This is a genomic window from Marinobacter salexigens (assembly GCF_002806945.1).
GTDB classification, from domain to species: Bacteria; Pseudomonadota; Gammaproteobacteria; order Pseudomonadales; family Oleiphilaceae; genus Marinobacter; species Marinobacter salexigens.
The window spans coordinates 1-112518 of sequence record NZ_NIHC01000009.1 but is presented as its reverse complement, the minus strand read 5'-3'; the positions used below and the strand labels follow the sequence as shown (position 1 = coordinate 112518).

At 53.1% G+C, this 112518-nt stretch carries 101 protein-coding genes, 1 tRNA gene and 2 pseudogenes; 73 read left to right on the top strand and 31 right to left on the bottom strand.

Annotated elements, in window-relative coordinates:
* The 3 genes from CDH47_RS17620 to CDH47_RS15995 form a co-directional block, all read right to left on the bottom strand.
* Positions 1-227 (bottom strand): hypothetical protein (locus tag CDH47_RS17620; RefSeq protein WP_205077617.1); only part of this gene is annotated, 227 nt, incomplete at its 3' end.
* A 270-nt stretch (positions 228-497) separates the two neighbouring features.
* Positions 498-3227 carry a hypothetical protein gene (locus CDH47_RS16000; protein ID WP_100641134.1) on the bottom strand — a complete coding sequence of 910 codons (2730 nt, stop codon included), beginning with the start codon at positions 3225-3227 and terminating at the stop codon, positions 498-500.
* A 372-nt stretch (positions 3228-3599) separates the two neighbouring features.
* Positions 3600-4373 carry an enoyl-CoA hydratase gene (locus CDH47_RS15995; protein WP_100641132.1) on the bottom strand — a complete coding sequence of 258 codons (774 nt, stop codon included), beginning with the start codon at positions 4371-4373 and terminating at the stop codon, positions 3600-3602.
* Between the two features lie 187 nt (positions 4374-4560).
* Between CDH47_RS15995 and CDH47_RS15990 the strand changes: the two genes are divergently transcribed.
* Entirely contained in the window at positions 4561-6075 is a 1515-nt protein-coding gene (locus tag CDH47_RS15990) for a fumarate hydratase (protein WP_100641130.1), read from the top strand.
* Between the two features lie 74 nt (positions 6076-6149).
* Here CDH47_RS15990 and CDH47_RS15985 read toward each other — a convergent pair whose 3' ends face one another.
* The gene (locus tag CDH47_RS15985) at positions 6150-7604 is read right to left on the bottom strand and encodes a protein adenylyltransferase SelO family protein (protein WP_100641129.1); all 1455 of its coding nucleotides are present in this window, start codon (positions 7602-7604) and stop codon (positions 6150-6152) included.
* A 71-nt stretch (positions 7605-7675) separates the two neighbouring features.
* Here CDH47_RS15985 and CDH47_RS15980 point away from each other — a divergent pair, with 71 nt between their 5' ends.
* The 9 genes from CDH47_RS15980 (at position 7676) to CDH47_RS15940 (ending at position 20045) form a co-directional block, all read left to right on the top strand.
* Entirely contained in the window at positions 7676-8629 is a 954-nt protein-coding gene (locus CDH47_RS15980; protein WP_239985851.1) for a hypothetical protein, read from the top strand.
* A gap of 46 nt (positions 8630-8675) precedes the next feature.
* Positions 8676-9644: an NAD(P)H-quinone oxidoreductase gene (locus CDH47_RS15975; RefSeq protein ID WP_100641125.1), complete on the top strand. Its 969-nt coding sequence runs from the start codon at positions 8676-8678 to the stop codon at positions 9642-9644.
* A gap of 262 nt (positions 9645-9906) precedes the next feature.
* Positions 9907-11979: a type VI secretion system Vgr family protein gene (locus CDH47_RS15970; RefSeq protein ID WP_100641123.1), complete on the top strand. Its 2073-nt coding sequence runs from the start codon at positions 9907-9909 to the stop codon at positions 11977-11979.
* Positions 11976-12803: a DUF4123 domain-containing protein gene (locus tag CDH47_RS15965; RefSeq protein WP_100641121.1), complete on the top strand. Its 828-nt coding sequence runs from the start codon at positions 11976-11978 to the stop codon at positions 12801-12803. Before CDH47_RS15970 ends, CDH47_RS15965 begins: the two co-directional genes overlap by 4 nt.
* Before the next feature lie 3 nt (positions 12804-12806).
* On the top strand, positions 12807-16190 hold the full coding sequence (locus tag CDH47_RS15960; RefSeq protein ID WP_100641119.1) for a toxin VasX: 3384 nt from the start codon (positions 12807-12809) through the stop codon (positions 16188-16190).
* Entirely contained in the window at positions 16187-17329 is a 1143-nt protein-coding gene (locus tag CDH47_RS17745; RefSeq protein ID WP_239985849.1) for a DUF6708 domain-containing protein, read from the top strand. Before CDH47_RS15960 ends, CDH47_RS17745 begins: the two co-directional genes overlap by 4 nt.
* A 333-nt stretch (positions 17330-17662) precedes the next feature.
* Positions 17663-18394 (top strand): hypothetical protein, encoded by a 732-nt coding sequence (locus CDH47_RS15950; RefSeq protein ID WP_153045490.1) that lies wholly within the window; start codon positions 17663-17665, stop codon positions 18392-18394.
* Positions 18395-18527: 133 nt separating this feature from the next.
* On the top strand, positions 18528-18902 hold the full coding sequence (locus CDH47_RS15945) for a hypothetical protein (protein ID WP_153045489.1): 375 nt from the start codon (positions 18528-18530) through the stop codon (positions 18900-18902).
* Positions 18903-18968: 66 nt separating this feature from the next.
* Positions 18969-20045 (top strand): hypothetical protein, encoded by a 1077-nt coding sequence (locus CDH47_RS15940; protein WP_205077615.1) that lies wholly within the window; start codon positions 18969-18971, stop codon positions 20043-20045.
* A gap of 33 nt (positions 20046-20078) precedes the next feature.
* Here CDH47_RS15940 and CDH47_RS15935 read toward each other — a convergent pair whose 3' ends face one another.
* Entirely contained in the window at positions 20079-20984 is a 906-nt protein-coding gene (locus tag CDH47_RS15935; protein WP_100641113.1) for a DUF1853 family protein, read from the bottom strand.
* Between the two features lie 106 nt (positions 20985-21090).
* Between CDH47_RS15935 and CDH47_RS15930 the strand changes: the two genes are divergently transcribed.
* The 3 genes from CDH47_RS15930 (at position 21091) to CDH47_RS15920 (ending at position 23417) form a co-directional block, all read left to right on the top strand.
* Positions 21091-21531, top strand: coding sequence for a VOC family protein (locus CDH47_RS15930; protein ID WP_100641111.1), 441 nt, complete (start codon positions 21091-21093; stop codon positions 21529-21531).
* Between the two features lie 115 nt (positions 21532-21646).
* Entirely contained in the window at positions 21647-23071 is a 1425-nt protein-coding gene (locus CDH47_RS15925; RefSeq protein ID WP_100641109.1) for a Clp protease N-terminal domain-containing protein, read from the top strand.
* The gene (locus tag CDH47_RS15920; RefSeq protein WP_100641107.1) at positions 23043-23417 is read left to right on the top strand and encodes a hypothetical protein; all 375 of its coding nucleotides are present in this window, start codon (positions 23043-23045) and stop codon (positions 23415-23417) included. Before CDH47_RS15925 ends, CDH47_RS15920 begins: the two co-directional genes overlap by 29 nt.
* Before the next feature lie 86 nt (positions 23418-23503).
* Here the strand turns inward: CDH47_RS15920 and CDH47_RS17800 are convergent, their stop codons facing one another.
* Positions 23504-24067 (bottom strand): cold-shock protein, encoded by a 564-nt coding sequence (locus CDH47_RS17800; protein WP_100641105.1) that lies wholly within the window; start codon positions 24065-24067, stop codon positions 23504-23506.
* A gap of 262 nt (positions 24068-24329) precedes the next feature.
* On the opposite strand from CDH47_RS17800, the gene CDH47_RS15910 reads away from it, so the two are divergent.
* Positions 24330-24548 (top strand): SlyX family protein, encoded by a 219-nt coding sequence (locus CDH47_RS15910; RefSeq protein ID WP_100641103.1) that lies wholly within the window; start codon positions 24330-24332, stop codon positions 24546-24548.
* A gap of 84 nt (positions 24549-24632) precedes the next feature.
* Here the strand turns inward: CDH47_RS15910 and dapE are convergent, their stop codons facing one another.
* The 6 genes from dapE to map are packed head-to-tail and all read right to left on the bottom strand — an operon-like array spanning position 24633 to position 31770.
* Complete coding sequence (gene dapE / locus CDH47_RS15905; protein ID WP_100641101.1) at positions 24633-25769, bottom strand: succinyl-diaminopimelate desuccinylase; 1137 nt, start codon at positions 25767-25769, stop codon at positions 24633-24635.
* Positions 25756-26784 (bottom strand): 2,3,4,5-tetrahydropyridine-2,6-dicarboxylate N-succinyltransferase, encoded by a 1029-nt coding sequence (dapD, locus tag CDH47_RS15900; RefSeq protein WP_100641099.1) that lies wholly within the window; start codon positions 26782-26784, stop codon positions 25756-25758. The genes dapE and dapD overlap by 14 nt, the downstream gene beginning before the upstream one ends.
* Before the next feature lie 31 nt (positions 26785-26815).
* A complete protein-coding gene (locus tag CDH47_RS15895; RefSeq protein ID WP_100641097.1) occupies positions 26816-27157 on the bottom strand; it encodes an ArsC family reductase in 342 nt (113 codons plus the stop codon).
* A gap of 3 nt (positions 27158-27160) precedes the next feature.
* Positions 27161-28357, bottom strand: a complete 1197-nt coding sequence (gene dapC, locus CDH47_RS15890) for a succinyldiaminopimelate transaminase (RefSeq protein WP_100641095.1) — start codon at positions 28355-28357, stop codon at positions 27161-27163.
* A complete protein-coding gene (locus tag CDH47_RS15885; RefSeq protein ID WP_100641093.1) occupies positions 28354-30999 on the bottom strand; it encodes a [protein-PII] uridylyltransferase in 2646 nt (881 codons plus the stop codon). The genes dapC and CDH47_RS15885 overlap by 4 nt, the downstream gene beginning before the upstream one ends.
* Entirely contained in the window at positions 31000-31770 is a 771-nt protein-coding gene (gene map / locus CDH47_RS15880) for a type I methionyl aminopeptidase (protein WP_100641091.1), read from the bottom strand.
* Positions 31771-32034: 264 nt separating this feature from the next.
* On the opposite strand from map, the gene rpsB reads away from it, so the two are divergent.
* The 17 genes from rpsB to CDH47_RS15795 all read left to right on the top strand — a co-directional run bounded on the left by rpsB (position 32035) and on the right by CDH47_RS15795 (position 48551).
* Positions 32035-32781, top strand: a complete 747-nt coding sequence (rpsB, locus tag CDH47_RS15875; protein WP_100641089.1) for a 30S ribosomal protein S2 — start codon at positions 32035-32037, stop codon at positions 32779-32781.
* A 92-nt stretch (positions 32782-32873) separates the two neighbouring features.
* A complete protein-coding gene (tsf, locus tag CDH47_RS15870) occupies positions 32874-33743 on the top strand; it encodes a translation elongation factor Ts (protein ID WP_100641087.1) in 870 nt (289 codons plus the stop codon).
* A 184-nt stretch (positions 33744-33927) separates the two neighbouring features.
* Positions 33928-34656, top strand: coding sequence for a UMP kinase (pyrH, locus tag CDH47_RS15865; RefSeq protein ID WP_100641085.1), 729 nt, complete (start codon positions 33928-33930; stop codon positions 34654-34656).
* A 49-nt stretch (positions 34657-34705) separates the two neighbouring features.
* The gene (gene frr, locus CDH47_RS15860) at positions 34706-35263 is read left to right on the top strand and encodes a ribosome recycling factor (RefSeq protein ID WP_100641083.1); all 558 of its coding nucleotides are present in this window, start codon (positions 34706-34708) and stop codon (positions 35261-35263) included.
* Between the two features lie 69 nt (positions 35264-35332).
* A complete protein-coding gene (gene uppS, locus CDH47_RS15855) occupies positions 35333-36103 on the top strand; it encodes a polyprenyl diphosphate synthase (protein WP_100641081.1) in 771 nt (256 codons plus the stop codon).
* Between the two features lie 21 nt (positions 36104-36124).
* The gene (locus tag CDH47_RS15850; protein ID WP_100641079.1) at positions 36125-36964 is read left to right on the top strand and encodes a phosphatidate cytidylyltransferase; all 840 of its coding nucleotides are present in this window, start codon (positions 36125-36127) and stop codon (positions 36962-36964) included.
* A gap of 2 nt (positions 36965-36966) precedes the next feature.
* Complete coding sequence (ispC, locus tag CDH47_RS15845; RefSeq protein ID WP_100641077.1) at positions 36967-38151, top strand: 1-deoxy-D-xylulose-5-phosphate reductoisomerase; 1185 nt, start codon at positions 36967-36969, stop codon at positions 38149-38151.
* Between the two features lie 47 nt (positions 38152-38198).
* Positions 38199-39548, top strand: coding sequence for an RIP metalloprotease RseP (gene rseP, locus CDH47_RS15840; RefSeq protein WP_100641075.1), 1350 nt, complete (start codon positions 38199-38201; stop codon positions 39546-39548).
* Between the two features lie 44 nt (positions 39549-39592).
* Complete coding sequence (gene bamA / locus CDH47_RS15835; protein ID WP_100641073.1) at positions 39593-41911, top strand: outer membrane protein assembly factor BamA; 2319 nt, start codon at positions 39593-39595, stop codon at positions 41909-41911.
* 63 nt (positions 41912-41974) lie between these two features.
* Entirely contained in the window at positions 41975-42469 is a 495-nt protein-coding gene (locus CDH47_RS15830) for an OmpH family outer membrane protein (RefSeq protein WP_100641071.1), read from the top strand.
* 48 nt (positions 42470-42517) lie between these two features.
* Positions 42518-43543, top strand: a complete 1026-nt coding sequence (gene lpxD, locus CDH47_RS15825) for a UDP-3-O-(3-hydroxymyristoyl)glucosamine N-acyltransferase (protein WP_100641069.1) — start codon at positions 42518-42520, stop codon at positions 43541-43543.
* 11 nt (positions 43544-43554) lie between these two features.
* The gene (gene fabZ, locus CDH47_RS15820; protein WP_100641067.1) at positions 43555-43992 is read left to right on the top strand and encodes a 3-hydroxyacyl-ACP dehydratase FabZ; all 438 of its coding nucleotides are present in this window, start codon (positions 43555-43557) and stop codon (positions 43990-43992) included.
* On the top strand, positions 43992-44783 hold the full coding sequence (gene lpxA / locus CDH47_RS15815; RefSeq protein ID WP_100641065.1) for an acyl-ACP--UDP-N-acetylglucosamine O-acyltransferase: 792 nt from the start codon (positions 43992-43994) through the stop codon (positions 44781-44783). Before fabZ ends, lpxA begins: the two co-directional genes overlap by 1 nt.
* A gap of 20 nt (positions 44784-44803) precedes the next feature.
* Complete coding sequence (gene lpxB, locus CDH47_RS15810) at positions 44804-45985, top strand: lipid-A-disaccharide synthase (RefSeq protein ID WP_100641063.1); 1182 nt, start codon at positions 44804-44806, stop codon at positions 45983-45985.
* The gene (rnhB, locus tag CDH47_RS15805) at positions 45986-46675 is read left to right on the top strand and encodes a ribonuclease HII (RefSeq protein WP_100641061.1); all 690 of its coding nucleotides are present in this window, start codon (positions 45986-45988) and stop codon (positions 46673-46675) included.
* A 67-nt stretch (positions 46676-46742) separates the two neighbouring features.
* Positions 46743-46819: transfer RNA gene (locus CDH47_RS15800), tRNA-Met, on the top strand.
* A gap of 280 nt (positions 46820-47099) precedes the next feature.
* Entirely contained in the window at positions 47100-48551 is a 1452-nt protein-coding gene (locus tag CDH47_RS15795; protein WP_100641148.1) for a catalase, read from the top strand.
* A 147-nt stretch (positions 48552-48698) separates the two neighbouring features.
* On the opposite strand, the gene CDH47_RS15790 is transcribed toward CDH47_RS15795, so the two are convergent.
* The 8 genes from CDH47_RS15790 to CDH47_RS15750 form a co-directional block, all read right to left on the bottom strand.
* On the bottom strand, positions 48699-49862 hold the full coding sequence (locus tag CDH47_RS15790) for a metallophosphoesterase (RefSeq protein ID WP_100641059.1): 1164 nt from the start codon (positions 49860-49862) through the stop codon (positions 48699-48701).
* Positions 49862-51595, bottom strand: coding sequence for an alkaline phosphatase D family protein (locus CDH47_RS15785; RefSeq protein ID WP_100641057.1), 1734 nt, complete (start codon positions 51593-51595; stop codon positions 49862-49864). Before CDH47_RS15785 ends, CDH47_RS15790 begins: the two co-directional genes overlap by 1 nt.
* A gap of 822 nt (positions 51596-52417) precedes the next feature.
* Complete coding sequence (gene phnE, locus CDH47_RS15775; RefSeq protein WP_100641055.1) at positions 52418-53227, bottom strand: phosphonate ABC transporter, permease protein PhnE; 810 nt, start codon at positions 53225-53227, stop codon at positions 52418-52420.
* Positions 53224-54033 (bottom strand): phosphonate ABC transporter, permease protein PhnE, encoded by an 810-nt coding sequence (gene phnE / locus CDH47_RS15770; protein ID WP_100641053.1) that lies wholly within the window; start codon positions 54031-54033, stop codon positions 53224-53226. The genes phnE (CDH47_RS15775) and phnE (CDH47_RS15770) overlap by 4 nt, the downstream gene beginning before the upstream one ends.
* Positions 54030-54848 carry a phosphonate ABC transporter ATP-binding protein gene (phnC, locus tag CDH47_RS15765; RefSeq protein ID WP_100641051.1) on the bottom strand — a complete coding sequence of 273 codons (819 nt, stop codon included), beginning with the start codon at positions 54846-54848 and terminating at the stop codon, positions 54030-54032. Before phnC ends, phnE (CDH47_RS15770) begins: the two co-directional genes overlap by 4 nt.
* A gap of 87 nt (positions 54849-54935) precedes the next feature.
* Positions 54936-55880: a phosphate/phosphite/phosphonate ABC transporter substrate-binding protein gene (phnD, locus tag CDH47_RS15760; protein ID WP_100641049.1), complete on the bottom strand. Its 945-nt coding sequence runs from the start codon at positions 55878-55880 to the stop codon at positions 54936-54938.
* Positions 55881-56074: 194 nt separating this feature from the next.
* Entirely contained in the window at positions 56075-57331 is a 1257-nt protein-coding gene (locus CDH47_RS15755; protein WP_100641047.1) for a glycerophosphodiester phosphodiesterase family protein, read from the bottom strand.
* 153 nt (positions 57332-57484) lie between these two features.
* Positions 57485-58519, bottom strand: coding sequence for an AraC family transcriptional regulator (locus tag CDH47_RS15750; RefSeq protein WP_100641045.1), 1035 nt, complete (start codon positions 58517-58519; stop codon positions 57485-57487).
* A 119-nt stretch (positions 58520-58638) separates the two neighbouring features.
* On the opposite strand from CDH47_RS15750, the gene CDH47_RS15745 reads away from it, so the two are divergent.
* The 3 genes from CDH47_RS15745 (at position 58639) to CDH47_RS15735 (ending at position 61197) form a co-directional block, all read left to right on the top strand.
* Positions 58639-59730: an MBL fold metallo-hydrolase gene (locus tag CDH47_RS15745; protein WP_100641043.1), complete on the top strand. Its 1092-nt coding sequence runs from the start codon at positions 58639-58641 to the stop codon at positions 59728-59730.
* A gap of 55 nt (positions 59731-59785) precedes the next feature.
* On the top strand, positions 59786-60616 hold the full coding sequence (locus CDH47_RS15740) for a sterol desaturase family protein (RefSeq protein ID WP_100641041.1): 831 nt from the start codon (positions 59786-59788) through the stop codon (positions 60614-60616).
* Between the two features lie 95 nt (positions 60617-60711).
* Positions 60712-61197, top strand: a complete 486-nt coding sequence (locus CDH47_RS15735) for an acyl-CoA thioesterase (protein ID WP_100641039.1) — start codon at positions 60712-60714, stop codon at positions 61195-61197.
* Positions 61198-61209: 12 nt separating this feature from the next.
* Here CDH47_RS15735 and CDH47_RS15730 read toward each other — a convergent pair whose 3' ends face one another.
* Entirely contained in the window at positions 61210-62127 is a 918-nt protein-coding gene (locus tag CDH47_RS15730; RefSeq protein WP_239985847.1) for a LysR family transcriptional regulator, read from the bottom strand.
* Positions 62128-62272: 145 nt separating this feature from the next.
* Here CDH47_RS15730 and CDH47_RS15725 point away from each other — a divergent pair, with 145 nt between their 5' ends.
* The 5 genes from CDH47_RS15725 (at position 62273) to CDH47_RS17735 (ending at position 65960) form a co-directional block, all read left to right on the top strand.
* The gene (locus tag CDH47_RS15725; RefSeq protein WP_100641035.1) at positions 62273-62731 is read left to right on the top strand and encodes a DoxX family protein; all 459 of its coding nucleotides are present in this window, start codon (positions 62273-62275) and stop codon (positions 62729-62731) included.
* 34 nt (positions 62732-62765) lie between these two features.
* A complete protein-coding gene (locus CDH47_RS15720; RefSeq protein WP_100641033.1) occupies positions 62766-63725 on the top strand; it encodes a quinone oxidoreductase family protein in 960 nt (319 codons plus the stop codon).
* A gap of 49 nt (positions 63726-63774) precedes the next feature.
* A complete protein-coding gene (locus tag CDH47_RS15715; protein WP_100641031.1) occupies positions 63775-64473 on the top strand; it encodes a pirin family protein in 699 nt (232 codons plus the stop codon).
* A gap of 123 nt (positions 64474-64596) precedes the next feature.
* Positions 64597-65196: an NAD(P)H:quinone oxidoreductase gene (gene wrbA / locus CDH47_RS15710; protein ID WP_100641029.1), complete on the top strand. Its 600-nt coding sequence runs from the start codon at positions 64597-64599 to the stop codon at positions 65194-65196.
* A 344-nt stretch (positions 65197-65540) separates the two neighbouring features.
* Complete coding sequence (locus CDH47_RS17735; protein ID WP_239985845.1) at positions 65541-65960, top strand: fibronectin type III domain-containing protein; 420 nt, start codon at positions 65541-65543, stop codon at positions 65958-65960.
* 49 nt (positions 65961-66009) lie between these two features.
* Here CDH47_RS17735 and CDH47_RS15695 read toward each other — a convergent pair whose 3' ends face one another.
* From CDH47_RS15695 to CDH47_RS15680, 4 genes are all read right to left on the bottom strand, one after another.
* Positions 66010-68577: a CHASE2 domain-containing protein gene (locus CDH47_RS15695; protein ID WP_100641025.1), complete on the bottom strand. Its 2568-nt coding sequence runs from the start codon at positions 68575-68577 to the stop codon at positions 66010-66012.
* A gap of 31 nt (positions 68578-68608) precedes the next feature.
* Positions 68609-70246 carry a FecR family protein gene (locus CDH47_RS15690; protein ID WP_100641023.1) on the bottom strand — a complete coding sequence of 546 codons (1638 nt, stop codon included), beginning with the start codon at positions 70244-70246 and terminating at the stop codon, positions 68609-68611.
* The gene (locus CDH47_RS15685; RefSeq protein WP_100641021.1) at positions 70243-70947 is read right to left on the bottom strand and encodes a response regulator transcription factor; all 705 of its coding nucleotides are present in this window, start codon (positions 70945-70947) and stop codon (positions 70243-70245) included. Before CDH47_RS15685 ends, CDH47_RS15690 begins: the two co-directional genes overlap by 4 nt.
* 115 nt (positions 70948-71062) lie before the next feature.
* Positions 71063-73225 (bottom strand): DNA topoisomerase III, encoded by a 2163-nt coding sequence (locus tag CDH47_RS15680; RefSeq protein ID WP_100641144.1) that lies wholly within the window; start codon positions 73223-73225, stop codon positions 71063-71065.
* Between the two features lie 282 nt (positions 73226-73507).
* On the opposite strand from CDH47_RS15680, the gene CDH47_RS15675 reads away from it, so the two are divergent.
* Positions 73508-73834, top strand: a complete 327-nt coding sequence (locus tag CDH47_RS15675; RefSeq protein WP_100641019.1) for a BolA family protein — start codon at positions 73508-73510, stop codon at positions 73832-73834.
* 41 nt (positions 73835-73875) lie between these two features.
* Positions 73876-74496, top strand: a complete 621-nt coding sequence (locus tag CDH47_RS15670; protein WP_100641017.1) for an L-threonylcarbamoyladenylate synthase — start codon at positions 73876-73878, stop codon at positions 74494-74496.
* Positions 74497-74502: 6 nt separating this feature from the next.
* On the opposite strand, the gene CDH47_RS15665 is transcribed toward CDH47_RS15670, so the two are convergent.
* The gene (locus tag CDH47_RS15665; protein WP_100641015.1) at positions 74503-75168 is read right to left on the bottom strand and encodes a hypothetical protein; all 666 of its coding nucleotides are present in this window, start codon (positions 75166-75168) and stop codon (positions 74503-74505) included.
* Positions 75169-75395: 227 nt separating this feature from the next.
* On the opposite strand from CDH47_RS15665, the gene CDH47_RS15660 reads away from it, so the two are divergent.
* Positions 75396-77018, top strand: a complete 1623-nt coding sequence (locus CDH47_RS15660) for a methyl-accepting chemotaxis protein (RefSeq protein WP_100641013.1) — start codon at positions 75396-75398, stop codon at positions 77016-77018.
* Positions 77019-77068: 50 nt separating this feature from the next.
* Here CDH47_RS15660 and rnk read toward each other — a convergent pair whose 3' ends face one another.
* Positions 77069-77452 carry a nucleoside diphosphate kinase regulator gene (gene rnk, locus CDH47_RS15655; RefSeq protein WP_100641011.1) on the bottom strand — a complete coding sequence of 128 codons (384 nt, stop codon included), beginning with the start codon at positions 77450-77452 and terminating at the stop codon, positions 77069-77071.
* A gap of 379 nt (positions 77453-77831) precedes the next feature.
* Here rnk and CDH47_RS15650 point away from each other — a divergent pair, with 379 nt between their 5' ends.
* The 14 genes from CDH47_RS15650 to CDH47_RS15585 all read left to right on the top strand — a co-directional run bounded on the left by CDH47_RS15650 (position 77832) and on the right by CDH47_RS15585 (position 91420).
* Positions 77832-78962 carry an aminotransferase class V-fold PLP-dependent enzyme gene (locus CDH47_RS15650; protein WP_100641009.1) on the top strand — a complete coding sequence of 377 codons (1131 nt, stop codon included), beginning with the start codon at positions 77832-77834 and terminating at the stop codon, positions 78960-78962.
* A 231-nt stretch (positions 78963-79193) separates the two neighbouring features.
* Positions 79194-80066: a glycine betaine ABC transporter substrate-binding protein OsmF gene (osmF, locus tag CDH47_RS15645; protein ID WP_100641142.1), complete on the top strand. Its 873-nt coding sequence runs from the start codon at positions 79194-79196 to the stop codon at positions 80064-80066.
* Between the two features lie 3 nt (positions 80067-80069).
* Positions 80070-81230, top strand: coding sequence for an ABC transporter permease (locus tag CDH47_RS15640; protein WP_100641007.1), 1161 nt, complete (start codon positions 80070-80072; stop codon positions 81228-81230).
* Positions 81227-82174, top strand: coding sequence for an ABC transporter ATP-binding protein (locus tag CDH47_RS15635; protein ID WP_100641005.1), 948 nt, complete (start codon positions 81227-81229; stop codon positions 82172-82174). The genes CDH47_RS15640 and CDH47_RS15635 overlap by 4 nt, the downstream gene beginning before the upstream one ends.
* Positions 82174-82905 (top strand): ABC transporter permease, encoded by a 732-nt coding sequence (locus CDH47_RS15630; RefSeq protein WP_100641003.1) that lies wholly within the window; start codon positions 82174-82176, stop codon positions 82903-82905. Before CDH47_RS15635 ends, CDH47_RS15630 begins: the two co-directional genes overlap by 1 nt.
* Before the next feature lie 49 nt (positions 82906-82954).
* Complete coding sequence (locus CDH47_RS15625) at positions 82955-83587, top strand: hypothetical protein (protein ID WP_100641001.1); 633 nt, start codon at positions 82955-82957, stop codon at positions 83585-83587.
* 236 nt (positions 83588-83823) lie between these two features.
* The gene (locus CDH47_RS15620; protein ID WP_153045488.1) at positions 83824-84396 is read left to right on the top strand and encodes a hypothetical protein; all 573 of its coding nucleotides are present in this window, start codon (positions 83824-83826) and stop codon (positions 84394-84396) included.
* Positions 84397-84400: 4 nt separating this feature from the next.
* Entirely contained in the window at positions 84401-84928 is a 528-nt protein-coding gene (locus CDH47_RS15615) for a GTP-binding protein (protein ID WP_100640999.1), read from the top strand.
* On the top strand, positions 84929-86266 hold the full coding sequence (locus tag CDH47_RS15610) for a phosphatase domain-containing putative toxin (protein ID WP_100640998.1): 1338 nt from the start codon (positions 84929-84931) through the stop codon (positions 86264-86266).
* The gene (locus tag CDH47_RS17610; RefSeq protein ID WP_205077613.1) at positions 86253-86909 is read left to right on the top strand and encodes a hypothetical protein; all 657 of its coding nucleotides are present in this window, start codon (positions 86253-86255) and stop codon (positions 86907-86909) included. Before CDH47_RS15610 ends, CDH47_RS17610 begins: the two co-directional genes overlap by 14 nt.
* Positions 86910-87014: 105 nt before the next feature.
* Positions 87015-87401: a roadblock/LC7 domain-containing protein gene (locus tag CDH47_RS15600; RefSeq protein WP_100640997.1), complete on the top strand. Its 387-nt coding sequence runs from the start codon at positions 87015-87017 to the stop codon at positions 87399-87401.
* 46 nt (positions 87402-87447) lie between these two features.
* Complete coding sequence (locus tag CDH47_RS15595; protein WP_100640996.1) at positions 87448-87813, top strand: roadblock/LC7 domain-containing protein; 366 nt, start codon at positions 87448-87450, stop codon at positions 87811-87813.
* A gap of 291 nt (positions 87814-88104) precedes the next feature.
* Complete coding sequence (locus tag CDH47_RS15590) at positions 88105-89886, top strand: putative bifunctional diguanylate cyclase/phosphodiesterase (RefSeq protein WP_100640995.1); 1782 nt, start codon at positions 88105-88107, stop codon at positions 89884-89886.
* Between the two features lie 79 nt (positions 89887-89965).
* Entirely contained in the window at positions 89966-91420 is a 1455-nt protein-coding gene (locus CDH47_RS15585) for an alpha/beta hydrolase (protein ID WP_100640994.1), read from the top strand.
* A gap of 582 nt (positions 91421-92002) precedes the next feature.
* On the opposite strand, the gene CDH47_RS15575 is transcribed toward CDH47_RS15585, so the two are convergent.
* From CDH47_RS15575 to CDH47_RS15565, 3 genes are all read right to left on the bottom strand, one after another.
* Complete coding sequence (locus CDH47_RS15575) at positions 92003-92242, bottom strand: hypothetical protein (protein WP_100640993.1); 240 nt, start codon at positions 92240-92242, stop codon at positions 92003-92005.
* Positions 92243-92638: 396 nt separating this feature from the next.
* Positions 92639-93973, bottom strand: a complete 1335-nt coding sequence (locus CDH47_RS15570) for an ATP-binding protein (protein WP_100640992.1) — start codon at positions 93971-93973, stop codon at positions 92639-92641.
* Positions 93960-94625 carry a response regulator transcription factor gene (locus tag CDH47_RS15565; RefSeq protein WP_100640991.1) on the bottom strand — a complete coding sequence of 222 codons (666 nt, stop codon included), beginning with the start codon at positions 94623-94625 and terminating at the stop codon, positions 93960-93962. The genes CDH47_RS15570 and CDH47_RS15565 overlap by 14 nt, the downstream gene beginning before the upstream one ends.
* Before the next feature lie 202 nt (positions 94626-94827).
* Between CDH47_RS15565 and CDH47_RS15560 the strand changes: the two genes are divergently transcribed.
* The 11 genes and pseudogenes from CDH47_RS15560 to CDH47_RS15505 all read left to right on the top strand — a co-directional run bounded on the left by CDH47_RS15560 (position 94828) and on the right by CDH47_RS15505 (position 105886).
* Positions 94828-95361, top strand: a complete 534-nt coding sequence (locus tag CDH47_RS15560) for a cupredoxin domain-containing protein (protein ID WP_100640990.1) — start codon at positions 94828-94830, stop codon at positions 95359-95361.
* A 91-nt stretch (positions 95362-95452) separates the two neighbouring features.
* Positions 95453-97159, top strand: coding sequence for a copper resistance system multicopper oxidase (locus tag CDH47_RS15555; protein WP_100640989.1), 1707 nt, complete (start codon positions 95453-95455; stop codon positions 97157-97159).
* The gene (locus CDH47_RS15550; RefSeq protein WP_100640988.1) at positions 97156-97905 is read left to right on the top strand and encodes a copper resistance protein B; all 750 of its coding nucleotides are present in this window, start codon (positions 97156-97158) and stop codon (positions 97903-97905) included. The genes CDH47_RS15555 and CDH47_RS15550 overlap by 4 nt, the downstream gene beginning before the upstream one ends.
* Before the next feature lie 163 nt (positions 97906-98068).
* Positions 98069-98422 carry a hypothetical protein gene (locus tag CDH47_RS15545; protein WP_100640987.1) on the top strand — a complete coding sequence of 118 codons (354 nt, stop codon included), beginning with the start codon at positions 98069-98071 and terminating at the stop codon, positions 98420-98422.
* Positions 98423-98433: 11 nt separating this feature from the next.
* On the top strand, positions 98434-99798 hold the full coding sequence (locus CDH47_RS15540) for an APC family permease (RefSeq protein ID WP_100640985.1): 1365 nt from the start codon (positions 98434-98436) through the stop codon (positions 99796-99798).
* 30 nt (positions 99799-99828) lie between these two features.
* Positions 99829-100056, top strand: coding sequence for a hypothetical protein (locus CDH47_RS15535; RefSeq protein WP_100640984.1), 228 nt, complete (start codon positions 99829-99831; stop codon positions 100054-100056).
* Positions 99986-102205, top strand: a pseudogene (locus CDH47_RS15530) (copper-transporting P-type ATPase); the annotation flags it as partial. The gene CDH47_RS15535 and the pseudogene CDH47_RS15530, both read left to right, overlap by 71 nt.
* 93 nt (positions 102206-102298) lie before the next feature.
* Complete coding sequence (locus CDH47_RS15525) at positions 102299-102721, top strand: c-type cytochrome (RefSeq protein WP_239985838.1); 423 nt, start codon at positions 102299-102301, stop codon at positions 102719-102721.
* Between the two features lie 286 nt (positions 102722-103007).
* The gene (locus CDH47_RS15520; RefSeq protein WP_100640980.1) at positions 103008-103466 is read left to right on the top strand and encodes an ATPase; all 459 of its coding nucleotides are present in this window, start codon (positions 103008-103010) and stop codon (positions 103464-103466) included.
* A gap of 4 nt (positions 103467-103470) precedes the next feature.
* Entirely contained in the window at positions 103471-104271 is an 801-nt protein-coding gene (lgt, locus tag CDH47_RS15515; protein WP_100640978.1) for a prolipoprotein diacylglyceryl transferase, read from the top strand.
* Between the two features lie 544 nt (positions 104272-104815).
* Positions 104816-105886 (top strand): YncE family protein, encoded by a 1071-nt coding sequence (locus CDH47_RS15505; protein ID WP_100640974.1) that lies wholly within the window; start codon positions 104816-104818, stop codon positions 105884-105886.
* 45 nt (positions 105887-105931) lie between these two features.
* Here the strand turns inward: CDH47_RS15505 and CDH47_RS15500 are convergent, their stop codons facing one another.
* Positions 105932-106657 carry a cation diffusion facilitator family transporter gene (locus tag CDH47_RS15500; RefSeq protein ID WP_100640972.1) on the bottom strand — a complete coding sequence of 242 codons (726 nt, stop codon included), beginning with the start codon at positions 106655-106657 and terminating at the stop codon, positions 105932-105934.
* Positions 106658-106726: 69 nt separating this feature from the next.
* On the opposite strand from CDH47_RS15500, the gene CDH47_RS15495 reads away from it, so the two are divergent.
* The 6 genes and pseudogenes from CDH47_RS15495 to tnpC form a co-directional block, all read left to right on the top strand.
* Positions 106727-107134: a MerR family transcriptional regulator gene (locus tag CDH47_RS15495; protein WP_100640970.1), complete on the top strand. Its 408-nt coding sequence runs from the start codon at positions 106727-106729 to the stop codon at positions 107132-107134.
* A gap of 472 nt (positions 107135-107606) precedes the next feature.
* Positions 107607-107957: a hypothetical protein gene (locus CDH47_RS15490; RefSeq protein ID WP_100640968.1), complete on the top strand. Its 351-nt coding sequence runs from the start codon at positions 107607-107609 to the stop codon at positions 107955-107957.
* A 29-nt stretch (positions 107958-107986) separates the two neighbouring features.
* Positions 107987-108949, top strand: coding sequence for a DUF932 domain-containing protein (locus CDH47_RS15485; protein ID WP_100640966.1), 963 nt, complete (start codon positions 107987-107989; stop codon positions 108947-108949).
* Between the two features lie 85 nt (positions 108950-109034).
* Positions 109035-110036, top strand: coding sequence for a YqaJ viral recombinase family nuclease (locus CDH47_RS15480; protein ID WP_100641136.1), 1002 nt, complete (start codon positions 109035-109037; stop codon positions 110034-110036).
* A 61-nt stretch (positions 110037-110097) separates the two neighbouring features.
* A complete protein-coding gene (locus CDH47_RS15475; protein WP_100640965.1) occupies positions 110098-110988 on the top strand; it encodes a recombination directionality factor in 891 nt (296 codons plus the stop codon).
* Between the two features lie 286 nt (positions 110989-111274).
* Positions 111275-112518 (top strand): annotated as a pseudogene (gene tnpC, locus CDH47_RS15470) (IS66 family transposase); the annotation flags it as partial.

The following is a 112518-nucleotide window of genomic DNA, read 5'->3' as shown; positions in this document are numbered from 1 at the left end:
GCTTTCGGTAAGGGCGGGTTACGCTTACGTTGTTCATAGATAGTGTCCACTAAAGAATAAGTGGACACTATCTTGAAGGCTTCGGCATCACACTCAAGATGGGTTAGCCGGACGGTTACACAGTAGCCAATGACTTCAACTAATGATCTTTGGAGCAGGCTTGTAATGATGCAATTGGTGTGTTCGCTCACCGGGAACCTGTTCACAATGATGCTGGGCTTCTCCATTGCATTGCTCATGATTTTGATAGAGCGGTCCGCCTTTATGAACGACATCGGATAACAGCTGTATATCAGGTATCTGCCTCAAGTAATTTCAGGGAGATGGCTTGATGTAATCGCAGCGTTGTTAACCGTAAGGCGCCGCAAGTGGCATGAAAGAGCTCAGGGTACTAAGCACTATACTGACCCGCCAACAAAAAACCCTCGCCATATTGTGGCGAGGGTTTGCGTGTTTCCCGATCTTTTAGTTGTTAATTTAAGGTTAGGTGGTGCCTGTTAGTTTGGTGCGCACGCCCCGGTAGTGTAGAGAGCGACAGTGCCACCAACCATTTGCGCAAACACACCGGCTGGATCTGCCGAAGTGGGTGTGCTGTGGCTTGTGCCTTCAGTGTCATACTCAACGAAGCAGTTCGCAGCAAACGCTGTGGATAACGGGAAGCCACCGGCCAGGGGAGCATTGAAACTATCAACCGTAACATTAATAGTTTGCGTCTCTGAAACTTTGAGCGGCAGATTGCCTTTTAGGGGTGGTATGCCCCAAAGCATCTCGTCTGCTCCATTAGGAATAACTGTATCTCCGACAGCCTGGGACAACAGTACCGGTGTGTTTTGTCTCTCAAGATTGTCTATGAAGTTAACAGGGTCGACTGTGTCATAAGCCGCCTGAAACACATTCAAGAAGGTCTCTAGGCCCGCGCCTCCCTGTTTTAGTCCCGCTGCCTGCTGAAGGCCTGTGAGGATTCGTGGGGCAAAAGCGGGTGAGTTTTCTAGCAGACGAACAACACCGCCTCCTGGTGTCAGCAAACTTGCAGACTGGACATCATTTACGGAGGATGGGATGGGTCCGTTTGGTGTAAAGATGATGTTTGAAACCTGGTTTTCATTAACGCTGGCAACGAAAGGCGTTCCAGTGATCGTGCCGAGGGAATGGCCGGCAAAGTACACGGGGGTTGCACCAGAGATAACAAGAGGGTTATCGGTTCCAGGCAGCTCCAGTGTGGATCCTGCCAAGCTAGCACGGAGGTTCATCTGATCCAGCACGCTTTGCCGACTGTTGTCCCGGCTTGTCAGGAAGCTTGTCAGGTTAATGAACAGACTGCCTGAGTCACCCACACCATTATCGTAGTCGATGGGTGCCGGGGTGCCGGGTTGTTCAGCATAAAGTCCAAAATGACGCTCATTGCCAATTTGTGGCGCCAAACCAGGAATCGTGCTGCCTGCATTGGCCACGGTGTTGACCACAGATTGGGCGGTTATGGCTTCTGGTGAGCCCGGTGCTGCCGGCGCGCCTGCAAGCGCATTCGCCAGTGACTGCACATCTCCGGCTACCGCGAGAGGTGCCAGTGCCTGGGCTTCTGCTTCGCTAGCACCGCCAGCTTCAAGAAGTGCAATCGCCAGATCTGTTTGATCTTGCCCTGTAAACGCGGCCACACCATGCAGCGGCTGATCAATTGCGAAAACGGCATAGCCTTGCGCTGCGAGAGCTGTGCCGAAGGTCAGCGCGGCGCTGCGGTCAGTCGTAATGCCATGCTGGAAGAGAACGGCACCGTTTACATTGCCCTCAGTTGGGTAAAGGGCCAGAACTGGTACGTCGACGCCACCATCAACTGTTCGTCTCGGGAACGGGAAGATATAGTTAACAGCCGTTGACACATCAGGGTCGCCTTGGGCAAATAGGGGGTCAGGGCTTACATCTTTAAACAGGTCGTTAATACCGCCGGCAAGGGCAGCGTCTGCCGTCCAGGAGTCTGTAACAACACCAGGAGCTCCATCGGCAAGAAAGTAAGGTAGATTAACCGTGCCTTGTGCGGCAAGCACTCCGGCAGCGCCGGGAATTGCACCTGCAACTGCAGAAACAAGCCCAACGGGGGATACCGTGCTGGCATCAATAGAGAAGTCAGCTCCGGTTCGGTTTACTCCGGGTATTGGGGTCGGGAAAATGTTCGGGTTCATGCCCACAAGTTGAGATGTGATGGCTACACCCGTGCAGTCAAATGCTTCTTGGCCGTTGGCCGCGAGGCTGCATGGTGGCGCAGCAAAAACGTTTGCAAGAGCATCCCGGAAGGTGGTTGTTTCGTTGACGGGGACGTCAGGAAACGCGGCAACAGCGCCTTGGACGATTGGTGCAATCTCCGCATAACTTGAAGCGCCCCCTTGTTGTGCGCTTTTGGCGGCTGCAACTTTGACGAAGGTTTTCAGCTGGTCTGAAAACCAGGCACCGGGCTCTGCGATGTACTGAAGAACTTTCTCATCATTCGATGTTGTAAAACTATAGCTCAATGCAATGTTTTCTTCGGGGATACCCGCTGTTGCTGCGATTGGCTCCCAAAGATTGTTGATCAGCGCTTTAACTGGTGCCAGTGCAGCGTTTCCAATAGGCTGCTCTGCATCAGTTAAATTACCATAATATGGCGATGGCACGATAGTGTCGCCGTTAATATCTTCAATGCCTGTTGTTACTACAGCCACATAACGCTTTCGCGGGTTAAGAGGTTCTAGTGGCAGAATGCGAATTGCCGAGTTCCCGTCCAACATTACAACGTCTGCGCGATAGTCTGGGGTTGGCAGCATTAGAGCGGCACTTGGAGCTGGCGGTTCCTGATTGCCCAGGCCTTGAACAGGGTCGCCACTAGCATAGGTAACTTCAATAAGAAAAACGGTTTCGCCAGTGATGACTGTGTCGGGATCTAAACGACCGTTAAATGCAATGACTGCAGGGGCAACAGTAGAGGCGCCGCTCAGCTCATTTAGTGCCGTGGTGACCGGTGGCTTGCTGTCTGGAACACCAAAAGTGCCATCGCCTTGCTCGGAGTCAAAGTTAAGGTCGCTCGGAATAGGCAGGTTTCCCGCCAGCGGATCAAAAATCGGCCAAGTGCGCCCCGTGAAGTCCGGGTTGTTGATCTTATAATCCGGATTAGCATTACCCCCGTCATCACTGCCACTAAGGCAGCCTGTTAGCCCAAGGGAAGACGCCACGGCAAGACTTATTAGAGTTTTCTTGAACATGGGTGGAACCTTTTCCTGTTGTTGTATCGTTATGTTCGGCAACTAACGGGGCCGGTCTGATGCGGTAAACCCGGTGTCAGTGGCCTGTTCTGCATAAACGGTTGTCTGAAATTGTAGCCAGCGCTTTAAGCCAATTTCTATATCTATGACTATAGCGACACTAAGGCCAGTGTTGATCAGCCAAAAGTGTGATTCTTGCTGTTTGAATCCTCCTCGCACAACCTCCCTATGCTCCCTTTGGAAGGGAGCTTGGCCTTTATGAAAAAATAGATGGCCATGGGGCGTTTGTCGAGCCCAAGCTAAAGATATTCGGGGGGTTTTACAAAATGTAGCAAGCGCCCGCCAGAGCTTGAGAGGTGGCGGGCGAGTGGCTTATTTAAAGCGAGAGAAGTCTGGCTTGCGTTTTTGCATGAAGGCCCCGAAGGCTTCTGCGGCTTCTGGTGATTTCAGGCGCGCTGAAAACAGTTCGCCTTCTGCGAGCATGGTTGCTTCTAGCTCCTGCTGCACAGGCTTGTTCAATAGCATTTTCGTTGCCCGAATGGCGGCCGGAGCCTGGTTGGCGAGTTTTTCACAAGCTTCCAGGGCAGTCTTCTCTGTATTAGCGGGATCACAAATCCTGTTGATCAGCCCCAACCGGTATGCATCTTCTGCAGTGAACGCCCCGCCCAGCATTAAGAGTTCGGCCGCTCGTACCCGGCCAATCCAGGAGGGTAGTAGAAGGCTGGAGCCGCCCTCAGGGCAAAGGCCCAGGTTGGCAAAGGGCATTTGGAAGCGTGCATTGGTACCAGCGAAAACCATATCGCAGTGTAAAAGCATTGTGGTGCCAATGCCCACGGCTGGGCCGTTCACCGATGCCACGACGGGTTTCGTGGCTTTGGCCAGCAACATCAGGAAGCGGCCTACAGGCGTTTCTGCGAAGTGGCCATTCAAGCCACTGGCAAAATCGCTGAGGTCGTTACCGGCGGTAAAGCATTCTTCGCTGCCGGAGAACAGTACGCAGCGAATGCCATCATCGGATTCGGCTTGCTCAAGCGCATCGCCCAGTGCTGTGTACATGGCGTGGGTAAGGGCGTTTTTGCGCTCGGGGCGGTTAATGCGAACGGTCAAAATCTGATTGTTGATTTCGGATTGAACAAAGTCTGTCACTGTCGCTCCTAGGGTGCTGCCTGAAGTGGTTTTTGTCATTTGGTTAGGATGATACCTTTTTTCAGGTGATTGTTAAGACAAAAACTTTGCCTTTTGCCCAATCCCTCGCACTCTCGAATTTCTGATAAACTATGCCACCTGTTTTTTGATGATCCAATCATAACGATAGCAACCTGATGAGGCGCCTATGACCACCGTAATCCGCCAGGATGACCTGATTGAAAGCGTAGCGGACGCGCTGCAGTTCATTTCTTACTATCACCCGAAAGATTTTATCGACGCGGTGCATGAGGCTTACCAGAAGGAAGAGTCCCAGGCGGCCAAGGATGCCATGGCGCAAATCCTGATTAACTCACGCATGTGTGCTCAGGGGCATCGCCCGTTGTGCCAGGACACGGGCATTGTAACCGTGTTCGTTAACATCGGCATGAATGTTCAGTGGGACTGCGAGATGCCGCTGGACGACGTAATCAATGAAGGCGTACGCCGCGCCTATGCTAATCCGGACAATGTGCTGCGGGCATCGATTCTTGCGGACCCGGATGGCAAGCGTCAGAACACTGGCGACAACACGCCTGCAATCATTCACTACAAAATGGTTCCCGGTGACACGGTTGAAGTTCATGTAGCAGCCAAAGGCGGCGGCTCTGAAGCCAAGTCCAAATTTGCCATGCTGAACCCGTCTGACTCCGTAGTGGACTGGGTTCTGAAAATGGTGCCCCAGATGGGTGCTGGCTGGTGCCCGCCTGGCATGTTGGGTATAGGTATTGGTGGTACGGCTGAGAAGGCCATGCAGTTGGCGAAGGAATCCCTGCTGGATCCTATTGATATCCACGATCTGCAGGAACGCGGTGCGTCTAACCGCTCTGAGGAATTGCGCCTGGAGCTGTTCGACAAGGTGAACGATCTTGGCATTGGTGCTCAGGGCCTTGGCGGCCTGACAACCGTGCTGGATGTGAAGGTAAAAGATTACCCCACTCACGCAGCAAACAAGCCAGTGGCGATTATTCCGAACTGCGCTGCTACGCGCCACGCGCACTTCACTCTGGATGGCACCGGCCCCTCTCTGCAAACACCGCCGAGCCTGGAAGACTGGCCGGAAATTACCTGGGAAGTAGGTGAGGGTGTGCGCCGGGTAAATCTGAACACCATTACCCCGGAAGAAGTTAAAGAGTGGCAGCCGGGTGAAACCGTTCTGCTATCTGGCAAGATGCTGACTGGTCGCGACGCAGCGCACAAGAAGATGGTAGACATGATCAACGCGGGCGAAGAGTTGCCGGTGGATTTGAAAGGCCGCTTCATCTATTACGTGGGCCCGGTTGATCCTGTGCGTGAAGAAGTGGTTGGTCCTGCGGGCCCCACTACGGCTACTCGTATGGATAAGTTTACTCACACCATGCTGGAGAAGACCGGTCTCACCGGCATGATTGGTAAAGCCGAGCGTGGCCAGGTAGCTATCGACGCCATCAAGGAGTTTGGCGCGGTGTACCTGATGGCGGTGGGTGGCTCTGCTTACCTGGTCTCCAAGGCCATCAAGAATTCAGAAGTGGTTGCCTTCCCTGAATTGGGTATGGAAGCCATTTATGAATTTGATGTGGAAGACATGCCGGTAACTGTGGCGGTGGATTCCAAGGGTACGTCGGTTCACCAGACTGGCCCGGTGGAGTGGCAAGAGAAGATTATTGCTGCGAAATCCGTCTGAAATTAGTTGAGCTGTAAAACTGAGAGTCAGGTTTCAACTCCTGACTCTCAGTTCTCCCTTCCTGTTTTTCGCTGTTAGCTCGAACAACTGATGTTCAGGTGTTTGCCCCAGTCTGGCGGCAGCGCAGCGTACTTTTCATAGCCCGGCTGTTCGTCGAAGGGCTTTTCCAGAACCTTGAGCAATTCCTTCATGGGTTCAAAATCGCCATTTTGAGCTTCCAAAATCACTTTCTGCGCCAGGTAGTTCCGCAAAATGTATTTTGGGTTTACTTTGCGCATCTCGTATTCACGCTCATCTCTTGCGCGAGTTTCTTTTTCAAGTCGCTCTTCATAGCGGGCAAGCCATTCATCTGCCACCTGGCGATCCACAAACAAATCCCGCAAGGGCGCATGGCCGTGGTCATAAAGGCTTGAAAGTGCGCGGAAGAAGGTTGTGTAGTCGGCATGGTGTTCGTTGAGCATGCTAAAGGTGTCCATTACCAGGCTTAGGTCGCCATCGTCCTCTTGTGCCAAACCAAGCTTGTCTCGCATGTTTTGTAAGAAGCGACCGTTGTAGACGGCTTCATACCGCTGTAATCCTTTGCGGATGGTGTCTTCTTCCATAACGGGTAAGAGGGCATTGGCGAGATACTGGCAGTTGGCAAAGCCGACCTGTGGCTGGCGGTTATAGGCATAGCGGCCACCTTGATCGGTGTGATTGCTGATGTAACCTGCATCGAAGTCGTCGAGAAACGCGAAAGGCCCGTAATCGAAGGTGTCGCCAATGATGGACATGTTGTCGCTGTTCATCACGCCATGGCAGAAGCCTATTGCTTGCCAGTCGGCAATCAGCCTTGCGGTGCGCTCTACTACCTCTTCAAACCAGCGGGCGTGGCGCTCTTCTTCGGGTAGTTGAATCAGATGTGGAAAGTGCAGGGATATAACGTGTTCCAACAGGGTTTTTACGGCTTCCGGGCCTTCGTGGTGAGCTGCGAACTCAAAGTGGCCAAACCGTATGTGGCTCTGGGCGACTCGCACCAATGAAGCAGCGGTTTCAATGGATTCTCTGCGAACCGGGTCCCGGGCGCTGACCATAAACAGAGCGCGGGTGGTTGGAATGCCGAGCCCGTGCATGGCTTCACTGCACAGATATTCCCGAATGGTAGAGCGCAGAACCGCACGGCCATCGCCAAAGCGGGAGTAGGGGGTTGTTCCCGCGCCTTTAAGATGCCAATCCCAGCGGCGGTCATCGGGGCCGACTGTTTCCCACAACAACAGGCCGCGGCCATCCCCCAGTTCCGGATTGTACGTGCCAAACTGGTGGCCGGTGTATTTCATGGCAACCGGGTCCATGCCCTCAAGCAGTTCTGTGCCGCCACCAATTTTCGCCCAGTCGGCTTCGTTGGTAACGTGGAAGCCCATCTCCTGCGCCAGTTTGTGGTTGAAGCACGCCATTTTGGCGTCTTTTAACGGAGTGGGCTGAACGCGGGTGTAGAAGCTGTCCGGGAGTTCCAGGTAGCGGTGCTCTACGCGAAAACTATTGCTGCTCATAAAAGGCCTATACTCCAAATCAATAAGAATGCTTGCAAACTACCAACTAACACCGGGAATCAGCTCTGCTTGTGAATGCGCTCGAAAATACTATCGCCACGTTAATAGACCAGGAAGGTCTACCTAAAAGCTACGCCAACACGGTGCGGCAGATTATTGTGCCCCTGGTGCAGTATGTCTCGCAGCTCCGTAGGTCGGCGAAACGAACGCTTGTTGTAGGTATTCACGGTGCACAGGGAACGGGTAAATCGACTCTGGCCCTGTTTATGAGAGAGCTGCTCTCAAAGCACTGGGATTGCCCTACAGTCAGCTTCTCCCTTGATGATATCTACCTTACCAGAGCAGAGCGTCGGGAGCTTGCCGGGCAAGTACACCCACTGTTGCTGACCCGTGGGGTGCCGGGCACACACGATCTTGAGCTTGGCCTGCGGGTGATAGATCAGCTTCGCTCAGCCCAACCGGGGGATGAAACCGCCATCCCTGCATTCGATAAATCAATAGATGACAGGGCACCAGCAGATGATTGGCCAGTATTCAAAGGCAGGGCGGCTGTCATTTTGCTGGAGGGCTGGTGTGTGGGAGCCCGCGCGCAAAGCAAGAAGGCACTTACAGTTCCGGTGAATCTATTGGAGGAGCAAGAAGATACGGAAGGAGTATGGCGCGACTACGTGAACCAGTGCTTGAATACAAACTATAAGGAGTTCTTCGGTCAGCTGGATTGCCTGATTATGCTTAAAGCGCCCTCCATGGAAAGCGTTCTGGAATGGCGTACCTTGCAGGAAAACAAACTGGCAGAGCGAATGAGAGCAGCAGCATCGGATGATAGATCGCAGCCGTTGCGGGTTATGAGCGATGATGAAATCACACGGTTTATTATGCACTATGAACGGATAACCAAAGCATCCCTTGCGGAAATGCCGGCGAGGGCGGATGTGGTGATAGGTGTGTCGGAATCACATTCCCTTAGCTTCAAAGTCGAACCACCCATCCACATGGGGTATCCTGATAAGACACGCGATTCATAGCTGGATATTCAATAGCTGGACACTCAAGAGTGCCGAGATTCGATACATGATGAAAGCAATCAAGATAGTCGGTGATTCCCTGGTGTGGGAAGACTATGCGAGCTTCGACGAACTGCCTGCATACCACGTAGAAATCGATGTTGTCTGGACTGCCGTTAACCGGGCTGATCTGTCTCAGCGGGCGGGCGTTTACCCACCACCTCCGGGAGCGTCTGAAATTCTCGGGCTGGAAGTCAGCGGTCGTATTGCCGCTGTTGGCGAAGCCGTTACGGGTTATGAAGTGGGTGATGAAGTGTGTGCACTTCTGACCGGGGGAGGTTACGCAAGCAAGGTTGTGGTTCCTGCTGCTCAGGTATTGCCCATACCCAAGGGATATACATTGCAAAAAGCTGCAGCACTTCCTGAAGTGTTCGCGACGGCTTGGTTGAATCTTTATCAGGAAGCCGACTTGAGGCCAGGTGAGCGTGTATTGCTGCACGCGGCGGGCAGCGGCTTGGGCACCACGGTTATTCAGATAGCCACAGCGTTTGGTAACCCGGTATTTGCCACTGCAGGTGACGATGACAAGCTGGAAGTGTGCCGCAAACTGGGCGCAACGGGCACTTGGAACCGCAAGAACGGATCGTTTGTTGATGCGGTGAAAAGCTGGGGCGGCGTGGATATGGTGCTGGACCCGGTAGGCGGGAGCTACATCAAGGATGACCAAAGGGTTCTGAGCGCCGATGGCCGAATTGTTCTGATCGGTCTTCTGGGAGGGCGTTTTGCAGAGGTCGATTTGGGGCTTATGCTGGTTAAACGCCACAAGCTGATTGGGTCTACTTTGCGATCCCGCTCAGTGGCAGATAAAGAGCGCGTGCTGCAAGACTTGTATCGCCACGTTTGGCCGCTGCTGGTTGCCGGGCAGATTGAGCCTGTGATTGACAGCTCCTGGCCTATTGAGCAGGTTGAAGAGGCCATGGCTCATGTGGATGCCAACAAAAATACCGGGAAGGTACTCCTCCAGATAGGGGAGTAGCTTTCCCTGAGTTACACGCCGATTGCTTTAGTCGGCAATGTGCACCAGTTGTTTGCCGAAGTTTTTGCCCTTCAGTAACCGTTTTGCCACTTAAGTTGCGTAACGAGACCAAATTAGAGTGGCGTAGAATAGAGTTGTGGTCAAGCTCTCATGCTTGAAGCGCTTCGGCGCAGCGGGGTTACATTCACAAACGTGGTGGGTATAATCGGGCACCGGCTCAGGACGAGCATGGATAACACACCAATCTTCAGGGATAGAAGACATGCCCCAGGCAAGCGGACTGCAGTTTACCGCCCGTGTTGGCGAACTCCCCTCTGATTTATTTTCCGTTGTCGGCTTTACGCTGACTGAACGGCTATCCGAGCTTTTTCATGGTCGCCTTGAACTGGCCAGTACCGATCAGGATATTGATGCCTCCGAAGTGCTGGAGCAGCAAGTTGATCTGGTTGTTTGGCAAGGCGGCATGCCCCTTCGCCGCTTCATCGGCGTGGTCAACGAATTCGCCCGGGGTGATTCCGGCCACCGCCGCACCCGCTACGAATTGATCATCCAGCCGCCTTTGTGGCGTTTGGGGCTGATGCACAACAGCCGTATATTCCAGACCCAAACCACAGACACCATCGTGCGTTCCTTGCTGGAAGAGCGGAGCATTATGAGTGCTGAGTTCAATCTGAAGCGCGCGCCCCAAGAACGGGAGTACTGCGTACAGCACCGGGAAAGCGATCTGGCGTTTATCGAACGACTGGCCGCCGAAGAAGGCTGGCACTACCGCTACCAGCACGGCAGCGTGGACGGAGGCGAGCAACCCGGCCTGATTTTTGCCGACCACCACGGCGATGCGCCAAGACTGGAAGCCGCTGAATACAACGGCAAGGCCGGCGGAAGCACCAAACAGCCTGCGGTGTTCCGCTTCCGCTATGAAGAGCGTGTTCGAGCTGCCTCCGTCGTTACCAAAGACTATACCTTCAGAAATCCGGCCTACGCCCTGATGCACGAATACAGTGCCGCCAGTGCCAACCAACGGCAGGATTACCAGCACTTTGATTACCCAGGCCGTTTCAAAGCCGATGCCAGCGGCCAGCCCTTTACCGAAGCGCGGCTGGATGCCCTCAGAAGCGACGCCAGCACCGCCACCGGCGAGAGCAACCGCGCAGACTTCACCTGCGGTGCCAAAACCGAACTTACCGAGCACGACAACCCCAAACTGAACCGGGACTGGCTGCTTACGGCGGTTACCCACACCGGCAAACAGCCCCAGGCTTTGGAAGAAGAGGGTGGTTCTGAACCCACCAGCTACCACAACACCTTCAGCGCCGTACCGGCCGACAAAACCTGGCGGCCAAACATCACCCGCCGCCCACTCATGGACGGCCCGCAAATCGCTATAGTGACCGGCCCCGAAGGGGAAGAAATCCACTGCGACGAATTTGGCCGGGTAAAAGTACGCTTCCCTTGGGACAGATACAGCAAGAACGACGAACACAGCAGCGCCTGGTTGCGCGTAAGCCAGGGCTGGGCTGGCGGACAATATGGCTTCGTGGCCCTGCCCAGAATCGGCAACGAAGTGATTGTGTCCTTCCTCGCCGGCGACCCGGATCAGCCCATCATTACCGGCCGCACGTACCATGCGACCAACACACCGCCTTACGCGCTGCCGGAACACAAAACCCGCACCACACTGAAAACCCAAACCCACAAAGGTGAGGGCAGCAACGAATTGCGGTTTGAGGACGAAGCGGACAAAGAGCAAATCTACATCCACGCCCAGAAAGACCTGGACCTGCTCACCGAAAACAACCGCACCGAAGTCATCAAAAATGACAGCCATCTAACGGTTGAGAATGACCGCTTCAGCCACGTAAAAAGCAATGAACACCTCACGGTCGACGGCGAAAAACGCCAAACCATCGGAGCCGACTGCAGCCTGACCATCGGCGGCACCCTGCATCAGAAATCTGGCAGTGCCACTCTCTGCGAAGCAGGCAGCGAAGCCCACCACAAAGCCGGCGCTAAAGTAGTGCTGGATGCGGGTGCCGAAATCACCATTTCTGGCGGTGGCAGCTTTATCAAGCTGGATCCCAGTGGGGTTACGCTGAGTGGGCCGGGGATAAAGATTAATTCTGGTGGGGCGCCGGGGAGTGGGAGTGGGCAGGGGGCAGTGATGCCGGGATTGCCTCAGAGTTTGGAGGTGGATATTCCTGTTGCGGCTGAGGTTGATGCTTTGGCGGAGGTTGGGCAGAGAAAGAATGCACCCAGCCTAGATGTGCAGTCCCAGTTGGCGGCCTTAAAGAAAGGCAAGGCTACTTGTCCCATTTGTGAGGAAAAACCCTCATGAGTCAGGGTTGCGGATCTGTTACGGAATCACCCTTTGACGTCCTGGGCTGGCCAGCGGGTTATTCGGTTGCCCTGATGTTGGATGGCGTCGCCATCCCGGAGGCGGGAAAACAGATCTACCAGTGGGCCGATGACTCTGAAGTGGACGCTGAGTGCCTTTACGCCACGACACGCTGGGATCAAATCGCTGAAATATCGCCCTGGATTGTCTGGTTGAACGGGGCAGATGATCCCGTACTGGCGGCTTTCCTGAAGAATGGTGCGATGCAGGAACATGGATATCTGATCGTTACCGGAGTAGATAGAACGGCCTTCATGCGCTGGATTCGAGCCCATCTCCAGGTAGAAAAAGGATCAGGTTGTGAAGAAATTGTCCGCATTTCCCATCCTGCTCTTGCCCGGACTGTCATCGGAGATCAGCTCGGCCAGCGCCCCCCGTCCGGTGTTGTCCGGCAACTGATTATCCCCGATCAGATCAGCCAACGATGGCATTGTATTGAGCCAGGAAAGCAGGGTATTGGGGGCACTGAAAACAACGGGTATGCTCTTGCGCTCTCTGATGAGCTTACCCAGGCTTTTGATGCCTTCAATATGCGTCAGGTCTCATTGCAGATCTGGGAGAGTCTGGACGCCAGAACACGGATGAGTTTGGGTGGGCCGTTTCTTAAAGAAGCATTCCCCAGGCTGTTCTCGATTCTTGTAAGCGCCCGTGATGCCGGTCATCAAAGCCCAAGGGAGATGATGCGATTTTTGTTTTCAGTCCTGTCTGGAGACACAGTCACTTTGTCAGGCAGCGGTTGCGCTATTTTTAGAGATCAAGGATGAATCATGACACGCAAAACGAGACCGGTAGACGATAGAGAAAGCAGTGAACTCCTTTGCTGGGAACAGTCAGGTACTCCGGTAAATGAGCCTGAATCATGCCCTTTGCTTCAAACGGTTAACTTGCTGCCAGTGCGATATGGCAGGGTAGAGGTCGCCCCTGCAGGCAAGGATTCCGGGTATCCCTACGAACTGGTATCCCGGCCATTGGGTTACCGCCTTCTCAGGGACGGATACCTGTATGTTCTTGATGCAGATACAGGCGAGTTGCACGAATACAGTCATGAGAGTGGCAAGCTGTCTGGCCATAATGGTGGGAAAATCGAGTATCCAAAAACTCATACGCTGTATGTCTCCTTCTCGGATATCGCCTGGACGGATCGCAAAAAGGCTCAAGTGCTTGATGACCCGACAGAGCGGGAAGCCCTTCTGCAGCGAATTGACCTGGCCTCGGCTTCTCCTGCTTCTGGCGGAGCGTCTCTGCTTACCCCTGAACAAGCCAAGGAGTGGGTTGCAGAGTTTGCAGAAGGCCCGGATCAGGAGCCCCCAGAGGGCGCGCATCCCCAAGAAAGCGAGCCTTACCACTGGGAGAATCAGCCTTACTTTCACAAGACTCGCTTTGGCAAACTGATTGAACAGCAGAATATTGAGGATCCTTCGAACTGCCTTTGCCTGGCGGTTCGGGACGATGTCGGCGTGATGGTCGATCTGGCCCAGCATCAGGATGATGTGGTTGGCTGGATTTCCGATTGGGCAGAAAGTGCTAACAATGAACGGGACTACTTGGTAGGTGCATGGATAGAATCCCTGATACAGATCAGTGACTCGACGCTTGAGGCTGCTGCTGGAGGTTCAAAAGGAGAGCCTTTTCAGGCACTGCACGAAAACACCGATGAGGTTCAGCGCCGTGCGATATATGACTATCTGAAGATCCGCGCAGACTACCGCGGCCCTCAACCAATGGGACCCGAAATTTACTTGCGCGAGCAGCACGGGGACAACCCTCTGGTACGAGCACAGTTGGCCATGATCGACGCCCTTGGGCAGCAGGGCTATGCTCAGCACAGGGATACCATCAATCAGCTCAATCTTCAGAACTACCACCAGCTAAATGGTGCCAAGCTTGGTCAACGAGGAATTAACGATCTCATTGATCGTCCTCGCATGGACGCATTTATGGCGGCTCAACGGGCCAAGCTGGCACGTTGGCAAGGGTTGCTTGCAGATATCACCGAAGACCGGGTAGCGCTTTACTGTGAGTCTCGCTTCCATCACGCTGCCTGGTATTTCGATGTGGCAGTTGATGCTCAGTTGGAGGCGGCTCTGGATCTCAATTATGCCTGTGCGAAAGACCTTTGCCGTACAGACGAAGCGGCGGACAAAGTACTTGCCTGGATGGAAGCAAACCCACAGTTCAGTCATCCACTGTTCCACACCCTGCCCAAAGCCGCTCAAGCGCCGGATGTCGAACCTCTGACCACATATCTGGGTATTGCGGGGGCGGGATACAGTGTGGTGACCAAAGCTACCGAGTGGGCGCAGCAGTTAATCAGTGCGGAGGCAGAGCGCCTACCCGATATTGAACGACGCTCTCAGGATATACAGATTAAGGCTGCTGCGGTTGGCGATATCTTGGCACCGGCGGTTTCACGGAGTGTCGCCAGAACCATGGATCGGTTGTATCAAGGAATTGAGGCTAACCGGATTCCTCCTTTGGATGATCTGTTCCGGGATCTGCCGTATTTCTTCAAAGGCCAGATGCTGAAGGCAATCCGTACCGGCGAGGTGGAGTTTCGCGTTGCCTCGGAAACAGAGCTGTCCACTTTCCGGCAGAATCTGGAACAACTGCTGGCGCTTAACAAACGGTTAGAAACCCTGAGCAGCGATCATGACGTCGCCAAGACCACCCATGGCCACAAATCTGAACGGGCCAAAACTATCCTCAGCGAATTCAAGGCAACCCGGGAAGAGCATCGCACCCTGGGTAAGCGCATAGCTGGGGCTCTCAGCCCGGTAGAAGAAACCAGCAGCGGCTTAAAACTTGAGTCATCGGAAACGGGGCGGGCGGGCCTTTCTTTGATATTGCCTGCTCTGGAAAAGCAGCAGATGGGGACACTGATGGGGAGTATTCGTCAGGGGTTGGGTTCTGCGCCACGTGTGAACCTGATGGGCGATGGGCTGGGTGTACTGGTCTTTATTGTCCAAGCGGTTAATTTGGTTAAGATCGCTATTGAGGTTAACGCTCAGGCCCCGGACTCTAAGAATTATGGCAAAGTCATCGAAAGCGTTGCAGGCACAGCTAGTGCTGGTTTTCTGGCAGCCCAAGGCTTGGCGGACACCATTCTTTCGTCCAGGGCACAGGCTTTGGCGCAAGCTTGGCAGCGTGGCACTTTGCAATCGGTGCACGTTCACATGGGCAAGCTGCATATCAGGATTGGTGGAATAGCCTATTTTGCAAGCACGATTGGTGCAGCCATTGGCACCTACAAACATGCGAACAACTGGCTGGAAGCGGCACGGATCGGAAATGCCGAAGCTCAAATGGGCGCAGCGCTTGCTATGGTGGGAAGCGGTGGTTTGACCGTGACGAGCGCCTATGGTTTTGGCCGAACTCTGCACGTAGGTTTTAACATATTGCAAGCCAGCGACGATTTAGCCACAGCTTGGGCCGCGGCGGGTACTCGACTATCGAGTCTTTTCGCGCGCTTGAATATTGCCGGGCTGGTTTTTACCGTGTTTGAGCTGGGCGGCACTTGGCTGTATAACCGCTACAACCTGGGGGAGCGCGACCAGTGGTTGTTAACCACCCCTTGGTCGCGCGAGGCGCGGCAAATAACAGACAGTTCCCTGGAGGAGTACGGGCAGGCACTGGCACGGCTCGGCCACAGCCTGACTATGGAAAAGCGACCGGTGGACGAAGGCGACGCGAAAGCGCAACTGGTTCTGAACTGCCATGCGCTAACAGCATCGCAGTTGCAGGAATCCATGGGTCAGCCAGCTTCCCGCAAAGTTTGGCTTTGCGCCTGGCGAATCCGGCCTGAAGATTCTGGGCGGTGGACAAATACGCCGGAGGCTTGGGTACGTTGTTCCCAGGATATCCTGACGAGCTTATCTATTGAGGATAAAGCCGGGCACCTACAATTGGCGTTCGCCCCCCCGAACCACAGCAAGCGTGGGCTATCTCCGGAAACCCGAGATCTTGCACTGATGGTTCGGATAGACGCGCTTCATTCTGAGGGGCTCTATACCCAGGAAGTCTATATGCTCAAAGTAACACCAGACGGCGACTGGCCTGTAACACCCGTTCAAGAGCCGCCTCGGGACGAGGAGGACAAAGTTTTCTGGCATCAGGTTTGTAATCCCTTTTTGGAAACGGACATCATTGCATGATAAGCAATACCCACAAAAAAAACACAGTCGAGATCATGAATCCACCCCGCGCCGGCAAGGTGGAGCCCTTCCCAAGTGGTCGGCTCACTTTCCTGGCGCCGTTGCCCATGCCCACGGGCGTGCCGCCAACGGACTATGGCCGTGCTGTGGGGGAGGTCAACGACCGCTATTTGGACTTTGGGGCGGGTTGGCCACCGGTGTTCGGCTGGCAATTGGCCCTCGGCACGCCATTTGCCGGTTTTTTACTGTCGGCGTTTGTTTTTCCGGTGATTGCCTTTTTTCTATTCTATGCGGTGGGTAACGGTTTGCCCGATGCCCTTCATGCTTTTTGGGGTGTGATGGATCTCAGCTTCTGGATTGGCCTCTGGGCAGGTATATTTTTTCTTTTACTTGGCCTTGGGATTTGGTTTCGGAAGCACCTTAAATACAGGACCCTTACCCCCACCCGTTTTAACCGCCAGCGCCGCGAGGTGTGCTTTTTCCCCAAAGGTCAGCGGGAGCCCATCTTTGTGCCCTGGGAGTCGCTGGCTGCCTGGGTAACGGAGGCTCAAGGTGTGACTGAGTACGGTGTGCAGCGCCAGTGCGGCTTTGGCGTGGGTTTTCTCCACCCGGATACGGGCGAGAAATACACTCTGGAGTTTCAGGCCTACGGTTTACAACAAGCCATCAGCAATTGGGAAGCGGTGCGAGCTTACATGGAATATGACGTCCATACTCTGAAGGAAATTCAGGATCCTCTGGACTTGCAAGACCCGGATGATCCGCCCTGGGAGGGAGTGCACGTTTTTCGTAACGCAAAAGCTCGAATGCATCAGCGTCGTCGGGCCGGAGAGGTTGGTTGGCTTTACACCCTGGGGTGGTATCTCAACCATTTCTCGACCTTATGGACGCTCCCGTATCATCTGGTGGATTGGGAAGTGAAAAAGATTCAGAAAATGAATCGCAAAGCGTTGCCTGAGGCCATGCAGCGTTGGTCTGAACCGCTACCGGACGATCAGTGGACCAAACCCAGTGATGAGTTGAAGCGTCAAACCGCACGTGTCCAAGAATTACTAAAAGCCAACCCAGGGAAAAACACGCTTGAAATATTTGCACAGGTCAGTGACGAGTTTGATGCCAAGGCTTCGTTGACCGCATGAAGAGCGTTCAGGCAATTCCTCAGCCAAGCAGTACAGCACACGACAGCACAGATATAATTGTTTTGCCCGAGAGCCCCGTAAGGCGTAAACGCACTGGCCAAGATCTTCAACCCGTTGGCGACTATGCCGACATCGAACCCTATCACCGAGTCTGTATTGATATTACTGACGTTCAGCATCAGGACCAAAACGACCCAGAAGGATTTGTCGCTGGTGATTGGTGGTGGAGTCACCGAAAGATTCGTTTTCTCAATGGGAAAGCGTTTCTTGGTCTCTCGGCTTTTATACTAACAATTCCTTATCTTTGGGGAACCGTTTTAGTAGGTGGCGGTGGTGTATATTCGTTGTACCCTTGCCGATTTTGTAGAGATGCCGCGTATTCTCAAGGTTTTATGGTTTCTTGTAGTAGGTTCTGGCTGGATAGCTGGGTCTTTCTACATTCTCACAAAAACCCTCCCGTGGGTCATGGGCGGTTTCGTCCTTCTACTAAGGCCCTTAGACAAACTCCTCGCCAAGCTTCTGGACCGTGGCCTGGAGACGGGTGAAAGCTACTTCAGTCGGGAAACAGGCGAAGTGAGCTTCGCTGTATCAGGAGGCAAAAAACTGACGGCCCCCTTTGAAGAGTTCGATGCCTATGTAGAGCGTGTGATCGAAGCGGGGGGTATCTTCTACCGCCTGATGTTCGTGCATCGCTACACCGGTGCGCAGTTCAGCCAGACTTCCTTGAGCCGTGTTGAACCGGTGAAAGAAGAAGTGATGGCACTCTGGGACATGCTCCAGCGCTACATGGACGTGTCTCAGCCTCTGCCGGACGTCCCTCGCCTGGAGCCTTTCCGCCACCTGGATCCAGTGACTCGCGAATATGATGAAGAGATTGGACAGAACCCGCGCTACTGGCGTGACTTGAACCTGGAAGAATGGAAAACCCGTGAGGGCCTGGAAGTGCTTAGACGCCAACGAGAGTATCCGTGGGACAGTCGGGTGTGCAAACTGACACCCCAACTGGGCAGAATCTCGATGGAAGAGTATCGCCAGAAGCGCCCTGATGGCTCTTGGCCGATTTGAGACAAGGAGCCCGCTAATGGCCTGACCTTACGGCCAGGGAACTAACCGTGGCCAGCGGTGAGCCTGAGGGTCTTGCCAGACAGAGGGAGCTCAGCGGCGACACGCGGATCAATACAGTAAACAGAGATTAAAAATGAACTCAACTTCAGGGAAGGTGAAAATGAGTGATTGTGTAGAAGCGACATGTACAGCCTGCGATGGTAGGAATCAACTTGCTGCAGATCAGATGGAAATGCTTGGGAAATCTGAGCCTGTTGAGTGTTCCCAGTGTGGAGTGTTGGTCAAGATTAAAGTTGATGCCGAATCAGAGTTAAAAGCAAAAGTGTCGGTTTTAATACTAACAATTGGGGCGGCAACGGTTGGCGTGGTTGCGCTGATCAATATGTTTGGTGATGCCGGATTCCCTACTTATTTCGTGGCGATTCCATTCATTTTGATTTCTGCAATCATGAGTTCAGCGCTGAGCGGTGGTGCTGTTCAGTTACAGAGTGCTGACGCTTCTGGTTAATGGGTATGGAAGCGCTTCTAGGAACGGACGGCTACTCAAGGCGATCTATCTTGAAAAAACACCGGTATGAGCGAGCTAAAATCGATGCCCAATATCAAGGATAAGCCATTTCGGCCCATGGAAATTAGTCCTCTTCCGAAATCCCCAAAAGAACGCACGCGGATTGGCGAAGAGCTTCAGCCAGTTGGCAGCTATGCGGGCATCATCCCCTATCTGGGTACAATTCAAGACGCTGAAGTGCTTCAGGATCATGAAAAGACTGACCCGGAATTTAAATCGAAAGATTGGTGGTGGGATCACCAGAGGATTCGATTTCTGAATGAAAAATTGGGCCTCAAATTTTTGATACTGATTATTCCAGTGATTTGGGTGCTTGCCCTTTGGCTTGGGGGCCCGGCTCTTATGATCTGGGCATCTGCTGAGATAGATCTGATAGCGGAGCTGCCCCCGTTGGTAGTAGGGGTTTTTATCATTGTTTTTGTGTTTGCTTGGTTTGTATTTGCAGTCTGGGTAACTCCCGTTACCACCAACTGGCTTATGAGCACCGGCATGGGTTTCGTTCTAAAACCCTTTGAGAAAATCATCAACGAAAAGCTGGATAAAACTTTGGAGGATGGCTGCAGCGAGTTTAACCGCACCACTGGCCAGGTTCGCATGGCTCTGGGAGGAGGGCGGCATTTCGAGGCCCCGTTCGTGGAGTTCGATGCCTACGTGGATCGTGTGATCCAGCAAAGCGGTGTGTTTTATCGGCTCATTTTTGTGCATCGTTATACTCAAAAAACGTTCCACAACACCGCTTTCAGCACCATCGAATCCAGCAAGTCTGAGGTGCTGGCACTCTGGGATGTGCTCCAGACCTATATGGATGTATCCCAGCCCTTGCCCGATGTACCCAGGCTGGAACCCTTCCGGCATCTGGATCCGGTCACTGCTGAATATGATAAACAAACCGACCGTAACCCGCGTTACTGGCGCGACCTTGATCTGGACTCATGGAAAGACGGAGAAGGCTGGCGGGAAGTATATCAGCGGCAAAGTCAGTTCCCGTGGGGTAGCCGGGTTTGTAAGCTCACGCCACAGCTAGGCAAGATCTCCATGGAAGAATACCGAAAACAGCGACCGGCTGGAGCTTGGCCGATCTGAAAGGTTTTGGTTAAGGCGTATATGGATTTGTGGTCAGCGAACGAGTGGCCAGCGCTCGGGTACCACAAACACCCGCTCTACCTCGTGCCAATTGCCGCCCCGAGGATCTTCCCGCAATACGCCAAACAGCTGCGGAACCGTTCTGTCTTCCACGCGCCTCAGAGCATCCATAGTATGTTCGGCATCTGGCTTCTCACCCTGAAACCAGTTGCCAATCCAGTGTGGTTTATTGAGTACAACCCAATGCGATGTGTCTAATGCTTTTGCGTGGCAAACATACAGCCATCGCCCACGCAGATGCGCATTGGGAACGTAATCGGGAATCATTGCCTGCGGCGCATCGGGATAGAACAAATACCCCGGCATGAAAATCCGTGGTGTAAGCGGGCCTGTAATGCCGGCTTCGGAGAGCATTGCGAGTGTTTCCGGCAGCCATGTGCGCCGGCTTTGTTGTTCGAGTAGGCTGGTTGTTTTTATGTCTAGTCGGTCTCTGGCATTGGGGCCGTACCAGAGGGTCGTTCCGTTTGGCTCTGGTACGCCAAGATAGAACTTGATAGCGATTTCGTGGTGTTCTATGCGTTTTTCTGCACGATTATGAACCACGAAATCCAGCTCTCCGATGGTGTTCCCGGCTGATTGTATCTGTTGGTTCTTCATCAGAATGGGCCAGTCGAGTATGTCTTCCAGCAAAACCTGATACAGTCGTTCGAAATAGAATCCCAGCCTGCGCTGTGGTGGTTCTCTCAGTATCGGAGGTGCAGTCTCAGGGTGTTCATCCCACAGTCTAAGCAGGTCAGGATAATTTGAAGGCAGGTAATCTGCCGGTTCAAAAGTGATGGGCGAATGCATCAGTTGCGGTGCCTGGCATAGCCAGGCGAGGTGGTTGATCGCTGGTGTTCGGTAAACGCTAGTCAGTTCCGACTTGGGGTTTGCATTCATCCGTCCAGAATACCGTAAACTGTGTGTTAATAAAGATGCGGTGAGCCTAGGTTGGCAAACTCCCGGGGTTCACTGCTTGAAGCAAAAGAATATCGAAGGAGCAAGTATGCAGTACCTACATACGATGATCCGCGTAAGCGATCTTGAGAAATCCCTGCATTTTTTTTGTGACTTGTTGGGCATGGTTGAGATTGATCGTAGAAGCAGTGAGAAAGGCCGCTTTACGCTTGTGTTTCTCGCAGCCGCCAAAGATGAAGCGCAAGCGCGAGAGCAGAAGGCGCCTACGCTGGAGTTAACGTATAATTGGGACCCGGAAGAGTACACAGGTGGCCGTAACTTTGGCCATCTGGCTTACCGTGTGGATGATATCTATGCGCTTTGTGAGTCGCTGCAGGCAGGTGGCGTTACGATTAACCGTCCACCTCGGGATGGGTACATGGCGTTTATTCGCACGCCGGATAATATATCCATAGAGTTGCTGCAAAAAGGCGAGCCTCTGGAGCCCAAAGAGCCTTGGGCCAGCATGGAAAATACTGGTTCCTGGTAGGGGATGGGCTGCCTGCAGGAATTGCGGGTAAGCTAAAACCCTCATAGAATCACTAGGCAGTTGTGAAATGAATTCTTAAGCATCAGGAAGATGCGATAAAACAAGGAGAAGTTTGATGGAAGACTGGCAAGGATGCCTCGCCCCCCAATGTCAGACCGCACTACTGAATGCTCGCGAAGATGTTGATCGTCGTGGCGGTGTAGTCATTACGGTCGAAGACTTTTTGCTCGCACTCTTGGAATCCAGCTCTTCGGCAAGTCACTTTCTGCGTGGCTCGGGCGTGGACATGGACGAGCTGGTCCGCACTATTCAGTGTGAACAACCCATAGTGACTGAAGTTGGCGGCGAAGGCCTGCTTTCTTCCCAGCTCATGTACTGGTTGGCAACGGCACGAGAAACCTTTGGTGCGCCTGCCTGGCTCGATTGGCCGCAACTTCTCGAGGTGCTTGCAAAGTATGCAGAGCGCCTGCAGGAGAAGGCCTATGTGGCTGTGCTTGAGTTGGTATCGCGGTGGCCAGAATCGGGTGATTTGGCTGCCGATGAAGCGCGAACAGCAAGGCCGGGCATTGAGGACGAAGAAGCAGCGCCATTAGTAATGGCCGATACGGCCTGGATTGAACTTGCAGAAGACGTTGCCATCACGCTTGCAGTCACACCGGGTGTGGTGGTGTGGGTCAGGGGAGAGCGTGGGGCGGGAAAATCAGTTTGGCTACGCACCTTGTTATCGTCGCTTACACAACCTTATGTTGAGATGGATCTGCGCAGTGAAACGGAGGTGATGGCCAGCGAACTTGCGGTTATTCCCGCACGCGCCAAAAAGCCTTGGCCAGTTTTGGTACTGGATAATGTTACGCCGGCTGATTTATTGGCGCTGATGGATCGCCCCTCGGGTCTTGCATCAGAGCTTGTTCAGCGATGGCAGGGGCCTTTGCTACTACTGGGGCCAGATATACCTCGTGGCTGTGTACAGCCTTGCCGAAACTTGGAGCAACAGCTTGGTCGAACGCTGGAAATATATGATACGCCGCTGCCTGGCCCGCTACAGCGCAAGGCGATTCTGGTTGCCCATCAAGCTGCGATAGAACGCCGCTGGAATATATTGCTGCCTCAATCCACGATTCAGTTCGCCTCTTCCCGGCACAGCCGCTGTGTGTGTACGCCGGGTGGAATGCTGCAGTGGGTCGAACGGGCTGCAGCACGGCTGGAATTGTTTGCCCGGCGCGGCCCGGTGGGGTCAGTGGCACTTTCCGGGCAGGTCGACACGCTCCGGCGTCAGAGCCTTGTTGCCATGGCACGGCAAGAACCGCTTGATGGGATAGAACAGTCTTTAGAAGAAATAGATTTGCTGCGCGCAGCTGCAGAAGTAACTTGGCATGAACGCAAAGCTGCAGGCACTCTGAACCAGCTTACGGTTGAAGATTTACGACGCGAACTGGAGTGCTGGCTTGCAGCGCGGCCTGCGCCGGTTCACTATGTGCAGCATTGTGATCAGCAGCATGGAGAATCTGCGAGTGCAGGATCTGGAAATCTACATTCGTGACTTGGAAGCAGGAGCTGTTGCTCGTTGGCTAGAAAGCCACGTTGAACAGCTGGAACTTGATGACAGTAATATTACATCGGTCATCAAAGGCACCGCTTTTTTTAGCGATAGCTTCTTGAAAATAACACTCTACCCTCAGGCTTTTGGTAAGAGGTTTACCTCACTGCTTATTGAGGGTGAGCGGTTACCTTGGAATTCTGACCTGGAATGCGCACGCAGTGCTTGGCGGGCACTAGAGTCAGAAGTTCGTTGCAGCCCGGGAGAGTGGAAAGAAGGTGAGGCGATAGGAGATGATAAATGGTGGCGACTGGATGATCGGGGAGAGCAGCTCGCTGTCTGGAATTGATTTGCCATGAACTGATTGATGCCCCATAACGAAAAAAGGCAGCCCCTGACTAAAAATGGGCTGCCTTTTTTGTATCAGCTAAGGTTTCAGTCGCTCAGGATAGAAACATTATCTGCTTGCAGGCCTTTGTCAGCGTCAACAACGCTGAAACGAACCAATTGGCCTTGGCGAAGAACCCGGCGGCCACTTCCACGAATAGCACGGAAGTGAACAAATACTTCGTCGCCGCTGTCGCGGACGATAAAGCCGAACCCTTTCTTAACGTTGAACCACTTTACAGTGCCTTCTTCATCGCCTTCCGGGCTGTCATCATCGTAGTCGGCATCATCACCGGCATAGCTTTGGCTAGAGCCTTGGCTGCGTGATGGAGAGCTGGCTCGCTGAGACGTGCTGCGGGCGGGCTGCTTGGCTGCAATGGCAACTGCCAGAAAACCGACAATGCCAAATACAATTAAGCTGATAACGTAGGCTGCGATACCCTGGGCACTGCCGAGAACGAATGGCGTGTTTGTTGCCAGTTCATTGCTCTGGGACTGCGACAGAATTTGAAACAGCTCCGGGGTAAAAGAAACCAGCAGAAAGCCTAGGATAAATGGGGCGGGAATAGCGATCAAAATAGCAACAAGAATCGCTTTGGCTGGATTACGCATTGACTGAAAAATCTCCATTATTCATTAACGCTGACGATAAAAAACCGGATATCGGGTAAAATTACTCATCCGGCCAGTGGATACCGCCTGACTTCCTGGAAAACCGGAGCTCGGGCGGGCAAAAGCGGCATGATAGCAGATTATGCCCATTGCGTACCAAGCAGCTGGTGTATTGAATGCGATGGAAAGTTATCGAAAGCACCTTGGCCAACCTGTTTAACCACCTAAATGAATCATTCATCTGACGGAGCTTTAATACCCGATGAGCGACAAAGACCTGCAAACCAGACTGGACGAGCTTGAAACGCGGCTTGCCTTTCAGGACGACATTATTAATACCCTGAGCGAGCAGGTAGCAAAGCAGGAGATGGATATTCGTGAACTTTGGAATGCCAAGCGGTTACTCCACAGCCAGTTAAAGGATGTTTCTTCATCCAACATCAAGCGGGAAGAGGAAGAGGCGCCGCCTCCGCATTATTGATCCTCGAAATACGAACATACAAAAACCAAAAGGCCAGAGCATGTGCTCTGGCCTTTTGGTTTTAGCTTATTTCGAACCTGAGGTTCAGGCGAGTAGTTCCACCAGAATTTGCTCATAGATTTGTGAGAGGGTGTCCAGATCGTCAGCTTTCACGCACTCGTTTACTTTGTGAATGGTTGCGTTGATCGGGCCTAGCTCTACAACTTGTGCACCGGTGGGGGCAATAAAGCGGCCGTCCGATGTGCCCCCTGTTGTAGACAGCTCAGTTTCACGGCCGGTCACTCTGCGTATGGCATTTTGAGTGGCAGACACCAGTGCGCCTTTATCGGTAAGAAAAGGTCGGCCGCTGAGGTGCCATTGCAAGTCATATTTCAGTTTGTGCCGATTTAGCGTAGCGACAACCCGCTCCTCAAGGCTTTCCGCTGTGTTTTCTGTGCAGTAGCGGAAGTTGAAGTGCACTACGCACTCACCGGGAATGATGTTACTGCCGGTGCCGGCTTCCACTTTGGTAATCTGGAAGGTGGTGGGCGGAAAGTAATCATTGCCATTATCCCAGAACTCGTTAGCCAGGGTGTGCAGAGCGGGCGAAACGGCATGGATAGCGTTTTCTGCAAGGTGCGGATAGGCTACATGGCCTTGGGTGCCATGCACGGTGAGGTAGCCGTGCAAGGAGCCGCGCCGCCCGTTCTTGATTACATCGCCTACTTCTTTCGTGCTTGAAGGCTCTCCAATCAGGCACCAGTCCATTTTTTCTGAACGGGCTTCCAGTGCTTCGATCACCTTCACGGTGCCATTCTGGGCTGGGCCTTCCTCATCACTCGTGATCAATAAAGCAATGGAACCACGATGGTCTGGGTGGGCCCTTACAAATCGCTCGCAGGCAGTAACAAATGCCGCAAGGCTGCCTTTCATATCTGCCGCGCCACGGCCAAGGAGGTAGCCGTCTTTTATAACCGCATCAAACGGGGGATGAGTCCAGTTTTTCTCTGGGCCAGTGGGCACCACATCAGTATGGCCAGCAAAGGCCAGTACCGGACCTTCGGTGCCTTTGCGCGCCCAGAGGTTATCGGTGTCGCCAAAGCGCATGTGCTCACCGATAAACCCCAGAGGTGCCAGGCGAGACATCATCAGTTCCTGACAGCCAGCATCTTCTGGTGATACGGATGGGCGGCCGATCAGGTCGATGGCCAGATCGAGCGTTGGAGAATTAGTTGTTTGCATGCAGTTCTTCATTTAGCTCGATGGCGGATTGGTTGGTTTTGCATTCCACTGCGCCGGATTGGCTGTTACGGCGGAAGAGCAAGTCTGGCTTGTCGGCCAGGTCGCGGGCTTTTATAACGTCCACTAGCTCGTTGTTGCCGTCGAGTAAGGCAACCTTGGCGCCGGCTGTAACATACAGACCAGATTCAACCGTGCAGCGGTCACCCAGAGGAATGCCGATACCTGCATTAGCGCCGATCAGGCAGTTTTCGCCAACGGAAATAATCATGTTTCCGCCGCCTGAAAGAGTGCCCATGGTGGAGCAACCGCCGCCCAGGTCGGAACCTTTACCAACCATAACGCCCGCAGAAATACGGCCCTCAACCATGCTGGTGCCTTCTGTGCCGGCATTGAAGTTGATAAAGCCTTCGTGCATAACCGTTGTGCCTTCGCCCACGTAGGCCCCAAGGCGCACTCTTGCAGTGTCTGCAATGCGAACGCCGCTGGGCACCACGTAGTCCGTCATCTGAGGGAATTTGTCTACGGACTTCACTTCCAGAGTCCGGCCTTCAAGACGAGCTTTAAGCTGGCGATCCGGTAGTTCATTCAAGTCAATGGCGCCTTCGTTGGTCCAGGCAAGATTCGGCAACAGGCCGAAAATGCCGTCAAGCTTGAGACCGTGGGGCTTAACCTGCCGATGGGAAATCAGGTGAAGCTTGAGATAAACCTCAGGCGTGCTGGAGGCAGTACCGTCTGTTTCCAGTACGGTTACGACCACTGGGCGCTTGCTGCCGGCAGCTTTCTCTGCCAGTGATGCCTGCTCTGTGGCACCAATCTGGCGCAAGGCAGTGGCAAGTCGGGTTAGCTGCTCAGCAGTTGTTTGGATGGCCTGATTGCCGCCTTTATAGTCCAGAGCAGTTTCTACTGCATCTATCAGCTCTGTTTCCGGTGTGATAATCGGTTGCTGGTAAAAAACTTCCAGCCATTCGCCCTGGTTGTTTTGGCTGCCGATACCTATACCGAATGCAAAACTCATGCAGTGATTGCTCCTGTCTATTTGATAGTTGTTACTTGATGGTTGTTGCCCAGTCGTCGGCGTTAAAGCCGACATAGACTGTGTCGTTATGTTCGACCACGGGTCGTTTAATGATGGAGGTATTTTCCAGCATGATGTCGTGGGCAGAAAGGGCGCTAATAGTATCACGAACCTCTTCGCTGAGTTTGCGCCAGGTGGTGCCACGGCGGTTGAGCAGGGTTTCCCAGCCCACAGCCTGCTCCCACTCGGTCAGCTTGGCTTCGCTGAGACCCTCTTTCTTGAAGTCGTGAAATTCGTAAGAAATGCCTTGCTCGTCAAGCCATTTGCGGGCTTTTTTGACGGTGTCGCAGTTGCGGATGCCATAGAGTTTCATAAATCAGTTAGCCTTTACAAATTCAACAATGCGTTTTGCCGCTTCCACACATTCTTCCAACGGTGCAACCAATGCCATGCGAACCCTGTTCTCTCCAGGGTTATAGCCATCCACTGTGCGGGACAGGTAACGACCAGGCAGAACATGAACGTTTTGCTGAGCCGATAGCTCTTTTGCAAAGGTTTCATCATCCATGGGGGTGACCGGCCACAGATAAAACCCGGCATCGGGAAAGTCGACGTCCATCACTTCGCGCAGGATGGGCACGACAGCTTCAAATTTTGCGCGATAAGCCGCCCGGTTTTCCCGCACGTGGTCTTCATCCTGCCATGCAGCAATGCTGGCGAGTTGGTTATGAACCGGCATGGCACAGCCATGATAGGTGCGATAGCTCAGGTAGCCTTTCAGAATGTTTGCATCGCCGGCAACAAAGCCGGATCTAAGGCCTGGCAGGTTGCTGCGTTTCGACAGGCTGTGGAAAACAACACAGCGCGCGAAGTCGTGTCTGCCAATCGCTGCACAGGTCTGCAGCAAGCCTTCGGGTGGGTTGTCTTCGTCGGGATAAAGTTCGGAATAGCATTCGTCTGACGCGACGATGAAATCGTGTTTGTCTGCCAGTTCAATGACTTTTGCCAGTGTATCTCGAGGTATAACCGCGCCGCTGGGGTTACCGGGCGAACACAAGAACAGAACCTGGCAATCCCGCCATACAGACTCTGGCACAGCGTCGAAATCCGGAATAAAGCCATTGGAACCATCGCAGGGCAAATAAACTGGCGTGGCCCCTGCGAGAAACGCTGCGCCCTCGTAAACCTGATAGAAGGGGTTGGGACTTACAACGGTTGCTTGTTTGCTGGAATCCACCACCGCCTGCACCAGAGAGAAAATAGCCTCCCGGGTTCCATTTACCGGCACGATGTTCTTTTCAGGGTTCAGTGAGCCGGCTTTCAGTTGAAATCGCCTGGTGGCCCATTGGTCTATGGCCTCTCTCAACTCGTCGAGGCCACGGGTGGTTGGGTAGTTGGCCAGGCGATCCAGATTGTCGGCAATCACATTTTTCACAAAATCAGGAGCCGGGTGCTTGGGCTCACCAATGCCAAGAGATATAGCCCGCAGGTGTTCAGGTACCGATATGCCCGCTTTGAGTTTTGCCAACTTTTCGAAGGGGTAGGGGTGAAGCTTGTTCAAATTTGGATTCATTGAATTTCATCCAGCATTTTGCACAGGTCTTGCTGCAGGGCGCGGCATACGGAAGGGTCGCTGATTGGCTCGCCGTGCTCGTCGGTTACGAAGAAAACGTCTTCTACCCGCTCGCCCAGAGTGGCGATTTTCGCATTACTCAGGCGGATGCGGTGATCCAGCAGTACCTGTCCAATACGAGCCAGAAGGCCTGGGCGGTCAGGTGTAACTACTTCAATCACCGTGCGCTCATTAATGGTGTCGTTGGAGAACAGTACCTCAGTAGGGAAGGCGAAATGCCGGAGCTGCCGGGGTGTTCTGCGGTGAATAATGTCAGGGTAGTCTTCGGGGTTGTCCAGCTCTTCGATCAGGCGCTTGCGTACCCGTTCTTTCCTGGCCGGGTCTATACCCAGAGGCTGGCCTTTTTCATCCAACACTACATAGGAGCTGATTGTGTAGGGGCCATCATTTGAACTGATACGAGCATCTACAATATTGAGGTTGAGCTGCTCCAGAACGGCCGTTGTTGCCGCAAACAGGGTGGCTCTGTCGTTCATGTAAATGATGATCTGGGAAAAGCCGTCAGTAGGGCCACCGTGGGTGTCCCGTATAAGCACCAGTGGGCCAGGCGTGTCACCATGGTTGATGATGGCTGCGGTTTGCCAGGCTATGTCAACTGTTGAATCCTGTAAAAAGTAATCTTCATCGACAGTATCCCAGATAGCATCTATCTGTTCATCGCTGATGTTCTGTGTGCGCAGAATATCTCTTGCCTCAGACTGGGTTGCACGCACCCACTCTTGCCGATCGACTGGTATCTCTGTGCCGCGCCTCAGGGCGCGTTTCGCTTCCAAGTACAACTGGCGCAGCAGAGATGCTCGCCAAGTGTTCCAGAGTTTTGGGTTGGTTGCGCTGATATCGCACACAGTGAGAATGTACAGATAATCCAGATGCGCCTGGCTGGGCACTGCCCGGGCAAAGGAGCGGATTATATCCGGATCTGAAATGTCTTTGCGTTGGGCTGTCATGGACATTAACAGGTGGTTTTCCACCAGCCAGGAGACCAGCCGGGTATCGCGTTCGCCCAAGTGGTGGCGCTGGCAGAAAGCTTCGGCATCCACTGCCCCAAGCTCCGAATGGTCTCCGCCACGGCCTTTGGCAATGTCGTGATAGAGGCCGGCTATATAAAGTAGCTCTCTTTTGGGCAGCCCGTGAATCAGTCGGGCGGCCAAGGGATAATCGTCTCGGGCGTCAGGGCCGCTCAAACGGACCATGTTGCGGACAACCCGCATGGTATGGGCGTCAACGGTGTAAATATGGAAAAGATCGTGCTGCATCTGGCCGATAATCTGGCCAAATTCCGGTAAGTAACGCCCCAGCACGTTGTACTTCTTCATGGCGGAAAGGGTTTCATCCAGCGCGTGAGGTGCTCGTAGCAGTTCCATGAACAGGGAGGTAACGGCCAGGTCAGACCGGAAAGCGTCGTCAATCAGGTGTCTGTGCGCTCGTAATGAGCGGATGGTTGTAGCCCGGATACCCTTTATTTCAGGGTGTTGAGCCATCAGCACAAAGATTTCCATAATTGCGTAGGGCGAGTAGGCAAAAACCTGATTGTTTACGGCTTCTATATAATTGTTGCGGATCTGGAAGCGATTGTTGATGGGCTGAATGTTGTCTTCTGTACCAGTGCCGAGTATGGCCTCATCATAAAACTGAAGAATAACGTCAGCGAGCTCTGCCAGTGCCAACACAGCGCGGTAGTAGGACTGCATCATCAGTTCGACATCCAGCCGCTTGCCCTCGTCCTTATAGCCCAGCATTTGTGCCAGCGCGCGTTGGTGGTCAAACAAAAGCCGGTTTTCGTTCCGGTCTGCAATCAATTGGAGCCCGTAGCGTAATCGCCACAACAGAGTTTCGCCTTCAATCAGAACCTGGTGCTCTTCGTCTGTGAGAATGCTGAAACGAGTCAGGTCGGCAATGCTCTGCAGTCCAAAATGTCGTTTAGTGATCCAGCCAATAGTTTGTATGTCCCGGAGGGCGCCCGGAGAACTCTTTACGTTGGGTTCGAGGTTGTACTCGGTGTCACTGTATTTTTTGTGGCGTCGCAGCTGTTCTTTGCGTTTGGCGATAAAGTAATCGCGATCGGTAATGATGTTGTCGGAGTAGGCCTGTTCGCTAAGCTCTTTGCGCAACTCATCTGGGCCCGCAATGGTGCGGGTTTCAAGAAGATTTGTCAGTGTGGCTACATCGCCCCGCGCTGCACTTTTACTTTCTTCAATGCTGCGAACGCTGTGCCCGATATCGAGCTTCAGGTCCCAAAGCAGTGTGACAAAGGCGCCAAGATCATCCTGCCAGCCCGGATCGATGCCGTCGCGGGTGAGAATCAGCAGGTCAATATCCGAATGGGGGTGCAGTTCACCACGGCCGTAGCCGCCAACGGCGATAAGTGCAATGTCGGGCGATTTGGAGAAGGGGTAGCGATTCCAGATAAGCCTCAATACGGTATCAATCGTGTCGGCTCGAGAGCGAACCAGGGTGCGCACGTCGGCACCCTGCCTGAAGGCTTCGGCATCAGCCTGATAGCGTTGTTTCAGCAGTTCCCTGGCCGCCATAACAGGGGAGGGTTCCTCGCTGATTCTGGCTTCCAGTTTCTGGCTCGCCACTTAGAACGACTCCTCCGATCGTTTGGTCAGCACTTCGTAGCCGTCAGCTGTTACCAGAATGGTGTGTTCCCATTGGGCTGAAAGCTTGTGGTCTTTGGTGACCACAGTCCACTGGTCTGGTAGCAGCCTGGTGTGGTACTTGCCCTGGTTGATCATGGGCTCGATGGTGAAGGTCATTCCTTCTTGCAGTGCCATGCCGGTACCGGGCTTGCCGTAGTGCATAACCTGGGGCTCTTCATGGAATACTTTTCCGATGCCGTGCCCGCAATAGTCACGTACTACTGAATAGCGATGTTTTTCTGCGTGTTCCTGAATTACGTGGCCAATATCGCCCAGGCGAGCACCAGGCTTGACCAGTTCAATGCCCTTATACAAGCATTCCTGGGTAATTCTGATCAGGCGCTCTGTGCCTGGTTTTGGCTTTCCGACGATCCACATTTTGCTGGTATCGCCGTGGTACTCATCTTTTATAACGGTAACGTCGATATTAACGATGTCGCCGTCCTTCAGAATTTTTTTCTCTGAAGGTATTCCGTGGCAAATGACGTGGTTCACTGAAATGCATACGGATTTGGGAAAGCCTTTGTAGTTCAGCGGGGCAGGAATTGCTTGTTGCTCGTTGACAATATAGTCGTGGCAAATCTGGTTGAGCTCTTCAGTGGAGACGCCAGGCTTGACGTGTTCCCCGATCATTTCAAGAACTTCAGCTGCCAGGCGGCCTGCCACACGCATCTTTTCAATTTCTTCCGGGGTCTTGATCGATACTTGCATTGGGCTTCCCATTGATAGTGAGTCAAACGAGCATTTTAAGTGTCCGGCGCTCAGGGTACAAGGAAGCACTGGCTCAAAAATAATGGCGCGAGGCTATCGTTTTATGGTATAAACGCGCCGGCTGGAAACTAATCCGGCAAATTCGCACACGTGTCAGCACGTTGCCCCAGGGTGCCTGCTCCTTCCTTGAAGTGTATATAAGGAGTCTGGTTGGGGTAATTGGACGCGTGGAGGACTAACCCGAAGCTAAACTAAGGTAATATCATGGCTCAGGTAAATATGCGTGACCTGCTCAAAGCAGGTGCTCACTTCGGACACCAGACTCGCTACTGGAACCCGAAAATGTCGAAGTACATCTTCGGCGCCCGTAACAAGATTCATATCATCAACCTTGAGCAGACTGTTCCTGCCATGAACGAAGCGCTTAACTTCGTTCAGCAACTGGCAGAGAGCAAAAACAAGATCCTGTTCGTCGGCACTAAGCGCGCCGCCGCCAAGGTCATCAAGGAAGAAGCTGAGCGTTCTAGCCAGCCTTTTGTTAATCACCGCTGGCTCGGTGGTATGTTGACAAACTACAAAACCATCCGTCAGTCAATTCGTCGCTACCGTGATCTGGAGGCCCAGAGCAAAGACGGTACGTTTGACAAGCTGACCAAAAAAGAAGCTCTTGAGCGTACCCGTGAAATGGATAAGCTCGAGCGTTCTATTGGTGGTATCAAAGACATGGGCGGCCTACCTGATGCTCTGTTCGTGATTGACGTTGATCACGAGCGCATTGCCATTAAAGAAGCCAACAAGCTGGGCATCCCCGTTATTGGTGTTGTTGATACCAACAGCAACCCGGATGGCGTTGATTATGTTATCCCGGGCAATGATGACGCTATTCGCGCGATTCAGATCTACGTGAAAGCGGTTGCAGATACCTGCCTTGAGGCAGCACAGGCTGGCGGCGCTGATGAGTTTGTTGAAGTTGCCGAAGAGTCTGCAGGAGCCGCTCCGGCTGCTGAGTGATGCATCTGCGTCACTACTGAGATATAAGGCATGCCCGAGAGGAATTTCGGGTGTGCCTCCCACCGAATTCGGAAAAGTTAAGAGGACTGAACATGGCTGCAATTACCGCTGCAATGGTCAAAGAGCTGCGCGATCGCACTGGCCTTGGCATGATGGAGTGCAAAAAAGCACTGGTTGAAGCTGGCGGAAGTGTAGATGCTGCAATTGAAGAGTTGCGTAAGTCTTCCGGCCTGAAGGCTGCCAAAAAAGCTGGCCGTACAGCCGCTGAAGGTGTTTCGTTGATCAAGATCTCCGACGACAACACCGTTGCCTACATTCTGGAAGTGAACTCTGAAACAGACTTTGTTGCCCGCGACGATAATCTTCTGGATTTTGCTAACGACGTGCTGAATGTTGCCTTTGAAAAAGGCGAAACTGACGTTGCCAAGCTGATGGAAGGTGAGCTGGAAGCCAAGCGCGAAGCTTTGGTTCAGAAGATTGGTGAAAACATCACCGTTCGTCGTCTGGTTTCAGTGGAAGGCCCGGTTGTGGGTGGCTACGTTCACAGCAACAACAAGATCGCTTCTGTTGTTGCGCTGACGGCTGGTGACTCTGAGCTTGCTCGTGATATCGCGATGCACGCTGCCGCCGTTAACCCGCGTGTAGCCAAGCCTGAAGACATGCCTGCTGAAGAGCTGGAAAAAGAGAAAGATGTCATCAAGGCTCAGCCGGACATGGAAGGCAAGCCAGCAGAAATCGTCGAGAAGATGATGGGCGGGCGGATCCAGAAGTTCCTCAAGGAGAACAGCCTTGTTGAGCAGCCTTTCGTAAAGAACCCGGAGCAGACTGTTGGTCAGCTTATCAAAGCGGCTGGCGGTGAGCTCGTTGGTTTCGTTCGCCTGGAAGTAGGCGAAGGCATTGAGAAAGAGGAAGTGGACTTTGCCGCTGAGGTTGCAGCAGCAGCCGGCACAGGCAACGCCTGATCTCTTTTTCGGCACTTTAATCTTCAGTTTTAGTGCCATTCGAGTCTGCCACGTTGGCCGGAGTTTTCCGGCTCTCGTGGCGGGCTTGTATCTGAGATGCCCCTTTTTTTAAGGGGTATGTCAGATACAAGCCTGCAGTGCTTCTCGTGCCGGGTAGCAGTCAACAGACAAAATGGGGATCAATATGTCGACACCACCGAAGAATCAGCCAAGATATAATCGCGTTCTGCTCAAACTCAGTGGTGAGGCCCTTATGGGGGAGCACGAATTCGGTATTGATCCTAAAGTTCTCGACCGTATGGCGCTTGAAATTGGCGCTCTGATTGGTATCGGCGTGCAGGTTGGCCTTGTGATTGGCGGAGGAAATCTGTTTCGTGGCGCAGCGCTCAGCGAAGCTGGTATGGACAGGGTTACCGGCGATCACATGGGTATGCTTGCAACCGTAATGAATGGTTTAGCGATGCGCGACGCTCTTGAGCGCTCGAACATCCGCACCCGTGTAATGTCTGCCATCCCCATGAGTGGTATTGTTGAGCATTATGATCGCCGCCGCGCAGTGCGCGATCTGAAAGACGGTGATGTGGTTATATTCTGTGCGGGCACGGGCAACCCGTTTTTTACCACCGATTCAGCAGCTTGCCTGAGAGGTATCGAAATTGAAGCGGACGCCGTACTGAAGGCAACCAAAGTTGACGGGGTGTATTCTGCAGATCCGCACCTCGATCCGAGCGCCGAGAAGTATGACATGCTCACCTATGATGAGGTGTTGGACAAAAAGCTGGGCGTGATGGACCTGACAGCCATTCTTCTGGCGCGGGATCACCGCATGCCGCTGCGGGTGTTTGATATGAGCCGTGCAGGCGCTTTAACGCGCATCGTGACCGGTGAAAAAGAAGGTACATTGATTGAATAACGGGCATTACTCATTACTATAGCCCGACGAACAAATTGAGGATTACTACGTGATTAACGATATTAAAAGTGAAGCCGAAAAGAAAATGAAAAGGAGTCTTGAGGCTCTGGGCTCGGCCTTCAACAAGATTCGTACAGGCCGTGCACACCCGGCTATTCTGGACAGTGTGATGGTTAACTACTACGGTCAGGAGACGCCGCTTAAGCAGGTTGCGAGCGTAAACGTCGAAGACAATCGCACCCTGGCCGTGTCGCCTTGGGAAAAGAACCTGGTACCAGTGATAGAAAAAGCCATTATGGCCTCCGATCTCGGGCTTAACCCGGCTACCAGTGGCGACCTGATCCGCATCCCCATGCCGATGCTGACCCAGGAAACCCGTAAGGAATTGGTTAAACAGGCGAAAGCTGATGCGGAAAACGCCAGGGTTTCTATCCGGAACGCGCGTCGCGATGCCAACAGCATGACGAAAGACCTGCTGAAAGAAAAAGAAATCTCTGAAGATGATGAGCGCAGAGCTGAGGACGAAATCCAGAAGCTGACAGACCGCTATATCGCTGAAATCGAGAAGTTGCTCAAAGCGAAAGAAGAGGATCTGATGGAGGTATAACCGCCTCAGTTTACTCAAAGCGAAACAAACGGCCGGCAGGGGTGTTCTGCAGGCCGTACAGGGGATTTCATGACGGGAACAATATCCGCAGAAATTCCGGTGTCGGCTGATAGTCGGCCCCGGCATGTGGCCATTATCATGGATGGTAACAATCGGTGGGCAAAAGCACGCCGGCTAAAAGGAGTGGCGGGGCACAAAGCGGGTGTTGATGCTGTGAGGGCTGTTGTTGAAACCTGTGCCCGAGAGGGTGTGGAGGTGCTCACGCTGTTTGCCTTCTCGAGTGAAAACTGGCGTCGTCCAAAGGATGAAGTTTCGGCTCTGATGAGGCTGTTCCTTTTTGCCCTGGAGCGGGAAGTCAGAAAACTGCACCGAAATGATATCCGTCTCCGCATTATTGGTGATCGCTCTGCGTTTAATGAAAAACTGCAGGAGCACATGGCCAAGGCGGAGGAACTCACTCGCAATAACACCAGAATGACCCTCGTGATCGCAGCAAACTACGGTGGGCACTGGGATATTGCCCAGGCAACCCAGCAGGTTGCCGAAATGGTTAAAAGTGGCGAGCTTGAGCCTTCCGACATCACCGACGATTTAATTCAGCAGCATCTGAACATTGGAGACCTTCCAATGCCGGACCTTATGATCCGAACAGCGGGTGAGCAGCGGATCAGTAACTTCATGCTATGGCATCTGGCATACACTGAGCTGTATTTTTCGCCAGTGTTCTGGCCTGACTTCAAAGAAGAAGAGATGTGTAAGGCGCTACAGGCCTACGCTGGACGTCAGCGCCGATTTGGTCAAACGGACGACCAGATCGCGGCCAAGTCGTCACAACAATAACGAATTACAGCGACCTATATTGTGTTAAAAACCCGAATCATCACCGCTCTTATTCTTGCACCTATCGCGATTGGCGGCATATTTTTCCTGCCGCCTGCGGGCTTTGCTTTGTTTACGGCAGTGCTCATCACCCTGGGTGCCTGGGAGTGGGGCAATATGTCTGGCATTGAGCGACAGCCAGGTCGCATAACCTATGCGGCCGTTATTGCGGTCATTCTTTATAGTCTTGTTGATGTGCCTGCTGTTCCGGTGCTATGGCTTGCACTCCTTTGGTGGGTTGTCTGCTTCATGCTGGTTCGCAGTTATCCCGCCGCATCAGATCGGTGGGGTAGCGTACCTGTGCGATCGTTAATGGGGATGCTGGTTCTGGTGCCTGCGTGGGTAGGTTTGAACCATCTTCGGTCAGCTGGTTTTCAGTTTGGTGCTATAGATAACAACCTTCTGGTGATTCTGTACGTGTTCTGCGTTGTTTGGGTGGCAGACATTGGTGCATACTTTTCTGGCCGGGCATTCGGAAAAGCCAAACTTGCTCCCAGGGTCAGCCCGGGTAAATCCTGGGCCGGCGTATACGGTGGTCTGTTAGCGGTAGCTGTGTTGGCAGTGGCTGCGAGTGTTTATGCTTCCGCAAGCCTTTCCGAAACCCTTATGCTGGTTGGCGCAACGCTGATAACGGGTCTTGTGTCGGTGCTTGGGGATCTGCTGGAAAGTATGCTCAAACGTTTCAGGGGTATTAAGGACAGCAGCCGCCTGCTGCCCGGGCACGGTGGTATTATGGATCGCATTGACAGTCTCACGGCGGCGGTTCCAGTGTTTGCATTGATTATCACGCAACTTGGCTGGTTAACAGTCGGGCAACTGTGAGTATGGTGCACCGCTCAGTTACGGTACTCGGGGCGACCGGGTCAATCGGGCTTTCCACTCTGGATGTCATCCGCCGTCATCCCCGCCGGTTTTCAGTGTATGCGCTTACCGCCAGTACGCGTGTAGAAGAACTTGCTGAGCTATGTCGTGAATTTCATCCAAAATATGCTGTAATGGCAGATACAGCAGCCGCCCAAAATCTGGCCGAATTACTTTCAGATCTCCCCGGGATATCTGTGCTGAGTGGTGAGCCCGGGCTTTGCGAGGTGGCTTCCGCCCCGGAAGCCTGCACTGTTATGGCGGCCATTGTGGGGGCGGCAGGGCTTTCGCCAACACTTGCTGCTGTGCACGCCGGTAAGCGTGTCTTGCTGGCCAACAAAGAAGCGTTGGTGATGTCTGGTAAGCTGTTCATGGACGCCGTCGCAGCTTCTGGTGCAGAATTGTTGCCGATAGATTCTGAGCATAATGCAATTTTTCAATGCCTGCCGGCTGAAAAAGTGCGCGACCCGGAAGGCGCTGGCATTACCCGTATTCTCCTGACAGCTTCTGGAGGCCCTTTCCGGGAGACTAATGCTCAAGACTTATGCTCGGTGACCCCCGCGCAGGCCTGCGCCCATCCAAACTGGTCCATGGGGCAGAAAATCTCGGTCGACTCTGCCACCCTTATGAACAAGGGGCTCGAGTTGATTGAGGCATGCTGGCTTTTTAACACCACGCCAGACCGCATTGAAGTTCACGTACACCCGGAGAGCATCATTCACTCAATGGTAGAGTATGCGGACGGCTCAGTGCTGGCTCAACTTGGCAGCCCTGACATGCGTACACCTATAGCCAATGGCCTGGCCTGGCCAGAGCGTATTGATGCGGGAGTGGCGCCATTGAATCTTTTTGCAATAGGGCGGTTTCATTTTGAAAAGCCGGACCTGTTGCGCTTTCCCTGCCTTCGGTTGGCAGCAGAGGCTTTTAAGCAGGGCGGGACAGCACCTGCTGTGCTGAATGCTGCAAACGAGGTTGCGGTGAGTGAGTTCCTGAAAGGGAACCTGGCTTTTACAGACATTCCTGTTGTTATTGAGCGAACTCTGTCGGCAACACCGGTGGTACCTGCGGAAAGTTTTGATACCATCTTCGCGAAGAACTCAGAAGCACGGCAACGGGCGCAGGAACAGATCCGCCTGTTAGCTGTCTGATGTACCTTAGAGATTTTCGCCAGGCTGGCGTTTAAACCAGGAATGCTATGCAGATTATTCAAACCGTATTTGCTCTTGCGCTGACACTGGGGATTCTCGTTACCCTGCATGAGTATGGGCATTTCTGGGTAGCGCGCCGATGCGGCGTGAAAGTGCTCCGGTTCTCCGTTGGTTTCGGCAAGCCCCTGTTTTCGTGGTATGACCGTCACGGCACTGAATTTGCCGTAGCTGCGATTCCACTGGGTGGCTACGTTAAAATGCTGGACGAGCGCGAGGGGCCGGTACCCGTAGAGCTGAGAGATCAGGCCTTCACTTCAAAACCACCCTCCCGGCGGATCGCGATAGCCGCGGCAGGTCCTGTTGCCAATTTCCTGTTTGCTATTTTCGCCTACTGGCTGCTTGGTGTTGTGGGTGTTACCCACGTAGCACCTATTGTGGGCGAGGTTGCCAAGGAAAGTGTTGCGAGCAATGCTGGCCTGCGTGAGGGCATGGAAATCCATGCCGTAGACGGGCATCGTGTAAGCTCTTGGCGCGATGTAAATATGCGAATTCTTGAGCGTGCTGGTGAGCAGGGAGTGATAACCCTGGATGTGTCCAGTGCTGGCGCGAACGGGACCTTAAGCGGCGAGTTAGGTGGCTGGAACCTGAGTGATGAAACCCCGAATCCGCTGGGTGAGTTTGGGATTACGCCCTGGCGCCCAGATGTGCCTGCTGTTCTTGGCCAGATTGCAGAGGGCGGTCGTGCTCAAGCGGCAGGGCTTCAAGAAGGTGATCGCGTTCTTGCGGTGAATGATGAGCCGGTGGCTAACTGGTTCAAGTTGGTTGATTTTATCCGCAAGGCACCCGAGCAAGCATTGGCTCTTTCCATTGAGCGTAATGGTGCTGAGCGTTTTGTGCAGGTTACCCCGGCAGAAAGAAAGCTGGATAATGGCGAGATAATCGGGTTTGTAGGCGCCGGTGTTGAAGCGGTGTCTTGGCCAGATAGTGTCATGCGCGACGTTCGCTACGGTCCCCTGGCTGCCATCCCCATTGCGTTGAACGAAGCCTGGGCAGACACACGTCTTACACTCGTCGCTATCAAAAAAATGGTTACAGGGCTGCTTTCACCCAGTAACCTCAGCGGCCCGATTACGATTGCCCGCGTAGCTGAAGCGAGTGTCAGCTCCGGATTTGAAGACTTTATTCGCTTTCTGGCCTATTTGAGTGTCAGCTTGGGAATCTTGAATTTGTTGCCCGTTCCGGTATTGGATGGTGGACATATTGTGTATTACACCATCGAGGCCATTCGCAAAAAGCCGGTTTCGGATGCGGCTCAGGCTCTTGGATTACGAATTGGTATGGCAATGATCCTCACATTAATGGTGTTTGCTCTTTACAACGACCTGATGCGGTTGTGAGAATTGCGGGCTCCTTACGCGCATTAACCAGGCGAAATAATTGAATGAGACGTTCTCTTCTAGGCATAGCCGTTGGCCTCGCAGTTGCCGCAGTAGGCATGAAGCCAGCATTTGCAGATGAATTTACGGTTGCAGACATCGAAGTGGAAGGCTTGCAGCGAGTTTCTGCAGGTACGGTGTTTTCTGCTTTTCCTGTCAATATCGGCGAGCAAATGGACCAAGCCGAGTTGGCTGGCGCGATCAAATCGCTGTTCCGGACCGGATTGTTCACAGATATAGAGGCGAGCCGTGATGCCGGCACCCTTATCCTGACTGTGCGAGAGCGGCCGTCGATCACCTCGATCGAAGTTGAGGGCAACAAGAACATCGAAACCAGCATGCTTATGGATGCACTGGCAGGCGCCGGACTTCAAGAGGGGCAGGTGTTTCGCCGCGCGACTCTGGAACGACTGGAGCTGGAAATTTTGCGCTCCTACATTGGGCAAGGGCGCTACAATGCTCGTGTTAAGGCGACGGCGGAAGTGTTGCCTCGTAACCGTGTCGCTATACGGCTGGATATCAATGAAGGTACTGTTGCCGCCATTCAGCACATCAACCTGGTAGGCAATCGAGAGTTCAGCGACGAGCAACTCCGTGACTTGTTTGAGCTACGCACCAGCAGTTGGTGGAACTCTTTAACCAACTCAGACAAATATGCGCGGGAGCGCCTTAGCGGTGATCTGGAAACACTGCGCTCATTCTATCTCGACCGTGGTTACCTCGACTTCAACGTGGAATCCAGCCAGGTCTCTATCTCGCCAGACAAGCGGCAGGTGTTTATAGCCATCGCCCTTGATGAGGGCCCGCAATATACGATTTCCGAGGTAAAACTCCGCGGCAATCTCATTATTGATGAGGAAGAGCTGCGTGAACTGATCCCGGTGGATGCTGGTGATGTATTTTCCCGTGCCCGTATGACCGCTGTTTCGGAAACACTGGCGTTTCGTTTGGGTAGGGAAGGCTATGCCTTTGCCAACGTAAATGCCGTGCCCGAACCAGGCCCCAATAACACTGCTGCGGTTACTTTTTTTGTTGAACCAGGCAAGCGGGCCTATGTTCGACGCATAAATTTCGACGGTAACGTATCCACTCGCGATGATGTTTTGCGCCAGGAAATGACGCAAATGGAAGGTGGAATTGCTTCCTCCGATCGCATCGAATTTTCCAAAACCCGGCTGGAGCGGCTTGGGTTTTTCAAGACAGTTAACGTGGACACTGTTCCAGTGCCAGGAACAGACGATCTTGTTGATGTGAACTATTCGGTGGAAGAGCAACCAACGGGCAGCCTTTCCGCATCGGTGGGCTTTTCACAGGACTCCGGCATTATCCTTGGTGCCAACGTATCCGAAAATAACTTTTTTGGTACGGGCAAGCGCGCATCGTTTGGCGTAAACGTGAGCGACTCTGTTAAAAGTGCGAACATCTCCTATATGGATCCTTACTACACGGTAGATGGCGTAAGCCGCGGTTACAGCGTGTTTGCAAGGGAAACGGATTTTGAGCAGGAGGATATTACATCCTACCTGTTGGATGAATACGGCGGTCGTCTCACCTTTGGGTACCCAACCGATAATATTACCCGGTTGAACTTCGGGGTGGGTTATACGCTCTCCAAGATCAAGGGTGGTGTGTTTACATCCCAGGATGTGACCGAGTTTATTGATGAGGAGGGCGACTCCTTCAACAACTACTTCCTGTTCGGCAGCTGGCGTCGCAGTACCCTGAACCGGGGTGTTCTGCCAACTTCGGGCTACAGTCATTCATTGTCGCTTGATGTTGCGGTGCCTGGCAGCGACCTCACATTCTATAAAGCCACTCACAGAACGGATTTCTACTTTCCGATTTCGGATAGCAACCGCTGGGTTGTGCACACAAGAACAGAAGTGGGTTACGGCAATGGGTATGGTGATGATTCAGTCATGCCGTTCTACGAGCATTTCTATGCAGGTGGCTATGGTTCGGTAAGGGGTTATCAGGCGAACTCTTTAGGGCCGCGCGCGCGTCCGGCGCCCAACGATTTCTCTGACCCGGATCCGTTCGGTGGTAATCTCCTTACAGAGGGGTCCCTCGAGCTGATTTTCCCGACGCCGTTTGCCGGTGACAGTCGATCAATGCGTACAGCATTCTTTTTGGACGCCGGCCAAGTGTTCGACCCGGATCGCGGGTATGATCCGGAGCTAAAGGAACTGCGGCTCTCGGCAGGTGTCGGGTTCCAGTGGATTACGGCGGTTGGGCCGCTTGCGTTCAGTCTTGCCAAGCCACTTAATGACAAGCAGGGCGACGATACTCAGGTATTCCAGTTCTCGCTTGGCCAGACATTCTGATTCCCGAATAGTCTGCTTAAGAGTTATGAGAAACAAAAACGAATGACACTCAGGAGACCCAAGATGTTCAGAAACCTATTGATGTTTGCAGCAGCCATGGCGATTGCTTTGCCCGCCGCAGCCGAAACCCGCATTGGTGTTGTAGATCTTCGTCAGGCGCTTTTTTCATCAAACGATGCCAAAGCGTTTAGCGAAACCATGCAAAAGGATTTCGCTGGTGATGAGCAGCAGGTTCGTGAAACACAAGAAGCTGCACGCAAGCTGAAAGAGCGTCTGGAAAAAGACGGGGCGATGATGAATGAGAGTGAACGCAACAAGCTTGCCGGTGAATTCCAGGAGAAGGTTAAGGAGTTCAACTTCCTCAAGCAGCGCCTTGATACGACTGTAAATCAGCGTAAGCAGGCGTTTCTGGAAGAGGCACGCCCGGAAGTGGATGCGGCGGTGAAGGAACTGCTGGAAGAAAACGATCTTGATCTGATTCTGCCGAGCGAAGCTGTTGTCTATGTGAAGCCCAATATGAATCTGACCCCGCAGCTTCTGGAAAAACTGAATCGTTAATTCCTGCCGGAGGGCCTGCGGGCTCGAGAGCGTGTTGTGGAGCGCGTGATGACAGAAAAGTCTTACCGGCTTGGAGAGATAGCAGAAACCCTGGGAGCAGAGCTTCGTGGCGATCCTGAAGTGCGAGTAGGCGGCCTTGCGACCCTTCGGGCTGCTGGTCCGGATCAGCTCAGCTTCTTGGCGAACCCCGCCTACGCCAAGCATCTGGCCGATACCCTGGCGGCAGCGGTCATCGTATCACCTGCAGCTGCAGGTGATTGCCCGACCAATGTCCTGTTACTCGATAATCCCTACCTGGGCTATGCTCGTCTTAGTCATTGGTTTGATCCAGCGCCTGTAGCGCCGCCTGGAATTCATCCTGCCGCGGTGGTTGATCCCGGAGCAACCGTCGCTGCCAGTGCCAGCATTGGGCCTGGCGCCGTGGTTGAGGCGGGGGCGGATATTGGAGAGCAGGTAGTTATTGGTGCGAGTAGTGTAATCGGTGCTCGCGCCAAAGTTGGTGCCAACTCTATTATCCGGTCCAGAGTTACGTTAGCCCATGATGTGGTAGTGGGGCAGCGCTGTCATATTCTCAGTGGCGCGGTGATTGGATCTGACGGGTTTGGCTTTGCGAACGAAAAAGGCCAGTGGCACAGAATTGCCCAACTTGGCCGGGTTATCCTGGGGGATGATGTTGAAGTCGGCGCGAATACAACGATTGACCGTGGTGCTCTGGATGACACAGTTATAGGGAACGGCGTTAAGCTCGACAACCTGATCCAGATAGCCCACAACGTCCGCATTGGAGACCATTGCGCCATGGCTGCAATGGTGGGAATCGCGGGCAGTACAAAGATTGGCAGCCACTGTGTATTTGGTGGTGCTTCCGGTGTTGCCGGCCACCTGGAAATTGCAGACCAGGTGCACCTTACCGGCATGACCCTGGTCACAGGAGATATTAGAGAGCCAGGAGTTTATTCTTCCGGTACCAGCGCCGATACCAACCGACAATGGCGCAAAAATGCCGTACGCTTCCGCCAGCTGGATACTTTGGCGCGGCGCGTTAAAGAGCTGGAAAAGAAATCAGAGGGCTGAGGCCGATTACAATGATGTATATTGATGAAATACTGGAGTACCTGCCACACCGCTACCCGTTTTTGCTGGTGGATCGGGTTACCGAAATCGAAAAGTCCAAGTCGATCAAGGGCTACAAGAATATCTCGTTTAATGAGCCATTCTTTACCGGCCATTTTCCCGACAACCCGATTATGCCCGGGGTGTTAATTCTTGAAGCCATGGCTCAGCTTTCCGGTATTCTGGGCTTCGTAACAGTGGGTCGAAAACCTTCAGATGGGCTAGTACAGTACCTGGCAGGCTCTAGTAAGGCGCGTTTCAAGCGCCCCGTATTACCCGGAGACCGTCTGTGTATGGAGTCGGAAATTGTCTCTGAAAAACGCGGCATCTGGAAATTTGATTGTCGTGCACTGGTCGATGGTGAAATCGTCTGTGTAGCAGAGATACTCACCGCTGAGAGAGAAGTTTAATGGCGACAAATGACTGGTCGGGTGTCCATCCCCAAGCGATAGTAGACCCATCAGCCAAACTTGCGGATAACGTAACGGTTGGTCCCTGGAGCTACATCGGCCCGAATGTGGAAATTGGTGAAGGCACAGAAATCCTGTCCCATGTTGTTGTCAAAGGACCCGCTTCCATTGGGCGGAACAACCGGATTTTCCAGTTCTCCAGCATTGGAGAAGAATGTCAGGATAAAAAATACGCGGGTGAACCAACCACCCTGATTATCGGAGACAACAACACGATCCGCGAGAACTGTACTATTCACCGCGGCACAGTTCAGGATCAGGGTGAAACCCGAATAGGCAGTAATAACTTGCTAATGGCTTACGTGCATGTGGCCCACGACTGCGTTATTGGTGACAACACGATTCTTGCCAACTGTGCAACGCTTGCGGGCCATGTAACCGTGGGTGATCACGCCATTCTGGGCGGTGGAACCATGGTTCATCAGTTTTGCCATGTCGGACCCCACAGTATGGCTGCCGGCGGGAGTATCGTGCTTAAGGACATCCCGGCATATGTTATGGCTGCGGGGCAGTCGGCAGAGCCCCATGGTATGAACGTTGAAGGGCTCAAGCGCCGTGGGTTCGATAAAGAGGTTCTGATGACGCTGCGCCGTGCTTATAAGATTATTTACCGCCAGGGTCTGACCACTGAGCAGGCTGTGGAGAAGCTGGACGAGGAATACTCCGGCACGCCAGAAGTGCGGGTGTTGATTGAATCTCTGCGCGGAGCTCATCGCGGCATTATCCGCTGATCGGGCAGGAGCCTTGTTTGATGGAGCAACCCCAGGCTGCAGTGATCAGTGAGCGCAGTGTAACCTTTGGAATTATTGCTGGAGAGGCGTCCGGGGACATTCTGGGTGCTGGCTTGATTCAGTCACTTCGTAAGCGCTACCCCAAAGCCCGTTTTGTTGGCATTGGTGGTGATGAAATGATTGCGGAAGGTTTCCACTCTCTGGTTCCCATGGAGCGGCTTTCGGTTATGGGGCTGGTGGAGGTTCTCGGTCGCATCCGAGAGCTCTTTAGTATCCGTGCCCGCCTCGTGAACTATTTTTTTGCCACGCCCCCGGATGTGGTGATTGGTATTGATTCCCCGGATTTTACTCTTGCCATAGAGCGGCGTTGTCGTGAAGCAGGTATTCCCTCTGTCCATTACGTAAGCCCTTCGGTTTGGGCTTGGCGGCAGAAGCGGATCTTCAAAATCGCCAAGTCTGTTGACTTGATGCTCACCCTGTTGCCGTTTGAGGCCAGATTTTACGAGGAGCATCAGGTGCCTGTAGCCTTTGTAGGGCACCCTCTCGCCGACCGCATTCCACTGGCCCCTGAAACAGGTAAAGCTCGTAAAGAACTAGGTCTTGATGACAGCGCACCCTTATTGGCCATGTTGCCCGGCAGCAGGGCCGGCGAAGTAGAGCGGCTTGGAACCCTGTTTCTGGAAGCGGCGCGCTGGATACAGGCCAAACGGCCGGATGTTCAACTGGTTATCCCCTGTGTGAACCGTGAACGGGAACAACAGGTGCGCGAACTAATTGAGGCGCTCGATGTAAAGCTGCAAGTTACCATTGTAAGGGGCCGATCCCGCGAAGTGATGGCCGCCTCGGATGTTGTGTTGCTGGCTTCAGGAACTGCGACCCTTGAGGCCATGCTGCTGAAAAAGCCTATGGTAGTGGGGTACCGCTTGAGTAATGTTAGCTGGGCACTGCTTTCCCGCTTGGTAAAAGTGCCTCACGTTTCACTGCCCAACCTGCTGGCGAGGCAACCTCTTGTCCCTGAACTTTTGCAGGATGACGCGACACCGGAATCACTCGGCGCTGCTGTGCTGGAGCGCATGGAAAACCAGCAAGAGCGTGACCGCCTGGTGCAGGCATTTACCGAAATACATCACATCTTGAAACAGGATGCCGATGAGAAAGCCGCTAGGGCAATCTCCGCACTTGTCGAAGAGAGGGCCCATTAAATGGCCCGAGCACCTGTATTACCCCCGTTCGAGTGTGCCTACCAGGGCCGGCTTCTGGCTGGTGTTGATGAAGTGGGGCGTGGACCACTCATTGGCGCTGTAGTGACCGCTGCCGTTATTCTGAATCCGGACCGGCCTATTGCAGGGCTGGCAGATTCCAAAAAGCTCACAGAGAAAAAGCGTAATGCGCTGTACGACGAAATCATCGAGCACGCCACTGCTTGGTGTCTTGGCCGGTGTGAAGCCCACGAGATTGATCAGATTAATATCTACCAGGCCACCATGATAGCCATGGAGCGTGCTGTTGAGGGCCTCAGGGTTGCACCGGAATACGTGCTGGTGGACGGCAACAAATGCCCGAAGTGGCACTGGCCCTCAGAACCAGTGGTAAAAGGCGATAGCCGGGTAGAAGCCATCAGCGCCGCCTCTATACTCGCCAAAGTCACCCGGGACAGGGAAATGGCAGCATTGGAGCAGAAGTATCCCGGCTACGGCCTCGCCAAGCACAAAGGTTATCCTACGCCCGTGCACATGGAAGCCCTGTTCCGCTTGGGGGTAACGCCAGAGCACCGCAAATCATTCCGGCCGGTTCAGGAGGCGATGGAGCAGGTTGGGTTCTTCAAGGAGCCGGAGGCAGCATTGGCCGAAAATATTCGTTACCCAACGGACCTGTTTGAAAATAGCAATTGACAAAGCGCTCGCAAGTCCTTATTATACGCGCACGTTGATCGGGGTGACCCGGCAACAACCAGTTTGATGCGGGGTGGAGCAGTCTGGTAGCTCGTCGGGCTCATAACCCGAAGGTCGTTGGTTCGAATCCAGCCCCCGCTACCAATTTAAAAGACAAATCAGTAACTTACTGGTTTGTCTTTTTTTTTGGCAAAAGAAAAGTTGTATCACTTGCATGGGGTGCTGGTATCAGCGCAACCAGCTAAGTCCACGTCAATAATTAGATGAGTAATGAAGGGTTGGGTTTTAATAGGTAGTGCCTATGCATTGTTTGGGTTGAAGATAGGTGCTGCCTATTAAAGTGTTTTTCTTAATGTATTGGCTGACAATCACCTTTAACGCTATTTTTGAAGCTGAGTTTGTTTCATTACCGAAGGGGAAGATCATGACTGACAAACCTAAGCTGACATCGGTGTCAGGATGTCCGATAGCGAATAACCAAGACAGTTTAACCGCAGGCCCGCGTGGGCCAATGCTTCTGCAGGATGTCTGGTTTTTGGAAAAGCTTGCTCATTTTGATCGAGAAGTGATTCCTGAGCGGCGCATGCATGCCAAGGGGTCTGGTGCTTTCGGCAGTTTCACTGTGACCCATGATATTACGCAATACACCAAGGCTTCGCTGTTTGCTGAAGTGGGCAAAAAAACGGATATGTTTGTGCGCTTCTCAACCGTCGCAGGGGAGCGCGGTGCCGCTGATGCTGAGCGGGATATTCGTGGCTTCGCAATGCGATTTTACACCGAACAGGGCAACTGGGATTTGGTTGGTAACAACACACCGGTCTTCTTCTTCCGTGATGCGCTGAAGTTTCCTGACCTGAACCATGCGGTGAAGCGTGACCCGCGCACCAACATGCGCAGCCCAACCAATAACTGGGATTTCTGGACAAGCTTGCCGGAAGCATTGCATCAGGTCACCATTCTTATGAGTGATCGTGGCATTCCGACGTCCTATCGTCATATGCATGGTTTTGGTTCACATACCTTCAGCTTGATTAACGACAAAAACGAGCGTTACTGGGTGAAGTTTCACTTCAAAACTCAGCAGGGCATTAAAAACCTCACCGACCAAGAGGCAGCAGAGCTTGTTGGGATGGATCGTGAAAGTTCACAGCGTGATCTTTACGAAGCGATTGAGAAGGGCGATTACCCGCGCTGGACCATGTATGTACAGATCATGCCGGAGGCCGATGCGGCCAAGGTTCCGTATCACCCGTTTGATTTGACCAAGGTTTGGCCAAAAGGTGATTACCCGCTGATCGAAGTGGGCTACTTTGAACTGAACAAAAACCCCGAGAACTACTTTGCCGATGTGGAGCAGGCAGCCTTTAATCCTGCGCACATTGTACCCGGGATTGGTTTCTCGCCTGATCGCATGTTGCAGGGTCGGCTGTTCTCATACGGGGATGCCCAGCGTTACCGCTTGGGTGTGAACCACTCACAAATTCCAGTCAATACGCCACGTTGTCCGTTCCACAGTTATCATCGAGACGGTGCTATGCGCGTTGATGGAAACCAGGGTGGCCGTTTGCACTATGAGCCGAACAGTTATGGTGAATGGCAGGAGCAGCCGGACTTCTCCGAGCCACCACTTGCTCTGGATGGCGCGGCTGACCGTTTTGATTTCTGGGAAACGGAGCCAGACTACTTCACTCAACCGGGTAACTTGTTCCGGTTGCTGAGTGCTGAGGAGCAGCAAGTGTTGTTTGAAAATACCGCACGCAATATGAACGGTGTGCCAGATGACATTAAACTGAAGCATATTGGTCATTGTGCGAAAGCTGACCCGGCTTATGGCGAAGGGGTTGCGAAGGCAATGGGCCTGAAAGTCCCCAAGTAAGCTGTCTTGGAGGTGTTGAAGCTTAAGAAGCGCCGTCCGTACCAAACTCATTAGCGTAAGCATCGATAGGAACTGATCAGGCTTTTCGCCTTGCCTCGCTTTAGAGCGGAGCAAGGCGTTTTGCTATCGCAGCTAGGAACAAGGCCGTCAGACCAGCTCTGGTTCCAGAGTCTGTGCCTCGGTGGTTACCGGTTTAGTGGTTTCCCGAGTGAATCCGACTCGGTAATCCCCGGTATCGGGATCCACAACGTAGAATTCAACCTTCATGGTGGACTTGGCCAGCTCAACCCAGACAAACCCCAGCATTTCTTCCCTTTGATAGAACGTAGGATTCCGCTCAGGTTCTTTCAGAGCGTCGGTTTTACCGCCGGCTCCTGAGACAATGATGTGTGCGGGTCCGAACTCCGGAACAGGCTTAATCCACTGCATTGAATGGTCGTGGCCTGTAAACAACATGTCGATCTTGTGAGCAAAGGCATCTTCCAGAAAAGCCTTGTATCTCAGCCCATCGGCATCGGGGTTGTTGAACAGGATTCTCAAGCCTTCGTCGAGATTTCCTGCGTTGCCGTGCTTGCCGTTGGATTTGTAGGGCACGTGAGACATGGCGATCTTCCAGTGGGCTTGTGAAGCTTCCACAGTTTCCTTCATCCACATCTGCTGCGGGTAGCCATAGTTCTGCCAGTTGAAGTCTTCATCCCTGTCGATATAAAAGCTCGTCAGGGGGTTGGAGTCTACAACAAACAGTTCCAGGAACGGGGCTCCGTTGCTTTGCTTGCCAAACATCTCGTTGTAGAAGCGAGCCGGCATTTTCCACTTGTTGGAGTACCGGTTGGTGCTGTAGTGATAGTCAACCTGATAATCACCGCGCTTGTTGTTACTACCACCGCCAAAGATTGTGCTGGCACAGTCATGATTGCCCAGGCACATGTAAAACGGCAGGTCCAGATTCTGATAGGGGTATTCAAAGCTATCCAGGAACCGGGGATCATCAACCGATGTCACCCCTTCTTCATAGATGTTGTCGCCGGCGCCGAGAACAAATTGGGCGCCTTGAGCTTTGGCAACCTTTTCCATGGCTGCCGCCACGTGGTATTGCCCTTGTGTGCCTGTCCCTGTGTCCCCCACAACCAAAAACTGAAGTTTCTCGGTTGGCGTACTATCCTGGCCTCCCGGTGACTCGGGGGAGGTGTTACCTCCTCCATTCGTGTTGTTGCTATCACTGCCACTGCCGCCGCCACAGGCGGTCAGTGTCGGGATCGTTGCGGCCCCAACCAGGAAATTTTTCAAAAACTTTCTGCGATCAACGCTCATCAGAGGATCTCCGTGGTTTGAGAAGCGGCCGGCGCAAGGGCCGGGGCGTTCAGTTTGGGGGCGCTGGGAGCATTCGCGCGCTCTACGTGATTACCGCCGTCTTTCGTCAGGTAGGAACGGGCGAAGTGCTCCTGGTTGCTTGGCTCAGACACGGTTTCGAGATGGAACCAGTCGGCTTTGCAGCGCTCAGGGGTTACGTCCAGGACCATATAGCCGCGGTGATAAAGATCCACCCACTTGAGATGTCGGTTCAGGGGAATAAGGGCGGCGGCTGCTATGTCTGACAGACCTTTGGTCGGTGCTGCCGGTGAGGTGACCGCGGGTGTGACAAACTCGACTGCCAACGAGCCCTCGCCAGTACGCCGGTCGTACAATAATAGATTGCCGGGGTCCACAGCGACATCCATGGCCCACGAGCTGTGGATGTCTCCAGTGAGTACAACGGCGTTGTTAAGCCCCATGGCTTCTATGCGCCCTAGCAGATTTCTCCGGCTGACCTCATACCCATCCCACTGGTCGTAGTTCAGTTGGGCACCGCCGCCAATATGCCAGTTGGGATTGTCTGGCAGTGTTCCTAGCGTGAGGGGAGAGAGCATGACTTGCTGACCGATTACGTGCCACCTAGCGCCCCGGCTGTGGGAAGTTTGGAGTTGGTTAAATAGCCACTTCTCCTGTTCATGGCCAAGGAGTTGTCTGTCAGGGTCTCGCGCTTGTGAAGGTAAGGAGACTTGCTCACTGCGTCCTATTAAACGGGTGTCTAACATCATCAGTGAGAGTAATTGCCCGAACTCGAAGTGACGATAGATGCGGATATCGTTGTCGGGGTCCACGCGACGAATAGGCATCCACTCGAAGTAGGCCTTGACGGCTGCTCTCTTGCGTTCAAGATAATCGCCTTCACCATTTTCGGGGTTATGGTTTTTGGCGCCGCCTTGCCATGAGTTGTCGGTGATCTCGTGGTCATCCCAAACGCAGATAAATGGGTGTTGCCGGTGGCACTCCTGTAGATCTCCGTCAGTGCGATAACACGCGTAGCGTCGGCGATAGTCCTCAAGAGAGACAATCTCGTGGGGCGGGTCGATCGGCCGCTTTTCTGTCAGGTTCTTGTCGGCGTACTCACCTTGGGCATATTCGTAGATGTAGTCGCCCAAGTGGATGACCGCGTCAAGGTCTGGGCGATAGGCGACTCTTCGGTAAGCATTGAAGTAGCCGTAAGGGTAGTTGGAGCAGGAAACGACCGCCAGCCGCAGGTGATCAGTCTGCTCACTGTTAGCTGGTGTGGATCGAGTACGGCCCATCGTCGACAGATGCCCCAGCGACTCGAAGCGATAGTAATAGGTTGTTCCTGCCTGTGGAAGGTGGGCATCAATTTTCACCGTATAATCAGAGCTGGATCGGGCGTAGCCGATCCCTTCATAAACAACGGAGCTAAAGTCGGGTGTTTCCGAGACTTGCACAACAACCGGGATCTCATCCAGGCCTTCCGCGGTAATTCGTGTCCAAAGAATGACTTGGTAAGGGAGAGGGTCGCCACTGGCAACGCCATGGATGAACGGGGTTGGGCCGTTGTAGTCAGGCATATGCTTTCGGATGTTAGCCAAGGTGTTGCCTGGAGATTGGCTGGTGCCATTCGATGTGGGGTTATCCGTGTTGGGTTCGCCACCGCACGCAGACAGCAACCCGAGCGAGAGCCCCGCTGCGCTTGCTTGAGTGATAAAGTCTCTTCGTTTCATGGAGTGTTTCCCCTTAGAATCAATGCAACGGGGCACTCTATAGTCAGATTGTTAACGCGCAGTTACCGCTTTATTACGGAGCCCCTAATCGCGAAAGCGTTTGAAGCATTCTTACGTCAAAACCGAACCTTTTGGTTCAGGCACCTTCGCGATTTCTGTTTGACTTGTTACAGTTTCGCTCGCAGGCACTTGGCAGAGGTCTTTCGCCGGATGGTGCACTTGCCTCGGCGTGTGCACGAACACAGTTGCGTCACCGCGGTGCGAAAAGCTTCCGCGTCGCCACGATATTGGAATCCCATAACGGTATTGGCAGCGTAACGCACGATAATCACTCGTCCACGTGCGTGGTGTCGGCGCCACCAATTGGCCCACAGGTCAAACGCATAGTGGTGGTAAATGTTGGCGAGCAACGGCGAGATCACTAGGCTTTGGGTTGAACTCTCGGCGAGATCGAGCCATTGCCCCTCATCGAAAGCGCCTACTTGCAGCCATTTCTTGATTAGTCGCAGAATGCGCCTGTCAAACCCGGTGCGTGAATCAGTGGCTCCACGAGAATACAGCAGTCAGTGTCTTAACTGACCCAAGCCAAATTCATTTCTGAAACACTTCCGATGATGTTGAAAACACGAGTGCCAATAGGCTTCGGTCTTTGATTGCTGGAGAGTGAAGGTAGGCATGGATTGATGCAGTGACTGGGCGAATGGACACCATGTGTAATTATACCGTAAACAATGGGATAAACTCCTCCTCACCCCACTCAGGCGCCAACGCGCAAAGCGTTGAAGGAGTTATAGGTGTGTGCCTGCTGGCGGTCGTGCTATTTCAGAGCACAGCCCGCCGAACTTTCGCAGATACCCATTCAGAAACGACCACAGTCGCCAGTATAACGAGAAAAATCACCGTTACCTGGTTCCAGGCCAATGTGCTCAAGGATGACTGGAGTTGTAAACCAAGGCCACCGGCACCAACTAGCCCGAGAATAGTGGACTCGCGAATATTGATGTCCCAGCGGAACACTGAAATGCCCCAAAATGCTGGTAGGATCTGCGGGATAATTGCGTAGTCAATCACTTGGGTTCCAGAGGCACCAGTTGCGCGCATTGCTTCTACCTGACTCACATCGATCTCTTCAATGGCCTCGTACAGCAACTTGGCGATGAAGCCGATGGAGCGCAGACCGATCGCGACAATGCCTGCCAACAGTCCCGGGCCGATGATTGCGACCAGCAGCAGGGCCCAGATAAGCGAGTTGATCGAGCGAGAGGTCACGATGATCAGTAGGGCCAGCGGGCGCACAAAATGGCGACTCGGGGTCGTGTTGCCAGCGGCCAGGAAAGCAACGGGTATCGCGATGATCACTCCGATCAGTGTGCCAAGGGTTGCGATGTTCAGCGTATCCCAGAGCGGCTGCCAGAGTTGATTGAGATAGCCCCAGCGCGGTGGGAGCATGCGGCTACCGATATCCGAAGCCTGTCGGGGTGCGTCTGCTACAAAAGCCCAAATGGTGTCTTCCGTCATCAGGTTCCAGCAGAACACTGTCAAAGCCACTAGCCAGAACCAGCCAGTCCATCGCAGCATGTACTGTTTAGAGGTGCGGAACTGCCATGTTTTCGTGTTTGCACTGGTGATCATTGGACCCACCGTCGGATGTAGGATGAGGAGTATTCCACCACTAATACAATAGCGATGATGATGATCAGGATGGCACCAGCTGAATCGTACTCGTAGCGATCAATAGCCGTGTTCAAAGTGGCTCCAACCCCGCCGGCACCGACGATACCGATGACCGACGACTCCCGAAAATTTATGTCCAGCCGATACAGAGAAAGGCCGATCAGCCGTGGCATCACCTGGGACTGGACGGCATAGTTAACCACTTGCCACCAATCTGCGCCGGTCGCGCGAATCGCTTCTATCTGGGCGCTGTCACAGTCTTCGATGTCTTCCGCAAGCAGCTTGGAGAGAAATCCGATGGAGGCAAATGTCAGGGTAAGGAAGCCGGCAAAGGGCCCGAATCCAAACATGGCGACCAGCAGGATCGCAATGATGATTTCCTGGAATGAGCGGGACAGCGTAATAATGCTCCTGCAGATCGTATACACCGGCAACGGCGCCAGATTGCGGGCGGCGCCAAGGCCAATCGGCACCGAGATCAATACACCGGCCACGGTGGAGGTCAGAGTCATGGTCAGGCTTTCGATTAGCCCAGCCTGAATGTCCCGCCAGCGAGAGCTAAAATCCGGCGACAGAAACCCTTGAATGAACTTCCAGCCGCGCTCAAGACCTTCATAAACCCGAAACCAGTTGACCTCCACTGAGCTGATCGCCAGAACCAGGTAGATCGCACCCCCTAACAAAATGGTCCAGCGCCATCGTGGGTCTTTAAGTATTAGCGGAGGCCGCTTCCAGGTCCTCAAAGACGGGATTGCGCCGGTCATGTTAGCTCCAGCACTTTGGCGCTGCTGAACATAAACTCGTCGTTCTGTGGCTCACTGCTCTGTTGAACCTGATCCCAATCCTCTGCGCCATAAATGCGGGTCAGCGCCTCATGGGACAAGGCTGACGGCGGGCCATCAAATACCACTTGGCCAGCCCGCAATCCGATGATTCGATCGGCGAAGTTTTGCGCCAGCACCACATCGTGAATGTTGATGATGGCTGGTAAGTTTCTCTCCCGGCAGACGCCTTGAATCAGGCGCATGATCTGGCGAGAGGTTTTAGGGTCGAGAGACGCTGTGGGCTCGTCGGCCAACAGAAGTTCCGGATTCTGCTCCAATGCGCGAGCAATGCCCACACGTTGGCGTTGGCCGCCAGAGAGCTCATCTGCCCGTTTGTTGTAGTGATCACCCAGCCCGACCCGATCCAGTAGGCTGAAGGCTTGGTCTATGTCAGTTTGTGGGTAGCGGCGCAGGAAGGATCGCCAGCCGGAAACATATCCCAGGCGGCCCGAGAGCACGTTCTCCATTACTGTAAGGCGCTCAACTAGCGCATATTCCTGGAAAATCATCCCGATACGCCGGCGAGCCTGGCGTAAAGCCCGACCACTGAGTTTGGTCAGCTCAGTGTCGCCGAGGTAAATGCTGCCGGAGCTGGGTTCAACCAGACGGTTGATACACCGGATCAGGCTCGACTTGCCGGCTCCAGAGGGGCCAATCAGGCCCACAACCTGGCCAGCAGGCACTGAGAAGCTGATGTCGGTCAGTGCCCGGTCGCCGGTGCTGTAGGTTTTTGATAGGGCTTTCAGTTCAAGCACAATTTTCTGCCATTGCTGATAATAGAAGAATCAACGGGTTGGCCACATAGAGCGACATGTTCAACCCGCTGAAAGCGTTTTGAGCCTTTAGCGGCAGTTGTAAACCACGCCGTTGGCATCATCGATTTTACGAATAACTTCCCAGTGCTCCTGAAAAGTGATCGGGATGAACTGAGCTTCACCTGACTTGGAGAATTCCTCTTCCAGGGAGGTGCCTGCCCATTCAAAGGAGAAAAACGCCTGCTGGATTTTGTCTTGTAGTTCTGGCGTCAGGTTGTGAGCAACGCCATACCCTGTAGTGGGGAAGGTCTGAGACTTGTACAGGGATACAATCTGGTCTTCGTTGACGACGCCCCGGTTCAGCATCCGCGCCATAACGGAGTTAGCAACCGCGGCAGCGTCATAGTCCTTGTTGGCTACACCAAGAACGGAGTTGTCGTGCTTGCCGGAAAACACCGGGGTGAAATCCCTGTTTGGCTCAAGATCATAGTCGGCTTTCAGGATTGCAGACGGCGCTTTGAAGCCCGAGTTCGAGGTTTCAGAAGTGAAGGCTAGTTCGCGACCTTTCAGTTCCCCAACCTCGGTAATTCCGGAATCGGGGTGGGTGATGATTTCCATCTCGTAGCCGAATGAACCATCAGCGGATGCCATAATGGTGAAAGGGCGGAAGCCGCCACACGCAACGGCTATCGGATTGGATCCGGTATTGAAACCGGCAATGTGGAGGCGACCCGCGCGCATGGCTTCAATTTGCGCAGCGTTGGATTGAACTGGGAAAAACTGGATTTTTTTGCCGGTTTTCTCAGACAGATGGGCTAGAAAATCGGACCAGGCTTCAGCGTAAACAGACGGGTCTTCCACAGGGGTGTAAGCAAAAATCAGAGTGGAAGGATCGATCTGCTCAGACTTGGCAGGAATGTCAGCAATCAGATCGCCGTCATTATCGCTGTATCGGGAGTCCAGTTTGAATGCACCATGCGCGAGCATAGGGGTGATCAGAGTGGCACATGTAAGAGTCATTAATTTATTCATATTTGCATCCGTAGGTTATGAAGCTTCGACGGCCAGATCCTAACCAAGGATTATTATGGTTACGTGACAAGACCAAGATATTGATGGGTCAGGTCAAGTAGTGGGTTGAAGGTGGACTCAGAGAAAAAAAGCCAGCGGATGATGTCATCCGCTGGCTCTGGTTTTGCAGTTACGAACGTTCGATTACGGGGCTACTACAGGCCCATACAGTTGGCATAGTGGGTTGTCGTTGCAGGCCAGTCTGAAAAAATCCCGATAACACCCACGTCTTGAGCCAGTACATCAATCACTTTATAAATGTCGCCATCATTGTTAATGGCCTCGGTGATGGTTTGGTAATACCAGCCCCCACCTTCAACCAGTGGACCGCTGCGCTCAAGAGACCAACCAATCAAATCCAGGCCGGCAGCCTTGGCATTGAGTGCGTATTCTGACGGAACAATCTCCTGGTGGCTGTTAAGAGTGAGCATTTTCCAGAGTGCAGGTGCCAGAATGGGAACGCCTTTTTGGGTAAGGCTTTCCATATACGCCATGGATACGTTATCCGGGTCGTTACTTTTCTCATCCAGAAATACGGCTTGGCGGCCAAATTCGGGCATTTGATTAACCCAGAAAACCACATCATCCAACAGGAACGACTGCGGCCATACATCCTCAGGCTTCACGCCAGCTGAAATGTATTCACTAATCATCTGACGGGCATAATCCTCTTGCGTGTAGTCACCCTCGAACGGCATATCAACCACTGGAGTTTTCAGTTCAGGAGTGAACTTAAGGCCCAGCTCTTTAATCAGTTCGATGCTTTCGCGATGACTTAACAGAGTGCCCTCAGTGGCATAAAGATCCGTTCGCCAATTAGCAGTGCCGCCCAGGTACTCCTCGGGCGTGGTGGCGTTCTCGTCAAAGGCATCCATTTTACCCCGGAGCGATTTGAACTCAGCCAGCGTGATATCGCTGGTGCGGCACTCGGCCTCAGCCTTTGTGCCAGCGCCTGGATTAGCAGGCACAAAAGGCTTGGTACATTTGGCGTTCAGTTCGGGTACGGCCACGATGTTGGTGGTGGTGTGCAGGTCGTTCTGTGCGTGGCGGCAAACTAACTGCCGGTCCTTGGTAAAGGCAACGTCGCACTCAATGATTCCGGCTCCCATTTTGGCCGCGGCCACATACGATTCGCGGGTGTGTTCAGGAAACTGCAAGGGTGCGCCCCGGTGGGCAATGGAGAAGTTGGACGAGACTGCAGGCATGGATTCACACGCCTGCAGCTTATTTTTCAGCTCACCGTCATCCATATCATTAACCAGAAAGTAAGGCCTGGGGCCGAGCTGAACCAGCTGCTGGTTGTTATCTGGAGGGCTCGCTTCAGGTACACTGGCGTTACTATCGCTGTCGTTGCAGCCAGATAATATGGCGAGTGCACCGATGATAAGAGGCAATAAAAGCGAAACTTTCATAACAGAGTCCTTCTGTTGGACAATTTAGGTTCGTCCCAGCATCGCTTTAGTCGGCGAGAACGGGGAGGTCGTTTAATCTCAGGCTGTACAGGCGCCAATGTTGCCTGCATTTGATTAACGCCTGATGACAGTCTGCCCCCGCCTTAATAAGTTTTACCCAGTCCCAGCCCGATTCACTTCCTGCCACTTTTTGGGCGACAAGCCACTGCCCCTTAAAAAAAAGTGATTAAATGAACTCTGCTCCCTGAACCCCAGCAACTGGCTGATCTGCAAAACACTCAAATTCGAATACTGCAGATAATCCTGAGCATGGTGTAAGCGAACATCGGCTAATAGTTGTTGATAGCTCGTTCCCTGTTGCTTCAGTTGTCGCTGCAAGCTGCGTTCGCTTTGCCCGAGAATGGCGGCTATCTGGGGAAGTTTTGGGCTGTTTAGCAGGTTCTTTCCAATATGGCTTTTTACCTGATCAACGACTTGCCCTGCAGTGGCGCCAGCAACGGAGGGGCGGGCTATGTTTTTCAAAGGCCAAGCCAACACGTCTGCGGCAAACATGATGCTGTTATTGCCTTGGCTGAACCGGCACTGGGCGCGGAATCCATGCTGGTACTCAGCCTCGTGGTAATCCGAGGGCCGTGAATGAACAAAGCACACTTCCATTACGGGTATCAGTCGCCCAGTTAGCTGTTCCGCAAGATGAATAATTCCCGCAAGTACACTTTCGCACACTAACCGGGCGGCCTTGTTCTGCTGGAAGTGAGCTCTCCAGATTAGCCGAATGTTTCCGCCATCTGATTCTATACGAGAGGTCCCCAGCCGGTGCACCAGTCGCTCTAGAGTCATCACCTGATGCAATGCATGGCCTAGTGTCAGAGATTTTGCCCGCAGATTGGCCAGTGCCTCGCCTAGCACGTCAAAGTTTTCCAGGCCTGCGCTTTGTCCTGTCTTTATGCCTAGTAGGGGGTCTTGCAACAGGTCACTTGCGCTAAGGAAAAGTCGAAAGTACTCCTCTACCGCAATTATTTCTGGTGGGGTGATCATCCATAGATCGCTAACACCTGCTGCATCAGCCAGCTCAGAGAGTCGGCCGCCCTGTTGAAGATACGCGATGAGAATGGGCTGAATGTAAGGCCCTACCACAAAGTTGAGAGACTGGTGCCGCGAAGTGTCTGTCGCTGATTTGCTAGCCAATATTGACGCCTTATAGTAGTTTTTATTCGTGATCTAACAATTAAGTCAGATTAAAGCAAGCTAGGATGCTTTTCAATTAGTGAGTCAAAGATACCAGTACAATTATAAACAGGCGGCACATGGGCACTATTCTTAAACCCGGCACAATTGAAAGCAGCATTATCAAACCCATTAAGCAATTCGAAGAGGCTCGAAAATGCCATACCGCGCATTACCGGCTGCAAGCCATGCGCCAGGCAGCGGTCACTTTCCGTAATGACATGTTGGCAAAACCCCAAGCCAGGTTTTATCAGAGTATGGGGTTAATTCGCGTGCCGTATCCCACCAAGTATGCTTTTCTGAACTGCAATGTTATTCCCAGCCCCTTTATCCACATCCTGAATCGCGTGTTTATTGTGCAGGTTGATAGTGAAGAGGGTGTGAAAACAATACTCCTGTCGCCGTCAGATGCTGAAGCGAACGCAGAAACCCCGTATTTCCGGAAAGTGATCGACAAGGCCGGGCCGCTAAAAGAGCTGGTCAAGAAGTTTCTCGCGCCTGAAATCAATACAGTCGAAGCATGCCTTCAGCAGGTAGGTTTAACGCCGGAAGATGTGGACTACATCAGTTACGACCACCTCCACACCCAGGACATTCGACGCTGGTTAGGTGATAGCAAGAATCCGGGCCTGTTCCCCAATGCCAAGCTTCTTGTGATGAGAGAAGAGTGGACGGCCGCCAACTTTCTGATGCCGCCACAAATTGATTGGTACTGCCCCAATGGGCTGGCGGGTGTTCCGGAAGATCGCATTATTCAACTGGACGGGGATGTCATGATTGGTGATGGGCTGGCATTGATTCGTACGCCTGGCCATACCGTCGGAAATCACTCCTTCGTGGCCCACACCTCGGAAGGGCTAAAGGTCACCAGCGAGAATGGTGTTGGGCCGGATTGTTACGCGCCTCTGCATTCACGGATTCCAGGCTTGAAGAAATACGCACAGCAAACCGGTATGGAAGTGATACTGAACGGCAACACCCTTGAGGGTGGACTGGATCAATACATATCCATGGTGGTTGAGAAAACCATTGCCGGCAACCACCCGCTGTATACAGATTTCCCCAACATGGCCAATTCCTCTGAGCTAACCAGTTACTGGGGCTTTCCGGGGTATCGGCCAACGGTTACCTATGGTGATTTGAGCTTTGGCACTGTGCACAAGAAGAAGTGACCCCACTTTGTAATAGCCGAATTTTGATCGTGGTTTTGGGTTGCTTGGAGTCGGTATGAATGTATTTGGTTTGTGGGACGGATTTTATAACGATCCCTGGTTCTGGCAGTTTCCTATGGCCACACTGGCCATCAGCATGGCGGCGTTTTTGATTGTTGCAACGCCCTGGACAATCGTGGCCTGGCTGGATCCTGTCTCGCTGAGAAAGTATAAAATTCAGCAAAAGCCCTTTGAGGTCAAGAAGTTCTTGTTGCCCTCCCTGGGGCGAATTCTTGTAAACAACATTATCCTCGCCGGGCTGCTGGTGCTGAGCTGGCCGCTGCTAAAGCTGACGGCTGTTCACAATAACGAGCTGCCTGCCTGGTATGTGATTTTGGCCCAGTTGGTGTTTTTCGTATTGCTGGATGACTTCCTGTATTACTGGATGCACCGGTACATGCACGAGAACAAGTGGTTGCTGAGAAATGTGCACAGCGTGCACCACCGTGTTCGCAACACCTGCGGCATCAATGGCAACTATATGCACTGGCTGGAATACACGTTAACCGCCACGCTAACTTTGATCGGCCCCATTCTTTTGGGTGCACACATCTATGTTGTATGGCTTTGGGTGATTATTCGGCAAATTGAAGGCGCGGATGGCCATATCGGCTATGACATTCCCTGGAACCCCGTGCACCTGTTGCCCGTATACCAAGGCCCGGTTTATCACGACTTCCACCACGCCAAGTTCAAAGGCAACTACGCGGGCTTTCTGCCGTATCTTGATAAGTACATGGGGAAAACCTACATACCCGCGTACTTAAGGTATTTGAAAGGGAAAAAGGAAGGGTTAACGGCGGTGGAAATTGAGCAGCAGGAGCAGGTACAAAAAAACGACCGGTAAGGCCCGTTAACCGATAGTAAGAGCCGGTGCAGTTGACGGTGACCGTATTATCGCTGATTCTGGAGTGTATAGAGATACGCCACTTAGAGAATGATATGACACTCGGATCTTCAACACTGACCATGACTGTTTTAATGACCCCGGATAAAGCCAACTTTTCGGGTAATGTGCACGGCGGTACCCTGCTTAAATACCTTGATGAGGTAGCTTATGCCTGCGCCAGCCGGTACGCGGGCAACTATGTGGTTACTTTGTCGGTGGATCAGGTGACGTTTCGTCAGCCTGTCCATGTGGGCGAACTGGTTACCTTTCTGGCCAGTGTGAACTATACCGGCAACACCTCAATGGAAGTGGGCATCAAGGTAATCACTGAAAACATCCAGGAGCAGATGGTTCGACATACCAACAGTTGTTTCTTCACGATGGTTGCAGTGGATGAGTCAGGGGCAACGGTAAAAGTCCCTCCGTTGGAGCCGCGTACTGAAAATGAAATCAGACGCTTTGCTAACGGTAAAGAACGTCGTGCAATTCGCGCGGAGTTGGCAGAGCGGTACAAGTCCCTCGAAGCTGCAAAAGCATAAGCACATGCCCGCTCAGTCCCAATAGGGCGGGTCGCCGAAATACCCGTCGATAAAATCAATAAAACTGCGAACCTTGCTGGCCAATAACTGCCGGTGCGCATACAACGCATAAAGCCCCATGGGTTCGGGTTCATAATCCTGCAGGATGACCTGCAGTTTGCCTTCCTTGATCGCCGGGCCAGAGATAAACGTTGGCTGTAAGGCGATCCCGGCTCCTGCAATCGCGGATTCGACCAGTATGTCACCGTTGTTACAGGTGATACCGTTGCTGTCGTTTTGGCCATTGTTTTGTAACCAACGGTGCAGAGGCTGGCTGGAATCCAGCTCTATATAGCTGTAGCGCAGGTATCGGTGGCCCTGAAGATCCTCCAAGTGTTTGGGGGTGCCGTTTTGCTTCAGGTAATCCGGTGAGGCACATACAGCCATTCTGATCGGGGCTATACGCTTGGCAATCAGTGAGGAGCTTTTCAGGTGGCCGATCCGCAGCACGACATCGAACCCCTCTTCAACCAAGTCAACTTTACGATCATTCAGTTGCAAGTCGATGCCTACGCCGGGGTGGGTTTTCTGGAACTCGCTCAACAAGGGCGCCATATGGCGGATAGCAAAGGATACAGGTGCACTGATTCTTAGCATGCCACGAGCCTCGGTTTGCAGGTCGCCAACCAGGCACTCCATATCTTCAATGTCATGCAGCACCTGTTGCGCCCGCTGGTGATAGCTGGCTCCTGCCTCTGTCAGATGCAGGCGCCGGGTGGTGCGGTTGAGCAGGCGAACGCCCAAGTGTTCTTCTAGCTGCGAGACATATTTGCTGACCAGTTGGGGGGACATGTCCAGCTTGTCGGCAGCGCGGGTGAAGGCACCTTCACTAACTACCGTAACGAAAGCACGCATGGCATCAAGGCGATCCATAGGTTCATCCTGTCTCATTGGTGTTCGCCTATTATCAACGCAGCGTTGATAGTAAGGCAACAACCACCCTCTTATTCTTTGTTATAGGCGATAGTAAAGTGGTTTCATCATCTGGAGCGATGCTTCAGGGGCAAATCAACAGATTACTATCAGAGGAATAATCATGGGCTCCAAATTTACTCAAGCATTGTTCAATTCCAATGGCGGTTTTGCTTCGCTGGTTTTGCGGATCCCGGTTGGATTGACCTTGGCGGCACACGGTGCGCAGAAACTTTTCGGCTGGTTCGGTGGCTATGGTCTTGAAGGAACCGGGCAGTGGATGGCCAGTTTTGGCCTGGAGCCAGGCTACCTGATGGCGCTGATGGCGGGCAGCGCGGAATTCTTCGGAGGGCTGGCGTTAGTATTAGGCCTGCTGACACGCCCGGCTGCACTGGTTATTGCCTTTGCTATGTTAGTTGCCATTTTCACCGTACATATTGGTAACGGCTTGTTCATGGAAAACAACGGTTACGAGTTTGGCCTGACCTTGTTTGTAGTGGCTCTGGCCCTTGCTATCCAAGGCGCAGGTCGGTTTGCAGTGGATAACCTGCTGTTGGTGCGTTTTGGTGGTGTTCGCCGATAAGGCACAAATATAAATTCTGTTATCGAGGTCGATTATGCAAGCTCTGCAGTTTTCAGCAACCGGCTCGCTCGATTCGCTGCAAGTAACCGAACTGCCCAAGCCGGTGCCTGGTGCCGGCGAGGTTCTGGTTGAGGTTCGGGCCGCAGGCCTGAACCCCAGCGACCTGAAAAACATTCTCGGGCGCTTTCCTTACACCACAACGCCGCGCGTTCCCGGCAGGGACTTTTCGGGTGTGGTGGTGGAGGGCCCCAAAGAACTTCTGGGCAAAGCAGTCTGGGGCGGTACTGGCAAAGGCTTCAGTTTCACCCGAAACGGCTGTCATGCTCAGTATGTGGTTGTGCCGGCAAATGCGGTTGCGCCCAAGCCGGAATCACTGAGTTTTGCTCAGGCTGCCACCTTCGGTGTTCCATACATCACTGCATGGGATGCCCTGGAGCGTAGCCAGGTGCAGGCGGGTACTCGGTTCCTGATCATTGGTGCCGGAGCGGTGGCAAGAGCATCGCAAGCGCTGGCCAAGGCCAGGGGCGCTGAAGTGGTTGTGGCCGCACGCCGGGCCGATGTTGTGCGAGAGTTAAGAGCGCAAGGTATTGATGCTTTTGAACTGCCAGAGGCGGAGCATTTACCAGAACAGGCACAGGTGCATTTTCAGCAGCAGGCGCCTGAGGTGATTTTTGATACCACAGGCTACTGGTTGCCAGCGGCAGTTAACACGCTGGCGGCATTTGGGCGGATCGCGGTTATTGCAGCGCCAGTAGACGGGCTGATTAGCATGCCTGTTCTTGACCTTTACCGCCGCGGTGGCTCGGTTATTGGCGTCAATTCACTTCTGTACAGTCTGGAAGAGTGCGCAACCATGTTTGAGCAAATCAGTGCGGCATTTGAGGGCGAGTTACCAGTGCCCGAAGGGTTTACCGAGCTGCCCCTCTCGGAAGCCGTTGCGGCCTACCACAAGGTAAATGAGGGTGGGGCGGAAAAAATAGTCCTCGTCCCTTAAAGGCGAAAATGTTAACCGTCACGAATGATACGAAACAGGAGATCATACAATGATTGAACTTAGACCCCACAGTGAACTCGGCGGTGCCCACCATGGTTGGCTGGATACTCGCCACCACTTTTCATTCGCTGAATATTATGATCCAAAACGCATGCACTGGGGAAATCTCAGAGTATGGAATGATGACACCATTGCCCCGCACTCTGGCTTTCCACGCCATCCGCACCGGGATATGGAAATCATCACTTACGTTCGGGAGGGTGCCATTACCCATCAGGACAGCCTTGGTAATAAGGGGCGCACAGAGGCTGGTGATGTGCAGGTAATGAGTGCCGGAACAGGAATAGCTCATAGTGAAATGAATTTGGAGGATGTACCCACGAAAATCTTCCAGATCTGGATCATGCCCAACGAGGCAGGTCTGCCGCCCACCTGGGGTACCAAACCGTTTCCCAAGGGTGAGCGCAGTGGTTCATTCGTTACCCTTGCCAGTGGTGTTCCCGGTGACGGTGAGGTTTTACCGATACGGACTGATGCGCGCATGGTAGCGGCGACCCTGGGGGCCGGTGAGAGTACCGAATACCACATCGCCGATGGGCGCAAAGTCTATATGGTGCCAGCAACCGGCAAGATTGATGTTAATGGCGTCGTAGCCTCTGCCGGCGATGGCGTAGCCATCAGCGATGAGAAGTTGTTGGAGGTGAGCGCTCTGGAAAACAGTGAAATCGTGTTGGTAGACGTGGCATAAGCAGTCAAGCCGACTTGTTGGATGTGGGTTGCACGACTACCTTGATTTTTGAGAGCTGCCCAGTACCTCCAGTCGGAAAGAAGTATACGTACACATAAAACCAAACAGAAAAAGGACATCTAAATGACGAAGATTCTGGTTCTTTATTATTCCATGTACGGCCATATCGAAACCCTGGCAAACGAAGTTGCTGAAGGCGCTCGCAGTGTGGCGGGTGCCGAAGTGACCGTGAAACGTATACCGGAAACCATGGATGCCGAAGCTTTCAAAGGCGCTGGTGGTAAGGTTGATCAGGCGGCGCCATTAGCCACGCCAACGGAGCTGGCAGACTACGACGCCATCATCGTTGGTACGCCTACTCGCTTCGGCAATATGTCAGGGCAGGTGCGCACCTTCTTCGATCAAACTGGTGGTCTTTGGGCCAAGGGAGCGCTGGCGGGTAAGGTGGCCAGTGTGTTCACCTCAACTGGCACCGGTGGTGGTCAGGAAATGACGATCACCTCCACTTGGACGACGCTTGCGCACCATGGCATGGTCATTGTGCCAATCGGCTATACCACGCCCGCTCTGTTTGATGTCTCTCAGGTGGGTGGCGGCACGCCTTATGGTGCCTCGACCATAGCTGGTGGCGATGGCTCGCGCCAGCCAGACGAGCGTGAGCTGGGCATTGCTCGTCACCAGGGCGAGCACGTTGCAACAATAGCAGCCAAGCTTAAAGGTTGATCCCCATTCCCTAAACATTATCGCCCCCTGGAAGGTCGCGTTAAACCGGAGGCGTTAAAGGTGTTTTTTGCCGGCAGTTTGCCGGCAAAAAACGTATTTGTCCTCCAAGTGCAATTTCGCAATACCCTCCTGTTATTTTCACTCCCTCCGAACCCCGCCAGCTCAATGCAGGGAAAAACACTGCCTGAGCAGTCAGTAGTTCGTGCCATCCTGGTACGTTCATTACGAATCAGTGGCAAAATATTGACGATTTTTTAACTAGATAGATGATGGGTATCACATTGATAATCGCCGGCGTTTTGTAAAATTTAACAAATTCGACGATATATTGGTGGTGAAAAGATATGAAACGCGTCATTAAATTATCACGGGTGTGGGTGGCGGCGTTTTGTATGGGGGTGCTGCTTGCTGGGTGCGGTGGCGGTTCTGATTCGGTTAGCTCAGAATCTGTCGGCTCCAACAGTAAGACCGTAGATTCAGAAGGCGGGAAGGCGGCAGTGTTGAGCTGGAGTGCTCCCAAAAGTCGCGTTAATGGCGATGGTATCGCAATGGGTGAGCTGAATAAATACATTATCCAGTATGGAAAAAATGCTGACCGTCTGGATCATAAGGTGATCGTAGAAGGTGCCCAGGAGTATGCCGAGATGACGCACAAAGTGAGTAACCTGGATGCTGGAATCTGGTATTTCACGATTCTGGTTGAGGATAGTAATGGCTTGCAGAGCGCACCCTCTGAGCCTGTTAATAAGGAAATCAAATCCTGAAGGGCGGTGTTGTCTGATTAGCCCCTGATAGCACATACATCTACTGGGCTTATGGTATGGGGTCGGTTATTGGTAGCTTTATCGTAAAAGCAGAGCCTTCCCCAAGGGTGGAAACAACGTAAATTTCGCCCCGGTGCTTTTCTACCACTGTCTTCACGAAAGAAAGCCCTAGCCCGGTTCCGTGAATACCTGCCAGTTCACTGCTTTTCTGACGTCGATAGCGGTCAAACAAATAGGGCAGCTCCTCCGGATCTATGCCGGCGCCTTCGTCTGCAATGGTCAAGCATGCCTGATGGCCCGCACGAAACACCTGAAGGTTCACCACTGAACCAGCGGGGCTGTACTGTACGGCATTGGTTAGCAGGTTAATCACCGCTCTCTCCAGCAGCTCTGCATTGCCTCTTAACCACAAATCTTCTGTGCCTTGCAGTTGAAGAGAAATTTGCTTTTCCAGAGCCTGTTCGCTGACGCTGTCACGGGCATTTTCAACAATGGCCAGAAATTCGCATTCATAAAAACGGGTCTCGGTTAGCTGCTCGGCACGGGCCAGCTGCACAAACTCCTCTGCCAGATGGTAGCTTCGTCTTGCCAACCTCCCCAGTTGTTCCAGCTGGCTATGATCAATATGTGTGGGATCGCGTTTCAATTGCTCGATAAGTGCCAGTTGCGACACCAGAGGTGAGCGTACATCGTGGGAAATAAAGTCAATGGCTTCCCTGTGTTGGCGCTGTTGTTCCCGAAGTTCGGATATATCGGAAATGTTGGCAATGATTCCATATTGCACGCTATCGGGAAGCGCGAAGGGAGCAAAATGAATGAGAAAGTCCTTGTTCCTGATTTTCAGATCCACTGTACGGCTTTGTAGCAGAGTAAGTGTTTCGGAAACGGTTTCATGCCAGGGAGGTGTTTCGCGAGGGTCGTGACCTTCCAGAAGCCGTGTCAGCGGAAGCCCGCCCAAGCTCGGCATTGGTTCTCCAAACCACTCTTCAATATGGCCGTTAGCAAACCGGATGATACCTAGCTCGTCCGTTACGATGATGCCATCAGGCATGCGCTCAAAACTGCGGCGAATAAACTCCTGGATATGACTCAGTCGGTCAGTGGCCAGTTTAACGCGCTCAATGCGCGCTGATATGTTTTCGCTGGGCTTTGGTGTTTTTATGGTTGGCGCTATGTCAGAAAGCTTCAGGCGGTGCAGGTAGCGTTGTATAGCTTCAAGGCTAAGGTCGCCGGGCAGAGCTAGCCCCAGTGTGTAGCAAGCGCTTCCGCGGTAAAGCAGCACCCAGCTTTGATCGCCGTTATGTTGCCAGAGCCCCGGCTCCAGATTGTCTGGCACATCGGCTTGGGTCAATTTTCGGGTTGACACAATACTGCCAGCCTCCAGCAGTAACCAGCCGTCCGGTTGGAACAGGGCCTGAAAGTGCTCAAGTAGCTGACTTGCCGGGCGCTTTGCTGGTTCGGGTAAGGCGACTCTGGGGCTGCGTACCAGTTCATCCAGCTGGCGGTTGAGAAACTGGTTGGTCATGGCAAGGCGCAAGCCACTGGCTATCGGGAACGCAAGCAGCGGGATAAGTAACGCATGGGCAACTGGAATCCACACACGGAAAGCGCTTAGCATAATCAGGTAGATGCCAACGATTCCTGCGCCAGTCAAGAAGCAGGTGAGCAGGGTGCGTGCAGGCTGTATGCGCGGAAGCACAATAGCCAAAGCAAAAAGAGTGAAAGCCGCGAAAATGATACCCACCCATTTTTGGGCAGGGGTAACAAGAAGCTTCTGGTTAAATGCTGAAAGAGTATTGGCGTGAAACTCAACGCCAGACATTGGCTGACTGAGACCGGAGAAAGGCGTTGGTAAAATATCTCCAAGCCCGGCTGCTGTAGCACCAACAAAAACAGTTTTTCCGGTGAAAACATGCGGCTTGAGAGGGCTGTTAAGAACGTCGCTGTATGAATAGGTGGGTAGTGAGCCGGCACTGCCAGCAAGTGGAACGATTCGGTAATCGTCTCGCATATTTACATAGGCGGGCAGTTCTTGCGTTTCCGGTTTTCGTGGGCCAGTACCGGAGGCTGCAAGAGCAAGGCTCGGCCAAAGTTTGCGCCCCATGCCGTTGAACAGGTAGAGCCCTCTGGCAATGCCATCATGATCCAGTTCAACATGGACGTGGCCAAGGCCGGCTGCTGATGACATCAGGTTGCTTGGGGGGAGCTGTTCACTGAGCAGAAGGCGAGAGCTTGCTGGAGCCAGATGAATGGGCAGTATTACCCGGCCATGGGCCTGCATGGCCTGGCTAAGCGCTGCATCACCCGGGGAGGATTCTGTGAACAGTATGTCGAAGACAATGGTTTCTGCACCGGCTTCGTGCAGTTTTCTGATGAGGTTGGCGTGGGTTTGCCTTGGCCACGGCCAGCGGCCTTGCTGGGCGAGACTTGAGTCATCAATGGCAACAAGCACAATGTCGGCGGAAGCCTCTGCAGGATTGGCGAGCAGGGCTGAATCAAGGAGCCAGTAATCAATACGCTGAGGCAGAGCCGTGATGTGGGCGAGCAAAAGCAGGAGCAGAAGTGCCAGGCCGAGCGTCCATGGAGTCGTTTTTATTGGCAGCCAATCCCGGTTCATGAGTCCTGCTATGCGCGTTGATTATTCAGTGTTATTCCAGGTACAGTTCCCTCCCTGGTCCCCAGCGGCTCTGCAGTGGGCCGTCAGAAAGTGCTTTCAGGCGCACAAAATACCGCCTTCCGGGAATGAGACGCAAGGCCGCTGTTGTATCTGGCAGTGTAGCTTCCTTGATTATGTCATTAAAGCCGGGCTCTTCTGCCAGCTGTAACCGGTAACTCGACGCGGTATCAACCTTTTCCCAGAATACCCGAACCTGGCTGTCGATATAGTTGATACTGATAATGCGCACTGGTGGAAGCGACCCGTTTACGATCAGCTTCCTTGGTTGCGTTGTCGCAACTGAATTCCCGCCAGCTTCGGTTACTACCCGCCAGTAATACTGGCCAGGGCTTAAGGGGCGCGAAGGCAAAGCCGATGTTCCCGGGGCCCATTCGCTTGTTGCAACCAGATTGCGAAACGTTTCATCTTCAGCGACTTCAACACGGGCTACTTCGTTTTCACCCTTAAGCGTCCAGCGGAACTCAGGCATATCGTCATTGACCGTACCGCCGTCTTCTGGGGCAAGAAGGCTCGCGGTGCGGGCTTGCAAGTCAACTTCTATGGGCACGATGGCGGGCATTCCCGCCATGCCTTGCTGGTCGAGCGCGGCCAGATGCACAACATACTGGCCATTATCAAGGCGGCTGATATCGAATCGGTTTCCGCCGACTTCGCGGCTTTCGACCCAGCGTCCGCTTTCTGTTTCAAAGATATCAAGGCGATAATTGGGTATCGGGCCGGGTTTCCATGTCATCTGCGCCGGGAGTTGTCTGAGCATTGGCGGAAAAGGGTTGATTACGGGGGCTGCTGGCATCTTCCGTATGTTCAGCTTATTACTGCTGTCGCTGGCAACCGTTGCACTGTAGCCGGCAGGGATTTGGTGAGTCCGGTTGGGTGCTCCGAAATCAACTACGCCTTCAGTTACTTGCAGGCGGGTACCTTCCGGTCCGGTTTGCAGTGAAAACGCTGTGCCACGCACCGCGGCAACCGCAGAAGGCGTTTCGATTTCAAAGCGGGCACCACCCTCAATGACAGGCTTCACCCGAGTGTGCACTTCTCCGCGATTCAGTCTCAGCCGTGTATCGACCATGCCGGCTTTGCCATACTGGGTCAGCCGGTTGAAGATTAACCGGGAGCTCGGAGAAAGGCGTACTTCTGAGCCATCAGCCAGAGCAATGGTTGCGGCCCCGGCAGCAGAAAGTACTTCGTCGCCTACTCGTATCAGGGTTTCTTCCGTCAGCGTTTTTTTACGCCCATCAATGCCTGAAATCAGTTGGACGTTGCCAGAAACCGACGTAACACGTGCAGGGTTGGGTTGTCTTTTCAGCCAGGACAAGGGAATACGAATGCGGTCGCCTTCCCCAAGCATGGCGGCATTGTCGATAGCATTGTATTGAAGGAGTCGGCCTGTGTTGTGGCTATCGGCCAGCAGGTTGCTGGCCACTTCTGAAACACTTTCACCGGATTTCAGTGTATAAAACCACTCAGGCACCGTTTGGATGGTGGTGTTTGCTGTTGTTATTGCCGAACCGCGGGTCAGGGACAATTCTGCGCTAACAGGCAAACCCGGTGCCAGCAATGCCAGCACCAGGAGGGCCTTGAAAAGAAAGGGCACAGGGTATTCAGTCATTCTACAAGGGTCACTTCGGCTTTCATGGCTTCAAGGCGATATCCGCGCTGATAGATGGTTTTGATGCGGAAACCGTTTTCCGGGTTCAGGCCCAAGCGGCGCCGCAGGCGGCTCATATGAGTATCGACTGTTCGGGTATTGATATCTTTCGCCAATCCCCAAACCCGCTCCAAAAGAACTTCGCGAGTGAGTAAGCGGCCCTGGTTCTGGAACAGGAACAGGGTCAGATCGAAATCTTTGTCGGTCAGAGTCAGCTCTTCGCCGTGGAGGGCAATGGTTCTGTGCTGTGTGTTAACGTCAAAAGGTCCATATTTAAGGACTTCTTTTTCGCTATCCGGGTTGGCGCGGCGTGCCAAAGCGTTAATGCGAGCCACCAGTTCTGCGGCACGTGCAGGCTTTGCAATAAAATCGTCGGCACCTGCGTCCAGAGCCTCAACGATATCGGATTCACTGTCGCGCTGGGTCAGGAAAACGACAGGGATAGGCCAATTAATCTGCGCTCTGATGCTCTTCAGCACATCAATGCCGGTCATGTCGGGTATCTGCCAGTCAAGAATCATCAGGTCATAACTGCGGTGTAATACCGCGCTGATGAAACTCTGGCCAGTAGGGAAACTGTCACAGTCGTGCCCGCATTCAGACAAAATGGATTGTATGTGCTGCGCCTGTTCGTGTTGATCTTCAAGCAGAGCGATGCGCATAGCGCTTCTCCCGGGATAAATGGTGTCTTATTGCACACTGTTTCGCTGATGGCGATACAGGAAATCCTGCCGTATCAGTCAATTATCACAAATTACTGCGATGCATTCAGTGTCGTTATGTAGCCTTGCGTAAAGGCGTCGCAGGTTTTCCGTTGTCGTCGTCTACTGTTTGTCGGCAGGCGGGAAAATTACTGCAGCCCCAGAACCAGCCCTTTTTGCTATTCCGCCTGACCAGGGGTGAAAAACAGTGGGGGCAAGGTACGGGTTTTTGGCCGGTACCATCCTTCGGCGCTGCATCTTCAATGGGGCGTGTTCCTTTGCAATCCGGGTAGCGAGTACAGGCAAAGAAGCGGCCGAATTTGCCATCTCTCTCGATCATTGGTGTACGACATTTTGGGCAGTTTGGCGCTTTGGTTTCGGGCTCTGCACCTGGCGTATCCACTGTGGTGCCAATGAAGCGGCGTATTTCGGCTTTCAGCGTGTCGAGGAATTTTCGGGGGTCGTCCTCGCCCCTGCGAATGCTCTCCAGTGTTGCTTCCCAGACAGCGGTTCTGTCTGGCGTGCTGACGGATTCGGGCAGGGCGCTGATCAGCGTTTTGCCCTTGTCGGTGGCACGAATATGGCGGCTGTCCCGGTACAGATAGTCCCGCTTGAACAGGGTGTCGATGATGTTTGCGCGGGTGGCCTCTGTGCCCAAGCCGTCGGTTTCTCGCAGGGTTTTACGAAGCTCCGGGTCGGTTACAAATCGGGCAATGTTGGTCATCGCCGAGAGCAACGTAGCATCGGTGAAGTGCTGGGGTGGTTTGGTCTTGCGCTGGAGTACCGTGCTGTCTTCGCAGAATACAGGTTCGCCTTTGCTCAGGCGTGGTAGTGGCGCTTTATTTGTGTCTTTTTTGTTGTCCCGGAGTTTTAATTCCAGAATTTTCCAGCCGGGCTCAAGCACCGCGGTTTCCGAGGCGCGAAACCGGTGCTCGGAAACCCGCACGGTCAGTTGGCCTTCGCGGTGGATGGCATCGGCAAAAAACTGCATCAGATAATAGCGGCTGATCAAACCGTATATGTTCTGTTCGGTATCGCTGAGCTTGCCGTTGGGCGCTGTTCTGCTGGTTGGAATGATGGCGTGGTGGGCATCCACTTTTTTGTCATTCCAGGCGGCGGTTGTGCGGCTGAAATCGGCTTTGTTACAGAGCTCCGCAAGATCAGGCGAGACTCTGCCAATGGCACCGGAGACCTGCTCCCGCTGGGCATAATGGCCCTCGGGCAGGTATCGGGAGTCGGAGCGGGGGTAGGTGATCAGTTGGTGCCGTTCGTAAAGGTTCTGTGCGGTGTCCAGCACATCTTTAGCACCCATGCGAAACAGGCGGCCGGCTTCTATTTGCAGGGCCGACAGGGATAAAGGCAAGGGCGGAGCTTCAGGGCGGTCACGAAAGCGGGACTCCAGTATTGAGCCGGGCCTGCTGTGAATGCTGGCGGCTATCTGCTCGGCGATGGCACGATCCAGTAGCCGGTTTTCTTCGTCCAGATAATCCTGAAACTGTTCATCTGGCAGCCATCGAGCGGTGAACGGCTGCTGGTCTGCCTCTTCTTCCTGGGCTCGGAAACGGGCCTCTATGGGGAAGTAAGGCTTGGGTTCGAAGTGTTCAATGCTGTTATCGCGTTCCACCACCAGCCCAAGCACCGGAGTTTGTACCCGGCCCACGGAGTAGACGCCCTTTTGCCCCTGCTGCTGGTAGTTCAGCGTGTAAAAACGGGTAAGGTTGATACCATAAAGCCAGTCGGCCCGCTGGCGGGCGAGGGCAGAGTGGGAGAGCCTGCGAAACTCCAGGTTATCTCTGGGGTGTTGTATGGCCTTGGCCACTGCTGTCGGTGTCAGGTCGTTGATGAGTATGCGTTTTACGGGTGCCTGGGTGCCAAAGTAACGGATAACCTCATCAACCAGCAGCTGGCCTTCTCTGTCTGGGTCTCCGGCGTGGACAATGGTTTTTGCTTGCCTAATGAGGGATTCCAGTACTTTCAGTTGCTGGCGTACGCTGTCTTTGGGGCTTAGCTGCCATTTGTCCGGGAACATGGGGAGGTCGTGCTGGCGCCATGTTTTCCACGCTGGGTTGTAGCTTGCGGGTTCTGCTGGTTCCAGCAGGTGGCCAATGCACCAGCTTACAGTGGCCGCTTCGCTACCTTTGCCGCAGCGAATCCAGCCCTGGCCTTTTTGGTAGGGGCCGGGCAAGGCGGCTGCAATGGCTCTGCCAAGGCTGGGTTTTTCGGCGATATATAGGAGCATGTTCGGGTGTTTTTTTGCCTGCATTTGGGGTGCTGGGGAATGTGGCTGTTTGGTTGTTGGGTGTCAAGGTTCGGGGGCGGCTTGTTCTGTAGTAGACTGTGCGGTTTGGAGGAGGCGGCTGTGGGCGATGGCTTCCCAAAAGACGCCGTGAACCCGTCCGTGGGGGCTTGGTGTTGCCATCCTTGGCAGCACACACTTTTGGGAAGCCATCGCCCACAGCCGCTTCTGGCTCCGAGGTATCGCCGCTACAGATACTGATCGAATTGTGGGAGTTGAACCGTTATGAAAATGCAGAATGCAATTGAAACCAAGCTGAATGAGGCGTTTGACGCCAGAATTCTTCAGGTGGAGAACGAAAGCCACATGCACAGTGTGCCGCCCAATTCGGAGACGCATTTCAAGGTGACCATGGTGTCGCCGACGTTTGCGGGGCAGATGAAGGTTAAGCGGCATCAGGCTATTTATCAGGTGCTTTCTGAAGAGTTGGAGATGGCCGGTGGCGTGCATGCTTTGGCGTTGCATCTATACTCTCCTGAAGAGTGGGATGCATCCGGGCAGGTTGCACCCAGTTCGCCGAATTGTATGGGCGGTTCCAAGGCGGATTCTTAATCGGCGGCTTCAGGCGCTAATTATCAAAATGGAGGGCTTTCATGAGCCAGTTTTTTCAGATACATCCGGAAAATCCTCAAAAGCGGTTGATCAAACAGGCGGTTGAGATTCTTCGTGGTGGTGGTGTGATTGTGTATCCCACCGACTCCGGGTATGCCCTTGGGTGCCATTTGGGTGAGAAGCCGGCTGCAGACAAGATAAAGCGCATACGAAAGCTGGATGATAAGCATAACTTCACCTTGGTATGCCGGGATCTGTCGGATATTGGCGTTTACGCCAAGGTGGATAACACTCAGTACCGGTTGCTGAAAACCTTCACGCCTGGGCCTTATACCTTCATTCTGGATGCAACGAGTGAAGTGCCAAGGCGCCTGCTGAACCCGAAGCGTCGCACGATTGGTGTGCGGGTTCCTGATAATGCGATTGTTCGGGATCTTTTGGGTGAGCTTGGCGAGCCTATTATGAGCAGCACGCTGATTTTACCGGGTGAGTCTGACCCTATGACAGATCCTTATGACATCCGGGATACGCTGCAGCATGAGCTTGATTTGATTATCGACGGTGGCTTCTGTGGCATGGAGCCAACCACCGTGGTGAACTTTACCGGTGAAGTGCCGGAGGTCACCCGGGTAGGTAAAGGTGATCCAGCACCCTTTGAATAGTCAATCTCAAGCTCGGGTGTTCAGGTTGAAGGCGTAAGCACCCCGGTTGGCTGTCACGTTAAACTGGTCAGTCGGAGCGGAGCGGCGCAGGGTGTCGTAGCGGTGTACGAGATCCTGCAGTCCATTGAACTGCTGGTTTTCGCTGATCAGCGTGTCCAGCAGTGAATTGTTAACGCCGTAGGCCTGGTTGAGTTTCAGGGCATTGTCCATGAAGTGCAGGGTCGGTTCGTTAACGCTCAGTCGGCTAAAGGCATCTGCAAAGTTTTTGTTAACATTCAAATCCTTCTCGATTCGGTTGCGGGTTTCCTCTGCCAGGTTTCCATCCACTTCAATTTTACCGTTATCGTTTTTATTGACGCTTACTGCCAGGGACGGGTTCAGATTGTACTCGGCAAGTTTGTGCCGCAGTGTTTCCCGAATGAAGGCAAGATCCTGCCCAACTGTTTGTTTGTAATCCGCCAGTGGTAGCTTCTGAGGTTTAAGCTTGCCACCATCAGTCAGCAAATCTCCTGAAGGTGTGAAACGGTCATCGCCCGGCCCCGTAGGTTGCAATGCCTCAGCGCTGGCTGTGCCTTTAGCCTTCTGTTCCTCAGCCCCGCTTGCAGCAGGGCGCTTTTCCAGAGTTTGTTGAAAGCGGGTGCTTGCCTGGATAAGGGATGTCAGCAGTGACATGGCTTGTTTTCCTCCACTGGCCCGCACAAGCGCGCCAGAAAATTATCGTCTGTAATAGGGGATAAGCACATTCCGGGCCAGTCACTTAGAATACGTGCTTCTGATCTGAGTCAGTAAATATTTGACGCAAATCTATAAAGTTAACCGTCTTTTTGCCGTCAACCACATAGAACCTTTGAAAGCGCCAGGTACAGCCTGGTGTTCATTGCTCTTTTGACCGGGTCGCTATGAAAAACCACTATTCCATTCGTTTTCTGCTACTCGCTGCTCTGGCAGCTGCGTTTTCCCTCATCCTGGTTTTTACCGTGCTCTACAGTGCCAATGCTCAGCGCGACCATATGGAAGAGTTCAGTCATAAATACGTGGATGGCCTTGCCAAGTCCTATTTCGATGGGCTGAATACCATGATGGTGACAGGCACAATCAGTAACCGTGACGTGCTCCGGGATAAAGTCATGGCTCCAGAGGAGGTGTTGGATGTAAGGGTGATCCGCAGCGATCAGCTGAACCAGATGTTTGGCAGCGGCACTCAAGCGGAACAGAAGCGTGATTCGGACGATCGAAAAGCCCTTGCGGGCCAGCGTGTTGAGCGTTACTCAAGCAATGAGGCTGGTCGCGTTTATACCCTCATAGACCCAGTGATTGCCCAAGCCGATTATCAGGGCGTGGACTGTCTGGGCTGTCACCAGGCACAGGAAGGAGATGTGCTTGGTGCGATTCGAGTCGACTACTCTCTTGCTGAAAGCGATGCCAGCTTGCGCCAGCAGCTGTTTGCCAGCGGTGGTATTCAGGTTGCTATCTTCGTTGCGGTGTTTTTCCTGACCGGATTGGTTTTGAATCGATTGGTTTTCTCTCGGTTGCGCCGGCTTCAGATGAGTATGGATGAGATCTCCGGAAACTCCGATCTCACGATTGAACTGGATGTGCTTCGAAACGATGAGATCGGCTCTGTCTCTTCGGCTTTTAATCGCATGATGGGGAAAATCCGAGAAAGCATGCATACGGTTATGGATAATGCTGAGCAGGTTGAGCAAGCTGCTCGCAGTATTGCTGCAAAAGCAGAAACGACTGGCCATGAAGTAGTTGCGCAAAGAGATAACACTGATCAGGTTGCCAGCGCAACCACAGAAATGGCCGCCTCGGCTGTTCAAGTGCGCCAGAATGCAAAACACACAACTTGCAAATCGGCAGAGACAGCGGAGTCTGCCAATAGTGGCGAGCAACTTGCCCGCACTGCGGTAGAAGGCATTGAAGCACTGAATACGGAAGTGCAGGGTGGAGCAAAACGAATTGAGGATCTGAACCAGCGCACCAGTCAGATGGCGACGATGCTTGAAGAAATTTCAAACATTGCAGACCAGACCAACCTTCTGGCACTGAATGCGGCCATCGAGGCTGCGAGGGCAGGAGAGCAGGGGCGGGGTTTCTCTGTTGTCGCAGACGAGGTTCGTGCGTTGGCATCACGCACACAGGTTTCCACAGAAGAAATCCGTAATACCATCAGCGCCCTGCAAAGCGAAGTGACTGAATGCGTCGCTACCATGCGCCATGCTTCGGATATGGCAGGACATCAGGTAGAGGCCATTCTGAAGGTGGAGTCCGAATTGCAGAGCATTGCCTCTGCGGTTCGCGAAATTACATCGCTGAATGAGGAAATGGAAAGCGCGGCAAACGAGCAGAGTGATGTGTCTGAAGCGATTAACCAAAACGTAATTGAAATCAGCCGGTCAGCAGAGCAAGCCTCAACAGATGCTCAGGAAACGGCCGTTATCGCGGGTGATTTACTGGTGATGGCTGAGGCGCTCAGGGAAACGATTGAGCAGTTCCGGTTGAGCAAAAAAGAAAGCTGATGAGCGGCCCGTGAATGGCAGGCCGCTTCTGCTACAGCGTTACCTGGTGACTAGCCTTCCCGGGTAACCTCAATGATCTTCAGGTGGATGTTATTGCGGCCACGGATGGGCCACTCGATGGAATCACCTACTGCAAGGCCAAGCAAGGCAGAGCCCGCCGGAGCCAGAATGGAAATCTTGCCTTCGCCGGAGCCCACCTCGTGAGGATAAACCAGGGTCAGTTCCTGCTCCTGGCCACTGTCTTCATTCTGAAAACGAACCCTTGAGTTCATGGTCACCACGTGAGCAGGCATTTCAGCGAGCGGCACAAGTGTTGCGCGGCTCAGCTCATCATCCAAACCGTCTGCCACTTCGGAGTCTTCCTGCTTTTCGATCAGGGTAGTCAAACGATTAAAATCTTCTTCAGCAACCAGAACTTCCGGCATATCAGCCATAGCTATCTCCAAAAATATAATAAGTAGTGAAAAGCTTCAGGGTTCGGGCGCCGAACCCGGCGGCTTTAAAGCGGATTCAGCGAGAAAAGAGAAAAGCGGGCAACACACCGGTCACGCCTGCCTGACGGCGGGCGAGTGAAAAGTAAAAAGAAATGAGCTCTGAGAAAAACGTTCTCACAGGTTCACCTGGTGTGTTGTCTGGGTAATTAACATGGGAGCAGCAATATGGCCGCTTTGGTCAATTTATAAGCTTTTGCCAGGTTCCACAAGTGGGCTTGTGGAAAACGTAAGAAATAAAGCGCGTAGCGCCAAGTTTGTTAGACTGAGACTAGACGATTTAACTTCAGACTGCACCAGATAAGTAAGGAATGTGCCACCTATGTCCAAATTGTTTCCTTCTGTTGACCCTGATGGGCTGTTGGAATACTCCGTAGTTTTCAATGACCGCTCGCTAAACCACATGTCTGCGCCATTCCAGCAGGTCATGCAGGATATCTCCTCAACGCTGCGGCAGGTGTATAACGCCAAAGGCGCTGTGATTGTGCCGGGTGGTGGTAGTTTTGGTATGGAGGCCGTGGCGCGTCAGTTTGCCCATGACGAACATTGTCTTGTGATTCGCAATGGCTGGTTCAGCTATCGCTGGACGCAAATACTGGAGGCTGGTCGAATCTCGAACAGTGTTAGCGTTCTTCAGGCAAAGCCTATAGATAATTCTGCTCAGGCGGCTTATGCGCCGGTGCCTGCCAAAGAAGTTGCAGAGCGCATAAGGGCCGAAAAGCCCGCGGTTGTTTTTGTTCCCCATGTGGAGACCGCAGCCGGTATTGTACTGCCCGACGACTATCTGACAATCATTGGTAAAGCTGTTAAGGACGTTAACGGCCTGTTTGTGCTGGATTGCGTAGCTTCGGGTGCGCTTTGGGTTGATACCACAGCCTGTGGCGTGGATGTGCTGATCACTGCGCCTCAGAAAGGCTGGAGCGCCTCACCCTGCGCCGCTTTGATAACGTTGAGTGAGCGTGCCATTGCGCGTATGGAAGAAACCACCAGCAGCAGCTTTGCCGGGGATTTGCGTAAATGGTTGCAGATCATGCAGGCCTATGAGTCTGGTAATCACGCCTACCACGCCACCATGCCTACTGACACCCTGGTTATCCTCCGGGATGCCATGCTTGAGACTCTTAGAGCCGGCCCAGACCTGTTATATCAACGCCAGGAAGAGCTTGGCAGCCAGGTGCGTGAACTGTTTTACAGTGCTGGCTTCAAGAGCGTTGCTGCCTCAGGCTTTGAGTCACCCAGTGTGGTGGTTCTGCACACTGACAACATAAATATCCACAACACTAGCCTGTTCCGGGAACAGGGCCTGCAGGTTGCAGCCGGCGTGCCGATGATGTGCGGCGAACCAGAGAGCTTCCGCACCTTTCGTATGGGGCTGTTTGGGCTGGAGAAGCTGAACAACGTGAGCAGATCTGTGGAAAACCTGCGGGTGGCTTTGACGGCGATTCGTGGTTGAGGCTATGCCCGCAGCCAGAGCCAAGTGGATTTTTTGGCCTACTCTGTAATAAAGTCCGCAAACTCAATGAACTTCGGGTTGCCCGTCGCAGCCCGATGACCAAGGAGAATGCCTGTGCATCTGCCAAATTCCGGAACATGTCGAGTAAAATACAAGCTTGGTGTGCTGGCTTCGAGCAGAGCGTTTCGTGGAATATCACAATCAATAGTGACCTGCCTTTCGCTTGCATTGATGCTTGTGACAGGCGCAGCTTCTGCACAGGAGCCAGTGGTGGTGTCCTCGAAAATCGACACGGAAGGCGGCGTTCTTGGCCAGATGATTCTGCAGCGCCTGGAGAGTGCGGATATTGCAGTGGAAAACCGCCTGCAACTTGGCAGCACCAGCATTGTACGCAGTGCGATCAAGGCGGGAGAGATCGACCTCTACCCTGAGTACACAGGCAACGCCGCGTTCTTTTACGGCAAGGCGGACAGTCCGGTGTGGAAAGATGCAGCAAAGGCATACAGCACGGCAGCCGAGTTGGATCTGGAAGCTGAGGACATTGTCTGGCTCATGCCTGCGAACGCCAACAACACCTGGGCCATGAGCGTGCGCGGTGACCTGGCAGAAAACCACAATCTGAACACCCTCGAAGATTTGGCGGATTATATTAACGCCGGCAAGCCGTTTAAATTTGCGGCCAGCGCGGAGTTCGTCGAATCAGCCAGCGCATTGCCAGCGTTTCAGGAAGCCTATGGGTTCAACTTGACGTCTGATCAGCTTCTGATTTTGTCTGGTGGAAACACTGCGGCAACGCTGCGGGCCGCTGCAATCAATTCCAACGATGTTAATGGCGCCATGGCCTATGGCACAGATGGCGGGCTCAACGCGCTGGGATTGAAGGTGATGGAAGACACCAAGGGTGTGCAGCCGGTCTATCAGCCGTCGCCCATCATCCGGGGGAGTGTGTTGAAGGAATACCCGCAAATACGCCCGCTGCTGAAGCCGGTGTTTGAATCCCTCGATCTGGAAACCCTGCAAGCGCTGAATGCGAAAGTGGCCGTTGAAGGTGCTCCTGCAGCTGCGGTGGCCCGGGACTACCTGGAAAGCCTTGATCTGGACTGATTCGTGCCGGTATCAACACAGCCACCAAACCGCGTAATACCCGCGTTAGCACTGTCTGCTTTGGCATGCGTGTGGCTGCTGGATTTTGGTTTGGTGCAGCCCAACCGCATTGTGTCTGGCACCGGCTACGGCCTTTATGCTGCAACAGGCTGGCTTGGGGCGGTGGTCGTATCGTCCTTGCTGGCGGTTGCGGTTGGGCTCGCATTAAGGCCCACACACAAACGTTTTTGGGTGTTGGCATTACTGCTGATCACGGCACTGATGGCCCTGCCACTGTTACTTGAAATGCTGGCGCAGCGCAAACTACCAGAGGATTCCGCCTATGCCCGGATTGGCATAGGTGCCGGGTTCTGGTGTTTGGCATTTTTTCTGGCCCTGATGCTTTTGGAAACACTGGGCCAACTCAAAGCTTCTCGTCGATTACAGCTATCAACGGTCCTTCTGATTGTCGCGGGTTGGTGGTTCTGCGCCACCCGGGAAGGGCTGTCCAGCCTGTCGCTAATTCGTGAGTACGCCAATCGTGCGGACCAGTTTACCCAGGCCCTGACCACACATTTATCACTCTCGCTGGGCGCTGTTGCCATCAGTGCTGTACTCGCGTTTGGCCTGGCCTTGGCTATGGTAAGGCGGGAACGGCTGCGCCGGCCTCTGCTGGGACTGGTCAGTTTTATGCAGACCATTCCCAGCCTGGCGCTTTTCGGGCTATTGATCGCACCTTTGGGCGCATTGTCAGCCGCATACCCCTTTCTTCAGACGCTGGGTATACGGGGCATTGGCTGGGCGCCTGCGATGCTGGCGCTTATTGCCTATAGCCTGCTGCCGATGGTGCGCAACACCTACGTCGCTTTGATGGAAGTGCCTGAGCCCGTGGTCGATGCCGGGCGTGGCATGGGAATGAATGAACGGCAGATATTTTTTAAGTTGAAGCTGCCACTGGCTTTGCCGGTCATTATTGAGGGTGTGCGAATTACCACAATACAGGCCATCGGCCTGACCGCGGTTGCGGCGCTGATTGGTGCTGGCGGCTTCGGGACCTTTATTTTTCAAGGGCTGGGCCAGGCAGCTATGGATTTGGTGCTGCTTGGTGCTTTGCCCACAGTCTTTCTGGCCTTGGCGGCCGATGCCATTTTGTCTGCGTTGAAATTTCAGGGAGCCTCAAGGTGATTGAACTGAAAGGAGTCACTCGGCGCTTCGGCGACGCCGTGGCGGTGGACAATATCGATTTGACCATAGAAACCGGCGAAGTCTGTGTTCTTGTGGGCAGTTCCGGTTGCGGAAAATCCACCACATTGCGGATGATCAACCGCCTTCTGCCTCGCACCAGCGGTGAGATTCTGGTGGACGGCGAAGACATCAACAAAGCCGACCCCGAAGCACTGCGGCTGAATATGGGGTACGCCATACAGAGCACCGGGTTGTTCCCGCACTGGACGGTCGCTCGCAATATCGGTGTGGTGCCCGATCTGCTCAAATGGCCAACCCACAAACGCGACGAGCGGGTCAGTGAATTATTAACCTTGCTGGGGCTAGACCCGGCAACCGACGCCATAAAGTACCCCCATCAGCTCTCTGGCGGTCAAGCGCAAAGAGTAGGAGTGGCAAGAGCGCTGGCAGGCGATCCCAACATTCTCCTGATGGACGAGCCATTCGGCGCGCTGGACGCCATCACCCGCGAAAACCTGCAGCAGGAAATGCTGCGCATTCAGAGGCAACTCAGTAAAACCACCGTGTTCGTAACCCATGATATTGACGAAGCCCTGAAACTGGCCACCCGCATTGCAGTGATGGATCAAGGCCGAATTATCCAGCACGATACGCCAGAGGCGATCCTTCGGCGGCCCGCATCAGCCTTTGTGGAAAACCTGATAGGCAAGGGCGATCGAGGCCTCAAACTCCTGGCTTTACGCACCGTGGGTGACGTGATGGAGCGCTACCCACGGCCACGCCAGTCAGACCCTTTAACTGAGGGCCTGAAGGAAACCGACAGTCTACGGGCTGCCTTATCCGTTATGGTTTGGCAGAACTCTGACCAACTTCCGGTGTTGAGTGAGGCTGGCGACGCAGTGGGCACAGTAAAGCGTGAGCAACTTCTGCAGGGTGGAGTCTGATGCGCCCGTGGCTTGCTCCGGTCGCCTTGATTGCCGTGCTGTGCGCTTTAGCGGCCTTGCTTCCCGCAATGGCACCGCTGTTTTCCTGGGTGGAACCAAACACCGACAGCCTCATTTACACCAGAGACAGCTTCTGGTTTTTGTTGCAGAGCCATATCTGGCTTGTGCTGGTGTCTGCCACCATTGGCACGCTGGTCGCTGTATCAGCCGGCATCTTTGTGACTCGCCCCGCTGGCCGCGACTTTTTACCACTGGTAAGCCAGGTAGCCTCCATCGGCCAGACAGTGCCTCCGGTTGCTGTGCTGGCGTTGGCCGTGCCGGCTATGGGGTTTGGTGAGAAGCCCACACTCCTCGCACTGGTGCTTTATGGCTTGCTGCCAATCTTGAGAAATACCCTGGCAGGGCTGGGCGGCATTAACCCGGCGGTGCTCGAATCTGCCAAAGGCATGGGTATGTCTTCCGCACAGGTCCTGTTCAAAGTAGAGCTTCCTTTAGCCGGGCGGGTGATATTGGCGGGTATCCGCACCTCAGTCACGATCAACATTGCCACTGCCGCGATTGGCTCAACCATAGGCGCCCGTACATTGGGCGACCCGGTGATTGCGGGGCTGGTGAATGGTAATACCGCCTACGTCGTGCAAGGTGCCATTCTGATCGGCCTGCTGGCGTTGGCGACCGATAGCTTGTTTGAAGCTATAGAGCGAGCTTGGGGTCGGACATTTTCAATCTGATTTCAGGTTAGCTGCAGAGCAAACCAATAAACTGTTCCTGGAGGCAGTTATGACATTCCCTGGATTTTTTGATGAAGCACCTGTGGTTTCCTTGCGTGATCCACTGGCGCAGCTGTTGGGTGCGGCCGAAGACGGCATCATAGAATATCGGTACGTTGATGCGGTAAGGCTGGCGGGGCATTCCTGCCCGACTGTGGCCGGCGCTTATTTGACCGTTAGGGCGGCATTGAAGGTGCTTTACCCGGACTCACTGCCTGAGCGTGGTGGCATTCGGGTGCACATGCCCGCACCAGAAACAGAGGGCACGATTGGTGTTGTCGCACAGGTGATAACCATGCTGACAGGGGCGTCCGCTCAGGGCGGTTTCAAGGGAATAGGGGGCCGTTTTGCACGTAACGGGTTGCTTGGTTTCGCCAAAGATAGTGGTGAGAATGACGGCGCTGTGCGTTTTGAGCGTATCGATACCGGTGCAGCTGTCGCCGTCAGATTCGACGCCAGCCAGATACCCCCGGATGCATCCCAGCGTGAACGCATGCTAGCTGTTATGCAAAACCGCGAGACGCCTGAGCAGCAGGTGGAGTTTGCTCGCCTTTGGCAGGCGCGTGTGCGCAAAATCCTGCTTGAGCACGCCGACGACCCGGCGTTGGTTCGTGTGTTGCCGTTGGGTGGTGTGGGCGTCTAAGGGGGCTAAATTTATGAACTCAGATTCATTGAATAATTAACGCTACGCTGTACGGGAGTGCCGTTACTATAACTTACGCGACGTTACAGCCCTCAAAGTTAACGCGCTGTATAATAAGCGTTTTATAGGGTTGAATAAACATCAGTTCGTGTGAGAGTAATTGCCTAATCCGAATGTTTTTATAGGAAGCTTTCAGTTTCCACAGGAGCCGTATGAGTAACAGCGAACAAGATTCCTTGCTGGTGCTGCTCAGGAAGGCACAACAGCAACAAAGCAATCTGCACCTCCGGTTCAAAAGCGGCGGTCAGATGGTGGTGCTCGGAAAAGAAGGTTTATTCAGGCAGAGCGGGTGCAGCCTGCAGAGTCTTTTAGAGGCGACACCGGCGAATACAACGGTTAAAAAAATAGCTGAAAAATCTCCTGTGGTGGCGGGTGTCAGGGAAAGAGGGCGCGAGTTGCGTGAGCTGCAATGGATGCTGGCCTACGAGATATCCGGTGGCAAGTTACTGTTTGATGCCAAAGACACCCATGTCTTTAAGCTCGACCGCTGGCCAAACTTTACAAAGCTACCGCATTCCGATAACTGTTTGAGAATGACTGCTTTTCTGGGTAAGCGCGCGACGTCTGTGGCACTTGTGTCAAAGATATTGCAGATCCCTATCGAGCAGGTTCGGCGCTTTTATGTGGCATCCCGGGAGGCTGGCTACACCGTAGCCCTGAATGAGAAAGCCGAAGTAATTGAATTGCCAGCGAAATGGAAAAACCGCTCCTTGGTTTCTTCACTATTGATGAAGCTGAAAAGGGTCTGAAGCGGTGCAACATAAAATCATATTCTGTGGCTCAGTGGGCGCTGGCAAAACAACAGCTATTGCTGCCATTAGCGATAAGAAAGTTGTGTCTACCGAAGCTAAGGCCAGTGACGATGTTAAATCAAAGAAAGCAACTACCACGGTTGCAATGGACTATGGTGTCCTTAATCTCGACAGTGGCGCCAGGGTGCACCTCTATGGGACACCGGGTCAGCAGCGGTTTGATTACATGTGGGATATCCTCAGCGCCGGAGGGTTAGGCCTGGTTATTTTGGTGGATAACACAGCAGAAGACCCTCTTGGTGAAATGGAGTTCTACATAAAAAGCTTCGAGCCGTTTCTCAAAGACAAGCCGTTTTGTGTTGGTGTTACGCGCATGGATTTGGGCCCTCGGCCAAGGCTGGGAGAATACCAGGAAAAGTTGATTGAGCTCGGGCGGTACGCACCAGTATTTGAGGTTGATGCGCGGAGCGCCAATGACGTTAAAACTCTGATTCGCGGTCTCATCCATTTGATTGCCGTTGGAGTTTGAATGAGCAGCATCCTGTCCCTGAGAAAGTTCGGCGTTGGCATTGGCGAACGCACCATTCTTGGTGGTATTGATCTCGAAGTGCCTGAAAAGGGCGTTGTGTCGCTGTTTGGTCCAAGCGGTACCGGGAAGTCAACGCTGATGAGAACGCTTGCCGGCTTGAATGACGCCAGCCCTAATTTGCGTCTCTGGGGCGGGGCTGTTTACGCCGGGGAAAAGCTTGGCAGCGGAGAGCGTCCGGCGATGATGGTTCAGAGTGCCAAGCTTCTGGCTGCCAACGTGTTGCAAAATGTTTTGCATGAAGTGCCTGAGCGTTCCTCACTGAACCTGTCGCAACAAAGAGAACTGGCTTCCCGATTGTTGGATGAGTGGGGCCTGCCTGAGCTCAGCAGCAGGCTATACGAGCCTGTTATTGAGCTGGATCTGGCGCTCAGCCGTTGTCTGGCCATAATGCGCATCTCTCTTCCTAACCCCAGGATGATTTGCCTCGATGAGCCGACCACAGGGCTGGATCAGGATGGAACAGAAAAGGTTCTCAAGGCTATCAAGTTACAAGCTGAGAAGCGCGCAGTGTTGGTCACCTTGCATAACCAGGCTCAAGCCAAGTATTTGGGCGGTAAAGCCGTGCTCACAGCGGGCGGCTACGTGCAGGAAGAGGGTGCTTCCGAAAGCTTTTTTACAGCCCCTAAAACAGAAGTTGGCGCTGCTTTCGCAAGAACCGGCTCATGCAGTGTGCCATCACCGGATGCATCTCCCGAAGAGCTGGCTCCCGATACTCCACGGCCCAGGAAGCTGCCCAAAGAAGCAACCAGCTATGTGAGTGATAGCTTCGGTCCCCGTGGCTTTTTGTGGATTAAAAAGGGCATCTTGGCGGGTACGCCAAGGCCGGGTGTTTTCTATGATGAAGAGTACGACATCAAGTCGCTTAGTAAGGTAGAGGTCAACCACCTCATTACCCTTACCGAGCCTCCCCCCAAGGAACTGGGGGTTAGCGGGGATTTGCTGGATAAGTACGGAATTGAAAACTCACAGTTCCCGATTCCGGACATGGGGGCACCGACACTGGAACAGGCTAGTGAAATCTGTAAAACCATTGATCGCCTCATAAAACAAGGCGACCGTGTTGCGGTGCATTGCAAAGCCGGAATGGGGCGCACGGGCACCGTACTCTGTGCTTATCTCATATGGGAAGGTGATGATGCCATCAGCGCACTTGAGCGGGCTCGTAACATCGAGCCCCGCTGGGTTCAGTCAGAAGTGCAGGTGCAGTTTCTCGAAGCGTTCGAGGGGGCAGTTCATCAAGTAACAGGTTGCAGGGGGTGGCGCAATGAAGAAACTTGACGACTGGGAGGTCGACTTTGATGAACAGGATGAGCTAACAAATTGTGATGACATTTTTGCCGATGATGGGGTGTGTGACGGGCAGGTTAAGTTCACCGAGAACTACGAGGCAGACCTGTCGCCAGCCGGCAGTACCATAGACGTAAACGAACGTTCTGACGAACTATCTAACCCAGAGGGCTCTGCTTCAGAAGGTTTCAGAGTGGAGCGCCATGCTAACCGAGAGATAAATAAAATGTCTGATTTTGATGATGCAATTGCCAAAGCTGTATCCAATATTCCCGAGTGTTTAGCGGGTGGCGTAGTGGATATGGACAGCGGCATGTTAGTGGGAGTGAAAACCGTAGACTCTCACCCGCAGGAAGTTCTCGACATGCTGGCTGCCGCTACCCAGGATCTGTTCCAGGGGCAAAACGTGGTGACAATTGAAAACACGTTTAAAAAGGCTCGCGGCCTGGAGCTGGACGACTATCACTATTTTAAAGAGATAATCGTCAACTCCGAAAACCTGATTCACGTATTTATTCGCGCAAAGCAGCAACCTCAATTCGTTATGACGTTTGTCTGCCGGCTGTCCGCGAACCTTGGTATGGTGCTTACCAAAGCTCGTGCACAGGTGCCAGTGTTGGAAGCTGCTATTTAAGGCTGGTTTGGGCTCCGTTAACCTGCGCTTAGAAGAAAGATCTGATGGCCGGGGCCCCGGCCATCAGATTTGTTAAACCACGGCTTAAACAACGGACTGAGCAATATGAGCACTGAAAAGGAAGCATTGATTCTTGCGGTACTAAAGCGCCTAAAAGTGTCGTCCGGTGGGGATATTGAAGCATCAGCGGTGGTCACCATGGATGGCTATCTGTTGGCATCTGATATGAAGCCGGAAACAGATGTGGAACGTTTTTCCTCCATGTGTGCTTCGCTTCTGGCGTTGGCTGACCAGACACTGGCGGAAGTAGCCATTGGCGAAATGCAGCAGGTAATGATCATGGGCACCAATGGCATATCCGTCCTTACCCATGCAGGTTCCGACGCCGTGCTTGCACTTTCTACGTCTGCAAGAGCCATGCAAGGAAGGGTGCTGATGGAGTCGAAAAGAGCTGCTGGGGAAGTTGCCAGGCTGTTGGCCGATGGCCATTAATGAGAACATTACCCGCCCGGCAGGGAAAGACAAAGGATGACCAACAGTGCCCACTGCGAAAATCGATGAACAACTGAGTCTGCTTTGCCAAAGGGCCAGCGAAATCAAGCTATGCATGGTTGTCTCCTCTGATGGGCTTGTGATCGCACATCATGGCAATGTGAGCGAGCCTGATCTTTTTGGCGCCTATTTTCTTGAACTGAATGTCGTTTGTGAAAAGATTCTTACTGAGCTCAAATATGACAGTATTGAAGAAATTTACATTCGGTCAAAATCCGGCGCAGTAACGCTCCTGCCAATTTTTGATAAAGGATTTTTAGCCTGCCTGTCCTCCGCTGATATAAATGCCGGGAAAATACAGATCCTGACCTGGAAGTACGTCAACAGGATTTCAGAGTACCTGGTAGATTGATCCGCATCGCATACATTGGCCTCCAGGATGGCCACAGGACAGCTATGCCTTGACTCTCGTCGAGCTAGACAGTGCTATTCGCAACTTCCAGCCTGGTTAAGTGTCTGAATCATATTGCTGCCTGGAACTGTCTAGCCTATAGGTACGCATAATTGACACATCTCATTTTTATCGGCTATAAGGTTTTGAAATGGATGATGTGTTGTCTCGGGAAGTCTGCGCCTGACTTCCCTTTCAAAAACCGGTTAGCTCAAACAAGCGTGTGAAGGCAGTTATTAGGTGGGAGAAACTATGGACGAAGGTGGAGGCGAAGAGCCGATAGCAGCCTCTGCCAGCACGGCAGGAGGCGAACAAATTGGGCTGACACTTAAGGCCGTACTCAAGGAAAATAGCCAACTCAAAATGGCGCTGAACGCACACGCGATTGTCGCATCAACAGATGCGAAGGGCGTCATTACAGCGGTTAATGACAAGTTTTGTGCGATATCGCAATACGCACGTGAAGAGCTCATCGGGCACACACACAGGGTTATCAACTCCGGCCACCACCCCCGTGAATTTTTTCAGGGTCTTTGGCGGACTATAGCCAGAGGCGAAGTGTGGAGTGGCGAGGTCTGTAATCGCGCCAAAGATGGGTCGCTATACTGGGTGCAGTCCACTATTGTTCCTTTTTTAGATGAGGACGGTAAGCCTGAACAATACATAGCGATTCGGGCAGATATAACCGCAAGAAAAGAAGCTGAAGCTGAAGCCCAGCGAATGGCGCTTCACGATGCGTTGACCAACTTGCCCAACAGGCGACTTATGACGGATCGGCTGAGCCAGGCGATCGCAGACAAAGCGCGACACTCAGGTTTCGGGGCGGTGTTGCTGATGGATCTGGATCATTTCAAAGAGGTAAACGATACACTTGGGCATGCGACGGGTGATGATCTGCTGAAACAAACGGCAGAGCGCTTGGCCAGTTGTGTCCGCCAGGTGGACACGGTTGCAAGGTTAGGGGGCGACGAATTTGTGACCATACTGGATGACATCGGTGCTGACTTGGAGAGCGCCGTGTTAAATGCCGGCCATATCGCCGAGAAAATCCGTAGCACATTGACCGAACCCTATCAGCTTGGTCGTCAACACTGGGAGGTTACACCCAGCATAGGAATTGCTCTTTTTAACTCTGTTCACGATAACCCGGAAGAGCTGATCAAGAGGGCTGACATAGCCCTGTATGAAGCCAAAGACGCTGGCAGAAACCAACAATGCTTCTTTAATCCCTCATTACAAGAAGAGGCCATTAATCGAGCGCTTCTTATGCGGGATTTGCGCTTGGCACTCGACAACAACGAACTGGTTTTGCACTATCAACCCATAGTTGATGAGCAAAAAAACATCTTGGGTTTTGAAGCTTTAATTCGCTGGTTTCATCCCAAGCATGGGCCGATTTCACCGGGCACGTTCATTCCTCTGGCTGAACAAACCGGTTTGATTCTGCCTATCGGTGAGTGGGTATTGAAAACGGCCTGCGCACAACTGGCCGAGTGGGGTGACGATCCACAGCACGAAGCGTTGACTGTTGCTATCAATGTGAGTGCCCGGCAATTGAATCAGGGTGACTTTGTTGACACGATCAAAAACGTGATTTCCCAAACCGGTGCTCGTGCAGATCGGCTCAGGCTCGAGCTAACGGAGAGCATGCTGCAGGCTAATGTGCTTAGTACGATTACCAAGATGGACGCTTTGCGCCTGCTAGGAGTGAGGTTCTCACTAGACGACTTTGGCACTGGCTATTCGTCACTTAGTTATCTGAAGCGACTGCCACTTGATGTGCTGAAGATCGATAAGTCCTTTGTTGAAGACATTTTTGCAGACCCTAGTGATGCAGCTATTGCACGAACGATCATTGCACTGGCAAGAAGTCTGGATATCGATGTGGTGGCTGAGGGTGTTGAAACTGCTGAGCAGTTGGAGTGGCTTCTCGACCATGGTTGTGTGTTCTTTCAGGGGTATTTGTTTAGCCCGCCTGTGCACAAAGAGCAAGCTAGCAAAATGCTCACGCGGCGGCCTAAGGTCTACTTCTGAACCCTGCTACAAATGGGGGGCCAGGTTTCTATGAACTACACTGGTTTTGGGTGAGAGGAAATTCAGGCGAGGGATTGTTATGATTGCTTCAGATCAGGTGCTTGATCTTTTACAGGGGTCTTTGCCGAATAGGTTTTTGACGATTCACAGAAAGTCACCATTCACTGCCGACTATGTTAATGGCCGCATTGTGGTAGTTACAGGCTCTGGCTATAAGACTGCACTTTCTACTAATGATTTTCTTAAACTTATATCTATGGTGGTTGAGCTTAGAGTTCTGGTCGTCTCTAGGTATAAGAAATACTTCTTCAATGCTTCTTATTTCCTTCCTGTAGCCTTATATATACTTGATAAGGTAGAGGGTAAGAACCAATATTCGTTTGTTATTGCCGATGAGAAAACAATAATACGTAGAGTTTCGACGCAAAAAAAACTCTCACGTCATGTGGCGGCGATGACTACCGGTATTCGTAAAGAAATTGGCACTGCCTCTTTAGCGCCACAGTTAACATATGCGGAAGCTACCCCCACAATAGAGCGTGATGGAACGCGAAAATTCACTCCTATTGATGTGTATTTTGCGACGAATAGAAAGCCGTTAAATAGCCCTGAGTACTTCTCATCTGAGCGGAATGACAGCATTACATACGGCAGAGCCGTGGTAACAATCCCGGCAGACCGTAAAGGCGGTAAAATAAAACGACCATTTGAGTTCTTTACGATAAAGATGAAAGAGAGAAAGGATAAACATTTCACGATAGAAAGAATTGATTGTCAAAGTGAGGTTCAATTTTTTGAAAGTGTACACTCAAAGTCTGACGGTCAAAAACTTCTTGTCTTTGTGCATGGCTATAATGTAGATTTTTTAGGCGCCGTTTTTAAGACTGCTCAGATAAAGTATGACTTTGGTATTACCGAAGAGCCGGTGATACTTTTTAGTTGGCCCTCGAAAGGAAGTGTGCGTGGCTATGCCCACGATAAAGAAAGCTCTCTTTACTCGCGCGACTCGTTGAAAGAGTTTCTTGGTAAACTCTCCACCCTTGGATATACAGAGATTTCAGTGATTGCTCACAGTATGGGTGGTTTTTGTTTAGCTGAAGCGATAAAAGCAAAGATTGATGGTGCTTTCTCTTTTTCCCGTCTGGTTTTAGCGTCTGCGGATATTAGGCTCAAAGATTTTAGATACAATTATCTGGATTCTCTAAAAAATAATTTTCACCAAGTTGCACTATATGTTTCAGGCACCGACACAGCACTGAGGTTATCTCGAAGTGCGAATATGTCGGTGAGGGTTGGAGATTGTAGCCAGGAAATTGCAGTATACGATGGTGTAGACACTGTTGATATGTCATACAATAAATACCAGTTTTTCGATCTGAGAATAATGGCACACTCTTATTTCTCTGATTCTGATCGCGTTATGGATGACCTGCATGGGTTTATCAGAAATGGAATTCCCGCGAATAAGCGGAGACTGGATAAGATCGACGTTCCTCCTTTGTACTATTACCGAATAAAAGGAGTTCATAGTTGACTCAAGCTCCCTAGTTGTCGATCATACATTCACTGCCTTCTTGAGATAAGACTATTATTGCCTGTGCCTAGCCAGTCTTAAGGCTCAAAGGCTTTAGCGGGGATGATCTTTAGAAACTGCGATCTCGGAACAGCTTGCGCTGGGTAAGCGCTCATTCCACGACGTAATTAACTTACTTCACATTACGAGGTGGTCGTAGTAACTCTGGCAAGACGCTTGTAGCGTCCTGCCATCATCGCCTAGCACGATAACACTCTTGCGGTTAATCTTGGTGACGATCCCAAGCACCGGGCCGTCCCGGTCCTCGAAGGTCACCTTCAGGCCCACTCTCAACGTAACTAATGGGATGGACTCCTCCTCACCCTACTTTGGCGCCAATGCGTCATAATGATGAGTGAGTTAGACCACCATCTGGAGGATGGCGGCGACCGCTTACAGTTATTGAAGTTATTAGGCACTTATACAGACACACATACGTCGCCTTTGTGGAGCTCTTTCCGTGAGTGTGTGCCTATTGTGTCTAAAACGTATAAATTTCCTGAAGCCGTTGTGGGGCGCGGGTTTAAGATTTAGGCAGAGTGTCTAAATACGCATAGAAATTTGAACAACAATTGTTAACACGAAAACCGTGCAAGCCAACGGCAATGAAGCTAGAGCCACCTTAAAATATAGTCCAGCCATATCAACTATAGACATATCGACGAGTGATAGATTCACCTGCTTAATTCCTTTCGACTGGCTAGCAATTATTTTAAGGCTGCTGTTCATTTCCTCTACTTTTATTGCTAACTCTTTTATTTCTTCCGAGTTGATGTCAGTCATGATCCGCCTTTTGAGTTATGTTTTTCACGACTTTATCATGGATAACCGCAATAAACGATAGCCTGCTTCGCAAATACGCAGGAAAACCATTTCCCCTTTTATACCGTGCGAAGAACAGAAGCCTTCTCCTTGTTAGGGTGCCTCAATTGGACGTTAACTTATTGATAGTTGCGAGTTATTGGACACATATAGCTGTTACCTCTTACTACAGCATCAACCAAATGGGGAAGAAAGTTCAACAGTCATCTCAAAGCTTAAGCAAGACGTTAGAAAAGCTAACATTAGCACTGTAGCAGGCTAACGTCCTACGATTAATTCGGCGGTCGGAGATCCGATCGCCTTTTCCAAAGTATTTATTTTTTATTTAAATGCAGGCCTACAATGCAGAATGTAAGTTTAATTAGGGATCTCAACAGTCACCCTCAATCCCCCTCGGGGGGGTGTTGAGAAAGAAACGCTTCCGCCGTAACGCTCTACTATTTCCCTTACAATGGCGAGTCCAAGACCATGGCCGGGCGTTTGTTCGTCGAGCCGTAGCCCGCGTTGACCCAGGCAGGACATTTCACTTTCTTTGACGCCCTGGCCATCATCAGACACGGTTATCTGATTAGTTCCATCACCTTGAGCCAGCGAGAGCTCTACGCATGAGTGTGACCATTTCCCCGCGTTGTCGAGCAGGTTGCCCAGCACTTCGCTTAAATCATGCTCCTCAATGGGCCAGCGAGTCTCATCGGTGAGGACCGTCTGAAGCTCAAATGACTTTTCCGGATACAATCGACCGAGCATCCAGAGCAGGTCGCGAGCCTGTTTTACTGGGCAGGCGCTTTTGCCTACTTGCGGCCCGGCAAATTGACTACGACGTATCTCAGCCTCCAACTGATGATCGATATCCCCCAGGCGCGAGCCCATTTCTTGCCTGAGTTCATTGTTCAGTGGGCGGCTGCTGTCTTCAAGAATCTGTCTGACGGCTGCAATCGGTGTTTTAACGCTGTGGGACAAGTTCGCGAGCGCCTCCCGAGACCGTTCAAGCCGTTGATCCAGAGAATCCAATAGCTGGTTAAGTTGATTAACCAGCGGCAAAAACTCTTCGGGGGCCTCTGCATTGATCCGGGATATTTCGCCGCTCTGTAGCCTTTTCAGTGCAGCCTGCAGCGATACAACCGGGCGCATGGAAAGGTTGATGCCGAACCAGATGACCCCTACCAGTAAAATGATCAGTAAAACGGAAACAATCGCGGTCCATGCATGCAACTCTGCCTGGCCTCTCTTAAGGGCTCCCATATCTTCTGCAACAATCACGGTGACGGGCACGCCGTGGGCTGAGAAGGTTCGCCGGTACGCCAGAATATCGGTTGGTGCGTTGGACAGTTCAGTGTCGTGTAGCCAGATGCTTGCTTCTTCATCGGACTGCAGCAATGGAATGAGTAGTGGGCGCCAGGATTGTGGTGACACGGCCGTCTGAGTCGGCGACTGAATGACAAAGGCGTGGTGGAACACCTCCTCAAAGTAGTTTCCGGTTTCGAGTTCGTCTATCTCACCATCAGACTGGCGAATATGGTGTTCCAGAAAGGCCACTTCATCTTCCAGTCGACTCTCAACGAACTCGCGGGACATCCTCTCCAGAAGCAGCCCATGTATCAGCCATGCAATAGCCATCAGGGCGATGCCCGCAGGTAGCAGTAGAAGCAGGAGCCAGCCTTTCACAGACCTGGGCTTTCTAATCAACATCATTAAACAGGTATCCCTGGCCGCGTCGTGTAACGATAGTCTCTGGCCCGACCAGCTTTCTCAGGCGCCGTATGTAAGCCTCGATCACATTTTCGTTTGGGCTTTCGTTAAGATTGTAAAGCTGCTCGATAAGTTGCTCTTTTGAAAAAATGTGGCCGGGCCGGCTCATCAGGCACCGCAAAAGCCGGAATTCGGTTCCGGTAAGGCTATGCTCTGTGCCATCTGCAACTTTCAGACACTGTCGGTTCTCATCCAGTTCAAAGCGTCCCGCCGTCACCGACGATTGAACTCTACCCTCACTCCTTCGCATGATTGCGTTTAATCTCGCAATCAGTTCTTCAATCTGAAAGGGTTTGGCAAGATAGTCATCTGCACCCGCCTTCAGGCCATTAACTTTATCTTGCCAGTCGCCTCGTGCGGTCAGGATCAGCACGGGGAAAAGAAGGTTGTTAGCGCGCCACTTTCTGAGCACGTCCAGGCCATTTCCGTCTGGCAACCCGAGGTCGAGCACGCAGGCTTTATAGTCCTCCTGGTCTCCCAAAATGACTGCTTCTTTGGCCGAGCGGGTAATATCAACGCTAAAACCGGCCTTCTCAAGCTGGCTGGCAAGCCCATCGGCAAGCAATCGATCGTCCTCTACCAGCAGTAATCTCATAGGTTATTCCTTTGTGTTGGCCAAGCCTTCTTTACGCAGTCTCGCTGACCAACCTGAATTCAACCTGAACAGAAAATAATTCGATTTTTTCAGAAAGAGTTCAGGTTCATGAGGGATCTTAGCCCCTTCTTAAGGCAGGGGCTCACCGTACCTGGCTAATTAACAGGACCTGAACGCACGTCCTATTACACGAGGAAAGTGAATGATTTCACCAAGGTTGATAGTAGCAGCAACGGCCATGTCTATCTCTTTTACGGCTTTCGGCGGCGGTACGCACGGAGGAGGGCACGGTCATGGAGCAAATGCGGGGGAGCCGGGCAAGGCCGGGGACGCAAATCGCACAGTTTCAATCAAGATGTATGACAACTACTACGAGCCAGAAACCATAGCAGTTAACCCCGGAGAAACCGTGCGCTTTGTGGTTCAGAACAAAGGCCAATTGGTACACGAATTCAACATTGGCACCCCGGATGTGCACGAAGCCCATCAAAAAGAAATGATGATGATGGTTGAACACGGCGCTATTCAGGGCGGCAAGCTCAATCACGACATGATGGAAATGGATATGGGGGACGGCCAGTCCATGAAGCACGACGATCCGAATAGCGTGCTGTTGGAGCCTGGTGAGAGTGCAGAAATTATCTGGACATTTTCCAAACAGGGCAATATCGAATTTGCCTGCAACGTGCCAGGGCACTACCAGGCTGGCATGTACGGCGACGTAAATTTCAACTGATTCCTTTCGAACGATTAAGAGCTTATGGCGCCTGCTCTTTGGCTGGCGCTGGACCTTTGATTACTACGACGTAGTTCGGGAGCAGTTGATCATGAAGAAAACCCTTGTTGCAGGTGCCTTGAGCCTGCTTATACCGGCTATTGGTTTAGCCGCTGAGTACAACCTGACCGTAGACCGGGTGAAAATCGATACCGGGGAATTCGTGAAAGAGGGTGTTGGTTACAACGGCAAATCTCCTGGCCCGGTATTGCGTTTTAAAGAGGGGGAAGAGGTGTCAATCAACGTCACCAATAACCTTGACGAGATGACCTCTATTCACTGGCACGGTTTGATTCTTCCCTTCGAGCAGGATGGCGTTCCGGGTATCAGTTTTCCCGGCATCAAACCCGGTGAGACGTTCACCTACAAATTCCCCATCACGCAATCGGGAACCTACTGGTTTCACAGCCACTCGGGCTTTCAGGAGCCGGAGGGGGCATTCGGTTCCATTATTATCGAGCCAGAAGGACGTGAACCGTTTCGCTACGACCGGGAATACGTGGTCCAGTTGACCGACAAGCACCCGCATTCCAGCGAACGGGTTATGCGCAACCTCAAGGTAACGCCGGATTACTACAACCGTAAACAGCAAACCGTGGGGGAGTTCTTTTCAGACGCTTCCGAAAACGGCTTCCTGAGCACGGTGAAAGAGCGCTTGGCCTGGGGCGGCATGCGGATGATGCAAGCCGATGTTGAAGATTTGCAGGGTTTCACCGGCATGATCAACGGCAAAAGCCCGAAACAGAATTGGACAGGCATCTTTGAACCCGGTGAACGCATTCGGCTGCGTTTTATCAACTCATCCGCGATGACCTATTTCGATATCCGGATTCCGGGCCTGGAAATGACGGTTGTACAGGCCGACGGTAACAACGTTCAGCCTGTTAACGTGGACGAGTTCCGTATTGGCGTCGCGGAAACCTACGATGTGATCGTGCGACCAAAAGATGAGCAGGCCTATACGATTTTTGCCGAATCCAAGGGGCGCTCCGGTTATGCGAGAGCAACGCTGGCGACCGAAGAGGGGATGGAAGCGGCCGTTCCGGAATTGCGTGAACCGGCACGCCTGACAATGGCGGATATGGGCGGCATGTCAGGCATGGATCACGGTGATATGCCAGGCATGGATCATGGTGACATGGCTGAAAACGATGAAATGGCCGGCATGGATCATTCGAACATGGCCAACATGGACCATGGCTCAATGGCGATGCCAGAGGCTGGCCCAAGCGATCCTTTCTACGCTGAAGGCAGTGGGTTGGTTCCCACCGCAGCTAATGGCGGTAAATTCCTGTCGTATGCCGATCTGAAAGCGCAGAAGCCGCTCTATGAGCAACGGGAGCCTGCACGGGAAATCGAGCTGCGCCTTACCGGCAACATGGAGCGCTACACCTGGAGCATCAATGGCGTTAAATACGAAGATGCTGACCCCATACGGCTGAAATACGGCGAACGGGTTCGCTTCAAATTCGTGAACGAAACCATGATGACGCACCCTATGCACCTGCACGGTATGTGGTCGATCCTCGATGTCGGAGCTGGCCAATGGAATCCGGTCAAGCACACCGTCAGTGTCCAGCCCGGCACCACGGTTTACATGGAAACGGAAGTGGATGCTTCCGGACAATGGGCCTTTCATTGTCATCTGACCTATCACATGGCCGCCGGCATGTTCCGCAAAGTCATTGTTGAAGGTGGGCCAGAATCTACACAGGCCGCATCCAGCGAACAGTCGAGCAATGCCGGGGGTGACGTATGAAGCTTTGGAAACCATGGGTGGCAAGCGCGATTGTGACCATCGGCGCCATACCGGCGTTAGCATCCGGCCAGGATTTCATGGCAGACACCACCCAGCGCAAACAACCGTTGAAGGTGTGGGGCGCGCAGTTCGAAGAACTTGAATATCGTTACAGTGACAATGATGAAGAAATAGGCGTGTGGGACGCGGATTTCTTCTACGGCACCGACAAATTCAAAGCCCGCTGGCTTACCAGCGGAGAGTATTCCTTTGAAGAGCGGGCTTACGAAAAACTCGAAAACCAGTTGGTTGGTCAAATTCCGATATCCACATTTTTCGATGCCAAGGCCGGGGTGCGGTTCGACACACCGGAAGGCCCGGACAGAACCTATGCAGTGCTCGGCGTTACCGGCCTGGCGCCTCAGTGGTTTGAAATCGATGCGAACGTTTACGTGAGCAAAGATGGCGACACGTCTGCTGATCTGGATGCAGAGTATGAGCTGCTGCTCACCAATCACTGGATACTGGCGGCATCTCTGGATGCAACGGTGGCGTTCAGTGAAGACCGGGAAATTGGCGTGGGTAAAGGCCTGGTGTCGACAGAAACCGGGTTGCGGCTGAGTTATGACCTGATTGACCGTGCATTTTCGCCTTACGTTGGCGTTGTTCATGAACGTAAACACGGCGATACGGCGGACATCGCCAGGGCTGGTGCTGGTAGCACAGAGGATTGGTTTGCGGTTATTGGAGCACGGCTCTCCTTCTGAGGTGACAAACAGGCTAGGGCAGGGACCTCTGGCCTGTTTTTGCATACATTGATGTAACGCAAATTGCGATATGCATGGATCTTTTGCCCTCCGATTTTCAGTTGTAATTCAGTTAGACATGTTCTGATAGAGACTGGGAACACGGGTTGAGAGGTGCAAGATTATGACTAAAGTCCACAAAGCAACAAATCAGGAGCAGTTTCTGCTTCGGCGTAAACTGACGGTTGAAGGCCTTTCTGAGGCTCAATGGAGCGATTTGATCCAGGAGCTGAACCATCACCCATGTGTGGATTTTGCAGAGAGTAAACCGGAAGGAAAACTGATTGCTGTGTTTGATGGAACACATTGGTCCACAGACGAGTTGGTTGTTCTTATTGAAGCTAACGGGGGGCGCTTGAAAACAGGTTGGTGGCAGCGCCAAAGGCTCGCCTGGTATCGGTTCACCGATGATAACGTTCGTGCAAACGCCAAGCATGAACCCTTTTGTTGCTCCAAAATTCCACCAATGAAGAAATGAAGGGAGGCTAAATGAGCAAGGAGCAGGACAGAACCACTCGTTACAATGCAGATAGCCTGACACTATCAGGGGCGGTCATGCTGGGCACGGGTGTGATGATTGGTGCCGGTATCTTTGCGCTGACCGGGCAAATGGCCCAAATGGCAGGCGCCCTTTTTCCGTTGGCCTTTCTGGCAGCTGCCATTGTTGTTTCCTTCAGTGCCTACTCTTATATCAAGATTTCCAACGCCTATCCCTCTGCGGGTGGCATTGGCATGTATCTCCATAAGGCTTATGGGGACAAGCTAGCAACGGCGTTTAACGCGTTATTGATGTATTTCTCCATGGTGATTGCCCAGAGCTTCCTGGCCCGTACCTTCGGCTCCTACACCATGCAGTTATTTGGCGGCGATGAAAGCGGGCGCATGGTACCCATCCTGGGTGTGTCGCTGATTCTTGCAGCATTCCTGATCAACTTGCTTGGTAATCGCTGGGTTCAGGGCACGGCGTCGCTGATCGGAATTCTCAAGATAGGCGGTATTCTGGTATTCGGGCTGGTGGGTGTCTGGTTAGCTGACAGCCTTGCGGTCGATTTTTCTAGAAGTGGTGAGGCTGGCACTGCCGGCAACTTTCTGGGCGCAACGGCACTGGGCATACTGGCCTTCAAAGGGTTCACTACCATTACCAACAGCGGCTCTGAAGTAAAAGACCCGCATCGCAATGTTGGCCGCGCCATCGTCATCTCCATTGCTGCCTGCGTTGTGCTTTACACCCTGGTGGGCTTTGCAGTGGCGAGCAATCTGTCGCTCGCAGAAATCATTGAAACCCAGGACTACTCACTGGCGGCCGCTGCACGCCCGGCACTGGGTGATTACGGCCTGTGGTTTACGGTGGTGCTTGCCATGATGGCCACGGCGGGGGGCATTCTCGCCAGTATTTTTGCGGTATCCCGCATGCTCGCCATGCTGACCGAGATGAAACTGGTACCCCACAGCCACTTTGGAATGCCTGGCAGTATCCAGAAACACACGCTTGTATACACCGTGGTGTTGGGGCTGGTTCTGACTGCGTTTTTCGATCTCTCAAGAATCGCGGCTTTGGGCATCGTCTTTTATCTGGTTATGGACATTGCCATTCATTGGGGTGTGCTGCGCTACCTGTACCGGGATGTGAAGGCCAGAAGGTGGATACCCGCCATGGCAATTGTTCTGGACCTGATGGTTCTCGGTGGCTTTGTGTGGGTCAAGCTGAATACGGACCCCTTTGTCATTGGTGTGGCGGTAGCCACTATGGTTGTTATAGCGATTGCCGAACAGATATTTCTGAAGTCACCAGCCAGAAGAAAGGCTATAGAGAGTGATATGGAGAGCGATGAGCATCATGCACACCATCACTGATATTCAACTCGTAAGTTGGAGGGTAACCCTATGATGGAAGGACACATGTTTGGTAACACTATGTGGGCAGGGCATTGGCTATGGATGCTCGTTATTGCGATTGTGGTAGTTATACCTGCCTGGCGAATCTGCCAGCGTACCGGTTATCCCGGGTGGATGGGCGTGCTTGTTCTTATCCCGGTGGTGAACCTGGTTCTTCTGTATTTCATCGCGTTTTCGGATTGGCCGGCGGACAAAACAGGAGCGCGCAATGAGTGAGCATCACGGAGAGCCTGTCGAGCCGGTAGCCCCGGGAACCATGTATACCTGCCCAATGCACCCGGAGATACGCCAACAAGGACCCGGCGACTGCCCAATTTGCGGCATGGGGCTGGAGCCGGAAGAAGTCAGCCTTGAAGATGGGCCATCGGCAGAGCTAACCGATATGACACGCCGCTTCTGGGTTGGCCTGCTTCTCGCGTTCCCGGTGTTGATACTTGAAATGGGCGGGCATCTCATCGGGATTGACCACATTATATCGCCGCAAACCAACAACTGGATCCAGCTAGCACTGGCAACGCCTGTTGTGGCCTGGTGTGGTTGGCCGTTCTTTGTTCGGGGCTGGAAATCCGTGCTCAGCCGCAACCTGAACATGTTCACGTTGATTGCTATGGGTACTGGCGTTGCGCTGATTTATAGCCTTGTCGCAACGTTGGTTCCACAGATTTTCCCCGATGCTTTCCGCCAGGTGGATGGCTCGGTCGCCGTTTATTTCGAAGCGGCGGCGGTTATTGTGGTGCTGGTGTTGCTTGGGCAGGTGCTGGAGTTGCGTGCTCGAGAGAAAACGTCGGGTGCGATAAAAGCGCTTCTGGATCTGGCCCCGGCCACGGCAAGAAAGCTGGACGATGACGGGGGTGAGTCCGACGTTTCCCTGGATCAGGTGAAGGTCGGTGACCGCTTGCGAGTGCGCCCGGGCGAAAAAGCACCCTTGGATGGAGAGATTCTTGAGGGGCGCTCCAATGTTGACGAATCCCTGGTGACGGGTGAACCCCTGGCTGTGAGTAAGCAGGCGGGCGACCAGGTGATTGGTGGCAGCATGAACCGGCAAGGCGGCTTCATCATGCGTGCCGACAAGGTCGGGCGCGACACCATGCTGTCGCAGATTGTGCAGATGGTAGCCAATGCGCAGCGCAGCCGTGCGCCGATTCAGGCTTTGGTAGACAAAGTGTCCGGCTGGTTTGTTCCAGTGGTCATCGTAGTCGCCGTTGTTGCCTTTATTGTCTGGTCGGTTGTCGGGCCAACGCCGCCAATGGCCTATGGCCTTATTGCAGCGGTGAGCGTGCTGATTATTGCGTGCCCATGCGCTCTTGGCCTGGCTACTCCCATGTCGATCATGGTTGGCGTAGGGCGGGGCGCACAAAAAGGCGTGTTGATCCGTGATGCCGAAGCGCTTGAGCGTATGGAGAAGGTCGATACGGTGGTGGTCGATAAAACCGGCACACTGACCGAAGGTAAGCCTGCGGTGACGAGACTGGTTGCGGCAAGCGGGTTCAGTGAGGAAGACCTGATGCGATATGCCGGTGGCCTGGAGAAGGGCAGTGAGCACCCGCTGGCGCATGCGATTCTTGATAAAGCCAAAGCCATGGATCTTGCGTTGCCGGATGCAGAGGATTTCGACTCGCCCAATGGTAAGGGTGTAACCGGCAAGATTGACGGGAAAAGCGTTCTTATTGGCAACCGGTTGTTAATGGAGTCGCAAGGTGTCGATACCTCTGCCTTTGAAGAAAAGGCAGATCAGCTTCGTGTGGATGGAGCCACGGTGATATTCACCGCAGTGGACGGTCAGGTTTGTGGATTGATTGCCATTGCAGATCCCATCAAAGCAACCACCGAAGCAGCGATAACCTCGTTGCAGAAGGACGGCATCCGCGTGGTTATGCTGACAGGGGACAACCAGACCTCTGCTGAAGCCGTCGCCCGCAAGCTCCATATTGATGAAGTCAAAGCAGAAGTGCTACCAGAGGACAAAGCGAAGATCGTCCAGCAATTCAAGGATCAGGGCCGTATCGTGGTAATGGCCGGAGACGGTGTGAACGATGCCCCGGCGTTGGCTACGGCCGATGTGGGTGTTGCCATGGGTACCGGCACGGATGTGGCTATTGAAAGCGCGGGCGTGACGCTTTTGCGCGGTGATCTGATGGGCATTGTGGAAGCGCGTCACTTATCAATCGCGACCATGCGCAACATACGTCAGAACCTGTTTTTTGCCTTTATTTATAACGCGGCTGGTGTGCCGATTGCCGCCGGTGTGCTCTACCCGGTTGCTGGGATTCTCTTATCACCGATTTTTGCCGCTGCGGCGATGTCATTGTCTTCGGTGAGCGTCATTGCCAACGCACTCCGTTTGAGAGTGGTTAAGCTGCACTAAGCAGGATTTGAGTGTCATTTGATGAAGCGCCCAGCGGCAACCAGCGCCCACGGTTCCTGAGCTGTGGTGCTCCAAAAACTGAGGTATAAAAGCATGATGCGTAGGTTAAAGATTTCATTGGGTGCCCTTCTGATCGGCCTGATCAGTGGCTGTAGTGACGGGACAGTGGATGGCCGTTGGTATACTCAGGCTCAAATTGACCGTGGAGCTACCGTGTTCGCTGATAATTGCGCAAGCTGCCATGGTTCCAACGCTCAAGGTGCCTTTAGTTGGAGGAAGCGACTGGAAGATGGTTCCTTTCCACCGCCACCACTGAACGGATCCGGGCATGCTTGGCATCACCCATTCGATATGCTTATGGGTACAATCGCTCTAGGTGGAGCTCCCATGGGTGGCCAAATGCCAGCTTTCGGTGATGTGCTGCCCAAAGAAGATCAAAAAGCCGCCATCGCTTTCTTCCAAAACAAATGGGACAAGCGGGTCTATGATGCCTGGGCTCAAAGGAGCGGGCTGTAATCTCTGCGTTTAGCTGAATGCCTCCGTTTTCTATCCGGATCAATCGTCAGAATTCTTATTTCCTCCAAACATCAAAAATAGCCCCATTACCTGACAGGTTGGGGCTATTTTCCTCACCCCTCACACATACTGGCTGGCCGGCTTTCCGGTGAAGGGGTGGCCTGTCTTGGCCACGCCGAATCGGGCCTGTTCCAATGCCGGTTTTATGGTCTGGATTTTCAGTATGAATTCAGGTCGTTGTGGTTCACTACAACTTCAGACAGCACATTGTTAAAGGGGCGTCCCAATGGAAATAAAAACGTTTAAGGAATTGATCAGTTGGACCCGCGATCTTCATGCCCACCTAGCGCGTTGTCTTTCTCATTGCGCGACGAGGAACGAAGAAGAAAGGGCCCAGGCTCTGCTGGACTACCTGGCAACCCGGGAATCTGAAATTGAACATATTGTGAACGAATTTGAACGCCAGGCGGACACCAACGCCCTGGAAACAAGGGTTTATGACTATCTGTCACATCACCCTATTAAAACCCACCGAACCTGTGATGAGCCGTATGCAAAGCTTGATTTCAACGGTATCTGTCGGGAAGTATTCGATTTCCACAACCAGATTACTGACCTCTACCAAACACTGGTCGAGAAAGCAGAAATCCCAAAGGTAAAAGAGTTGATGGAGTCACTGCTGACGATGGAGCTAAACGAATCCAAGCGCCTGGCTCGTCAGGTTGGCAGGATGGGCGATTTGTAAGCCAATGCTCAACTATCCAAACATCGATCCGATCGCGATTTCGCTGGGCCCGCTGCAAATTCATTGGTATGGCCTGATGTACCTTGTTGGCTTTCTCGCGGCATGGTGGCTGGGTCGCCGCCAGGCCTTTCAATTGGGGCTGGATACTGACGCAATCGAAACGCTGATTTTCTACTGCGCTATGGGCGTCATACTGGGTGGTCGCCTGGGGTATGCGCTTTTCTATGGCCTGGACAACCTGGTCGATAACCCGCTTTGGTTGTTCAAAATCTGGGAAGGCGGCATGAGTTTTCATGGTGGCTTTGTCGGGGTATTGGTCGCGGCTTCCATCTTCGCCCGCAAACATAGTCTGCATTTTTTTTGTCTCACTGACTTTGTCGCACCGCTGGTGCCGATCGGCCTGGGGGCAGGGCGTATCGGAAACTTTATCAATCATGAGCTTCCAGGGCGAGTCAGCGATGTGCCCTGGGCCATGGTGTTTCCCAATATGGGCTCGGCGCCGCGCCATCCGTCTTCACTGTATGAGTTTGCGCTGGAAGGTGTCGTGTTGTTCGCGTTGCTCTGGTGGTATTCGAGCTATCCTCGCAGAACGGGAGCAACGTCTGGACTGTTCTTGTTGCTCTACGGAATTTTCCGTTTTTCTGTCGAGTTTGTTCGCCTTCCCGACCCGCAGTTGGGGTTCATCGCCAATGGCTGGATGACCATGGGGCAACTGCTCACCCTGCCAATGATTATTGGTGGTTTGGCATTGATTGGTTGGTCGAGATATCAGCCCATTAACACTGCAAAGATGGCGAACGTCTGATGAAAGGTGTCCTCCATACCCATCATGCAACCGTCGCATTGATCAACGCTCGACCATCTTTTTGCAGGGCGGTACTGACTGGTTTCGGCAACACTTGGAGCTGAATGGGTTCCACCCTATCGTTATTGGCGGACGCGACCCCGCAGCCTTTATCTGGGGATTTTCAAGGCAGAATCCCGGCCCTGCGTATACGGCTGGGGGACCCGGATGAACTGCGCAGCAATCAGATGAACAAGACCCTCGACTTACTTAAGTACCGTGCCTTGGCGCCGGAGTCCGGGCAAGCCGAATCCCTGCACGGTTCGGTCATCAGATCAAAGATGAGATCCGTTTAAACTGTAAATGTAGATGTCAGGTTTCTTCAATAGCTTGGACGGTCTGTTTTGGCCTTGATTCTGATCGAACAAATATATGTTTAACAACCGTTTTCAGCCTTGTTTCAGCTTCGTGTGTTGGACTGCGGATAATGATCACGCACGGTTGGAAATCTTGTCAGCCGAGCGGGGAAATCGTAATGGAACCCTCTTACCCTAAAGGTGACACGATGAAACTTCGGCGACAGAAACACTGGTTAGTTGGGCTTACCGCCAGCATCACAATGAGTTTATCGCTGATGGCAACCGCAGACACGACCCGGGCCTTTATTCCCATGGGAATGGCCGATTCCGTAGGCGTTATTGATCTGGAGAGTCGCCAGATGACGTCTTCAATGTCTGGAACTGTGAACACTCATGGTTCGGCCTTGACTCCGGACGGACGATATCTGGTGGCAGGTAGCCTGACTGCTCATGAGAGCGAGAAGCCCGTCAGCCGCCCCGAAGGCGTGACCGAAGACGAGCACGCCGCTCATCATGGTGGTGGGGCGGCTACGGCATCGGAAGAAACGAATACCGGGCGACTCTATGTGATGGACACTGCCACCAATTCGATTTCTCGCACACTGGAGGTGCCGGGGCCGGTACACCATGTTCTGGTGACATCGGACGGTCGCTATGCCGTGTCCACTCATCCCATGGGCGGCGGTATCAGCGTTGTTGATCTGGACTCCGGCAAGCAGTTTAAGTCTGTGGCGACGGGGCCGGCACCCAATTACGTGGTGGAAACGGAGGGCGGGCAGTCTCTTCTGGTCAGCAATAGTGGCAATGGCACTATCAGCGAAGTGGACACCACGCACTGGTTCGTCAAGCGCAACCTGCGGATTGGTGGTGGCCCGGAACATATGGTGCTCGCTCCCGACAATGAACGGCTTTATGTGAATGATGTTGCATCGGGTCAAGTGAGTGTCGTTGAGCTTGCGAGCGGCGCCGTGGCGGCAACCTACGAAGTCGGTGAAGAGCCCCATGGTGTTGGTTTGAGCAACGACGGCCAGATACTTTTCGCAACCAGCAAAGGCAGCAACCGGATCGTTCGTATTGAGCTCGACACCGGAGATCGTCACAGCGCACCACTGGCTCCGGCACCCTATCACTTGGCTGTATCGCCTCATGGTGGCCAGTTATTGGTTACCAGTCGTGCAGAGAGCAAGCTCTGGGTTCTCGAGCCGGACTCTCTCGACATAATTGATGAGGTTCCGCTCAAAGGTATAGGTCATCAGATATCACTTGGGTTCCAGTGATACCGGGTTTTGCATCGCCTAACTGAATTGCCTGGCGGTTGGCTGTTACTGGGTGTTTCCTCCGGAACTGCTGCCACAGGTGGTTTGCGATGATGAGCAGCAGCTGCTTCCGGCGCTGTTGACCTCTTCTTTGCTTGGTTGCTTGGTGGTTTCAGCGTCACCGACACGCCATTCTTCCAAAGCTTCACGGATAACCTGCCAAGCGGAGTGCAGAAAAAGCGCGGCAATGGCTAGGCCGACAATAATATCCGGCCACAAGGTATTGGTGAGTGCGACCAGTCCAGCCGCAAGGATGACGCTGGTGTTGGCGACCAGGTCGTTCCGTGAACACAACCAGGTGGAACGCATGTTGAGGTCATCTGCACGATGGCGGTAGAGCAATACGAAACAGATGCCATTCGCCATCAGGGCAAGAACACCAACCGCACCCATCCACTCGGCTGAGGGCACTTCCTGTATCACCAGTTTGCGGATAGCGTCGGCTACAACAACCAGCCCGAATAACAGCATAAAACCGCCCTTGAACAGAGCCGCCCCAGCGCGCGCCCGACGGCTTCTGTCCAGTACGAACAGTGTCAGCGCATAGACGGACGCGTCGCCAAACATGTCCAGAGAATCGCCCAGTAGCGCGGTAGAGCTTGCGATCCAGCCGGCGGCGAATTCCACCACAAACATCACCGCATTGATGGCAAGGGCAATATAAAGCACCCGGCTCTGATTGGCCCTCAGTTGTGCCAGTTCACCAGCCTTGTTTTCACAGCAGCTATCCACGATAGAGCCTCCTAAAATTGGCAATTCACCGGTACACTAAGGGTTATAGTTACTATAAGGTCAATGGCTATGAGCGAAAAAAGTTACACAGTCGGCCGGTTGGCCGATGATACGGGCATCAAGGCCGTGACCATTCGCTACTACGAAAAAATTGGACTGTTACCGAAAGCCAGCCGGTCGGAATCCGGCTATCGTTTATATTCCGAAGCGGATTGTTCGCGGCTGCTTTTTATCCGACGAAGCCGCGGGCTCGGATTCAGTCTTGATGATATCCGTGAGCTGCTGTCGCTGGCTGATCGCCAGCAGGACTCCTGTGCTGGCGTGGATGCTAAAGTAGAACAACAGCTGGAACAGGTGCGCTCTCGATTGAAAGATCTGCGTGCAATGGAACACGAATTGGAAAGACTGACTGCGTGTTGCGAAGGCGGGGTTATCATGGACTGCCGCATTGTTGAGACGCTGTCTGGCGCGACTTAGGTGCGCTCTCGAGAGGCTCGATCGTGAATGCTGTTAAGGTGAAGCACAACACCGCCTTGTTGCGCTTTATGGGCTGATGCGGAAGGGCGGATGGTGCCCCCGGCAGGACTCTTATTTGTTTGTAAGTGGTTGTATTGTTTGGTTATTAGATTTTTAATGTTTTATATGTGCCCCAAAATATACCCCCAGAATCACTTCTGTAATTGGGAGTGGTTCCCAATATGAAGTGATCCCAGCACTTTGGTTTGCAGGCTAATTAGTGCTATTCGCACTTAATGAGTGTCTGCTACTGAATGCTTTTCCGCTACTAGCAAGCGGGCCTTAAGTTTAACAAGCTTTCTGCGATTCGTGGAGCGACTACGCAACCTGCCGGTATCGCTATCCGCATTCCAAATAATCTCAAACATATATCACCTTTGTGAAAGAAGGCGCTGACCGTGCCTTCCCTCCCTAAATCACAGAGGTAACTCCAATGTCAGAACAATGCCCTAACTGCCAATCAACTCGAATTGGCAAGAACAACTACGGAAAGAAAACTGCTGGTGTAGTCGGCGCGTCCGCAGGTACTTACGGTGGTTATGCTGCTGCCACAGCTGGTGCTCAAGCCGGGGCTGCGCTTGGAATCGTTGCTGGCCCTGTAGGTGCAACGGTGGGTGGTATCGGTGGTGCTGTTATTGGTGCGCTGCTGGGAGGTGCCACTGGCGCTTCCGCTGGCGTGATTCTCGGTAATGTCCTGGATGAGCGTGTGCTCGACAACTACCACTGCCTTGAGTGCGGTTACACCTTCAGTGACGACTCCGGTTCCACCGATAACATCCGTTAACCCCCTCGCCAATTCAAAGGAGAACAATCATGGCCCACCTTATTGAACAGATGGCCTATGTCGGCCAGACCCCTTGGCATGGCCTGGGGAATCAGCTCACCACAAATCAGCCCTTGGAAGTCTGGGCAAAACAGGCTGGCTTGGACTGGCAAATCGAAGAAAGCCCGGTGCGCTTCGTCACCAATTCCAGTGGTCCACTTGGCGAAATTCGAGCGTACCCAAACAGCAAGGTGTTATACCGCTCTGATACCAAAGCGCCGCTGTCAGTCGTTGGCAACCGCTTCAAGGTTGTGCAGCCAGAAGAGATCTTGGAGTTCTATCGGGATCTGACGGAGGTCTCCGGCTTTGAGCTGGATACGGCTGGTGTGCTTAAAGGTGGTCGCAAGATGTGGGCGCTGGCGCGTACCGGTCAATCCGGTGTGCTGAAAGGCAACGATCAAACCAACGCCTATGTTCTTCTGGCCACAGCCTGTGATGGCACCATGGCCACCACGGCTCAGTTCACCAGTATTCGTGTGGTGTGTAACAACACCCTGGCTGTTGCCCTGAAGGATGCCACGGCAACGTCAGTGAAGGTGAAGCACAACACCGCCTTTAATCCGGAGTTGGTGAAAAAGCAGTTGGGCATATCCGTCTCTTCCTGGGATGACTTTATGTACCGCCTGAAAACACTGAGCGAACGCAAGGTCAAAACCACAGAAGCCCGAAATTACTTCCTCAAGGTGTTCACGGAGGATGTGAAAGAAGGCGTGGGCAAAACCAATGAACGATCCATGGCCCGAGCACTAAAGCTGTACGAGGGCGAAGGCATGGGTGCAGCTTTGGCGTCTTCCGACGGCACAGCTTATGGCTTACTGAGTGCAGTCACGGAATTCATTGACCATCACCGCAGGGCTAAAACCATTGATCACCGGGTGGATTCCGCCTGGTTCGGCACGGGCGCTAACGTGAAGAACCGAGCCCTGGAGCAGGCCATGTCACTGGTCGCCTAATGCAATTCATTTAAAACCAACACGACATAAAGCCCGCCGGAGCACTGAGCTCTAGCGGGCTTTTTTTATGTCTGGAGAAAACATCATGGGCATGACAGCAAGAGCTATTCAGAAGCAACGGCCAGCGTTAAGGCTGGTCTCCACCAAAGACCTCAGCCGGGATGAGTGGCTGAAGGTTCGTAAACAAGGCATTGGCAGTAGCGATGCGGCTGCAGCCATTGGCATAAATCCGTACCAGTCCCAGCTTGAACTATGGATGGTTAAAACCGGGCGAGATGAAGGATTGCCCAAGCCAGATTCTGACGACCCTACTTCTCCGGTGTACTGGGGAAATGTTCTAGAACCCATCGTCGCGGAGCAATACAGCCGACAAACCGGTCGTAAGGTGCGCCGGGTTAATGCGGTTCTGCAGCATTCCGATCCCGATAAGCACTGGATGCTGGCCAACCTCGATTACTCCGTTGCAGCCGATGACGAAGTGCAGATTCTGGAATGCAAAACAGCAGGAGAGTTCGGGTCACGGCTTTGGAAAGAGGGGGTGCCGGATTACATCCAGAGCCAGGTTCAGCATCAGTTGGCGGTTACAGGCAAACAGGCAGCGGATGTATGCGTTCTGCTGTGTGGCCAGTCACTGAAGATCTTTCGAATCGAACGAAATGAAGAACTGATCGATACGTTGAGCACACTGGAGCGCCAGTTCTGGCAGTACGTGGAAACGGACACGCCACCGCCTGCAGACGGAACCGATTCTGCCGACCGGGCATTACGGCATCTGTACCCAGTCGATCAGGGTGAAACCCTGGACTTCAGCGAAAGCAAAGAGCTGTCACAAGCCTTTGATGAGCTTCTGGCGATCCGGTCCGAAATGGACACTCTGAAATACACAGAATCTCACCTCAAGCAACGCATCCAGAGCCAAATGGGGGAGGCCTCCAAGGCCACCTTCCCAAGCGGCAGCGTTAGCTGGAAACGAAGCAAAGACTCTGTGGCGCTGAATACAAAGAAGCTGCTCAAGGAACAGCCAGAGCTACTGGAGCATTACCCACTCACCAGGCCGGGAAGCCGGCGATTCCTCATCCAAGCATGAACACCCCTTGGCCACGCGGGTCTGACAAGTGCCCCGTGGCCCTTTTATCAGGAGAGACATCATGATTAAAGGTTTAGCGATTACGCCGCCTGTGTTGGGGCGCATCAGCATCGGCCGGGTCGTTGAAAAGAACGGTATCCGCCTGCCGCAAAAAGACAATCAATTCACCATCACCTCCCAGATCCAGGAAAAGGACGGCTGGGTATTACACCCCATGGACGAAGAGCTGAGAAAGGACGCGCCAAGCGCCAAACTGCGAACCATTCCGGTGCGCATGTTGTTTAACGAAGCGGATCTCAATCTGCGAGCTGAATACACCATGTTCGACCGTAAAAGCGGACGACCTATGTGTGTCGGTAATGGCGATACATGTAAGCGCCTCACGCAATCAGGAGTGCAGTCGTTGCCATGCCCTGGGCCGACGTTGTGTGAATTCGGTAAAGGTGGGCTGTGCAAGCCCTACGGTCGTTTAAACGTGAAGGTAGGCGATGCCGATGACCTGGGTACATTCATCTTCCGCACCACAGGATATAACAGCATACGAACGCTTGCGGCCAGGCTGAGTTATTACCAGGCAGTTTCTGGTGGTTTGTTGGCACACATGCCGCTGGAATTGAAGCTTCGAGGGAAGAGCACGACGCAAAGCCGTCGCACGCCGATTTACTATGTGGATTTGGTGGTCAAGGAAGGGATGTCACTGCCGGAGGCTGTGGCTGAAGCACAGGAGAAGGCGAGGCAAATGAAAGAGGAGGGCGTTGATCAGGCTGCGCTGGATGCGGCTGCTGCCAAGGGGTTTGGGAATGCACTGTTTGAATATGACGAAGATGAGATAAGCCAGGTGGTTGAGGAGTTTTATCCGCCTTCTGCAGACGATATAACGAACTCTGGAGCATCGCCGGTACAAAAGCTAAAAGAGGATTTGGGGAAGATTCAGGCAGCATCTGGACAATAAACGAATTATGCAGGGAGGCGACTGCCTTCCTGCTTTCTGTATGGAAATCCCAGATTTTTTTGGGTATGGGGTCAGTAGTTGCGCGTCTGCTGCCAAACTTCTATTCCATTTATACTTAGCGAAATAGCAGCACAATGGTACTTGTGCTTACCTAAAGGTACGGCGCCAGAAGCCGATTAAAAATTCATACGCTATGCCACTTACGAAGTAATGAGGGGACCCTGCATGTCATTGGCCAGCAAATTGAATAATTTCTCCGTGGGAAAGAGGCTCACAGGCGGTTTTACGCCATAAGTTCGCAAAGCGCAGCGAACAACTGGATGCGTTTCAGCGCAACCTGCTGGATGAGCTGATCGACAGCGATCTTGCCGCCATTGAAGCGGAACTGGCACAGCTCACCGTTAATGAAACACCAGCCAAGCCTAAACAGCAGCCCAAACGCACGTCGCTGCCGCCCGAACTGCCCCGCATTCTGATCCACCATGAACCTGAAAACACCCAGTGCCGCTGTGGCTGCCAGTTCAAGCGCATAGGTGAAGACGTCAGTGAAAAGCTGGATTACGTGCCGGGCGAGTTCACAGTAGAGCGGCACATCCGTGGCAAATGGGCCTGTGAGCAGTGCGAAACCCTGACTCAGGCACCGGTGCCTCCGCAGGTCATCAATAAAGGCATTCCCACCGCTGGATTGCTAGCTCAGGTGTTGGTGGCCAAGTACTCAGATCATCTACCGCTATACCGTCAAGAACGCATCTTCGGTCGTGCTGGCTTCGCCATCCCGCGCTCCACTCTGGCGGAATGGGTAGGCGCTTGCGGTGTACAACTGCAACCGCTGGTGAATGCTCTTAGAGACTCACTACTGGAACACGGCGTTCTGCACGCCGATGAAACACCAGTCAGTATGCTGGCTCCGGGCAAGAAGAAAACCCACAAAGCCTACGTCTGGGCCTATTGCACCACACCGTTCTCCGATCTGAAGGCCGTTGTTTACGACTTCGCTCCGACCCGGGCGGGTGAGCACGCTCGCAACTTCCTGGAAGGCTGGCAAGGCAAACTGGTCTGTGACGATTACTCGGGCTACAAGGCGGGCTTCGGTAACGGCATCACCGAAATCGGTTGTATGGCTCATGCTCGCCGTAAGTTCTACGACCTGCACGAAGCCAACAAGAGCGAACTGGCCGCCAAAGCCTTGGAATACATCGGTGGGCTCTACGAGATCGAGCGGGAATCCAAAGACCTTCCACCGGATAAGCGGCAGGAAATCAGGCAAACCAAAGCCAAACCGCTTGCGGATGCGCTGCATCAGTGGATGCTGGTGCATCGACAGAAAGTTCCGGATGGCTCCGGCACGGCCAAAGCCCTGGATTACAGCCTCAAACGGTGGGAAGCGCTGACGCGCTACCTGGACGATGAGGCTGTGCCCATCGACAACAACTGGGTGGAAAACCAGATCCGGCCCTGGGCATTGGGCCGCAGCAATTGGCTGTTCGCGGGTTCACTGCGCAGTGGTCAACGTGCGGCTGCGGTCATGAC

Excerpts from the sequence above, each read along its gene's own strand:
- CDH47_RS15945 (WP_153045489.1), top strand. The coding sequence starts at position 18,528 with ATGAACTCAACTTCAGGGAAGGTGAAAATGAGTGATTGTGTAGAAGCG.
- CDH47_RS15730 (WP_239985847.1), bottom strand. The coding sequence starts at position 62,127 with ATGAGACAGGATGAACCTATGGATCGCCTTGATGCCATGCGTGCTTTC.
- CDH47_RS15960 (WP_100641119.1), top strand. The coding sequence starts at position 12,807 with ATGACACGCAAAACGAGACCGGTAGACGATAGAGAAAGCAGTGAACTC.
- CDH47_RS15680 (WP_100641144.1), bottom strand. The coding sequence starts at position 73,225 with ATGCTCCTATATATCGCCGAAAAACCCAGCCTTGGCAGAGCCATTGCA.
- CDH47_RS15935 (WP_100641113.1), bottom strand. The coding sequence starts at position 20,984 with ATGAATGCAAACCCCAAGTCGGAACTGACTAGCGTTTACCGAACACCA.
- lpxA (WP_100641065.1), top strand. The coding sequence starts at position 43,992 with ATGGCGACAAATGACTGGTCGGGTGTCCATCCCCAAGCGATAGTAGAC.
- CDH47_RS17610 (WP_205077613.1), top strand. The coding sequence starts at position 86,253 with ATGAAGAAACTTGACGACTGGGAGGTCGACTTTGATGAACAGGATGAG.
- CDH47_RS15975 (WP_100641125.1), top strand. The coding sequence starts at position 8,676 with ATGATGAAAGCAATCAAGATAGTCGGTGATTCCCTGGTGTGGGAAGAC.
- CDH47_RS17735 (WP_239985845.1), top strand. The coding sequence starts at position 65,541 with ATGAAACGCGTCATTAAATTATCACGGGTGTGGGTGGCGGCGTTTTGT.
- uppS (WP_100641081.1), top strand. The coding sequence starts at position 35,333 with ATGACGGGAACAATATCCGCAGAAATTCCGGTGTCGGCTGATAGTCGG.
- CDH47_RS15485 (WP_100640966.1), top strand. The coding sequence starts at position 107,987 with ATGGCCCACCTTATTGAACAGATGGCCTATGTCGGCCAGACCCCTTGG.
- CDH47_RS15490 (WP_100640968.1), top strand. The coding sequence starts at position 107,607 with ATGTCAGAACAATGCCCTAACTGCCAATCAACTCGAATTGGCAAGAAC.
- map (WP_100641091.1), bottom strand. The coding sequence starts at position 31,770 with ATGCAAGTATCGATCAAGACCCCGGAAGAAATTGAAAAGATGCGTGTG.
- CDH47_RS15600 (WP_100640997.1), top strand. The coding sequence starts at position 87,015 with ATGAGCACTGAAAAGGAAGCATTGATTCTTGCGGTACTAAAGCGCCTA.
- CDH47_RS15895 (WP_100641097.1), bottom strand. The coding sequence starts at position 27,157 with ATGAAACTCTATGGCATCCGCAACTGCGACACCGTCAAAAAAGCCCGC.
- CDH47_RS15670 (WP_100641017.1), top strand. The coding sequence starts at position 73,876 with ATGAGCCAGTTTTTTCAGATACATCCGGAAAATCCTCAAAAGCGGTTG.
- CDH47_RS15785 (WP_100641057.1), bottom strand. The coding sequence starts at position 51,595 with ATGAAACGAAGAGACTTTATCACTCAAGCAAGCGCAGCGGGGCTCTCG.
- CDH47_RS17745 (WP_239985849.1), top strand. The coding sequence starts at position 16,187 with ATGATAAGCAATACCCACAAAAAAAACACAGTCGAGATCATGAATCCA.
- CDH47_RS15480 (WP_100641136.1), top strand. The coding sequence starts at position 109,035 with ATGGGCATGACAGCAAGAGCTATTCAGAAGCAACGGCCAGCGTTAAGG.
- lgt (WP_100640978.1), top strand. The coding sequence starts at position 103,471 with ATGCTCAACTATCCAAACATCGATCCGATCGCGATTTCGCTGGGCCCG.
- osmF (WP_100641142.1), top strand. The coding sequence starts at position 79,194 with ATGCTTGTGACAGGCGCAGCTTCTGCACAGGAGCCAGTGGTGGTGTCC.
- CDH47_RS15990 (WP_100641130.1), top strand. The coding sequence starts at position 4,561 with ATGACCACCGTAATCCGCCAGGATGACCTGATTGAAAGCGTAGCGGAC.
- phnD (WP_100641049.1), bottom strand. The coding sequence starts at position 55,880 with ATGAATAAATTAATGACTCTTACATGTGCCACTCTGATCACCCCTATG.
- CDH47_RS15970 (WP_100641123.1), top strand. The coding sequence starts at position 9,907 with ATGCCCCAGGCAAGCGGACTGCAGTTTACCGCCCGTGTTGGCGAACTC.
- CDH47_RS15940 (WP_205077615.1), top strand. The coding sequence starts at position 18,969 with ATGAGCGAGCTAAAATCGATGCCCAATATCAAGGATAAGCCATTTCGG.
- CDH47_RS15650 (WP_100641009.1), top strand. The coding sequence starts at position 77,832 with ATGTCCAAATTGTTTCCTTCTGTTGACCCTGATGGGCTGTTGGAATAC.
- rseP (WP_100641075.1), top strand. The coding sequence starts at position 38,199 with ATGCAGATTATTCAAACCGTATTTGCTCTTGCGCTGACACTGGGGATT.
- CDH47_RS15555 (WP_100640989.1), top strand. The coding sequence starts at position 95,453 with ATGAAGAAAACCCTTGTTGCAGGTGCCTTGAGCCTGCTTATACCGGCT.
- CDH47_RS15965 (WP_100641121.1), top strand. The coding sequence starts at position 11,976 with ATGAGTCAGGGTTGCGGATCTGTTACGGAATCACCCTTTGACGTCCTG.
- CDH47_RS15625 (WP_100641001.1), top strand. The coding sequence starts at position 82,955 with ATGACATTCCCTGGATTTTTTGATGAAGCACCTGTGGTTTCCTTGCGT.
- phnE (WP_100641055.1), bottom strand. The coding sequence starts at position 53,227 with ATGATCACCAGTGCAAACACGAAAACATGGCAGTTCCGCACCTCTAAA.
- CDH47_RS15985 (WP_100641129.1), bottom strand. The coding sequence starts at position 7,604 with ATGAGCAGCAATAGTTTTCGCGTAGAGCACCGCTACCTGGAACTCCCG.
- lpxB (WP_100641063.1), top strand. The coding sequence starts at position 44,804 with ATGGAGCAACCCCAGGCTGCAGTGATCAGTGAGCGCAGTGTAACCTTT.
- CDH47_RS15695 (WP_100641025.1), bottom strand. The coding sequence starts at position 68,577 with ATGAACCGGGATTGGCTGCCAATAAAAACGACTCCATGGACGCTCGGC.
- wrbA (WP_100641029.1), top strand. The coding sequence starts at position 64,597 with ATGACGAAGATTCTGGTTCTTTATTATTCCATGTACGGCCATATCGAA.
- CDH47_RS15735 (WP_100641039.1), top strand. The coding sequence starts at position 60,712 with ATGACACTCGGATCTTCAACACTGACCATGACTGTTTTAATGACCCCG.
- CDH47_RS15795 (WP_100641148.1), top strand. The coding sequence starts at position 47,100 with ATGACTGACAAACCTAAGCTGACATCGGTGTCAGGATGTCCGATAGCG.
- pyrH (WP_100641085.1), top strand. The coding sequence starts at position 33,928 with ATGTCGACACCACCGAAGAATCAGCCAAGATATAATCGCGTTCTGCTC.
- CDH47_RS15925 (WP_100641109.1), top strand. The coding sequence starts at position 21,647 with ATGGAAGACTGGCAAGGATGCCTCGCCCCCCAATGTCAGACCGCACTA.
- CDH47_RS15675 (WP_100641019.1), top strand. The coding sequence starts at position 73,508 with ATGAAAATGCAGAATGCAATTGAAACCAAGCTGAATGAGGCGTTTGAC.
- CDH47_RS15610 (WP_100640998.1), top strand. The coding sequence starts at position 84,929 with ATGAGCAGCATCCTGTCCCTGAGAAAGTTCGGCGTTGGCATTGGCGAA.
- CDH47_RS15535 (WP_100640984.1), top strand. The coding sequence starts at position 99,829 with ATGATGGAAGGACACATGTTTGGTAACACTATGTGGGCAGGGCATTGG.
- CDH47_RS17800 (WP_100641105.1), bottom strand. The coding sequence starts at position 24,067 with ATGCGTAATCCAGCCAAAGCGATTCTTGTTGCTATTTTGATCGCTATT.
- phnE (WP_100641053.1), bottom strand. The coding sequence starts at position 54,033 with ATGACCGGCGCAATCCCGTCTTTGAGGACCTGGAAGCGGCCTCCGCTA.
- CDH47_RS15585 (WP_100640994.1), top strand. The coding sequence starts at position 89,966 with ATGATTGCTTCAGATCAGGTGCTTGATCTTTTACAGGGGTCTTTGCCG.
- fabZ (WP_100641067.1), top strand. The coding sequence starts at position 43,555 with ATGATGTATATTGATGAAATACTGGAGTACCTGCCACACCGCTACCCG.
- CDH47_RS15830 (WP_100641071.1), top strand. The coding sequence starts at position 41,975 with ATGTTCAGAAACCTATTGATGTTTGCAGCAGCCATGGCGATTGCTTTG.
- CDH47_RS16000 (WP_100641134.1), bottom strand. The coding sequence starts at position 3,227 with ATGTTCAAGAAAACTCTAATAAGTCTTGCCGTGGCGTCTTCCCTTGGG.
- CDH47_RS15520 (WP_100640980.1), top strand. The coding sequence starts at position 103,008 with ATGGAAATAAAAACGTTTAAGGAATTGATCAGTTGGACCCGCGATCTT.
- lpxD (WP_100641069.1), top strand. The coding sequence starts at position 42,518 with ATGACAGAAAAGTCTTACCGGCTTGGAGAGATAGCAGAAACCCTGGGA.
- dapD (WP_100641099.1), bottom strand. The coding sequence starts at position 26,784 with ATGAGTTTTGCATTCGGTATAGGTATCGGCAGCCAAAACAACCAGGGC.
- CDH47_RS15630 (WP_100641003.1), top strand. The coding sequence starts at position 82,174 with ATGCGCCCGTGGCTTGCTCCGGTCGCCTTGATTGCCGTGCTGTGCGCT.
- CDH47_RS15665 (WP_100641015.1), bottom strand. The coding sequence starts at position 75,168 with ATGTCACTGCTGACATCCCTTATCCAGGCAAGCACCCGCTTTCAACAA.
- rnk (WP_100641011.1), bottom strand. The coding sequence starts at position 77,452 with ATGGCTGATATGCCGGAAGTTCTGGTTGCTGAAGAAGATTTTAATCGT.
- CDH47_RS15505 (WP_100640974.1), top strand. The coding sequence starts at position 104,816 with ATGAAACTTCGGCGACAGAAACACTGGTTAGTTGGGCTTACCGCCAGC.
- rnhB (WP_100641061.1), top strand. The coding sequence starts at position 45,986 with ATGGCCCGAGCACCTGTATTACCCCCGTTCGAGTGTGCCTACCAGGGC.
- CDH47_RS15715 (WP_100641031.1), top strand. The coding sequence starts at position 63,775 with ATGATTGAACTTAGACCCCACAGTGAACTCGGCGGTGCCCACCATGGT.
- CDH47_RS15475 (WP_100640965.1), top strand. The coding sequence starts at position 110,098 with ATGATTAAAGGTTTAGCGATTACGCCGCCTGTGTTGGGGCGCATCAGC.
- tsf (WP_100641087.1), top strand. The coding sequence starts at position 32,874 with ATGGCTGCAATTACCGCTGCAATGGTCAAAGAGCTGCGCGATCGCACT.
- CDH47_RS15570 (WP_100640992.1), bottom strand. The coding sequence starts at position 93,973 with ATGATGTTGATTAGAAAGCCCAGGTCTGTGAAAGGCTGGCTCCTGCTT.
- CDH47_RS15720 (WP_100641033.1), top strand. The coding sequence starts at position 62,766 with ATGCAAGCTCTGCAGTTTTCAGCAACCGGCTCGCTCGATTCGCTGCAA.
- CDH47_RS15725 (WP_100641035.1), top strand. The coding sequence starts at position 62,273 with ATGGGCTCCAAATTTACTCAAGCATTGTTCAATTCCAATGGCGGTTTT.
- CDH47_RS15685 (WP_100641021.1), bottom strand. The coding sequence starts at position 70,947 with ATGCGCATCGCTCTGCTTGAAGATCAACACGAACAGGCGCAGCACATA.
- CDH47_RS15575 (WP_100640993.1), bottom strand. The coding sequence starts at position 92,242 with ATGACTGACATCAACTCGGAAGAAATAAAAGAGTTAGCAATAAAAGTA.
- CDH47_RS15690 (WP_100641023.1), bottom strand. The coding sequence starts at position 70,246 with ATGACTGAATACCCTGTGCCCTTTCTTTTCAAGGCCCTCCTGGTGCTG.
- CDH47_RS15910 (WP_100641103.1), top strand. The coding sequence starts at position 24,330 with ATGAGCGACAAAGACCTGCAAACCAGACTGGACGAGCTTGAAACGCGG.
- CDH47_RS15755 (WP_100641047.1), bottom strand. The coding sequence starts at position 57,331 with ATGAAAGTTTCGCTTTTATTGCCTCTTATCATCGGTGCACTCGCCATA.
- dapC (WP_100641095.1), bottom strand. The coding sequence starts at position 28,357 with ATGAATCCAAATTTGAACAAGCTTCACCCCTACCCCTTCGAAAAGTTG.
- rpsB (WP_100641089.1), top strand. The coding sequence starts at position 32,035 with ATGGCTCAGGTAAATATGCGTGACCTGCTCAAAGCAGGTGCTCACTTC.
- CDH47_RS15525 (WP_239985838.1), top strand. The coding sequence starts at position 102,299 with ATGATGCGTAGGTTAAAGATTTCATTGGGTGCCCTTCTGATCGGCCTG.
- CDH47_RS15790 (WP_100641059.1), bottom strand. The coding sequence starts at position 49,862 with ATGAGCGTTGATCGCAGAAAGTTTTTGAAAAATTTCCTGGTTGGGGCC.
- CDH47_RS15565 (WP_100640991.1), bottom strand. The coding sequence starts at position 94,625 with ATGAGATTACTGCTGGTAGAGGACGATCGATTGCTTGCCGATGGGCTT.
- CDH47_RS15495 (WP_100640970.1), top strand. The coding sequence starts at position 106,727 with ATGAGCGAAAAAAGTTACACAGTCGGCCGGTTGGCCGATGATACGGGC.
- CDH47_RS15930 (WP_100641111.1), top strand. The coding sequence starts at position 21,091 with ATGCAGTACCTACATACGATGATCCGCGTAAGCGATCTTGAGAAATCC.
- CDH47_RS15550 (WP_100640988.1), top strand. The coding sequence starts at position 97,156 with ATGAAGCTTTGGAAACCATGGGTGGCAAGCGCGATTGTGACCATCGGC.
- bamA (WP_100641073.1), top strand. The coding sequence starts at position 39,593 with ATGAGACGTTCTCTTCTAGGCATAGCCGTTGGCCTCGCAGTTGCCGCA.
- CDH47_RS15590 (WP_100640995.1), top strand. The coding sequence starts at position 88,105 with ATGGACGAAGGTGGAGGCGAAGAGCCGATAGCAGCCTCTGCCAGCACG.
- CDH47_RS15540 (WP_100640985.1), top strand. The coding sequence starts at position 98,434 with ATGAGCAAGGAGCAGGACAGAACCACTCGTTACAATGCAGATAGCCTG.
- CDH47_RS15745 (WP_100641043.1), top strand. The coding sequence starts at position 58,639 with ATGGGCACTATTCTTAAACCCGGCACAATTGAAAGCAGCATTATCAAA.
- CDH47_RS15660 (WP_100641013.1), top strand. The coding sequence starts at position 75,396 with ATGAAAAACCACTATTCCATTCGTTTTCTGCTACTCGCTGCTCTGGCA.
- CDH47_RS15740 (WP_100641041.1), top strand. The coding sequence starts at position 59,786 with ATGAATGTATTTGGTTTGTGGGACGGATTTTATAACGATCCCTGGTTC.
- dapE (WP_100641101.1), bottom strand. The coding sequence starts at position 25,769 with ATGCAAACAACTAATTCTCCAACGCTCGATCTGGCCATCGACCTGATC.
- CDH47_RS15560 (WP_100640990.1), top strand. The coding sequence starts at position 94,828 with ATGATTTCACCAAGGTTGATAGTAGCAGCAACGGCCATGTCTATCTCT.
- CDH47_RS15545 (WP_100640987.1), top strand. The coding sequence starts at position 98,069 with ATGACTAAAGTCCACAAAGCAACAAATCAGGAGCAGTTTCTGCTTCGG.
- ispC (WP_100641077.1), top strand. The coding sequence starts at position 36,967 with ATGGTGCACCGCTCAGTTACGGTACTCGGGGCGACCGGGTCAATCGGG.